General features: G+C 69.4%; 98 protein-coding genes, 2 tRNA genes and 2 riboswitches. Of the genes, 64 read left to right on the top strand and 36 right to left on the bottom strand.

The window, feature by feature from the left end:
* Positions 1–11: 11 nt before the first annotated feature.
* From atpD to ML539_RS00475, 6 genes are all read right to left on the bottom strand, one after another.
* Entirely contained in the window at positions 12–1,433 is a 1,422-nt protein-coding gene (gene atpD / locus ML539_RS00500) for a F0F1 ATP synthase subunit beta (RefSeq protein WP_243319610.1), read from the bottom strand.
* A 119-nt stretch (positions 1,434–1,552) separates the two neighbouring features.
* Positions 1,553–2,434: an ATP synthase F1 subunit gamma gene (atpG, locus tag ML539_RS00495; protein ID WP_243319608.1), complete on the bottom strand. Its 882-nt coding sequence runs from the start codon at positions 2,432–2,434 to the stop codon at positions 1,553–1,555.
* A gap of 4 nt (positions 2,435–2,438) precedes the next feature.
* Positions 2,439–4,007, bottom strand: a complete 1,569-nt coding sequence (gene atpA, locus ML539_RS00490; protein ID WP_243319606.1) for a F0F1 ATP synthase subunit alpha — start codon at positions 4,005–4,007, stop codon at positions 2,439–2,441.
* A 52-nt stretch (positions 4,008–4,059) separates the two neighbouring features.
* Positions 4,060–4,602, bottom strand: a complete 543-nt coding sequence (gene atpH, locus ML539_RS00485) for an ATP synthase F1 subunit delta (RefSeq protein WP_243319604.1) — start codon at positions 4,600–4,602, stop codon at positions 4,060–4,062.
* Complete coding sequence (locus ML539_RS00480; RefSeq protein ID WP_243319602.1) at positions 4,599–5,384, bottom strand: ATP synthase F0 subunit B; 786 nt, start codon at positions 5,382–5,384, stop codon at positions 4,599–4,601. The genes atpH and ML539_RS00480 overlap by 4 nt, the downstream gene beginning before the upstream one ends.
* Before the next feature lie 17 nt (positions 5,385–5,401).
* Positions 5,402–5,914 carry a hypothetical protein gene (locus tag ML539_RS00475; protein WP_243317598.1) on the bottom strand — a complete coding sequence of 171 codons (513 nt, stop codon included), beginning with the start codon at positions 5,912–5,914 and terminating at the stop codon, positions 5,402–5,404.
* A gap of 195 nt (positions 5,915–6,109) precedes the next feature.
* Here ML539_RS00475 and ML539_RS00470 point away from each other — a divergent pair.
* A tRNA-Val gene (locus ML539_RS00470) sits at positions 6,110–6,185 on the top strand.
* Between the two features lie 22 nt (positions 6,186–6,207).
* Positions 6,208–6,284 (top strand) — tRNA-Asp (locus tag ML539_RS00465).
* Positions 6,285–6,948: 664 nt separating this feature from the next.
* Here ML539_RS00465 and ML539_RS00460 read toward each other — a convergent pair.
* On the bottom strand, positions 6,949–7,293 hold the full coding sequence (locus ML539_RS00460) for a hypothetical protein (RefSeq protein ID WP_243319601.1): 345 nt from the start codon (positions 7,291–7,293) through the stop codon (positions 6,949–6,951).
* Positions 7,294–7,408: 115 nt separating this feature from the next.
* Here ML539_RS00460 and der point away from each other — a divergent pair, with 115 nt between their 5' ends.
* Positions 7,409–8,983, top strand: a complete 1,575-nt coding sequence (der, locus tag ML539_RS00455; RefSeq protein ID WP_243319599.1) for a ribosome biogenesis GTPase Der — start codon at positions 7,409–7,411, stop codon at positions 8,981–8,983.
* Positions 8,984–9,274: 291 nt separating this feature from the next.
* Entirely contained in the window at positions 9,275–11,701 is a 2,427-nt protein-coding gene (locus ML539_RS00450) for a M4 family metallopeptidase (protein WP_243319597.1), read from the top strand.
* 57 nt (positions 11,702–11,758) lie between these two features.
* Here the strand turns inward: ML539_RS00450 and ML539_RS00445 are convergent, their stop codons facing one another.
* Positions 11,759–13,441, bottom strand: coding sequence for a DNA repair protein RecN (locus ML539_RS00445; protein WP_243319595.1), 1,683 nt, complete (start codon positions 13,439–13,441; stop codon positions 11,759–11,761).
* Between the two features lie 1,526 nt (positions 13,442–14,967).
* On the opposite strand from ML539_RS00445, the gene ML539_RS00440 reads away from it, so the two are divergent.
* Entirely contained in the window at positions 14,968–15,504 is a 537-nt protein-coding gene (locus ML539_RS00440) for a hypothetical protein (RefSeq protein WP_243319593.1), read from the top strand.
* Positions 15,505–15,651: 147 nt separating this feature from the next.
* On the opposite strand, the gene ML539_RS00435 is transcribed toward ML539_RS00440, so the two are convergent.
* Together ML539_RS00435 and ML539_RS00430 are read right to left on the bottom strand one after the other, a co-directional pair.
* Positions 15,652–15,903 (bottom strand): hypothetical protein, encoded by a 252-nt coding sequence (locus ML539_RS00435; RefSeq protein WP_243319591.1) that lies wholly within the window; start codon positions 15,901–15,903, stop codon positions 15,652–15,654.
* Positions 15,904–16,063: 160 nt separating this feature from the next.
* Complete coding sequence (locus ML539_RS00430; RefSeq protein WP_243319590.1) at positions 16,064–16,618, bottom strand: hypothetical protein; 555 nt, start codon at positions 16,616–16,618, stop codon at positions 16,064–16,066.
* Between the two features lie 256 nt (positions 16,619–16,874).
* Here ML539_RS00430 and ML539_RS00425 point away from each other — a divergent pair, with 256 nt between their 5' ends.
* From ML539_RS00425 to metH, 10 genes are all read left to right on the top strand, one after another.
* Positions 16,875–17,876, top strand: coding sequence for a cysteine synthase family protein (locus ML539_RS00425; RefSeq protein ID WP_243319588.1), 1,002 nt, complete (start codon positions 16,875–16,877; stop codon positions 17,874–17,876).
* On the top strand, positions 17,873–18,835 hold the full coding sequence (locus ML539_RS00420; RefSeq protein WP_243319586.1) for a transketolase C-terminal domain-containing protein: 963 nt from the start codon (positions 17,873–17,875) through the stop codon (positions 18,833–18,835). The genes ML539_RS00425 and ML539_RS00420 overlap by 4 nt, the downstream gene beginning before the upstream one ends.
* Before the next feature lie 115 nt (positions 18,836–18,950).
* Positions 18,951–21,236, top strand: coding sequence for a hypothetical protein (locus ML539_RS00415; RefSeq protein WP_243319584.1), 2,286 nt, complete (start codon positions 18,951–18,953; stop codon positions 21,234–21,236).
* Positions 21,233–22,930 (top strand): tetratricopeptide repeat protein, encoded by a 1,698-nt coding sequence (locus tag ML539_RS00410; protein ID WP_243319582.1) that lies wholly within the window; start codon positions 21,233–21,235, stop codon positions 22,928–22,930. The genes ML539_RS00415 and ML539_RS00410 overlap by 4 nt, the downstream gene beginning before the upstream one ends.
* A gap of 20 nt (positions 22,931–22,950) precedes the next feature.
* Entirely contained in the window at positions 22,951–23,355 is a 405-nt protein-coding gene (locus tag ML539_RS00405) for a response regulator (RefSeq protein ID WP_243319581.1), read from the top strand.
* Between the two features lie 12 nt (positions 23,356–23,367).
* Complete coding sequence (locus ML539_RS00400) at positions 23,368–24,519, top strand: HEAT repeat domain-containing protein (protein WP_243319578.1); 1,152 nt, start codon at positions 23,368–23,370, stop codon at positions 24,517–24,519.
* Complete coding sequence (locus tag ML539_RS00395) at positions 24,516–25,958, top strand: glycosyltransferase (protein WP_243319577.1); 1,443 nt, start codon at positions 24,516–24,518, stop codon at positions 25,956–25,958. Before ML539_RS00400 ends, ML539_RS00395 begins: the two co-directional genes overlap by 4 nt.
* A gap of 73 nt (positions 25,959–26,031) precedes the next feature.
* Positions 26,032–26,136: riboswitch (SAM riboswitch) on the top strand.
* Between the two features lie 69 nt (positions 26,137–26,205).
* Positions 26,206–28,065 (top strand): bifunctional homocysteine S-methyltransferase/methylenetetrahydrofolate reductase, encoded by a 1,860-nt coding sequence (locus ML539_RS00390; RefSeq protein ID WP_243319575.1) that lies wholly within the window; start codon positions 26,206–26,208, stop codon positions 28,063–28,065.
* The gene (locus ML539_RS00385) at positions 28,062–28,349 is read left to right on the top strand and encodes a 2Fe-2S iron-sulfur cluster-binding protein (RefSeq protein WP_243319573.1); all 288 of its coding nucleotides are present in this window, start codon (positions 28,062–28,064) and stop codon (positions 28,347–28,349) included. The genes ML539_RS00390 and ML539_RS00385 overlap by 4 nt, the downstream gene beginning before the upstream one ends.
* Positions 28,350–28,473: 124 nt before the next feature.
* Positions 28,474–31,896 (top strand): methionine synthase, encoded by a 3,423-nt coding sequence (gene metH / locus ML539_RS00380; protein ID WP_243319571.1) that lies wholly within the window; start codon positions 28,474–28,476, stop codon positions 31,894–31,896.
* A 24-nt stretch (positions 31,897–31,920) separates the two neighbouring features.
* Here metH and ML539_RS00375 read toward each other — a convergent pair whose 3' ends face one another.
* On the bottom strand, positions 31,921–32,403 hold the full coding sequence (locus ML539_RS00375) for a hypothetical protein (protein ID WP_243319569.1): 483 nt from the start codon (positions 32,401–32,403) through the stop codon (positions 31,921–31,923).
* A gap of 217 nt (positions 32,404–32,620) precedes the next feature.
* On the opposite strand from ML539_RS00375, the gene ML539_RS00370 reads away from it, so the two are divergent.
* The 4 genes from ML539_RS00370 to ML539_RS00355 all read left to right on the top strand — a co-directional run bounded on the left by ML539_RS00370 (position 32,621) and on the right by ML539_RS00355 (position 37,741).
* Entirely contained in the window at positions 32,621–33,817 is a 1,197-nt protein-coding gene (locus ML539_RS00370; RefSeq protein WP_243319567.1) for a hypothetical protein, read from the top strand.
* A gap of 99 nt (positions 33,818–33,916) precedes the next feature.
* A riboswitch (SAM riboswitch) is annotated at positions 33,917–34,025 on the top strand.
* A 121-nt stretch (positions 34,026–34,146) separates the two neighbouring features.
* Positions 34,147–35,451, top strand: a complete 1,305-nt coding sequence (locus ML539_RS00365; RefSeq protein WP_243319565.1) for an O-acetylhomoserine aminocarboxypropyltransferase/cysteine synthase — start codon at positions 34,147–34,149, stop codon at positions 35,449–35,451.
* A gap of 14 nt (positions 35,452–35,465) precedes the next feature.
* Positions 35,466–36,401: a homoserine O-succinyltransferase gene (gene metA, locus ML539_RS00360; protein WP_243319563.1), complete on the top strand. Its 936-nt coding sequence runs from the start codon at positions 35,466–35,468 to the stop codon at positions 36,399–36,401.
* Positions 36,398–37,741, top strand: coding sequence for an aspartate kinase (locus ML539_RS00355; RefSeq protein ID WP_243319560.1), 1,344 nt, complete (start codon positions 36,398–36,400; stop codon positions 37,739–37,741). Before metA ends, ML539_RS00355 begins: the two co-directional genes overlap by 4 nt.
* 21 nt (positions 37,742–37,762) lie before the next feature.
* Here the strand turns inward: ML539_RS00355 and ML539_RS00350 are convergent, their stop codons facing one another.
* Positions 37,763–37,993 (bottom strand): hypothetical protein, encoded by a 231-nt coding sequence (locus ML539_RS00350; RefSeq protein WP_243319558.1) that lies wholly within the window; start codon positions 37,991–37,993, stop codon positions 37,763–37,765.
* Between the two features lie 240 nt (positions 37,994–38,233).
* Here ML539_RS00350 and ML539_RS00345 point away from each other — a divergent pair, with 240 nt between their 5' ends.
* Positions 38,234–38,791 (top strand): hypothetical protein, encoded by a 558-nt coding sequence (locus tag ML539_RS00345; protein ID WP_243319556.1) that lies wholly within the window; start codon positions 38,234–38,236, stop codon positions 38,789–38,791.
* 12 nt (positions 38,792–38,803) lie between these two features.
* Here the strand turns inward: ML539_RS00345 and ML539_RS00340 are convergent, their stop codons facing one another.
* Positions 38,804–39,196 carry a YidB family protein gene (locus ML539_RS00340; RefSeq protein ID WP_243319555.1) on the bottom strand — a complete coding sequence of 131 codons (393 nt, stop codon included), beginning with the start codon at positions 39,194–39,196 and terminating at the stop codon, positions 38,804–38,806.
* Positions 39,197–39,365: 169 nt separating this feature from the next.
* On the opposite strand from ML539_RS00340, the gene ML539_RS00335 reads away from it, so the two are divergent.
* The 5 genes from ML539_RS00335 (at position 39,366) to ML539_RS00315 (ending at position 43,874) form a co-directional block, all read left to right on the top strand.
* Complete coding sequence (locus ML539_RS00335) at positions 39,366–39,620, top strand: GlsB/YeaQ/YmgE family stress response membrane protein (RefSeq protein WP_243319553.1); 255 nt, start codon at positions 39,366–39,368, stop codon at positions 39,618–39,620.
* Positions 39,620–40,564, top strand: a complete 945-nt coding sequence (locus tag ML539_RS00330) for a DUF4126 domain-containing protein (RefSeq protein WP_243319551.1) — start codon at positions 39,620–39,622, stop codon at positions 40,562–40,564. Before ML539_RS00335 ends, ML539_RS00330 begins: the two co-directional genes overlap by 1 nt.
* Before the next feature lie 128 nt (positions 40,565–40,692).
* A complete protein-coding gene (locus tag ML539_RS00325) occupies positions 40,693–41,088 on the top strand; it encodes a LysM peptidoglycan-binding domain-containing protein (RefSeq protein WP_243319549.1) in 396 nt (131 codons plus the stop codon).
* A gap of 136 nt (positions 41,089–41,224) precedes the next feature.
* Entirely contained in the window at positions 41,225–43,267 is a 2,043-nt protein-coding gene (locus tag ML539_RS00320; protein WP_243319547.1) for a M13 family metallopeptidase, read from the top strand.
* A 16-nt stretch (positions 43,268–43,283) separates the two neighbouring features.
* Positions 43,284–43,874, top strand: a complete 591-nt coding sequence (locus ML539_RS00315) for an isochorismatase family protein (RefSeq protein WP_243319545.1) — start codon at positions 43,284–43,286, stop codon at positions 43,872–43,874.
* Between the two features lie 7 nt (positions 43,875–43,881).
* Here ML539_RS00315 and ML539_RS00310 read toward each other — a convergent pair whose 3' ends face one another.
* On the bottom strand, positions 43,882–45,132 hold the full coding sequence (locus ML539_RS00310; protein ID WP_243319543.1) for a VCBS repeat-containing protein: 1,251 nt from the start codon (positions 45,130–45,132) through the stop codon (positions 43,882–43,884).
* A gap of 109 nt (positions 45,133–45,241) precedes the next feature.
* On the opposite strand from ML539_RS00310, the gene ML539_RS00305 reads away from it, so the two are divergent.
* Positions 45,242–45,871: a uracil-DNA glycosylase family protein gene (locus tag ML539_RS00305; protein ID WP_243319542.1), complete on the top strand. Its 630-nt coding sequence runs from the start codon at positions 45,242–45,244 to the stop codon at positions 45,869–45,871.
* Here the strand turns inward: ML539_RS00305 and ML539_RS00300 are convergent.
* The 3 genes from ML539_RS00300 to ML539_RS00290 are packed head-to-tail and all read right to left on the bottom strand — an operon-like array spanning position 45,838 to position 47,198.
* Positions 45,838–46,188: a helix-turn-helix transcriptional regulator gene (locus tag ML539_RS00300; protein WP_243319539.1), complete on the bottom strand. Its 351-nt coding sequence runs from the start codon at positions 46,186–46,188 to the stop codon at positions 45,838–45,840. The genes ML539_RS00305 and ML539_RS00300 overlap by 34 nt on opposite strands.
* A gap of 21 nt (positions 46,189–46,209) precedes the next feature.
* Positions 46,210–46,728 (bottom strand): permease, encoded by a 519-nt coding sequence (locus tag ML539_RS00295; RefSeq protein ID WP_243319538.1) that lies wholly within the window; start codon positions 46,726–46,728, stop codon positions 46,210–46,212.
* Positions 46,725–47,198, bottom strand: coding sequence for a hypothetical protein (locus ML539_RS00290; protein WP_243319535.1), 474 nt, complete (start codon positions 47,196–47,198; stop codon positions 46,725–46,727). The genes ML539_RS00295 and ML539_RS00290 overlap by 4 nt, the downstream gene beginning before the upstream one ends.
* Positions 47,199–47,413: 215 nt before the next feature.
* On the opposite strand from ML539_RS00290, the gene ML539_RS00285 reads away from it, so the two are divergent.
* The 3 genes from ML539_RS00285 to ML539_RS00275 all read left to right on the top strand — a co-directional run bounded on the left by ML539_RS00285 (position 47,414) and on the right by ML539_RS00275 (position 52,655).
* Complete coding sequence (locus ML539_RS00285) at positions 47,414–50,212, top strand: pitrilysin family protein (protein WP_243319533.1); 2,799 nt, start codon at positions 47,414–47,416, stop codon at positions 50,210–50,212.
* 132 nt (positions 50,213–50,344) lie between these two features.
* The gene (locus ML539_RS00280) at positions 50,345–52,165 is read left to right on the top strand and encodes an RluA family pseudouridine synthase (protein WP_243319530.1); all 1,821 of its coding nucleotides are present in this window, start codon (positions 50,345–50,347) and stop codon (positions 52,163–52,165) included.
* Positions 52,166–52,199: 34 nt separating this feature from the next.
* A complete protein-coding gene (locus ML539_RS00275; protein WP_243319528.1) occupies positions 52,200–52,655 on the top strand; it encodes a hypothetical protein in 456 nt (151 codons plus the stop codon).
* Positions 52,656–52,670: 15 nt separating this feature from the next.
* Here ML539_RS00275 and ML539_RS00270 read toward each other — a convergent pair whose 3' ends face one another.
* Positions 52,671–52,979, bottom strand: coding sequence for a 4a-hydroxytetrahydrobiopterin dehydratase (locus tag ML539_RS00270; RefSeq protein WP_243319526.1), 309 nt, complete (start codon positions 52,977–52,979; stop codon positions 52,671–52,673).
* Between the two features lie 28 nt (positions 52,980–53,007).
* Between ML539_RS00270 and ML539_RS00265 the strand changes: the two genes are divergently transcribed.
* Positions 53,008–53,784: a 3-oxoacyl-ACP reductase family protein gene (locus ML539_RS00265; RefSeq protein WP_243319524.1), complete on the top strand. Its 777-nt coding sequence runs from the start codon at positions 53,008–53,010 to the stop codon at positions 53,782–53,784.
* A 315-nt stretch (positions 53,785–54,099) separates the two neighbouring features.
* Here ML539_RS00265 and folD read toward each other — a convergent pair whose 3' ends face one another.
* Positions 54,100–55,014: a bifunctional methylenetetrahydrofolate dehydrogenase/methenyltetrahydrofolate cyclohydrolase FolD gene (gene folD / locus ML539_RS00260; protein ID WP_243319521.1), complete on the bottom strand. Its 915-nt coding sequence runs from the start codon at positions 55,012–55,014 to the stop codon at positions 54,100–54,102.
* Positions 55,015–55,257: 243 nt separating this feature from the next.
* On the opposite strand from folD, the gene ML539_RS00255 reads away from it, so the two are divergent.
* The 4 genes from ML539_RS00255 (at position 55,258) to hppD (ending at position 61,605) form a co-directional block, all read left to right on the top strand.
* Positions 55,258–55,827, top strand: a complete 570-nt coding sequence (locus ML539_RS00255; RefSeq protein WP_243319520.1) for a ribosome maturation factor RimP — start codon at positions 55,258–55,260, stop codon at positions 55,825–55,827.
* 1 nt (position 55,828) lies between these two features.
* Entirely contained in the window at positions 55,829–57,157 is a 1,329-nt protein-coding gene (nusA, locus tag ML539_RS00250; RefSeq protein WP_243319517.1) for a transcription termination factor NusA, read from the top strand.
* Positions 57,158–57,214: 57 nt separating this feature from the next.
* Positions 57,215–60,316, top strand: coding sequence for a translation initiation factor IF-2 (gene infB, locus ML539_RS00245; RefSeq protein WP_243319515.1), 3,102 nt, complete (start codon positions 57,215–57,217; stop codon positions 60,314–60,316).
* Positions 60,317–60,495: 179 nt separating this feature from the next.
* Positions 60,496–61,605 carry a 4-hydroxyphenylpyruvate dioxygenase gene (hppD, locus tag ML539_RS00240; RefSeq protein WP_243319513.1) on the top strand — a complete coding sequence of 370 codons (1,110 nt, stop codon included), beginning with the start codon at positions 60,496–60,498 and terminating at the stop codon, positions 61,603–61,605.
* Positions 61,606–61,898: 293 nt separating this feature from the next.
* On the opposite strand, the gene ML539_RS00235 is transcribed toward hppD, so the two are convergent.
* Positions 61,899–62,912, bottom strand: coding sequence for a guanosine monophosphate reductase (locus ML539_RS00235; RefSeq protein WP_243319511.1), 1,014 nt, complete (start codon positions 62,910–62,912; stop codon positions 61,899–61,901).
* A 105-nt stretch (positions 62,913–63,017) separates the two neighbouring features.
* On the opposite strand from ML539_RS00235, the gene ML539_RS00230 reads away from it, so the two are divergent.
* Positions 63,018–63,422 (top strand): prepilin-type N-terminal cleavage/methylation domain-containing protein, encoded by a 405-nt coding sequence (locus ML539_RS00230; protein ID WP_243286864.1) that lies wholly within the window; start codon positions 63,018–63,020, stop codon positions 63,420–63,422.
* Between the two features lie 51 nt (positions 63,423–63,473).
* Positions 63,474–63,995 carry a DUF4149 domain-containing protein gene (locus tag ML539_RS00225; protein WP_243319509.1) on the top strand — a complete coding sequence of 174 codons (522 nt, stop codon included), beginning with the start codon at positions 63,474–63,476 and terminating at the stop codon, positions 63,993–63,995.
* Here the strand turns inward: ML539_RS00225 and ML539_RS00220 are convergent.
* Together ML539_RS00220 and hflX are read right to left on the bottom strand one after the other, a co-directional pair.
* Positions 63,977–64,267 (bottom strand): hypothetical protein, encoded by a 291-nt coding sequence (locus ML539_RS00220; protein WP_243319507.1) that lies wholly within the window; start codon positions 64,265–64,267, stop codon positions 63,977–63,979. The two genes, ML539_RS00225 and ML539_RS00220, sit on opposite strands and share 19 nt — an antisense overlap.
* A gap of 146 nt (positions 64,268–64,413) precedes the next feature.
* Entirely contained in the window at positions 64,414–65,604 is a 1,191-nt protein-coding gene (gene hflX, locus ML539_RS00215) for a GTPase HflX (RefSeq protein ID WP_243319505.1), read from the bottom strand.
* Between the two features lie 55 nt (positions 65,605–65,659).
* On the opposite strand from hflX, the gene ML539_RS00210 reads away from it, so the two are divergent.
* Positions 65,660–66,886 carry an ABC transporter permease gene (locus tag ML539_RS00210; protein WP_243319504.1) on the top strand — a complete coding sequence of 409 codons (1,227 nt, stop codon included), beginning with the start codon at positions 65,660–65,662 and terminating at the stop codon, positions 66,884–66,886.
* Complete coding sequence (locus tag ML539_RS00205; protein WP_243319502.1) at positions 66,883–67,533, top strand: ATP-binding cassette domain-containing protein; 651 nt, start codon at positions 66,883–66,885, stop codon at positions 67,531–67,533. Before ML539_RS00210 ends, ML539_RS00205 begins: the two co-directional genes overlap by 4 nt.
* 12 nt (positions 67,534–67,545) lie before the next feature.
* Here the strand turns inward: ML539_RS00205 and ML539_RS00200 are convergent, their stop codons facing one another.
* The 3 genes from ML539_RS00200 to ruvX all read right to left on the bottom strand — a co-directional run bounded on the left by ML539_RS00200 (position 67,546) and on the right by ruvX (position 71,444).
* Positions 67,546–69,849 carry a PAS domain-containing sensor histidine kinase gene (locus ML539_RS00200; protein WP_243319500.1) on the bottom strand — a complete coding sequence of 768 codons (2,304 nt, stop codon included), beginning with the start codon at positions 69,847–69,849 and terminating at the stop codon, positions 67,546–67,548.
* 258 nt (positions 69,850–70,107) lie between these two features.
* Positions 70,108–70,986: an NAD(P)-dependent oxidoreductase gene (locus ML539_RS00195; protein WP_243319498.1), complete on the bottom strand. Its 879-nt coding sequence runs from the start codon at positions 70,984–70,986 to the stop codon at positions 70,108–70,110.
* A gap of 20 nt (positions 70,987–71,006) precedes the next feature.
* Positions 71,007–71,444 (bottom strand): Holliday junction resolvase RuvX, encoded by a 438-nt coding sequence (gene ruvX / locus ML539_RS00190; RefSeq protein WP_243319495.1) that lies wholly within the window; start codon positions 71,442–71,444, stop codon positions 71,007–71,009.
* Positions 71,445–71,735: 291 nt separating this feature from the next.
* Here ruvX and ML539_RS00185 point away from each other — a divergent pair, with 291 nt between their 5' ends.
* The gene (locus tag ML539_RS00185) at positions 71,736–73,784 is read left to right on the top strand and encodes a hypothetical protein (RefSeq protein WP_243319493.1); all 2,049 of its coding nucleotides are present in this window, start codon (positions 71,736–71,738) and stop codon (positions 73,782–73,784) included.
* 11 nt (positions 73,785–73,795) lie between these two features.
* Positions 73,796–74,305, top strand: a complete 510-nt coding sequence (locus ML539_RS00180) for a methylated-DNA--[protein]-cysteine S-methyltransferase (protein WP_243319491.1) — start codon at positions 73,796–73,798, stop codon at positions 74,303–74,305.
* Here the strand turns inward: ML539_RS00180 and ML539_RS00175 are convergent.
* From ML539_RS00175 to ML539_RS00165, 3 genes are all read right to left on the bottom strand, one after another.
* A complete protein-coding gene (locus ML539_RS00175) occupies positions 74,262–74,951 on the bottom strand; it encodes an NAD(P)H-binding protein (protein ID WP_243319489.1) in 690 nt (229 codons plus the stop codon). The genes ML539_RS00180 and ML539_RS00175 overlap by 44 nt on opposite strands.
* Positions 74,948–76,003, bottom strand: a complete 1,056-nt coding sequence (locus ML539_RS00170) for an MBL fold metallo-hydrolase (protein ID WP_243319488.1) — start codon at positions 76,001–76,003, stop codon at positions 74,948–74,950. The genes ML539_RS00175 and ML539_RS00170 overlap by 4 nt, the downstream gene beginning before the upstream one ends.
* A 109-nt stretch (positions 76,004–76,112) precedes the next feature.
* Complete coding sequence (locus ML539_RS00165; protein WP_243319485.1) at positions 76,113–77,030, bottom strand: oxidoreductase; 918 nt, start codon at positions 77,028–77,030, stop codon at positions 76,113–76,115.
* An 89-nt stretch (positions 77,031–77,119) separates the two neighbouring features.
* Here ML539_RS00165 and ML539_RS00160 point away from each other — a divergent pair, with 89 nt between their 5' ends.
* Positions 77,120–77,701 carry a TetR/AcrR family transcriptional regulator gene (locus tag ML539_RS00160; protein ID WP_243319483.1) on the top strand — a complete coding sequence of 194 codons (582 nt, stop codon included), beginning with the start codon at positions 77,120–77,122 and terminating at the stop codon, positions 77,699–77,701.
* Between the two features lie 24 nt (positions 77,702–77,725).
* Positions 77,726–78,613 carry a UDP-N-acetylmuramate dehydrogenase gene (gene murB / locus ML539_RS00155; RefSeq protein ID WP_243319481.1) on the top strand — a complete coding sequence of 296 codons (888 nt, stop codon included), beginning with the start codon at positions 77,726–77,728 and terminating at the stop codon, positions 78,611–78,613.
* A 31-nt stretch (positions 78,614–78,644) separates the two neighbouring features.
* On the opposite strand, the gene ML539_RS00150 is transcribed toward murB, so the two are convergent.
* Together ML539_RS00150 and ML539_RS00145 are read right to left on the bottom strand one after the other, a co-directional pair.
* Positions 78,645–79,037 carry a YciI family protein gene (locus tag ML539_RS00150; protein ID WP_243319479.1) on the bottom strand — a complete coding sequence of 131 codons (393 nt, stop codon included), beginning with the start codon at positions 79,035–79,037 and terminating at the stop codon, positions 78,645–78,647.
* 225 nt (positions 79,038–79,262) lie between these two features.
* Positions 79,263–80,510 carry an RNA polymerase sigma factor gene (locus ML539_RS00145; RefSeq protein ID WP_243319476.1) on the bottom strand — a complete coding sequence of 416 codons (1,248 nt, stop codon included), beginning with the start codon at positions 80,508–80,510 and terminating at the stop codon, positions 79,263–79,265.
* Between the two features lie 82 nt (positions 80,511–80,592).
* On the opposite strand from ML539_RS00145, the gene ML539_RS00140 reads away from it, so the two are divergent.
* The 5 genes from ML539_RS00140 (at position 80,593) to ML539_RS00120 (ending at position 87,865) form a co-directional block, all read left to right on the top strand.
* The gene (locus ML539_RS00140; RefSeq protein WP_243319474.1) at positions 80,593–81,381 is read left to right on the top strand and encodes an FtsQ-type POTRA domain-containing protein; all 789 of its coding nucleotides are present in this window, start codon (positions 80,593–80,595) and stop codon (positions 81,379–81,381) included.
* Positions 81,382–81,474: 93 nt separating this feature from the next.
* Positions 81,475–82,689: a cell division protein FtsA gene (ftsA, locus tag ML539_RS00135; RefSeq protein WP_243319473.1), complete on the top strand. Its 1,215-nt coding sequence runs from the start codon at positions 81,475–81,477 to the stop codon at positions 82,687–82,689.
* Between the two features lie 22 nt (positions 82,690–82,711).
* A complete protein-coding gene (gene ftsZ, locus ML539_RS00130; protein ID WP_243319471.1) occupies positions 82,712–83,977 on the top strand; it encodes a cell division protein FtsZ in 1,266 nt (421 codons plus the stop codon).
* Between the two features lie 192 nt (positions 83,978–84,169).
* Entirely contained in the window at positions 84,170–86,755 is a 2,586-nt protein-coding gene (locus ML539_RS00125; protein WP_279341444.1) for a cation-translocating P-type ATPase, read from the top strand.
* Positions 86,756–86,758: 3 nt separating this feature from the next.
* The gene (locus ML539_RS00120; protein WP_243319468.1) at positions 86,759–87,865 is read left to right on the top strand and encodes a metallophosphoesterase; all 1,107 of its coding nucleotides are present in this window, start codon (positions 86,759–86,761) and stop codon (positions 87,863–87,865) included.
* Here the strand turns inward: ML539_RS00120 and aat are convergent.
* From aat to ML539_RS00090, 6 genes are all read right to left on the bottom strand, one after another.
* Positions 87,854–88,534 carry a leucyl/phenylalanyl-tRNA--protein transferase gene (aat, locus tag ML539_RS00115; RefSeq protein ID WP_243319464.1) on the bottom strand — a complete coding sequence of 227 codons (681 nt, stop codon included), beginning with the start codon at positions 88,532–88,534 and terminating at the stop codon, positions 87,854–87,856. The genes ML539_RS00120 and aat overlap by 12 nt on opposite strands.
* Positions 88,516–90,768: an ATP-dependent Clp protease ATP-binding subunit ClpA gene (clpA, locus tag ML539_RS00110; protein ID WP_243319462.1), complete on the bottom strand. Its 2,253-nt coding sequence runs from the start codon at positions 90,766–90,768 to the stop codon at positions 88,516–88,518. The genes aat and clpA overlap by 19 nt, the downstream gene beginning before the upstream one ends.
* Positions 90,761–91,078 (bottom strand): ATP-dependent Clp protease adaptor ClpS, encoded by a 318-nt coding sequence (locus tag ML539_RS00105; protein WP_243319461.1) that lies wholly within the window; start codon positions 91,076–91,078, stop codon positions 90,761–90,763. Before ML539_RS00105 ends, clpA begins: the two co-directional genes overlap by 8 nt.
* A 19-nt stretch (positions 91,079–91,097) precedes the next feature.
* On the bottom strand, positions 91,098–91,439 hold the full coding sequence (locus ML539_RS00100; RefSeq protein WP_243319459.1) for a PqqD family peptide modification chaperone: 342 nt from the start codon (positions 91,437–91,439) through the stop codon (positions 91,098–91,100).
* Between the two features lie 106 nt (positions 91,440–91,545).
* A complete protein-coding gene (locus ML539_RS00095; protein WP_243319457.1) occupies positions 91,546–93,660 on the bottom strand; it encodes an oligopeptide transporter, OPT family in 2,115 nt (704 codons plus the stop codon).
* Positions 93,661–93,887: 227 nt separating this feature from the next.
* Entirely contained in the window at positions 93,888–94,814 is a 927-nt protein-coding gene (locus ML539_RS00090; protein ID WP_243319455.1) for a DMT family transporter, read from the bottom strand.
* Between the two features lie 132 nt (positions 94,815–94,946).
* Here ML539_RS00090 and ML539_RS00085 point away from each other — a divergent pair, with 132 nt between their 5' ends.
* From ML539_RS00085 to ML539_RS00005, 17 genes are all read left to right on the top strand, one after another.
* Positions 94,947–95,723: an RNA methyltransferase gene (locus tag ML539_RS00085; RefSeq protein ID WP_243319454.1), complete on the top strand. Its 777-nt coding sequence runs from the start codon at positions 94,947–94,949 to the stop codon at positions 95,721–95,723.
* Entirely contained in the window at positions 95,720–97,228 is a 1,509-nt protein-coding gene (gene lnt, locus ML539_RS00080; RefSeq protein ID WP_243319452.1) for an apolipoprotein N-acyltransferase, read from the top strand. Before ML539_RS00085 ends, lnt begins: the two co-directional genes overlap by 4 nt.
* Positions 97,228–97,728, top strand: coding sequence for a GNAT family N-acetyltransferase (locus tag ML539_RS00075; protein ID WP_243319450.1), 501 nt, complete (start codon positions 97,228–97,230; stop codon positions 97,726–97,728). Before lnt ends, ML539_RS00075 begins: the two co-directional genes overlap by 1 nt.
* A complete protein-coding gene (locus ML539_RS00070; protein WP_243319448.1) occupies positions 97,725–98,348 on the top strand; it encodes a Maf family protein in 624 nt (207 codons plus the stop codon). Before ML539_RS00075 ends, ML539_RS00070 begins: the two co-directional genes overlap by 4 nt.
* Before the next feature lie 488 nt (positions 98,349–98,836).
* Entirely contained in the window at positions 98,837–99,400 is a 564-nt protein-coding gene (locus ML539_RS00065; protein WP_243319446.1) for a cytochrome c3 family protein, read from the top strand.
* A gap of 11 nt (positions 99,401–99,411) precedes the next feature.
* Positions 99,412–99,606 carry a hypothetical protein gene (locus ML539_RS00060; RefSeq protein ID WP_243319443.1) on the top strand — a complete coding sequence of 65 codons (195 nt, stop codon included), beginning with the start codon at positions 99,412–99,414 and terminating at the stop codon, positions 99,604–99,606.
* Between the two features lie 4 nt (positions 99,607–99,610).
* A complete protein-coding gene (locus ML539_RS00055) occupies positions 99,611–102,625 on the top strand; it encodes a TAT-variant-translocated molybdopterin oxidoreductase (protein ID WP_243319441.1) in 3,015 nt (1,004 codons plus the stop codon).
* Positions 102,615–104,021 (top strand): NrfD/PsrC family molybdoenzyme membrane anchor subunit, encoded by a 1,407-nt coding sequence (gene nrfD / locus ML539_RS00050; RefSeq protein WP_243319439.1) that lies wholly within the window; start codon positions 102,615–102,617, stop codon positions 104,019–104,021. The genes ML539_RS00055 and nrfD overlap by 11 nt, the downstream gene beginning before the upstream one ends.
* Complete coding sequence (locus tag ML539_RS00045) at positions 104,014–105,156, top strand: quinol:electron acceptor oxidoreductase subunit ActD (RefSeq protein ID WP_243319437.1); 1,143 nt, start codon at positions 104,014–104,016, stop codon at positions 105,154–105,156. The genes nrfD and ML539_RS00045 overlap by 8 nt, the downstream gene beginning before the upstream one ends.
* Positions 105,153–106,313 (top strand): hypothetical protein, encoded by a 1,161-nt coding sequence (locus ML539_RS00040; RefSeq protein WP_243319435.1) that lies wholly within the window; start codon positions 105,153–105,155, stop codon positions 106,311–106,313. The genes ML539_RS00045 and ML539_RS00040 overlap by 4 nt, the downstream gene beginning before the upstream one ends.
* A complete protein-coding gene (locus tag ML539_RS00035) occupies positions 106,310–107,002 on the top strand; it encodes a c-type cytochrome (RefSeq protein WP_243319433.1) in 693 nt (230 codons plus the stop codon). The genes ML539_RS00040 and ML539_RS00035 overlap by 4 nt, the downstream gene beginning before the upstream one ends.
* A complete protein-coding gene (locus tag ML539_RS00030) occupies positions 106,999–107,865 on the top strand; it encodes an SCO family protein (protein WP_243319431.1) in 867 nt (288 codons plus the stop codon). The genes ML539_RS00035 and ML539_RS00030 overlap by 4 nt, the downstream gene beginning before the upstream one ends.
* Positions 107,862–109,499, top strand: a complete 1,638-nt coding sequence (locus ML539_RS00025; RefSeq protein WP_243319429.1) for a cbb3-type cytochrome c oxidase subunit I — start codon at positions 107,862–107,864, stop codon at positions 109,497–109,499. Before ML539_RS00030 ends, ML539_RS00025 begins: the two co-directional genes overlap by 4 nt.
* On the top strand, positions 109,496–110,098 hold the full coding sequence (locus tag ML539_RS00020; protein ID WP_243319427.1) for a cytochrome c oxidase subunit 3 family protein: 603 nt from the start codon (positions 109,496–109,498) through the stop codon (positions 110,096–110,098). Before ML539_RS00025 ends, ML539_RS00020 begins: the two co-directional genes overlap by 4 nt.
* A gap of 10 nt (positions 110,099–110,108) precedes the next feature.
* Entirely contained in the window at positions 110,109–110,408 is a 300-nt protein-coding gene (locus ML539_RS00015; RefSeq protein ID WP_243319425.1) for a cytochrome C oxidase subunit IV family protein, read from the top strand.
* Between the two features lie 7 nt (positions 110,409–110,415).
* Positions 110,416–111,369, top strand: coding sequence for a cytochrome c oxidase subunit II (coxB, locus tag ML539_RS00010; protein WP_243319423.1), 954 nt, complete (start codon positions 110,416–110,418; stop codon positions 111,367–111,369).
* Positions 111,370–111,468: 99 nt separating this feature from the next.
* The gene (locus ML539_RS00005; protein WP_243319421.1) at positions 111,469–112,356 is read left to right on the top strand and encodes a protoheme IX farnesyltransferase; all 888 of its coding nucleotides are present in this window, start codon (positions 111,469–111,471) and stop codon (positions 112,354–112,356) included.
* The last annotated feature ends 346 nt before the right edge of the window (positions 112,357–112,702 follow it).

Raw genomic sequence — 112,702 nt, 5'->3', positions numbered from 1 at the left:
TGGCTGGGTGGTTAAACCGCCGCCAATTTCTCAGCCTTCTCGACGGCTTCCTCGATGGTGCCGACGAGGTAGAAGGCCTGCTCGGGCAGGTGGTCCCACTTGCCGTCGCAGATCTCGCTGAAGCCCTTGATGCTGTCCTCGAGCTTCACGTACTTGCCCTGCATGCCCGTGAACTGTTCGGCCACGTGGAAGGGCTGGCTGAGGAAGCGCTGGATCTTGCGGGCGCGGGCCACGACGAGCTTGTCGTCATCGGAGAGTTCGTCCATGCCCAGGATGGCGATGATGTCCTGCAGCTCCTTGTACTTCTGCAGGATCGCCTTCACGCGCATGGCGGTGTTGTAGTGGGCCTCGCCCAGGATGCGGGGATCCAGCAGGCGGCTGGTGGAAGCCAGGGGATCCACGGCGGGGTAGATGCCCAGGGCCGCGATCTCGCGGCTCAGGTTCGTGGTGGCGTCCAGGTGGGCGAAGGTGGTGGCGGGCGCGGGATCCGTGTAGTCGTCCGCGGGCACGTACACGGCCTGCACGGAGGTGATGGAGCCCTTCTTCGTGGAGGTGATGCGCTCCTGGAGCTCGCCCATCTCCGTGGCCAGCGTGGGCTGGTAGCCCACGGCGGAGGGCATGCGGCCCAGCAGCGCGGACACTTCGGCGCCGGCCTGGGTGAAGCGGAAGATGTTGTCCACGAAGAGCAGCACGTCCTTGCCTTCCACGTCCCGGAAGTACTCGGCGACGGTGAGGCCGGTCAGCGCCACGCGGGCACGGGCTCCGGGGGGTTCGGTCATCTGGCCGTAGATGAGCGCCACCTTGCTCTTCGAGATGTCGTCCTTGTTGATGACGCCGGAATCCATCATCTCGTGCCAGAGATCGTTGCCCTCGCGGGTGCGCTCGCCCACGCCGGCGAACACGGAGTAGCCGCCGTGGCCCTTGGCGATGTTGTTGATGAGCTCCATGATGAGCACGGTCTTGCCCACGCCGGCGCCGCCGAAGAGGCCCGTCTTGCCGCCCTTCGCGTAGGGTTCCAGCAGGTCGATGACCTTGATGCCCGTCTCGAACATCTCGGAGGAGGTGTTCAGGTCTTCGTACTTGGGGGCTTCGCGGTGGATGGGCAGGGTCATCTTGTGGCCGATGGGGCCGCGCTCGTCCACGGGGTCGCCCACCACGTTGATGATGCGGCCCAGGGTCTCAGGACCCACGGGCACGTTGATGGCCTTGCCGGTGTCGGTCACGATCTGGCCGCGGATCATGCCTTCCGTGGGCTGCATGGAGACGCAGCGTACGCGGTTCTCGCCGAGGTGCTGCTGCACCTCCAGCGTCACCGTGACGCCGGCGATCTCGGTGTGCAGGGCGTTCATGATCTCGGGCAGGTGGGCGTCGAACTCGACGTCCACGGCGGGACCGACGATGGCGATCACGCGGCCTTGAAGGTTGGTTGACATGGGGACCTCGAAAAAGAAGTAACCGCGAATGACGCTAATGGGTGCGAAGAGAAACGTGAAAACAAGGCGGGTGATTCAAGGAGCCGTTCCATTCGCGAACATTCGCGAAATTCGCGGTTTCAAGCATTTGCTCCGGACACGATCTCGATGATCTGGTTGGTGATGCTGGCCTGGCGGATCTTGTTCATGGTCAGCGTCAGCTTGGCGATCATCTCGCCGGCGTTGTTGCTGGCCTTGTCCATGGCCGCCATGCGGGCGCCGTGCTCGGAGGCGCTGCTCTCCAGGAGGTTGCGCAGCAGCTCGGTCTCCACGAAGCGGGGCAGCAGCGTCTCGAGGACCGCGTTGGGATCAGGCTCGAGGAGGTGGGGCACCTCGGCGGCCTCGCGGCTCTCGGTGCGCCGGTCCAGCTCCATGGGGAAGACTTTGAAGACCGTGGGCGTCTGCGCCACGGGGCTGTTGAAGTAGTTGTAGATGACGTAGAGCGCGTCGATCTCCCCGGCGTGATACTGGGTGGCGGCGCCTTCGGAGATCTCCGTCACCACCCGCTGGAAGCCCGCGAGGGGGATGTTCAGGTATTCCCCGGTGGCGGTCAGCTTGCGCTTGCGCGCCCACTCGGCCGCGCGCTTGCCGACCACGTCCAGATGCACGATCTCGGCCTGGGTTTCCGTGGCGAAGGCGGTGGCGGCCTTGAGCACGTTGGCGTTGAAGCCGCCGCAGAGGCCCTTGTCCGAAGCCACGAGGACCACGCGGATGCGCTTCTCCTCGCGGGGGGCCAGGAAGGCCTGGGCGGCGGGGCCCGGCTGGATCTCGGAATCACCCTTGATGCGGCCCACGACGCGATGGACGACGTCCATCATCTTCCCGGCGTAGGGGCGCAGGGCCACGAGGCGTTCCTGGGACTTCCGCAGCTTCACGGCGGAAATCATCTTCATGGCCTTGGTGACCTGTTGGGTGTTCTTCACCGACCGGATGCGGCGGCGAATGTCCTGGAGACCGGCCATCGGACTAGGCTCCCGCGGCCTGGTTCAGGGAGGCCAGGAAGGTCTCCTTGAAGGTCGCCACCTGGGTCTTGAGCTGGCCCTTGGCGTCGTCGCTCAGCACCTTGGTGTCGCGGATGCCACGGAGCAGCTCCGGGGCGTTCACGTCGAGGTAGGCCATGAACTCGCTCTCGAACCGGCGCACCTGGGGCACCGGCAGGTCGTCCACGTAGCCGTTGGTGGCGGCCCAGATGCTGACGACCTGCTTCTCCACGGACATGGGCTGGTACTGGCCCTGCTTCAGGATCTCGACGAGCCGCTGGCCGCGGTTGAGCTGGGCCAGGGTGGCCTTGTCCAGGTCGGAGCCGAACTGGGCGAAGGCCGCCAGCTCGCGGTACTGGGCCAGATCGAGCTTGATGGTGCCGGCCACGGACTTCATGGCCTTAACCTGGGCGGAACCGCCCACGCGGCTCACGGAGATGCCCACGTTCACGGCCGGGCGGACGCCCGCGTTGAAGAGGTCGCTCTCGAGGAAGATCTGGCCGTCGGTGATGGAGATGACGTTGGTGGGGATGTAGGCGGACACGTCACCGGCCTGGGTCTCGATGACCGGCAGGGCGGTCAGGGAGCCGGCGCCGCGCTCGTCGCTGAGCTTGCAGGCGCGCTCCAGCAGGCGGGAGTGGAGGTAGAACACGTCGCCGGGGTAGGCCTCACGTCCGGGAGGGCGGCGCACCAGCAGGGAGATTTCGCGGTAGGCGGCGGCCTGCTTGGAGAGGTCGTCGTAGATGCAGAGCACGTGGCCGCCGGGGTTGTCCTTGCCGGCCGGCTTGCCGTCCTTGCCGTGCCACATGAAGTACTCGCCCAGGGCCGCGCCGGTCATGGGGGCCAGGAAGAGCAGTGGGGCGGCCTCGGAAGCGGAGGCGGCCACCACGATGGTGTGCTTCATGGCGTCGTACTCTTCCAGGGTCTTCACCACCTGGGCGATGGTGGAGCGCTTCTGGCCGATGGCGACGTAGATGCAGGTCACGCCGGTGTCGCGCTGGTTGATGATCGTGTCCACAGCCACGGCAGTCTTGCCGGTCTGGCGGTCGCCGATGATCAACTCGCGCTGGCCGCGGCCGATGGGGATCAGGCTGTCGATGGCCTTGAGGCCCGTCTGCATGGGCTCGTGCACGCTCTTGCGGTCCACGATGCCAGGGGCGATCCGCTCGATGGGGTTGGTGGAGGCCGCCTGGATGGGGCCCTTGCCATCGATGGGGTTGCCCAGGGCGTCGATGACTCGGCCCACGAAAGCGGGGCCCACGGGCACGGACATGATCTTGCCGGTGCGCTTGACCGTGTCGCCTTCCTTGATGGCGGCCGCATCGCCCAGCAGGATGATGCCGACGTTGTCCTCCTCCAGGTTGAAGGCGAGGCCCATCACGCCGTGGGGCAGCTCCAGCAGCTCGCCGGCCATGGCCTTCTCGAGGCCGTAGGCGCGGGCGATGCCGTCACCGACGCTGATGACGGTGCCGACCTCGGCCACGTCCACCTGGGCGTCAAAACCCTCGATCTGGCTGCGGATGATGCGGGAGATCTCTTCCGCGCGGATGTCCATGAAGTCCTCCAAAACCTGCGAGTGAAAGCGAAGGGGGTGATGCCGGAGCGGTCTAGGCCGAGAGAAGCTGCGTCTTGAGCTGGCGGAGCTGGCCCTGGAGCGAGGCATCCAGGACCGTGGAGCCCACCTGGACCTTCAGTCCGCCGAGAAGGGCGGAATCCTGCTGCCAGGAGAGGCGGATGGTCTTGCCCGTGCGGGCGGCCAGCGACGCGACGAGGGCCTTGGACTGGGCCTCGCTCAGGGCTTGGGCGCTGGACACCCGGGCCTCCACGATGCCGGCCCGCTCGTCCACCAGCTCCGCGAAGGTGCGGTGGATGTCGGGAAGCAGGTTCAGGCGGCCGGCCTCGGTCACCACCCGGAAGAAGTGGCGGAGGGTCTGGCTCACCTTGGCGCTGGCGAGAATGGCCTCGAAGACCTCGGCCTTCCTGGTGGGCAGCACCAGGGGCGACGCCACCAGGCGGGTGAGGTCGGCATTGGCGGCCACGGTGGCGGCCACGGTGTCCAGCTCCTGCTGGAGCTGGGGCACGTTGCCCTGCTTGTCGCCGATCTGGAGGAGGGCCTTGGCGTAGCGCCGGGCGGTCAGGCGGTTGCTCACTGGATACCCCCGGTTTGCTGGGCGGTCTGCTGGCCGATCTGCTGGATGGCGCGGTCGATGGCCTTGGCGGCGTCAGGGCCCGCCAGCTTGGCCTCCAGGCGCTTGGCAGCGCCTTCGACGGCCAGCTCGGCCACGAGAGCCCGCAGTTCCTGCTCGGCCTGCCGCTTCTGGAAGCCGATCTCTGCCTGGGCCTGGGCCAGGATCTGGCCGGCCTCGGCTTTCGCGGCCTCCAGCACGCGCTGCTTCTCGGCCTCGGCGTCGGTCTCGGCCTTGGCCAGGATGCCCGCCAGCTCACCTTCGAGCCCAGCCATCTTGGCCTCCATCTCCTTCATCTGGGCCTCGCTCTCGGCCTTGTCCTTCTCCGCCTGGGCGAGCATCGTTTCCAGCTCCTCCTTGCGGGACTTGAACATGGCGGACAGGGCGCCCTTCAGCAGGAAGAAGAGGGCCGCGGCGTAGATGGCGAAGTTCAGCAGCTGGACGAGGAAGGCGCCCAGGTTGCCGTACGCCTTGCCGAAGAGCTTCATGGCCGGGCCGTGGTGGGCGCCGCCATGCGCTTCCTGACCGGCCGTTTCGTGACCGGCGGCCGCCTCGCCATGGGCTTCGGGCGCATGGCCTTCCGCGGGCTGGGCCTCATGCGCCGCAGGCTGGGCGCCGTGGCCGGCCGCAGGCGCCTCGTGCGCCTCAGCGGCGGGGGCTGTGTGGGAGTCTTGGGCCTGGGCCGACAGCCCGAGGGGGCTGAGCACCAGGGCGGCGGCGAGGGAGAGTCGGGTCAGGGTATTCATGCTCGGGGTCTTCATGCTCAGGCCTGCTTCAGGAGGGTCTGGGCCATGGTCTCGGACAGGGCGTCCACCTGGGCCAGCAGGTTCTGCTTGGCTTCGGCCTGCTGCGCCTTCAGGGAAGCCACGGCGGCCTGACGCTCGGCCAGGGCCTTGGCCCGGGCCTCGTCAAGCAGCTGCTGCTTGTCCTTGCCGGCGGCATCCGCCAGGGCCTTGCGCCGCTCGAAGGCCTGCGCGCGGAGATCCTTCAGGCGGCCCTGATAATCCTTCTGACGGGCCTCCAGCTGCGCCGCGGCCTCGGCCTTGGCGTCTCCGCCGGCGCTCAGGTCCCGCTCCCGGTCGTCCATGACCTGGGTGATGGGCTTGAAGAACACCACCTTGAGGTAGATGTAGAGCACCACGAGCAGGACGATCACGAACAGGATGGCCGGCAGGTCCGGGCGCATGGGATCCGGCATCTGGGCCAGGATGCGCGCGACGGGGCCGTCCCCTTCCGGTGATCGGAGCGTCAGATTCGCCAGTTCCAGCAGCGCCACAGGCCACCCTCCAGAAACGTCCCAAGGCCACGGCCGAAGGGATCGGCCAGGGTCACACCGACACCAGCGAAAGGTCCCCGGGAACCCCTGGCACGGAAGTCTGAAAACCTTACCAGATCTGGAGGAAACCCTCAACGCAGACCTTTGGCCTTGACCCTTCCTGCATCCTGTGTGAGCATCATGGTTCGGCGATTCGGGCGATTAGCTCAGTCGGTAGAGCAGCTGCCTTACACGCAGCATGTCGGCGGTTCGAGCCCGTCATCGCCCACCAGATCCATCTGGTGAAAAAGCAAGGGGTTGTAGCTCAGTCGGTTAGAGTGCCGGCCTGTCACGCCGGAGGTCGCGGGTTCGAGCCCCGTCAGCCCCGCCAAAAAGCGCCCAGTCGGGCGCTTTTTCGCGTTTGGGGCTGATGGGGCTCGGACCCGCGAGTGCGGAGACGGCAGCGTCAGCGGAGGCCCTCCAGTGGAGGGCCGGAGTAGCTGCCGGCTACGCGGCGGATCCTAGCCCGAAGGGCGACGGAGCCGCGTTCGAGCCCCGCGACTACGTGGGTCGAAACGAGAGGAGGGGAACGGCGGGGCTGATGGGGCTCGGACCCGCGAGTGCGGAGACGGCAGCGTCAGCGGAGGCTCTCCAGTGGAGGGCCGGAGTAGCTGCCGGCTACGCGGCGGATCCTAGCCCGAAGGGCGACGGAGCCGCGTTCGAGCCCCGCGACTAGGTGGGTCGAAACGAGAGGAGGAGAACGGCGGGGCCGATGGGGCTCGGACCCGCCCCGGCCGCGCATGCGCGGCCAGGATCCAGCGTCGAGTGGACTTGCGGAGACAGGGCTTGATGCCCTGTCAGAGCAAGGCCGGGGGACGCAAGCCCGAAGGGCGCCGCGGACCCGCTGACTCGGGCTCCGCCCTCGCCCTTCGGGCGGCCATGACCTCCGGTCATGCCGTCCTATTCTCCTTCCGCTGCGCTTCAGTCGAATGGTCGAGCCCCGCGACTTCATGGGTCGGTGCGGAAGGGGGAGAACGGCCAACCCGATGGGCCCTCTACCGCATCTCGCTCTTGAACGCCGCGATCTCCCTCCGCAGGATCGTGGCCCGGTTCTTGGCTTCGGTCGACTTCAGCTGGGGCGTCAGGTCCGCCAGTTCCTGGTCGAGGCGATCCAAGGTCGCCAGCGGAGCCTCGATCTGGCTGGACGCATCCACCCCCAGGGCCTGGGTCCGGCCGGCCGTCTGCCACTGCTCCCGCGCCCGCTGGAACTCCTCGCCCAGGGCGATGACCTGCTGTTCCTCCTGGGAGAGGGCCACCCAGGGAAGGCGGCCCGTCATGACGTAGTAGACTCCGGTGAACAGCCCCGCCACGACCAGGAAGACCGCAAGAATCCTCTTCATGAACGCACCTCGTCGGATTTATCCACTCCAGCTTACGGCGGAAGTGACGACGCGTCCTCATTCCTGCGCTGTCTTTTCCGGCCCAGGCCGATAGACTGGAGGGCTTGGAACAGATATGAAACTGCCTCTCGTCGCCCTCTGCGGACGTCCCAACGTGGGCAAGTCCACCCTCTTCAACCGGCTCACCCGCAGCCGGGCAGCCCTGGTCCACGACCTGCCGGGCATGACCAGGGACCGCAGCTATGGTCGCGTCACCTGCCTCGATGACGAGGGGATGGCCGAGGAGGTCTTCGAGCTGGTGGACACCGGCGGTCTGGATTTCGAAGGCGATGATGTCATCACCCAGGGCATCACCCGCATGGCCGAAGCGGCCCTGGGCGAGGCCCACGTGGCCATCCTTCTGGTGGACGGGCACGATGGCCTCACGGCCGGCGACGAGGAGATCGCGGGTCGCCTCCGCCGCCAAGGCAAGCCCATCCTCCTGGTCATCAACAAGCTGGACGGCATGAAGGGCGGGGCTCCCGACGCCGGCTTCTACGGCCTGGGCTTCGACGCGGTGCTCTCCATCTCTGCGGCCCACGGGTCCGGCGTGCCCGAGCTGCTTGAGGCCATCCGCGCCCGCCTGCCCTTCCACCGCACCCCCGAGGAAGCGGCCATCCACAACCTCTCGGACGAGCTGCGCTTCGCCCTCATCGGCCGCCCCAACGTGGGCAAGTCCTCCCTCACGAACCGGCTGCTGGGCTATGAGCGCAGCCTGGTGAGCGACGTGGCTGGCACCACGCGGGACACGGTGGACACGGTCTTCCACGTGAAGGGGAAGGTCTACCGGATGATCGACACGGCCGGAATCCGCAAGAAGGGCAAGACCCACGAGGGCGCCGAGAAGCTCAGCATCCTCAAGGCCAAGCAGGCCATGGCCCGGGCTGATGTCAGCCTCCTGCTGCTGGACGCCGTCGAAGGCGCCACCCACCAGGACGCCGTCATCGCCGGCTACGCGCAGGAGGCCGGCGCCGCCGTCATCCTCGTGGTGAACAAGTGGGACCTGGTGGAGAAGGACACGCACACCATCTACGGCGCCGAGGAGGACCTCCGCCGCAGCCTCGGCTTCCTGCACCACGCGCCCATGATCTTCCTCTCCGCCTTGACTGGACAGCGAGTGTCCAAACTCTTCGGCATGATCGACGAGCTGGCCGAAGCCCACGCACGGCGCATCCCCACGGGCGAACTGAACCGCTTCCTGCGCGAATCCGTGGCGGCCATGAGCCCCCACGCGGTGGACGGCAAGCTTCCCAAGCTCTACTTCATGACCCAGGTGGGCGTGCGACCTCCCAGCTTCGTGGTGAAGGCCAACACGGACCGGGGCCTGCACTTCAGCTACGTGCGCTACCTGGAGAACCGCCTGCGCGAGCAGTTCGGCCTGGCGGGCGTGCCCCTCCGCCTCAGCGTCCAGAAGAAGCAGAAGGGCGAGGGCGAGGAGGCCGAGATGGCTCCCGTGCGCCGCATCCTCGATCCCGGCGAAGGCCTCAAGCCCTCCCGCAGCAACGAGTCCCTCCAGGCCCAGCGGGCGGACAGGGTGAAGGCCCGGCCCAGGCCCAAGAAGAAGGAAGGCCCCCGACCGGCGGCCAAGCAGGCCCCCCGCAAGGGCACCGGCCCGAAGCGGGTCCGCCAGAAATCCACCAAGCGGCCCTAAGCTCCGGATCCGCCCCCGGGGTTCCAGAAGGGCGAGATCCCTTCAGGCCTTTGATCAAAATGATCAAACCGGACCGATGGATTAATTATCAACCATTGGTATTAATAAGTTTGTATCGTATTTTTTTAAATAGAAATGATTCTCAAGAAAATTAACAAGCCTTAACTTGAGGGGTTGACGCGCGGTAGGGACTCTGGTTCCGACTTTCCGATCTTTCCCCCCCCACTGAGCCTCCGCCCTCGCTTGCGCGAAGCGGGCAGGCCCTCCCCCCCCCCAAGTCAAGGAGCCCCCATGGCGACCTCCACGGGCCGTATGGCCCTGTCCTTCCTCACCGCGGCCCTCGCCGCCGGTTCCCTGAGCGCCCGCCTCCCGCAGGACACCCTGCGCGCAGAGTCCGCGTCCCAGCACCTCCTGGCCTCCCGCGCCCAGCTCGGCCTGGACGGCGATCACGCGTTCCTCCTCCGCGACGCCCACTCCGACCAGCTCGGTCAGTCGCACGCCCACTTCCAGCAGACCTACAAGGGCGTGAAGGTGTGGGGCGGCGACGTCATCACCCACACCGCCAAGAACGGCACCGAGCTTCCCCTCACGAACGCCCTGCTCAAGGGCATCCAGCTGAACGTGACGCCCTCCCTCGACACGGCGGAAGCCCTGGCCGTCGTCCAGCGAGACCTGGCCCCCAAGGGTGCCTACGCCTATGCCCCCAGCGCCGAGCTGGTGGTCTATCCCGAAACGATCGAGGTCGCCCGCCACGGCCGGGCCGCCGCCGACCTGAACGCCGAGGACATGACCCGCCAGGTCGTCCGTTACACCCTGGCCTACCACGTCCACACCGAGCTCGAGAACGACCAGGACGGCATCAAGCACACCGACTACCTGGTGGACGCCCGTAACGGCGCCATCCTGAAGTCCTGGAACTCCCTCCACACCACCGCGGCCACCGGCACGGGCAACAGCCAGTACAACGGCACCGTCTCCCTGCCCACGAACTACACCGGCAGCACCTATGAGCTGCGCGACATGACCCGCGGCAGCGGCGGCTCCTTCGGCAACAACGTGGTCACCAACATGGCCCACGCCGCCACCACCTCCACCGCCACCGGCACGCTCTACACCGATGCGGACAACACCTGGGGCGATGGCGCGAACTACGTGGAAGGCTCCTCCACCACCGCCGCCAACGGCGAGACCGCGGCTGTGGACGCCATGTTCGGCATGATCAAGAGCTGGGACTTCTACAAGAACGTCTTCGGCCGCAATGGCATCGACGGCGCCGGCACCGCCACCTACAGCCGCGTCCACATCAGCAACAGCTACGACAACGCCTTCTGGTCTGACAGCTGCTTCTGCATGACCTACGGCGACGGCTCCAGTTTCACGACGCTGACTGCCCTGGACGTGGCCGGCCACGAGATGAGCCACGGCGTCTGCGCCCGCACCGCCAACCTCACCTACTCCGGCGAATCGGGCGGCCTGAACGAGTCGAACTCCGACATCTTCGGCACCATGATCGAGTTCTACGCCCGCGGCGGGTCGGGTTCCACCATCGGCAGCACCGGCGGCAACTGGACCATCGGCGAGCAGCTGGCCACCAACCCCCTGCGCTGGATGTACAAGCCCAGCCTCGATGGCTCCAGCCCCGACGCCTGGTCCTCCACCATCGGCAACCTGGACGTGCACTACTCCAGCGGCCCCATGAACCGCTGCTTCTACTTCCTGAGTCAGGGCGCCACCACCAGCGGCAACACCAGCACCACCTACCTGCCCAGCGGCATGACCGGCATCGGCAACGACAAGGCCGCGGCCATCTGGTTCCGCGCGCTGACGGTCTACATGACCTCCAGCACCAACTACGCCGGGGCTCGCACGGCCGCCATCAGCGCCGCCAAGGACCTCTACGGCGCCGGTGGCGTCGAGGAGCAGGCCGTGTGGAACGCCTTCCACGGCATCAACGTGGGATCGGCCTGGACCAGTGGCTCCTCCGACACCACCGCCCCCACCGTCTCCGCCTCTGAATCCGGCACCAGCGGCACCATCACCTTCTCCGCCACCGCCTCCGACAACGTGGGCGTCACCAAGGTGGAGTTCTACGTGGATGGCGCGCTGAAGGGCAGCGACACCACCAGCCCCTACAGCATGACGCTGGACAGCACCACGCTGACCAACGCCACCCACACGCTGACCGCCAAGGCCTATGACGCCGCCGGCAACGTGGGCACCAGCACCGGCGTGAGCTTCACGGTCTCCAACAGCACCTCCGGCACCGAACTGGTCCTGAACGGCGGCTTCGAGAGCGGCGCCACCAGCTGGACCCAGACCACCGGCGTCATCGGCACCTACACCGGCGAGCCCGCCCACGGCGGCTCCTACGATGCCTGGATGTGCGGCTACGGCTCCGCCCACACCGACTACATCTACCAGCAGATCGCCATCCCCAGCACCGCCACCGGCACCCTGACCTTCTGGCTCCACATCGACACGGCGGAGACCACCACCACCACCGCCTACGACACGATGAAGGTGCAGGTCCTCAACACCTCCGGCACCGTGCTGGCCACCCTGGCTACCTACTCCAACCTGAACAAGGGCACGGGCTACACCCAGAAGTCGCTGAGCCTCAGCGCCTACAAGGGCCAGACCATCCGCCTGCGCTTCTACTCTGTGGAGGACAGCAGCCTCCAGACCTCCTTCGTCGTCGACGATGTGAGCGTCAAGTAGTCGGAACGAACCACGGAAAGGGCCGCCTCCGGGCGGCCCTTTTTCATCCGCCCAGGCTCATCCTTCGAGCAGCACCTTCGCGTGCTCCAGCGCCTCCGGTCGGTCGGGATGGCCGGAGAGGAGGCGGGCCAGCTCCCGATTGCGGGTCTCGCCCGCCACCCAGCCCAGGGCACTCCGGGTGCGGCCGCCTTCGGTCTCCTTGTGCAGGCGTCCGTGCCGATCGGCGCGAGCCGCCACCTGGGCCAGGTGCGTCACCGCCAGCACCTGATGGGCCTTCCCGAGTTCCGCCACGGCCTTGCCCACAGCCAGGGCCGTCTCACCGCCGAGACCCGCATCCACCTCGTCCAGCACCAGGGTGAGGCCGTCCCTGACGCCCGCGCCGAGGGCGAGACCGGCCCCCACGAGCGACAGCATGAGGCGGCTCAGCTCGCCGCCGGAGGCGATCTTCGCCAGGGGGCGGAAACCCTCGCCGGGGTTCGGCTCGATCCAGATGGCCAGGGCCGAGAAGCCCTGGGCCGCCACGCGGACGGGCCGGCCGCTCTGCTGGACGGGGCTGCCGGATTCCTCCGCCAGGACGAGCCGCAGCTGGATCCGTGCCCCCTTCATGCCCAGGCGGCCCAGTCGCTTCTGGACTTCGGCTTCCAGCTTGGGAATGGCCTCGGACCGGCGACCATGCAGCACCTCGGCCAGCTGGCGGTAGGCCTCCGTGGCCTTCGTCAGGGCCTGTTCCAGCTCCTTCACGGAGACATCGCCAGCCAGCAGGGCCCGCTGTTCGTCCTTGAGCGCCTGCTGGCGCGCGGCCAAGTCCTCGGGCTCGCAGCGGTGGCGGCGGGCCAGACGCTCGTAGAGGGCGAGGCGGGCCTCCATGGCCTCGATGCGATCGGCGCCGGCCTGGGACCAGCGCAAAGCCTGGTCCTGGGAAAGGGCCAGGAGATCCTCCAGCTCCAGGACGGCGGATCGCAGGCGGTCCTGCTCGGCCACGGCGTCCGGCCAATGGGTCACGGCGCGCACCAGCGCCTTGTGGGCCAGCTCCACCTTGGGAATGCCGGCGTCAAGGGCCTCGGCGGCTTCCCGGAAGGCCTGCTCCAGGTGAACGGCATGGCGCAGGGGCTCGCGGTCGGCCTTGAGCTGGGCCCACTCGCCGGGCTTCGGCGCCAGCTTCTCCAGATCCGCCAGGGCCTCCGCGAGCTGCTCCAGGCGCTGCTCGCGTTCGGCCTCGCTGCGCCGGCGGGCCTTCAGCGCGGCCTCGGCCTCCCGCACGGCGGCAGCTTGGGGTTCCAGGGCGGGCTCGATTCCCAGCACCTCGTCGATGAGCGTCAGATGGCGGTCTTCGCCCAGCAACGACTGGTGGTCGTGCTGGCTGGTGAGGCGCATCCAGAGGCGGCCCGCCTCCCGCAGGTCCGCCAGGGCGCAGCTGGCGCCGTTGATCCAGGCCCGGCTGCGGCCCGCCCCCACCTCGCGGCGCAACACCACCGGCTGTTCCTCCGGCAAGCCACGCTCGACCAGGAAGGCCCGCCAGGCCTCGAAGCGGCCCTCCACCACGGCCTCCACCGTGGCCCGGTCCGCGCCGTGCCGCACCAGCTCCCCGTCGCCCCGGGCGCCCACCAGCAGCGACAGCGCATCCACCAGCAGGGACTTGCCCGCTCCCGTCTCGCCCGTGAGCACCGTGAAGCCCGGCCCCCAGTCGAGGGACAGGTCTTCGACCAGGGCCAGGTTCTGGATGCGAAGAGATGAGAGCATCGGATCAGTCTACCGGGGCGGCGGAAGGCATGAAGTCCGCCCGATGTACCTCGGTTCCGCCCTCCAGGCTCCGCCCGCCCCCCGGATCGGGCAAGTTGTGATCAACAAGGATAATTTTGGAAGAGCCTCTTGGGTTACTCTGACGCTTTGTTTACCCGGAGGTCGTAATGATGGGCAGGCAGATGCGCCTACAGCCGATCCTGGCCATGGGCCTTGGCATTAGCCTCGCCGCGAGCCCTGGCCCCGAAGCCGGTGACCCCGGGTTCAAGTGGCTGGGTATCAGGGCCGGATCGCTCTTCTTCGATCCCCCGGAAAATGCAGGATCCCCCATCCTTCTGGGCCTCCAGGGGACCCTTGTCTTCAAGGGCGGGCGTCACGGCATCTCCCTCGACGGCTACCAGTACGAAACCAGGAGCTCGACCCTTCCAGGCGCGAAGCCCCGATACCAGGCCCTCTCGGCCAGCTTCCTGACGACCTTGTCCGAGGACCCGGCCATGGCGATGTGGCCCTACCTGGGACTGGGACTGGGAACCCTCCGATCCTCGGAGACCGACGCCCTCACCTACACCCAGACCACCACCCGCACCACGACAGTCCACGCTTCCCTGGGGTTCGTCCAGCATTCCGGGACCGCGCTGTTCTGGGGGATGGAAGGGCGAGCCATCTTCCGCCTCCCCTCCAGATCGCTCCAGGAGATCCAGGCCTCCCTCCTTCTGGGATACGCCTGGGGTGCCAGCTCCGCCGCCCCCCCATCCCCTCCTGCCGCATCCCGGGCCCCGCTCTCCACCGCTCCGGCCCTGCCGGCGTCTGTCTCCCAGGCGCCATCTCAGGGTCCGGCTTCTCCCGCGGTACCAGCCCGCCCCATGGTGACTGCGGCTTCGCCTGGCGGGACGGCCTCTGCTCCGGACGCGGCCCCCGGTTCCGTGCCCCGCGCCCCGGCCTTCCCCGCTCCAACCCTGCCAGGGCCCGAGTCCCAGGCGCCATCTCAGGGCCCAGTTTCTCCCGCGAAATCAGCCCGCCCCATGGTGGCCGTGGCTTCGGCTGGCGGGACGGCCTCTGCTCAGGGCGCCGCCCCCGTTTCCGCGCCCCGCGCCTCGGCCTCAGCCGCTCCGACCCTGCCAGGGCCCGCGTCCCAGGCGCCATACCAGGGCCCAGCTTCTCCCGCGGTACCAGCCCGCCCCATGGTGGCTGCGGCTTCGCCTGGCGGGATGGCCTCTGCTCAGGGCACCGCCCCCGTTACCATGCCCCGCGCCTCGGCCTCCGGCGCTCCGGCCCTGCCAGGGCCTGCGTCCCAGGCGCCATCTCGGGGCTCGGCTTCTCCCGCGGTACCAGCCCGCCCCATGGTGGCTGCGGCTTCGCCTGACGAGACAGCCTCTGCTCAGGGCGCCGCTCCCGTTTCCGCGCCCCGCGCCTCGGCCTTCCCCGCTCCAACCCTGCCAGGGCCCGAGTCCCAGGCGCCATCTCAGGGCCCGGATTCTCCCGCGGTACCAGCCCGCCCCATGGTGGCTGCGGCTTCGCCTGGCGGGATGGCCTCTGCTCAGGGTGCCGGCCCCGTTTCCGTGCCCCGCGCCCAGGAGACCGCCACCCCCAGGAAGGTTGATCCTTCGGATTCCAGCGCGGCTGATCGGCTCGCGGCGCTCCGGAGGGGCGACATCTCCCGGGCCCTGGACCTGAGCCGGGCCTACCTCGCGACCCTCCCGGCGCGCCAATGGACCCTTCGGCTCGAAGCGGCCCGGCTGACCGTCACCCTCAAGAATGCGGCCTGGGCTTACCCCGGCCTGCCCGACCTCTTCATCGCGCCCCTCCAGTTGCGAGACGGGAGGAGCCTCAACCAGCTCTTCCTGGGGGCCTACGCCTCCAAGGCGGAGGCGGAGCGGGCGCTCCGGGCCGTGCCCGCCTACTTCCTGAAAGATCACCTGCGCCCCTTCCCCATCCAGGTTGCCGATCTCCCGGCCCGAGCCTGCCCCATGACACGGCCCGCCCCCAAGCCCCGCCCGGCTTCGACGCCGGCGCCGAAGGGGATCCCGGTTCGCGACACGCCATCCTGCAGGCGCTGCCACTGAGAGGCCACGCCAGGACACCGCGATTGGGAACGCCCTGACGACCGGAAATGCCGCCCCGCCCGCGACACTGGGGCCAGCTCCGGGCCCCTGGTGCGGGCGAAGGCGAGCCTCGGCCGCTTCCCAGCGGAGGCGGCCTCCGGAACCCGCCTATTCGGCCCCGACCCGCCGCAGCGCCACGAACAGGTCCCTGCCCTCCAGCCACCCATCGATCTCGAAAGGGTAGGCATAGACGGAGCCGAGCCGCCGGTGCATGTGGCGGTGGACGGGAAGCCGCTCCCACTTCTCCCAGCGCTGGACGGTGGCCACGCTCACCTGCGCATAGGCGGCGATCTCCTTCCAGGAGCGCAGGCACACCTCCCCCATCCTGGCGCCGCCCGGGGTGTCGCCTGAAGGGGCCATGCCGCTCCTCCTCCCGACCGTGTCACCTACTGCCCTGAAACAGCTTGGATGCACGGGCAATCTGACAGAAAAAGACTTTTCTGTCGATGGAATTCACCCGTTATTTCATAACATATGGTTTCGATTTCAATGGCGCCCAGGCTGGTCACGTCCCGTCGGCCTACTCCGGAGGCGCGACGTTGGTGAGCACGCCGGAGACCTCGGGGTTGAAGTAGCCCAGTTCCTGGGTGCCGCCGGCCAGGGGGAACCAGACGAAGGTGCCGGTCAACAGGAGGGTTCCCGAGGCATTGGCGAAGCGGCCTGTGCCGGAGACGATCCGGTGGGAGCCCTGGTAGTTGCCAAACCCGAGCTGGCCCTTGGGGGAGGGGAAGCTGCCGTTCACCACGAAGGTGGTGAAGGTGTCCTTGTAGGTGCCGTCGGGCTGCAGGTTGAAGGCGAAGGTGTTGGTGCCGCCCTTGCCGTTCCCATTCAGCCCCTCAGGGCCGTGCCAGGTGACCTCGCCGTCCTGCCCGGAAAAGACGCCCACCAGCATCTCTTTGCCGTCCAGGGTGAGGAACATGGTGCCGCCCCAGGTGTCGTTCTCGTGGAGATGGACGACCGCCGGGAGCATGGCCTGACCCATCCCCCTCACCGCGGTGAAATCCTGGGCCTGGATCACCGGTGCGGCCGTCGCGGCGGCCAGCGCGATGGTGATGCTGCGCATGATCTGACTCATAGGGGCTCCTTTCCCGGCATGAGCGACCCATCACTCGTGAATGAGGGATGGCCCGACCAGGATTTGGAGGGTGGTTCCGGCCCTCAAGCGTCAAAGCGCCGCAAAACCGCTCAAAGCGCCTCACCCGCCGGGTCCCGCCTCCAGGCAGCTCTTCTCCCGCAGCACCCGGGCGCACCGGCCTCGGCCGGGAGCACGGGGCGCGACCCGGCGCGGAGCCCCCGCCGCCTCCGGGCATACTGGTTCCCGGAGGAACCCCATGCAGTACCGGAAGCCCTGCGGCAGTGTCCTGGAAGCCATCGGCAACACGCCGCTGGTGCGGCTGCGCCGCGTGGTGTCGGACCTTCCGGCGGAGGTCTTCGCCAAGCTCGAGTTCCTGAACCCCATGGGCAGCAGCAAGGACCGCATCGCCAAGCACATGATCGAGGCGGCGGAGCGGGATGGCCGGCTGAAGCCCGGCGACACCATCATCGAGAACTCCTCGGGCAACACGGCCATGGGCCTGGCCCTCATGGCCATCCAGAAGGGCTACAGGCTGAAGGTCGTGGTGCGCGACACCATCAGCCAGGAGAAGCTGAACCAGTTGCTGGCGCTCGGCGCCCAGGTGCACAAGGTGGACACCAGCCTGCCGCCGGAGCACCCGGACAGCTACAACAACATCACGCCGCGCCTGGCCCGGGAGACGCCGCACTGCTTCTTCCCCGACCAGCACGGCAACCGGGAGAACAACGCCGCCCACTACGCCGGCACGGGACCGGAGATCTGGGAACAGATGGAGGGCCGCATCGACGTCCTGGTGGCCGGCGCCGGCACCGGCGGCACGATCGGGGGCGTGGGCCGCTACCTGAAAGAGAAGGATCCGAAGATCAAGGTCGTGGCCGTGGACCCCGTGGGGTCCGTCTTCACGCCCCACTTCCGCGGCGAGAAGGAGCTGAAGGCCGGGCCCTACAAGATCGAGGGCCTGGGCGACGAGTTCCTCATCCCGACCATGGAGTTCGAGCTCATCGATGAGATGTTCCAGGTGACGGACCGCGACGCCTTCCACCACGCGCGGCGGCTGGTGAAGGAGGAGGGCGTCCTGGGCGGCGGCTCCAGCGGCGCCGCGCTGTGGGCCGTGCGGCAGGTGGCGGCCAAGCTGCCGCCCATGGACCGCCCGGCGCGAATCGTGACTGTGTTCCCCGACGGGGCGGGCCGCTACCTCAGCAGCATCTTCAACGACGCGTGGCTCGCGGAGAGGGGCCTGCTCGAGGCGGAGGGATGACCGCCTTCTCGGGCACCTACGTCGACGCCATCCGCCAGGCCCTCTTCGACGCCATGGAGGCCGATCCCCGCGTCTGCTGCCTGGGCGAGGACATCGGCACCTACGGCGGCGCCTTCCGGGCCACGGAGGGCCTGCTGGAGCGCTTCGGCGCGGACCGGGTGATCGACACGCCCATCTCCGAGCAGGCCATCGCCGGCGCCGCCATCGGCGCGGCCCTGATGGGTCAGCGGCCCGTGGCGGAGTTCCAGTTCATGGACTTCGCCCTGCTGGCGTCCGACCTCATGGTGAACTTCGCGGCCAAGGCCCACTGGCGCTGGGGCGCCACCGTGCCCGCCGTGTTCCGGGGACCCTCCGGCGCCGGCAATGGCGGCGGGCCCTTCCACAGCCAGAACCCCGAGGGCCACTTCCTCGGCAGCCCCGGCCTGAAGGTGGTGGCGCCGGGCACCGTGCGCGATGCCTACGCTCTGCTCCGCGCGGCCATCGACGACCCCGATCCCGTGCTGTTCTTCGAGCACAAGCACCTCTATCGCCGCCTCAAGGACGAATGGGACGAGGCTCCCACGGCCCGGCTCGGTGAAGCCGCCCTGCGGAAAGACGGCTCGAAGGCCTGCGTGATCACCTACGGCGCCGCCCAGCACGTGGCGCTGGAAGCCGTGGCGGAGCTGGACGTGGCCGTGCTGGACCTGCGCACCCTCTGGCCCCTGGATGACGAGGCCATCACCGCGCTCGCGAAGCGGACCCATCGCGTCCTGGTGCTCACCGAAGCCAGCCTCACCTACGGCCCCGGCGCCGAGCTGGCCGCCCGCATCGGCGAGACCTGCTTCGGCTGGCTGGACGCCCCGGTGCTGCGGGTGGGGGGCGCGGACACGCCGATCCCCGCCAGCCCCCCCCTGGAGGCCGCCCACCTGCCCGGGACGAAAGCCCTGCGATCCGCCCTGGACCGCCTCCTGGCCTGGTAGGTCCCCTCGGAGAGCCCTCCCCCCTGATCAAAGGCACTGCCTGTGATTTTCTGCTCGCGAACGGTAAATTCCCGCTCTAATGAAGCAGATGATTCGGCCTTTACCAGCCCTGAAGATGATTGGCCTCGCCCTTTCTCTGGGTCTCCCGGGGGGTGAAGCCCCCCTGTCGGCGGCCCCGGCGCCTCCCTCCCGCCTTCAGGCCAATCCTCCGCATCCGGTCACCCGCCCCTCCCAGCCCCTGATCCCGGCACGCGCCCACGACCGCCGGTTGGAGGTGGCGGATGGCGCCGGCGGATGGCATCCCTTCTATGTCAAGGGCGTGAACCTGGGCGCAGCCATTCCCGGCCGGCACCCCAGCGAGTTCCCGGACCGGGCCACCTACGACGGGTGGATCCGGGAGATGGCGGAGGCGGGCTTCAACACCATCCGCGTCTACACCATCCATCCGCCCGCGTTCTACGAGGCCCTGCGCGCCTACAACCTCGGCGCCCGGAAGCCCATGCGGCTCATCCACGGCGTCTGGACCGAGCTGCCCCCCCGCCACGACTTCCTGGATCCCGCCTGGCTCGCGGCCTGGCACCGGGAGATGCGGGACGTGGCCGGGGTGCTCCACGGCCAGGCCCGCATCCCCGCCCGCCCGGGCCACGCCAGCGGCACCTTTGGCGCGGACGTCAGCCCCTGGACCCTGGCCGTCATCCTGGGCCGCGAATGGGAGTCTTCGAGCGTGGTGGCCTTCAATCGCCAGCACTCGCGGACCTCGACCTGGACCGGCCGTTTCGTCACGGTGCGGGAGGGCCACGCCATGGAGCGGTTCCTCGCCCAGAGCCTGGATTACTTCCTCGCCGAGGAATGGGACCGGTTCCAGGCCCAGCGGCCCATCGCCTTCACCAACTGGCCCACCCTGGACCCTCTCTTCCACATCACGGAATCCACGGAGCAGGAGGAACGCGCCCTGCGGCAGAAGCTCGGCATGGCGGCGGAGGCCCCGAACCCGGAGCCCGACGACGAGGACGCCGCCAGCCTGGACATGGAGAAGTTCGAGGGCACGTCACAGCTCAGGGCCGGGCTCTTCGCCAGCTACCACGCCTACCCGTACTACCCCGACTTCATGAACCTGGATCCTGGCTACGCCCAGGCCCGGGATCACCTGGGCCCCAGCCATTACTCGGGCTACCTCGCCGACCTGGTGAGGCATCACGCCCGCCATCCGGTGCTCATCGCGGAATTCGGCGTGCCCTCCTCCCGCATCGTCGCCCACTGGCAGCCCCAGGGCCTGACCCACGGCGGCCAAGGCGAGCGCGAGCAGGGCGAGCAGGATGCCCGGCTCCAGCAGGACATCTACGACGCGGGCTGCGCCGGGGGCGTGCTCTTCGCCTGGATCGACGAGTGGTTCAAGAAGAACTGGCTCACCCTGCCCTTCGAGCGCCCCTTCGAGCGGAAGCCGCTCTGGTACAACGCCATGGACGCCGAGGAGAACTACGGCCTCATCGCCTACCGGCCCGGCGCCAAGGGGCCATCCATCCTGATCGACGGCAAGGCGGACGACTGGGCCCGGATTCCCGCATACCTCGAGGCCGACGGGCTCTCCCTGAAGGCCGTGGCGGACGAGGGCTGGCTCCACCTCGGCCTGTTCCTCCCGCGTCCCGCGGACTTCACGAAGGAAGCGATCCTCGTGGGCCTCGACACCGTGGACACCCGCCGGGGCGACCACCGGCTTCCCTGGGTGGCCAGCCCGCGCAGCGAGGCCGGCCTGGAGTTCGCGGTCCTCTTCCAGGGGCCGGACCACACGGGGGTGTTCGTGGATGCCCCCTACGCCGTCCCCGACTACCGGCCCCTGCCCCATCACCGTTATCAGAGCGTGGCCAACGAGGCGGGCCGCTTCCTCATGCCCACGGCCAAGAGCAACCACCCCCGAATCGGCCGCGATGGCACGCGGTTCCCGGGCCACACCACGGAGATCGGCTGGCTCCGCCAGGGAACCCAGGACCGCGCCGATCCCGCCTTCGACTCCCGCGCCGAATGGCAGGCGGGCCGGGCCCCCGACGGCCGGGGGTTCATCGAGGCGCGCATCCCCTGGACGCTGATCCAGGTCACGGATCCGAGTCAGCGGATGGTGCTGGACGATCCCGGGTGGAAAACCGGCGGCCCCCTGGAATCTTCCAAAACCCCAGGGTTCAGATTCGTGTTGGCGATCGTGGATGCCGACAAACCGCTCGGAGAAGGTCCCAGCACCCTCCGCCTCACCCTCCCCGCCGCCGTCCGCGGCGCCATCCCCGTGCCCCCGCTCTACACCTGGCGGGCCTGGAACCGGCCGACCTTTCATCGCTTCCGCAAGCTGTCCTTCTCGATCTATCAGAAAGCCCTGGCCGCCACCCCCGACGAACCGAGGTTGCCCCGATGATCCATCCCGCACCGCCCGCCATGCAGGAGCCCGCCCCGGCTCCGGATGCCGCCGCGCTCCTGAAGCAGGCCCGGGAGCTGCGCTCGCAGAAGCGGTTCCCCGAGGCCGTGGCGGTCTACACCCGAATGCTGGAGCTCTGGAAGGACCAGCCCGACGCCCTTCTCGAGCGAGCCCGGACCTTCAGCTGGATGAAGCGGTTCGACGAGGCCATCCGCGACCTGAAGCGGCACCGGGAGGTCCATCCGGAGCTGGCGGCGGAATCCGAGCCGGTGCTGGCCCGGGTCACCGCCTGGTCCGGACGCTTCGGCGAGGCCGTGGAGATCCTCCGGCCCCACGTGGCCAAGGGCGACCGCCAGGCCACCCTGGACACGGCCACCTACCTGAGCTGGGACGGGCGCATGGACCAGAGCCTGGCCATGGCGGACGCCTGGCTGCAGGCCCATCCCGCCGACACGGACTTCCACCTGCTCCGGGGCCGCGTGCTCGGCTGGCGCGGGCGGCACGGGCAGGCCCGCCGGGCCTACCAGGAGGCCCTCGCCCGGACGCCGGGCAACCGCCAGGCGATCCTGGGGCTGGCCCAGCTGGACCTCTGGGCCGGCGATCCCGAAGCGGCCGAGCGGCGTCTGGGCGGCCTCGGATCCGAGGATGTCCAGAGCTCCGAAGCGGAGCTCATCCGGGCGCAGATCGACCAGCGAATGGGCCGTCTCCGCCGGGCGCGGACTCGCGCCGAGGCCCTGGCGGACCAGCCGGACACGCGCGAGGACGCCCAGGCCCGCCTCCGCGGCCTGGCCGACGCCCAGGGCCCCTGGATCGAGCTCTCCCAGACCCGCACGGACTCCAACGAGGGTCTGCGCGCCCAGGCCCGGCGGGTGGACGCGGCGGTGCCGTTCTTCGACGGGAGCCTCCGGGCCGGCGCGAGCTTCGACCTGCTGGACCAGAGCGGCCAGGCGGAGCGCAAGCCGCAAGAATGGTCGCTGGGCCTCAGCCATCCCCTGGGCTCGCGGGTCACGGCCTCGGCCCAGGTGGGCCGGGTGGATGACGTGGGCGGGGACGCTGCGGGCTTCCACAGCCTGGCCCTGGGTTGGCGCGCGGCGCCGGGCCTGAACCTGGTGCTGTCCCACACCTTCGCGCCGAACCTGGCCACCCCCCGGGCCCTGGACCTCCGCACGTTCACCCGGACCTGGGGGTTGGGCGGGACGTGGGTCTTCAACCAGACCCTTGACCATGCGGCCCTGTCCCTGGAGCGGGCCTTCCTCTCCCACGGCGCGGCCCGGACGGGCGTCCGGGCAGAGGCGGGGCATCGGTTCCCCATCGAGTGGGGGGAGTGGCGCGCGGGGCTCGCCACCCGGTTCATCGACCAGGACCAGAGCCTCCGCATCGGGTTCTTCAACCCCGAGCGCTACCGCTACTACGGCGCCACCGCCGGTGTCTCGGCGCGGCGCGAGGAGCGCTGGGAGGTGGCCCTCGACGGGTGGGGCGGAAGCCAGGTGGTGAACCAGACCGCCAGCCAGTTCACCTGGGGCTACGCCTTGGCGGGAACCTGGACGCCCGGGGGCTCCGCCGCCACCCTCTTCGCCTCCTGGAGCCAGAGCGTGGCGGGCCTGCCCATCGCCGATCCCACGGACCCCACCAGCTACCGCGACCACACCCTCCGGTTCGGGATCCGGATCCGAGGGAATCGATGGTTCTGGTAGAAAGGGGTAGACTTTTTCCGATGACCCGACGCTGGCCAGCCCAAACGACGATCCTGGTGGTCGAAGACGACCCTGCGACCGCGAAGATCATCCAGGTCCGCCTGGAGATGGAGGGGCTCAAGGTGCTCGTGGCCGCCAACGGCATGGACGCTCTCGAGATCCTCCACCGCGACCAGGTCGACATGATCACCACCGACCTCATGATGCCTGCCATGAACGGGTTCCGGCTGGTGCAGGAGGTGCGGGACCTCGCGCCGCCCAAGGGCCGCATCCCCATCCTGCTCCTCTCCAGCAACCACAGCGAGCAGGACATGGTGCGCTGCCTGGCGGCCGGCGCGGATGACTACATGGCGAAGCCGATCTCGGTCCAGGTGATGGTGGAGCGGCTGTGGCGGCTCTACGAACGCTCCCACCGCGTGGGGTGAGCCATCCTGTCCATGCCCTTTCCCCACGACCTGCTGCTGCCCCTCCTCCGCTGGGCGACATTCGGCCTCCTGGCACTGACCGGCGGGCTGGTGCTGGTGGGCACCGTCCTGCAGTACCGCAAGGACCGCCAGAATCGGCATCGCATCGCCTGCTACCAGGCCTGGGAGACCCAGCTCACGGATTACCTGTTCAAGAGGGGCTTCGAGCACGAATCCTTCGGGCCGGTCCCCTGGGCCGACCGGTGGCTGTTCCGGGACTTCCTCGCCCGCTACCAGTCCACCATCGCCGGGCAGGAATTCGAGCTGCTCCGGGAGCTCTACCTGAGCATGGGCCTCCACGCGTCCCTGCCCCAGCGGCTGAAGGACCGCGATCCCAACGTCCGGGCCCAGGCGGCCAAGGAAATCTCCGTCTTCCGCCTGGACGAACCGGCGGAGCACGCGCCGCCCCCGGTGACGGAGCGCCCCTGGCGGTGGAAGCCCGGCATCCGCATGGAGGGCTACCTGGAGCAGGTCCTGCCCCTGCTTGATGATCCGGTCCCCTTCGTGGCCCACACGGCGGCCCAGGCCCTGACCCACAGCCGGAGCCTGAGGTTCGCCGCGCCGGTGCTGGCCTGGGTCATGCGCGAAGAGCTCTACCAGCGGGAGCGGCTCCTCCGGGTGCTCGAAGGATTCGGGCCGGACCTGCTGCCCTGGATGAAGGAGAACCTGGAGTCGCCGAACCAGAACCCGGAGCCCTGGATCCTCTACGCCCTGCTGGTGGGCTCCCACCGCCACCGCGAGTCCCTCCCGCGCCTTCTGTGGCTGCTGGACGTGCCGAGCGTGGACCTCCGGGCCTCCGTCCTCAAGGCCCTCATCATCCTGGCGGACCCGGAGGTCTACCCGCGGGTGCTGAGCCTTGCCGCAAGCCCCGCCTGGGAGATCCGCGCCCAGGTGGCCCGGGCCCTGGGCGTGCTGGGCGGCCCCTCGGCCGTTCCCGACCTGCTCCCGCTGATGACCGATCCCGTCTACGAAGTCCGCCGCAACGCCGCCCAGAGCCTCGTGGACCTCGGCCACTCCGGCGTGTCCGCCCTGTCCTGGCTGGCGGAGGATCCCGGGTCCGACCGCTTCGCCCGCGACATGGCCCGGGAGCGGCTCGAGTGGGCCGATGAACGGGGGCACCTGTGACCTTCCGCGCCATCATCCTGGCCTTCGCCGAGTGGGGCATCCTCCTCTACTACCTGGCCATGCAGCTGACGAACCTGTCACTGATCCTGAGGGCCTTCTTCTCCATCCGCAGCTACCTGGATGCGGTGAGGATCGACCGTCTCGACACGGCCTTCGAGACCAGCCACTACAAGCCCATCACGCTGATCTGCCCGGTCTACAACGAGGAGGCCGGCGCGGTGCCCAGCGTCAACAGCCTCATCAGCCTGCGCTACCCCGAGTTCCAGGTGGTGGTGGTGAGCGACGGCAGCACGGACGCCACCCTGGAGCGCCTGGTCAAGGCCTTCAAGCTCCAGCCCAGCCAGAGGGTCGTGCGCCACCTGCTGCCCACCCAGGAAGTGCGCGGCATCTACGAGAGCGCCTACGTGCCCAACCTGGTGGTGGTGGACAAGGCCAATGGTGGCAAGGCGGACGCCCTGAACTGCGGCATCAACCTGGCCCGCTACCCGCTGGTCTGCTGCATGGACGGAGACAGCCTCCTGGAGAACGATGCCCTCCTCCGCATCGCCCGGCCCTTCATGGACCGTCCCGACATGGTGGCCTCCGGCGGCGTGGTGCGGCCCGTGAACGGCTGCAAGGTCACCCCCATGGGCATCCGCGGCATCTTCCTGCCCGGTTCCTGGCTAGCCCGCTTCCAGATCGTCGAGTACCTGCGGGCCTTCCTCTTCGCCCGCGTGGGCCTGGCCTCCCTGGACAGCATGTTCATCGTCAGCGGCGCCTTCGGCGTGTTCCGGAAGGACTTGGTGGTGGCCGCGGGGGGCTTCGAGACCGCCACCATCGGCGAGGACTTCGAGCTCGTCGTTCGTCTTCACCGCTGCCTGCGCGAGTGGAAGCGGCCCCACCACATCACCCTGGTCCCCGATCCCGTGTGCTGGACCGAGGTGCCCGAGGACTTCCGAGGCCTGGGCCGGCAGCGGAACCGCTGGCAGCGCGGCCTGCTGGAGACCCTCTGGCGGCACCGGGCGATGTGCTTCAACCCGAAGTACGGGCGCATCGGCTTCTTCTCCATGCCCTATTTCATCTTCTTCGAGGCCCTGGCCCCCATCGTCGAGGTGGGCGGCTACCTTCTCTTCGCCTGGTCTGTCTGGACCCACTCACTGAACACGCCATTCGCCATCCTCTTCATCTACGTGGCCCTGCTCCTGGGTGTGCTGAACTCCGTGGTGGCCGTGGTGCTCCAGGAGATCAGCGGGCACCGCTACCAGGGCCTCAAGGCCTGGGCCCTGCTCCTGTTCGCGGCCGTGGCCGAGAACTTCGGCTACCGGCAGCTGACACTGTGGTGGCGACTCCGGGGCACCTTCGACTGGATTCGAGGCAAGGACAGCTGGGGCCACCTGAAGCGCAAGGGCCTCACGGCCCATCCGGCCGGGGGAGGGGCCGCCCCGCCGCCCCAGGCTTGACGGACGGGTGTGGTCAGACCATCCTGGTTCCTCGATCTTTGGCAGTCCCCATGAGTGCCCCTGGCACTCCATAGCGCTATCCAGAAAGGTGGAGGGAAAGGCCCTGTGAAACCTTGGCAACCTGCGAACGCAAGGTGCCAATTCCTGCCCCCGGCGTATCCCGGGGGGAAGATACCGAACGACCCGGACTGACCCGAGACCCCCTGGATGCCGCTGAAGACTGCCCTGATCACCACCAGGCGCATCCATGACCCAACCCACCTTCCGGCAGGCCCTCGACGAGGGCGAGTGTTTCCTCTTCGACGGAAGCACCGCCTCGGCCCTGCATGACCGGGGCATCACGCTCCAGCGCAGCTTCGAGGAGTGCAACCTCAAGGCGCCGGACCTGCTGCTGGCCATCCACGGCGAGTTCCTCGCCGCGGGCTCCCAGGTGCTCACCACCAACACCTGGGGCGCCAACCGGCTGAAGCTTGCCGCCCGGGGCCTGGAGGGCCAGCTCGACGCCGTCAACCGCGAGGGCGTGGCCCTGGCGAAGCAGGCCATCGCCCAGCAGCAGGCCCGCGCCTGGGTGGCGGGCTGCATCGGCCCCCTGGGCGTCCGCATCGAGCCCTGGGGGCCCACCTCCTTCGAGGAGGCCCGAGCCTTCTTCCGCGAGCAGGCGGAGGCGCTCGTCGGGGCCGGTTCCGACCTGGTCGTGCTGGAGGGCTTCGAGGATCTCAACGAGATCCACCAGGCCATCCTCGCCGTCCAGGAGGTCGGCCGCCTGCCCCTCGCCGCCCTGATGACCACCAACGACGAGGGCCAGGCCCTCTTCGGCGCGGAACCGGAGTGGTTCATCAAGCAGCTCGACACCTGGGGCGCGGACCTGGTGGGCCTCATCGGCGGCAACGGCCCCGCACCGCACCTGCGGCTGCTGGAGCACCTGAAGGGCGTCACCACCCGGCCCATCGTCCTGCTGCCCAACCCAGGCCTGCCCCACATGGTGGATGGCCGCCTGATCTACGGGGCCAGCCCCGAGTACCTGGGCGGCTTCGCGGCCCGGGCCCTGGCCGGCGGCGCCCGCGCCGTGGGAGGCTGCAGCGGCACGACGGCCGCCCACATCCGCGCCATGCGGGGGGCTTTCCGCCAGGAGCGGGCCTTCGTCCAGGCCGGGGGGCGCTACGAACTCAAGCCCCACGAGCAGCCCCAGCCCGAGGTCCCCTTCGCCTTCCGGAGCCGCTTCAGCCTCAAGCTCGCCCAGGGCGAATTCACCCACACCGTGGAACTCGTGCCGCCCAAGGGCATGGAGTACGACAAGCTCCTGGCCAAGACCCGCCAGTGCCGGGCCCTGGGCGTGGACGCCATCAACGTGCCGGACGGCCCCCGGGCCATGGCCCGCATGTCCGCCCTGGCCACGGCCCTGATCATCGAGCAGCAGGTGGGCGTGGAGACCATCCTCCACTACGCCTGCCGGGACCGGAACCTGCTGGGCATGCAGAGCGACCTGCTGGGGGCCGCGGGCCTGGGGCTGCGCAACATCCTGGCCGTCACCGGCGACCCCCCGAAGCTGGGGCCTTATCCCCAGGCCACGGCGGTCTTCGACGTGGACGCCATCGGCCTCGTGAACATGCTCAAGCGCCTCAACACGGGCCTCGACCTCGGCGGCGCCAGCATCGGCAAGCCCACCTCCTTCAGCGTGGGCGTGGGCGCCAATCCCGTGGCCCCGGACCTGGAGCGGGAGAAGACCCGATTCCGCTACAAGGTCGAGGCTGGCGCCCAGTGGGCCATCACCCAGCCCGTCTTCGACCCGGACAGCCTCTTCCGCTTCCTGGACTTCGCCGAGGGCGTGGCCCCCGGCCTGCCCGTCATCGCCGGCATCTGGCCCTTCAAGAGCCTGCGCAACGCTGAGTTCATGGCCAACGAGGTGCCCGGCGTCCTCGTGCCGCCCGCCCTGCTCACCCGCATGGCCAGGTGGGCCACCGCCGACGACCAGGTCAAGGAGGGCCTGGCCATCGCCCAGGAGACCATCGAGGCCATCCGCCCCCGCATCCGCGGCCTCCAGCTCAGCGCCCCCTTCGGCCAGGTCGAGCTCGTCGCGCCGCTCCTGCCGAAACGGGAGGTTGCATGAGCGTGAAGGTCCATTTCCTGCTGGAAGATCTGCTGGTCGAAGCGCCGGAGGGGACGCCGTTGCAGGCGATCGCCGACGCCGCCGGGGCGGACATCACCTTCGGCTGCCGCACGGGCTCCTGCGGCACCTGCCGGGTGCGCGTGGCCGAAGGCCTGGGCCACTGCAGCGAGATGGGCGCGGAGGAGCGGGACTTCCTCCAGGGCCTGGACGCGCCGGCCGACCAGCGCCTCGCCTGCCAGGTGACCGTCCATGGCGACGTGGCCATCGACTACCTGGGGCTTTAGCCACGGATGAACACAGATGAACAAGGATCGAAAATCGCAAGGAGACTCCGCCCCATCTCAATCACCCACGGCTTCCATCTGAGTTCATCCGTGTTCACCCGTGGCGAATGAAAAAGGCTGTTGCATGACGACCCTCGACACGCTCCTCCGCGACAAGGTGCTGCTGCTGGACGGCGGCATGGGGACGCAGATCTTCGCCCGCACGCCCACGGTGGAGGACTACGGCGGCCCGGCGCTGGAGGGCTGCGTGGACCTGCTGACCGAGCGGCGGCCCCAGTGGATCCGCGAGATCCACGAAAGCTATCTCAACGCGGGCGCCGATGCGGTGGAGACCAATACCTTCGGCGCGAACCCGCTGGTGCTCGGCGAGTTCGGCCTGGCGGACAAGGCCTACGGCCTGAACGTGCAGGCGGCATCGTTGGCGAAGGAGGTGGCCCGCAGCTTCGACCGGCCCCGCTTCGTCATCGGCTCCGTGGGCCCCGGCACCAAGCTCATCACGCTGGGCCACGTGGGCTACGCCGAGCTGCTGGCCTCGTACCGCGTGCAGATGGATGGCCTGCTGGACGGAGGCGCCGACGCGATCCTCATCGAGACCTGCCAGGACCTGGGCCAGATCAAGGTGGCCGTGCGCGCCGCGCGCGAGGCCATGGCCGCCAAGCAGCGCAAGGTACCCCTCTGGGTCCAGGCCACCGTCGAGACCACGGGCACCCTGCTGGTGGGCTCGGACATCGCCGCCGTGCTCACCAGCGTGGAGCCACTGGGCATCGATGTGCTGGGCCTCAACTGCGCCACGGGCCCCGACGAAATGCACCAGCACCTGCAGACCCTCTGCGAGGCCAGTCCCTTTCCCATCAGCTGCCTGCCCAACGCGGGCCTGCCCGAGAACGTGGCCGGCCAGGTGGTCTACCCGCTGGATCCGGCGGCCTTCGCTCCCAAGGTGCTGCACGCGGCCTCGGAGTTCGGCCTCGCCATCCTGGGCGGATGCTGCGGCACCACGCCGGACCACATCCGCGCCCTGGCCCCCGGGGTGGAGAAGCTGAATCCCCCGGAGCGCACGCCGAAACTGGAGCGCAGCGCCGCCAGCCTCTACCAGAGCGTGGCCCTCAAGCAGGAGCCCGCGCCCCTCATCGTGGGCGAGCGGACCAATGCGAACGGCTCGAAGAAGTTCCGCGACCTGCTGGCCGCAGAGGACTGGGACGGCATGATCGCCCTGGCGAAAGAGCAGCAGAAGGAGGGCGCCCACCTGCTGGACCTCTGCGTGGCCTACGTGGGCCGCGACGAGGTGCGCGACGCGGGCGAGCTGCTGGGCCGCCTGGTCTCCCAGATCACCCTGCCCCTGGTCATCGACAGCACCGAGGTTCCGGTCATCGAGAAGGCCCTCCAGCGCAGCCCCGGCAGGTGCGTGGTGAACTCCATCAACTTCGAGGACGGCGAGGGCAAGGCGCGGAAGATCCTGGATCTGTGCAGGACCTATGGGGCCGCCGTGGTGGGCCTCACCATCGACGAGCGGGGCATGGCCAAGACGCGGGAGGAGAAGCTGGCCGTGGCGAAGCGGCTGCACGCTCTCGTGGTGGGTGAGTACGGGATGGATGCCGGCGACCTCATCATCGATCCGCTGACCTTCACACTGGGCAGCGGCGACGAGACCTTCCGCGGCTCCGCCGTGGAGACGCTGGAGGCCTTGCGCCTCATCAAGGCCGAGCTGCCGGGCGTGATGACCATGCTCGGCGTGAGCAACGTGAGCTTCGGCCTGAACCCCGCGGCGCGCCACGTGCTCAACGCCCTCATGCTCTACCACGGCGTGAAGCACGGGCTGGACATGGCCATCTTCAACGCCTCGAAGGTGCTCCCCGTCGCGAAGATCGACCCCGAGGAGCGCCGCATGGTCGAGGACCTGATCTTCGACCGGCGCTCGGAGGGCTACGACCCCCTCAAGGCCGTCCTGGCGCGCTTCAGCGACCGCAAGGCCACCCTCGCCGACGACCACCGGGCCGACCTGCCCGTGCTGGAGCGCCTGCACCACGGCATCCTCGATGGCGAGAAGCAGGCCATCCTGGCCGATGTGGACGAGGCCCTGAAGGACCACGACCCGCTGAAGCTCATCAACGAGGTGCTGCTGGGCGCCATGAAGGTGGTGGGTGAGCGCTTCGGCTCCGGCGAGATGCAGCTGCCCTTCGTGCTGGAGAGCGCCGAGGCCATGAAGGCCGCCATCAAGCGCATCGAGCCGCACCTGCCCCGGGAGTCCACCTACCAGAAGGGCCGCATCCTGCTGGCCACGGTGAAGGGCGACGTCCACGACATCGGCAAGAACCTGGTGGACATCATCCTCAGCAACAACGGCTTCGAGGTGAAGAACCTGGGCATCAAGCAGCCCATCGAGTCCATCCTCAAGGAGCTGGAGGCCTGGCCCGCGGACGCCATCGGCCTCTCGGGCCTGCTGGTGAAGTCCACGGTGATCATGAAGGAGAACCTGCACTTCCTGGAGGAGCAGGCCCAGCGGGTGCCCGTCATCCTCGGCGGTGCCGCCCTCACCCGCGACTATGTGGAGGGTGACTGCCGCCGGTCCTATTCGGGCGCGGTGCTCTATGCGGAGGACGCCTTCGAGGGCCTGCGACACATGCAGGCGCTGGTGGCGGGGGATGTCAGCGTGCCGGCACCTGCGCCGGCCGCTTCCGCGGCTGGAGATATCAGGATCCTGAAGCGGGGAAGTGCTTCAGTCCCGCTGACGGAACATGGCCAGAGCAGCTGGGTGCGCCATGACGCGCCCTCCCCGGAGCCGCCCTTCTGGGGCGTGCGGGAGATCGCCGACGCGCCCGTGGATCTCTTCGAGCACCTGGACGAGTTCGCCCTGGTCCGCAACCGCTGGGGCTTCAGCCAGGGCAGCCAGGGCGCCGAGGCCTTCGCGGCCGTGCTCCGGAACAAGGCCGAGCCCCAGCTGGCGCGCTGGAAGGAGCGCCTCGCGGCCGATCCGGTCTTCCAACCGAAGGCCCGCTACGGCTACTTCCCCGTGCGGGCCGAAGGCGATGCGCTGCGGGTGCTCGATCCCGGCGACCGTTCCAAGACTCTCGCCGTGCTCGGCTTCCCGCGCCAGGGCTCGGGAAGGAGACTCTGCATCGCAGACTTCTTCCGCGCGGACGCCACCGATGTGCTGGCCCTCCAGCTCGTCACCCTGGGCCAGGCCGCCGCGGACCACGCGGCCAGGCTCTACCGGGAGGACGGCTACGCGGACTACTTCGCCTTCCACGGCCTCGCCACGGAGCTGACGGAGGCCTACGCCGAGCGCGTCCACGCCCGCATCCGCCGGGAGCTGGGCATCCACCACAGGGACCTGCCCGGCCGCGCCCTCTTCGCCCAGGGCTACCAGGGCTCCCGCTACTCCTACGGCTACCCCGCCTGCCCCGACCTGGAAGGCAATGGCCCCATCCTCGACCTGCTGCGCGGCGCGGAGATCGGCGTCCACCTCAGCGACAGCCACCAGATGGACCCTGAGTACAGCACCAGCGCCCTGGTGGCCTGGCATCCCCAGGCGCGGTACTTCTCCGCCTGACCCGGTTTCCTCCAGGGTGGAGGGCTACTGGGCTCGGGCCTTGTCCATGACCTTCTGGCGAAGCTCCTGGAACTCCGTCTCGGAGATGAGTCCATCCTTCTTGAGCTTCTCCAGTTTCTCCAGTTCCGTTCGCAGATCGAATGCAGGCGGGGCAGGCAGAGCCGCTCGGTCATCGGCGGCCTTCACCCGGGTTTCCTTCGCCCGCGGGGAGGGCCGCCCAGCCTTCAGGTCCTCCTGGGTTCCGAAGGCGTCCACCCGACCATTCACGAGACGGACGTACTGGGTTCGGCTGTTGATCTTGATGGCTCCGTACCGATCGTAGGCCTCGTACTCAAGCACTTCGGTGTCGTTGGCGACCGTCGTCTTGGAGGGGCCTCCCACGCGTTCGAGCACCTCCTTCTTGGTCATCCCCACCCTGAGCTTCGTCACATCCAGATCTGGCTTGGTACAGCCCATGGAGACAACCGCCGGGAGGGCGATGATCAAAGCGGCGAAGCGGCGTTGCATGGTGAGGCCCCCCATTCCGGGGCAGGCGGCCCTCGCAGTGGGCGGATCCTGCCAAGAAGAGCAGTGTGGCAGAGGTGACCTTTCCGGGCATCGAAGGGAATGCGCAGCAGGCCATGAGGAACCGGGCGCGAGGGTACGAACGGCCCGCGCTGCGATCGTGGCTGGGGCACGTCGGGCCATGATCCAATGGTCGGGTGATCGGGCGTGGGAGGTGGCCATGAAGCTGGCCTCGATGGGTGGATGTCTGCTGCTCGCCGCGCGGGCGCTCCCCGGGCAATCCGTCGTGGGCTTGGCGGATCGGCAGGAGGTCGTCCTGGAAGGCCAGGTGTTGCGGCGAACCACCGCGGAGTCAAGGCTCGCTCAGGTCCGGGACCTGCCGGACTTCCGGCCCGGCCTGAAGCCCCTGGGGCGCATGGAAGTGGCTTGGGACGGGTCCAAGGTCTACCAGGTCGGATTCACGGAAGACCACCATCCAGTGGCCCGTTCGGGAAAGCCCTTCTTCACCGATGCCGGGGAACGGCGATGGACCTGGACTGAACCGAAGGCCCTCCCCGCCAAGCCGGGGGAAAGCTGGAAACTCCTGGGGGCATGGGAAGACCGCCTCCTCTTCCTCCAGGTGAGCCGGGATGCCAAGGCAGGGTCTCGATCAGCCTCACCCCCCAAGGGCGGGGCCGTATCCCAATGCCTGGTCCGGGTGGATCTGCTGACCGGGGAGGCCGCGCAACTCCTGGAGGTGCAGGTCGGAAGCGATGCGCGCATGACGGCCGCGTTTTCCCGCGATGCCTTCTACCTCCTGACGGCAACGGGGAAGGCGGTCCGGGTGCGGGTGGGCACGGAACCCTGGTCCGTGGACCTGATCCACACCAATGTCTGGGGCGCGGCCGGCATCACCCTGTGCAAGGACACGGGAGAATTCCAGAATCCCTCCCTGTTCGGCCGGGCCTTTCTCGATGGGGACGGAGCCATCCTGGTCCCGACCCAGGTGTTCCTCCCCCTGGACCGCGCGGACATCGACCTGGCCTGGTCCAAGCTCCCTCAGCTCCGGAAGGCGGAACTCATCCAGTCCGGCTTCTGGCCCGTGCCGGCCGACAAGGAAGTGGGCTGGAAGGATGATGTGTGCTTCCTGAGGTTGGATCCCGCGACCGCCCGTTTCACCCAAGTGGACCATTCCCGTTTCGACCATTTGGTGGTGGAAGAGGAGAAGCCCTTCACCATCCGCCGATTCAAGGTGATCGAGCCGACCCAGGCCTTCACCTCTGAAGGGGGAAGGATCCTGCCGCTGGAGGAGGCCCTGAGAACGGTCGAATCCGCACCGGCGCCCAAAGCCAGGCCGGCCAGGCCGGCCACGTCGGTCGATCCCTCCCCTGCGCCCGGCCCAGCTCCCACGAAGCGGAAGGAGCCGGTGCCTCTGTGAAGACAACGAAAGGGGTTGCCAAGCAGGTTGCCCAGCGTTACTGTTCTCCACCGGCCCTTCGGGGCCGTTCTCTTACGAGATCCTTGTCAGTTCCATAGCGAGTTATCCAGAAAGGTGGAGGGACGGGCCCTGTGAAACCTTGGCAACCTGCGAAAGCAAGGTGCCAATTCCTGCCGCGCGTGAGCGATCAAGCGCGGAGAGATGTCGAGCTGTGTCGAACTGACGCAATCATCGAAGGGGCCCGAGCAATCGGGCCCCTTTTGCTTTTCCTGGACTTGCTTGGACAGACGAGGCCTCGGCCTTTTCAACTTCCCGTTCCAGGAGACGCCATGAGCGCCACCCCCACGCCCAGCTTCGAGACCCTCGCCCTCCACGGGGGCCACAGCCCGGATTCGGACACCAAGAGCCGGGCTGTCCCCATCTACCAGACCACGAGCTACGTGTTCGACAGCACGGAGCACGGCGCGGCCCTCTTCAACCTGGAGGTGCCGGGGAACATCTACACCCGCATCATGAACCCCACCACGGCCGTGCTGGAGCAGCGCGTGGCCCAGCTGGAGGGCGGCATCGCCGCCCTGGCCACGGCCTCGGGCCAGGCGGCCATCACGCTCGCCCTCACGACGCTGCTGCGGTCCGGCGACCATATCGTGGCCGGCAACAACCTCTACGGCGGCACCTACAACCTGCTGTCGAACACCCTGCCCAGGACGGGCATCACCACCACCTTCGTGGACTCGACGAAGCCCGAGGCCTTCCGCGCCGCCCTGCGGCCGGAGACCCGAGCCATCTACATCGAGGCCGTGGGCAACCCCAAGCTGGACGTGCCCGACTTCGAGGCCATCGCCGCCGTCGCGCACGGGACGGGCATCCCGCTCATCGTGGACAACACCCTGCCCAGCCCCTACCTGCTGAACCCCTTCAAGCTGGGCGCCGACATCGTGGTGCACAGCGCCACCAAGTACCTCGGCGGGCACGGCACCTCCGTGGCGGGGATCATCGTGGACGGCGGCACCTTCGACTGGAAGAGCGGGAAGTTCCCCGAGTTCACCGAGCCTTTCGCCGCCTACCACGGCGCTGTGCTGGCGGACCTCGCGGGGCCCGCGGCCTTCATCACCAAGGCCCGCATCGAGGGGCTGCGCGACACCGGCGCCGCCCTGAGCCCCTTCAATGCCTTCCTCATCCTCCAGGGCATCGAGACGCTCCCCCTCCGCATCGAGCGCCACGGCCAGAACGCCCTGGCCCTGGCCCAGTGGCTGGAGACGCATCCCAAGGTGGCCTGGGTGAACTACCCCGGCCTGCCCGGCAACGCGAACCATGCCGCGGCGGCCCGGTACTTCCGGCAGGGCGCGGGCTTCGGCGGCATCCTCACCTTCGGCCTCAGATCCTCAGCATCGGGGGGAGGGTTGAAGGCCGGCGGGGCCGTCATCGACGCGGTCCAGCTCTTCTCGCGCCTGGCCAACCTGGGCGACGCCAAGAGCCTCATCATCCACCCCGCCAGCACCACCCACCAGCAGCTCTCCGCCGAGCAGCGGCTGGCCACCGGTGTGACCGACGACCTCATCCGACTCTCCGTGGGACTCGAGCACATCGACGACCTCATCGCGGACCTGGACCAGGCCCTGGCGAAAGCCTAGAGGGGATTCCGCCCATGCCCGTCAAGATCCCCGACACCCTGCCCGCCCGCGGCGTCCTGGAGGCGGAGAACGTGTTCCTCATGGAGGAGCATCGCGCCCTCCAGCAGGACATCCGCCCCCTCCGCATCGCCATCCTCAACCTGATGCCCACCAAGATCGCCACGGAGACCCAGCTCCTGCGCCTGCTCGGCAACTCCCCCCTGCAGGTGGAGGTGACGCTGCTCCACATGGCCTCCCACGAGGCGAAGAACACCCCCTCGGAGCACCTGCTGGAGCACTACGTGTCCTTCACGGACGTGCGCGGGCAGGCCTTCGACGGGCTCATCGTCACCGGCGCCCCCGTGGAGACGCTGCCCTTCGAGGCGGTGGACTACTGGCCGGAGCTGGCGCAGCTGCTGGACTGGGCCCGCACGAACGTCTTCTCCAGCTTCTTCATCTGCTGGGGCGCCCAGGCGGCCCTCCACCACTACTACGGGATCCCCAAGCACCCCCTGGCCGAGAAGCAGTTCGGAGTGTTTCCCCACCGGGTGAACGTGCGCCAGGAGCACCTGGTGCAGGGCTTCGACGATGTGTTCTTCGCGCCCCACTCGCGCCACACGGAGACCCGCCGGGCGGACGTCCTGGCGGAGCCGCGGCTCATGCTCCTGGCCGAGTCCGACGAGGCAGGCGTGTACCTGCTGCAGTCCGCGGACCGGCGGCAGGTCTTCGTCACCGGCCACTCGGAGTACGACCCCGGCACCCTCCAGGGCGAGTACGCCCGGGACCTGGGCAAGGGCCTGCCCATCGGCATTCCCCGGAACTACTTCCCGGACGACGACCCCACCCGCGAGCCCCAGGTGCGCTGGCGGAGCCACGCCAACCTCCTCTTCTCGAACTGGCTGAACTACGCCGTCTATCAGGAGGTCCCCTTCCAGGCGGACGCCCTGCCGGCGGAAGGGGGGCGGGCATGAGCCTGAAGGTCCTCAAGTTCGGCGGCAGCTCCGTGGGCAGCGCCGACGCGCTCCGCCGGGCGGCCGCCATCGTCCGCGACGAGCTCCCCTCCGGCGGCCTGGTGGTGGTCTCGGCCCTGAGGGGCACCACGGACCGCCTCCTGGAGGCCTGCGCCGCGGCGGGCCGGGGCGACCTGCCCGGTGCGCGGGAGCATCTGGTCGCCCTGCGGGACCGGCACCGCCAGGTGGCCTCCGAGCTGGGCCTCTGGGCCGAGGTCCGGCCGGCCTGGACACCCCTCTTCGAGCGGCTGGACCAGCTGCTCACGGGCATGGCCATGCTGGGCGAGGCGACGGCCCGGGGACGGGACTCGGCCCTGGCGCTGGGCGAGACGCTGTCGGCTCACCTGGCGGCCCTCTGCTTCGGCGGGACCTTCAAGGACGTGCGGGAGGTGATGCGGACCGATGCCCGCTTCGGCAAGGCCCGGCCGCAGCTCGCGGCCCTGCGCGCCGCCGCCGCGCCCTGGCGCGAGGGTCTGGCCGCCGGCGCCCTCTGGGTCACCCAGGGCTTCCTGGGCGCCACGGCCGAGGGGCACACCACCACGCTGGGCCGGGGCGGCTCGGACACCAGCGCCACCCTGCTGGGCGAGGCGCTGGGCGCGACCGAAGTGCAGATCTGGACGGATGTGGACGGCGTGCTCACCGCGGATCCCAGCCTGGTGGCCGAGGCCCAGCCCATCCCCCAGATGAGCCTGGGCGAAGCCGAGGCCCTCAGCGCCTTCGGCGCCAAGGTGCTGCACGCGGACTCCCTGGCTCCCGGCGGCCGGGGGGGCTTCCGGCTCGTGGTGGCCAACACGCTGCGACCCGCGGCCTCCCGCACGGAGATCCTGCCCGTGCCGCCCGCGCGGACGCCGGGCGCCGTCACCTCCGTGGCGTACAAGGAAGGTCTCAGCCTCCTGCGATTCCCGGCCTCGGATGGCCTGGAACCGCCCCTGGAGGCCGCCCGGCGCCTGGAGGAGGCCGGAGCCCTGCGCTTCGGGCTGGTGTCCAGCCCGGCAGGCACCCTGCTGGCGGTGCGGCCGGACACGGCCGCGGCGGCCAAGGTGCTGGCGGACCTGGCCGCCGAGGGCCCGGACCTGGAAGGGGGGTGGGCCGTGGTGGCCCTGGTGGGCGAGGGCCTGCGGACCGATCCCCTGGCCGCCCTGCGTCATCTGGCGGCCCTGGGGCAGGAGCCCGTAGGCGGGCTGCTCACGGGCGGCAGCACCGTCTCCATCGCCTTCCTGGTGCCCGAAGCCCGGCTGGGCGACCTGATTCCCCGCCTTCACGGCCGCTGTGTTCTGGACAGCTTCCAGACCCAGTCCTGACCGGATTTTCGCGGTCCCGTGTCAGCCCTGGCGCAGGAGCCAGGCCGTCAGGCGCATGTGGAAATCCTCGGGGTGTTCCAGGTCCGTGGGGCGCAGGCGGGCGGGATGGGCCGGATCCGCCAGCAGGAGGGGCGCCGCGTCCACCAGGTTGGGCAGACGGTGGCCATCCGGCAGGGACCAAAGGGCCCCTCGCGCCTCGTCTTTCCGCACTCCCGGCGAATGGCGCCGGTCGCCCCGTGTCTCGCAGGTCATCACTTTCCTCTGTGAATTCTAAAGATAGGGCTCTCCACCCCCCGCGCCACCACCCCCTGGTCTCCCGGTGCCCCCTCCGCCCCGGTCGGTCCGGGGGACGGGAGAACCGAGTCAAGGCCCAATCCATACAGCGCCTCAATCCAACCTGTATTTTCCCGCCACACCCTCTGACTCTATTCTCCCATCGGACGTACATTTCCCGTACGCGGACGCATTCCCCGCGGGAACTGGGGGCAGGTCATGAGGTCACTCAGCGAATCCACCACCAACATCCTGGAATGGCGGCGGTCCGGAGCCAATCCCAGGAGCTTTGAACTGCACGTGGAGCAGGAGGTCTTCGCCACCATGACCTTCATGGATGAAGGCTGCATCCTGGCCCGCGTCGAGACAGCCGAAGGGACCTGGACCCTCAAGCACCTGGGCGTGATGAACCCGGTGGTGACCCTCCGGGAGGAGGGCGGGAAGGTGAACCTCGCCACCTTCCACCCTCACGCCTTCCGGCACGGGCGCCTGGAATTCGAGGATGGCGCGGCCTTCGACTGGATCTGGCATCACGGGGTCGGCCCCGGCGGGACCTTTGCGGATCTCAGTGGCATGCCTCTGGTGCGCCTCCATGCCCGCACAGGCCGGGACGTCACTTCCCTTCCCGGCTACGAGCAGGGCGACGTGGAACTGGACACGACGCACCCGGCCCGCTTCCGGCATGCCATCCTCGCGGCCATCGGGTGGTACCTGATCGTCTTCGACCACCTGAAGGCACGCGATGCCACGGCCGCGGAGACCGCGCTCCGAATGTAGGTCTCGGCCCTCCTAGCCCAAAAACTTCTTCAGCAGGTCCATGCCGATCCCGCCCTCGGGCAGGCTGCCCTGGGGGCTGAGCTTGTCCACCACCTGGGGCAGGAGATTCGCCAGCCCCGAGGCGGCCTCGCCGTGGGAGATCCCCAGCTGGCCCGCCAGCTGCTGCAGCTGGTCGGAGCCCAGGGCTGTCTGGACGTGCTCGGCACTGATGGGCTGGTTCGCCCCCGTGCCGATCCAGGAGGCCACCTGGTCCCCCAGCCCCTTCTCCTGGAACTGGCCCAGCAGGCCCTGGAGGCCCCCGGGATGGTTCTGGATGAGACCCATGACGGCCCCCAGGAGCGGGTTGCCGCCTTCTGCCTGACCGCCCTGTCCCAGCAGACCGCCCACCATGTCCAGCAGACCCATGACATCCTCCTCAGGAAGTGGAGCCCCAGGTTCCTCTCCGGTCCCGCCTCCCGCAAGCCCTCAATTCAAGGCATCTCGGCGTGATGTGTAATGGGTTTTGCGATTGACCGCAACTGACCCGAAGCCTAAGGTGGCTGCGACATCAACCAAACCCATCGGGGAGGTCTGCATGCTCCACCTCATCTGGACCTGCATCATCGGTCTCATCGCCGGCGCCGTGGCGAAGCTCCTCATGCCCGGCAAGGATCCGGGCGGGTGGATCGTCACCATGGTCCTCGGCATCGCGGGCTCCTTCCTGGGCACCTGGATCGGCCGGGCCGTGGGCCACTACCAGGAAGGCCAGGGCGCGGGCTTCCTCATGTCCGTGGTGGGCGCGGTGATCCTCCTGGGGGTCTACCACCTGTATAAACGGTTCACGGCTTGATGGGCCCAGCGCAGACCCTGGCGGCCATCCTCGGCCTCTCCACGGTCTCCGGCATCAACCTCTACCTCACGGTGCTCCTGGTGGGCGCCGGGCAGCGTTACGGCTGGATCCACGGCCTGCCCCCGGATCTGGCTGTCCTGAGCCACCCGGTGGTGCTGGGGACCGCGGCCCTTTTGTTTCTCCTGGAGTTCCTGGCGGACAAGGTGCCCTTCGTCACGCCCATCTGGGACGGCCTCCACACCTTCATCCGACCCCTGGGCGGCGCCCTCCTGGCTCTTGGGGCCGCGGGCGAGCTGCATCCCGTGGCCAAGGTGCTGGCCCTGCTGGCAGGCGGCGCCATCGCCCTGGGCACCCACGGCAGCAAGATGGGGGTACGCCTGCTCGCCCACACCGCGCCGGAGCCCACCAGCCACGGCGTCCTCAGCGTGGCGGAGGACATGGGTGTCGTCGGCCTCCTGGCCCTGGCCTACAGCCACCCGGCCATCGCCCTGCCCGTGCTCGGCGCGGTGCTGGTGGCCACGGCCCTCCTCGTGCCATTGCTGGCTCGGGCCCTGGTGTTCGTGCTCACGGGCTTCCGTGGGGCGGTGCGCTCCCTGGTGGGGCGCGGAAGCCGCGACGAGGTCCCCCTCTGGGCGGAGCTGAAGGCCCTGGAGCTGGCGCCCACCCGCCCCACGGAGATCCTGCCCTGCTTCGCCCGGCGGGTGAAGGGTCTGCCGCGGTTCCATGGCGCCTTCCTCGTGCAGGCGGGCGGGAGCTGGCACCTGGTCTACCGGCGCTGGTTCCGCACTCGCAGCCTCGCCTTCGACGCCGCCGCCGGTCCAGCCCGCACCATCCCTGGGCTTCTTTGGGATACCGCCATGTTCCTCGGGAATGGCAAGGTCCAGGTCCTGCTGGTGGGGCGGGACTGGCGCCACGCGCTCCCCGCTCCCGCAGCCAGCCCTTGACCCGCACCGATTGGCCGGCCCTGGAGGTTTCTCCGCCCCTTCCCTTCCCACCTCGGACGGACCACCGCCCATCCCCCAGGGCACACCCTCGTCACCTCCACCCCCAACCCTTTTCAAGGAGCCGCCCCATGGATCGCTTCGACCTTCTGAAGTCCGCCTACTCCCAGGCCCTGAGCATCGTGAATGGCCCGGGGTTCCAGGTCCACAACCTCCACCTGCAGGATGACAAGCTCTTCCTGAAGGCAAGTGCCGGATCAGATCAGCTAAAGAACGCGGTCTGGGACGCCCTGAAGACCGTGAACCCCAGCGTGGACGACGTGACCTGCGACATCGACGTGAATCCCGCCCTGGCTCCCAAGGAGGCCGCCTACGAAGTCCACTCTGGAGATTCACTTTCCAAGATCGCCAAGCGGTTCTATGGAGACGCGAACGCCTACCTGCGGATCTTCGAGGCGAACCGGGACCAGCTCAGCGATCCCGACAAGATCCAGGTGGGCCAGACGCTCCGCATCCCGTTGGACTGAGGTTTCCCCGGCCCTGCCCATCCCGCCCGGGGGGGTCCCCGACTCCCGGGCCAGGAGAGGTGGATCCGCCTCCGTGGACCCAGGACCTTCCCGTGGCGGACCTTTCAGTCCACCCTGGTAGGTCCTGAGGTACTCCATGCGCGGATCTTTGCCCCTCCTTTCCCTGTGTATCACCGTCCCCGCCCTTGTGGCGGCCCCGCCCAAGGCGGCGCCCCATGGGCTCGACCTGGCGGGCATGGACCGCACCGTGGCCCCCGGCGACGATTTCTTCGCCTACGCCAACGGGGCCTGGGTGAAGCGGACCGAGATCCCTGCGGACCGGGGATCCTACGGGGTCGGACGCGAGGTGGCGGACCTGACCGACCGCCGCACCGCCGCCCTGATCCGGGGAGCCGCCCAGGCGCCCGCAGGATCCGAGCTGCGCAAGGTCGGCGACTGCTACGCCAGCTTCATGGACCAGAAGCGGATCGAGGCCAGGGGCCTGTCGCCCCTCGGGCCCGCCTTCAAGGCCATCGCCGCCATCCAGGACCGCACCCAGCTGGCCCGCTACCTGGGCTCGACGCTGCGGGCGGACGTGGACCTACTGAACGCCACCAACTACCACACGGCCAACTTCCTCGGCCTCTGGGTGGCCCAGGATCTGGACCAGCCCGACCAGTACGCCCCCTTCCTCGTCCAGGGGGGACTCGGCCTACCCGAGCGCAGCTACTACCTGGACCCCTCCGAGGGCATGGCGGCCGTCCGCACCCAGTACACCACCCACGTGGCGGCCATGCTGAAGCTGGCCGGACTCTCCGGCGTGCTTGAACGCGCCACGGCGGTGGTGGACCTGGAAACCCGCATGGCCAAGGCCCACCTGGGCCGCGAGGAATCCGGCGACATCCCGAAGGGGAACAACCACTGGCGCCGCGCCGACTTCGCCGCCAAGGCGCCGGGCCTGGACTGGGAGGCTTTCTTCGCCGCCGCAGGCCTGACGAAGCCGAGCGTGTTCGTGGTGTGGCAGCCGGGGGCGGTCACGGGACTGTCCGCCCTGACCGCCGAGGTGCCGCTGAGCGTCTGGCGGGACTACCTGGCCTTCCACGCCATCCAGCACGCCGCCCCGGTCCTGCCCAAGGCCGTGCGCGACCAGTCTTTCGCCTTCTACGGCAAGGTGCTGAGCGGCGCCTCTCAGCCCCGCGAACGCTGGACGGTGGCCGTGGACCTCACCAACCAGGCCCTGGGCGAGACCGTGGGGAAGGCCTATGTCTCGAAGTACTTCCCCCCCTCCGAGAAGATCCGGGCCGAGCGCATGGTGGCGAACATCAAGGGTGCCTTCCGCGTCCGCATCGAGCACCTGGACTGGATGTCCCCCGCCACCAAGGCCAAGGCCCTCGCCAAGCTCGAGGCGCTCCAGGTGAGCGTCGGCTACCCGGACCGCTGGCGCGACTACCGGCGCCTGAAGATCGTGCCGGGCGACGCCTTCGGCAATGCGGACCGGGCCGAGCGCTTCGAGTACGCACGCAACCTGGCCAAGCTCGGCAAGCCCATCGACCGCACGGAGTGGGTGATGAATCCCCAGCTCGTGAACGCCGTGAACCTGCCGGTGATGAACGCCCTCAACTTCCCGGCGGCCATCCTGCAGCCCCCATTCTTCGACCCGAAGCGGCCCATGGTCATGGACTACGGCGCCATCGGCGCGGTGATCGGGCACGAGATCAGCCACAGCTTCGACGACTCGGGCTCCCTCTTCGACGCCACAGGCAAGCTGGAGAACTGGTGGACCCCCGAGGACCTGAAGCACTTCCAGGCCTCCGCCGACCAGCTGGTGAAGCAGTTCGACGCCTACGAGCCCTTCCCGGGCCTGCACATCAAGGGCAAGCAGACCCTGGGAGAGAACATCGCGGATGTGGCCGGCCTCGCCGCCGCCTACGACGCCTACCGCCTGTCCCTGAAGGGCAAGGAGGCGCCCGTGGTCCAGGGGCTCACCGGCGACCAGCAGTTCTTCCTCAGCTACGCCCAGAGCTGGCGCGAGAAGACCCGCGAGCCCCAGCTGCGCCAGCAGATCCTCACGGACGGCCACGCCCCGGCCTCCTTCCGCCCCTACACCGTCCGGAACCTGGACGCCTGGTATCCCGCCTTCGGCGTGAAGCCGGACCAGAAGCTTTACCTGGCGCCCGCGGACCGCGTGAAGATCTGGTAGACCCCGGGAGATTCCCATGGCCCTGCTCGATTCCAGCCGCAGCATCCTCGTCGTCATCGACCTCCAGGGCAAGCTCGTGGGCATGGTCCACCGGCCGGCCCTGGTGCTGGAGGCCACGCGCCGCCTCATGCGGCTGGCGGACCTTTTCTCGGTGCCCGTGGTCCTCACCGAGCAGTACCCGAAGGGCATCGGCCCCACCGAGGAGAGCATCCGCGCCACCTACGACGCCCTGGCCACGCCGAAGTTCTTCCTGGAGAAGACCGCCTTCGGCTGCTGCGGCGACAGCGGCTTCGAGGCCCTGCTCAAGCAGGCCCGGCCCCACCTCGCCCGGGAGAAGCGCCAGATCGTGGTGGCGGGCATCGAGGCCCATGTCTGCGTGATGCAGACCGTGCTCGAGCTGCTGGGCTCGGGCCACGAGGTGCACCTCTGCTGGGACGCCGTCAGCGGCCGGGGCGAGGAGTACCGCCGCCACGCGCTGGACCGCATGGCCGCCGCCGGCGCCACACTCACCAACCACGAGTCCGTGGCCTTCGAGTGGGCCCGGGACAAGAACCACCCCCAGTTCAAGGCGCTGTCCGCGCTCATGAAGGAAGGGCAGCCCGGCTGAGCACCCTTCAGCGCAGCGCCCGAGGCGAGCTGAAGACACCGGGCGCCGTCTGGACCATCACGCTGGGCCCCTGGTTCAGGACCACGTCCGTGCGGCCATCGCCATCGACATCGCCGAGCGCGATGAAGTTGGATGACCCAGTCCCGTCCATGACGGCGCCCACCGCGAAGGCGCCCCGGCCGGCGGCGGACTGCAGGAGGACCGTCACCCTCGAGGGCATCGACAGAGACTGGTACACCAGCGAGATCACCGCGATGTCCGGCACGCCGTCGCCATTCAGGTCCCCGATGGCCACCTGGCGTGCCCCGTCGGCCACGGGAATGGCCGTGGCGGAGAAGGCGCCGGGCTGGTTCTGCAGGAAGACCGTCACGCTGGCCCCGCCCCGGCCGCCGTCTGGGGCATTCCCGGGGTTCGCCGCCACCAGGTCCATCCGGCCGTCGCCGTCGAGGTCCGCCGCGGCCACTCCATCGAGCCGCTGGCCCGGGGCGAGGAAGATCGGCGGCGCGAAGCCTCCGCCCGCCTGCCGCAAGAGCAGGGCCAGGCCCCCCGAGCCCGCCAGCACCAGGTCCGATCGGCCGTCGCCATCGACATCCGCCGCCACCAGGTCGCTGAACCCCTGCCCGGCCGCCACAGGCACCGAGACCGCCGGCAGGAAGGCGCCCGGTGAGTCCGGAGCCTGCGCCAGCAGGAGCATGCGGCCGTTGACACGCACCCCGTCCGCCACGGCCAGGTCCGCCCGGCCATCTCCCGTCAGATCCGCCACCGTTGCGGCTTCCGCCGCCCCACCGGTCTGGATCCAGGCTTGAGGGAGGAAACGCCCCGGCATCACGGGGTCCTGCCGGAGCACGATCAGCCCGCCACTGTCCCCCGGGGTGTTCAGTTGCGGGGGTGTGGAGGCGGGAACGGCCACGACGAGATCCGGCCGTCCATCCCCGTCCAGGTCTCCCGCCGCCAGGCCCCAGGGATCGAAGGCCAGGGGGTAGGCGGCCGGCGCGGCAAACCCGCCCGCCGCGTCCCGGAGGAAGACCTGCACGCTGCTCCGGTGCGTTCCGCCGTCGATCAGAGTGGCGGGAACCGCCACATCCGCCCGGCCGTCCCTGTTCAGGTCCGCCACCACCACCTGGCCCCAGACCCAGAAGGGCGGGATCGCCACTTCCCCGTCTCCGCCACCACCCCCGCAGGCCGGTCCGAGCAGCAGGGCCGCCGCTCCCGCCAGCAGGGCGGCTCCCTTCTCGAGGTTCTCCGCGAGTCGCCCCACGATCCACCTCCCCCTGAGCTTCCCGGTCCGGGTCCGCAGCCCGCCTCTGGTGGAAGGGCGTTCTCCACGCGGCGGGACCACTGCAGAATGTACGCCTTCAGGAAGCGCCATGCCCCGCATTCAAGGTCGACCCGTCCCCGCCCTCTTTCCCGACGCCGGGCCGGTCACCGTCATGCTCTTCGGCGAAGCCCCCGGGCCCCGGGGCGCGGACCAGTCGGGCCTTCCCTTCTGGGGCGACGGCGCGGGCGTCACCGTCTACCGAGCCTTGACAGCCACGCACCGGGCCGACGTGCCTGCGGCAGCCTGGGAAGACTGGGACGGCGCCCGCTTCAAGGCCCTGGGCCTGGCCCCGCGCCTCATCGGCACGGCCCTCAGCAACGCCTACCCCGCCTGCCCCACGAAGGATGGCGAGCACTTCCATGCCCCCTCCAACCGCGACCTGCTGGACCCGGCCAACCTGGCTCGACTGGAGGCGGAGCTGGTGCGGGCCTCGCAAGGTGGCGCTTCCACCCTGCGCGTCATCGCCTTCGGGAAACGGGCGCAGTGGGTGCTCTCGCGGCTGGAGGGCGCGCCCCCCTTCGAGCTGCACGCCCTTCCCCACCCCAGCGCCCAGGGCCTGCTGCAGGCCGCGCCGGGCAAGGGGAAAGGCCTGCGGCTGGAGGATCTCCGCGCCGAGTGGGAGGCCCGGCTCCGGCGGCTTCTCGATCAGGATCGGCCGGAACGCCGCACCTTCGCATAGCCGTCCAGGAAGCCCTGGAGGAAGCCAAGCCGCTGGCGGATGTCCGTCTCCCAGAAGCCAAGCCGCTCCCAGCCGAGGGGCGTCAGTTCGTAGATCTTCCGGGCGGGGCCGCGAGTGCCCGTGTCCCAGTGGGCCGTCACCTCCCCTGCGGCATCCAGGGCCTGGAGCGTCCGGTAGATGGCACCGGGATCGCCCTTGAAGTCCGTGAACCGCGCGTGGAGCGCTCCCCGGATGGCATGCCCGTGCAGGGGACCGTCCGTGAGGGCCAGCAGGATGAAGGCGGGCAGGTGGCGGGCGTGGCGGTGGGCGGCGGGCATGGGATGAAGGGAAGTGTACTCTCAGCGCGCTCCTTGGCGCGTTGATCGACGCTCCAGCCGCTCCATGAGGAACCCGCAGCCGAGGATACCGGGGACGGTGAGGACGAGGCGGGTCAAGGCGAAGCGCGGGCCCAGGAAGGCGCTCTCCAGCATCAGCATGGGCACTTTGATGGTGGCCCAGGCGCCCAGGAAGATGACCAGGTTGGCGGTCCGGGCCCCCTTCTCCCGGAGGGACAGGCCCAGGGGGAAGGCCGCGTAGATGGGCCCCGCCGCCGCCGTGCCCAGCAGCATGGCGAAGGCCACCCCCCGGAGGCCTGAACCTGGCCCCAGGCTCCGCTCCACCACCGCCCGGGGAACCCAGGCGTCGAACAGGGCCAGGAGGACCAGCACCGCAGGCAGGATGGCCAGGATCTGGCCGAAGCCCCGCAGGCCCCCCTTGGCCGAGGCGACCGCAAGGCCCGGGAACCGCCAGGCCAGGCCGAAGTGGACCGCCGCAACGGCCGCCAGGATCCAGAGGACGGGACGCCAGGTCCGGCTCACAGCAGCACCCCCATGGTCGCCCCGATGGTCAGGGCCAGGACCAGGCTCAGGGCCTGCCTCCGGAAGGTGAACGCCCGGCCGAAGGCCTTGACCTCCAGCGGCGCGGTGAGGAACCCCACCATGGTGAGGGTGGTGATGAAGCTGGCGAGGGCGGGAAGGCTGGCGCCCATGCGGTGGAGCGTCCCCGCCAAGGGGTACGCCACCGGCGACGGGATCGTGATCAGGGCGCCCAGGCCTGACAGGAGGAAGAAGCCCGCGGCCCCGTGCTCCTGGAACAGCCGCGCCACGGCCTGGGGCGAGATCAGCGCCGTGGCCAGCCCGATGCCCGCGGTCAGCCCCAGGAGCGACGGAAGCAGGCCGAGCCAGGACCGCCACGCCGCCTCCATGGCCTTGCGGGTACGGGCCCGGTCCTTCCGGGCGGACAGGAGGAGGCCGGACAAGGCCAGCGCAAGCAGGATGAGGGAAGACATGAGGGTGGACTCCACTTTGAACATCTAGATGTTTATGACATCTAGATGCATAAACATGATTCCTTCCGTCCCTCCTGTCAACCTTCCCCCTGCCCGGTCTTAGGCCGAGGGGTGGAACCTCGGGCCAGAGCTAAACATTTCTTAACAAGCGCATCTCTGCATGCCGCGTAATCTGAGGGTCTCCCATCGGGAATCTTTCACAACTTGGAGGTCACATGCCCTTCTCCCGTCGATTGATGCTGCCCCTCTGTGGGGCCCTGGCCATGGCGCTGGTGGCGGGGGACGCCCCCAAGCCCGCCAAGCCCCAGAAAGCCGCCGCGGCCAAGGTCGCCAAACCGTCGAATCTGGCCGGGCCCGTGCAGGTGACGACGGTGGAGGGCATCACCGAGTACCGCCTGGCCAACGGCCTGCGGGTGCTCCTCTATCCCGACGCGAGCAAGCCCACCATCACGACCAACATCACCTACCTGGTGGGCAGCCGGCAGGAACACTACGGCGAGACGGGCATGGCCCACCTGCTGGAGCACATGCTCTTCAAGGGCACGAAAGCGCGGCCGGACACCTGGAAGATCCTCAACGAGCTGGGCGGCGACGCCAACGGCACCACCAACTTCGACCGCACCAACTACTACGTTTCCTTCCCGGCCTCCGAGGAGAACCTGAAGAAGGCGCTGGATCTGGAAGCGGACCGGATGCTGAACTGCACCTTCACGGCCGAGACGCTCTGGGGGAAGGACGGCAAGAGCGGCGAGATGACCGTCGTCCGCAACGAGTTCGAGTCCGGCGAGAACAGCCCCTTCCGCACCACCATCCTGCGCGTGATGTCCGCGGCCTACGACTGGCACAACTACGGGAAGCCGGTCATCGGGGCCCGCAGCGACATCGAGCATGTGAACGTGGCCCACCTCCGGGCCTTCTACACGAAGTACTACCAGCCGGACAACGCGGTCCTGATGGTGGCGGGACAGTTCGACGGGCCGAAGACCCTGGCCTACGTCAACGCCACCTTCGGGCGGCTGCCGAAGCCGACCCGGACCCTGGAGCCCACCTACACCGTGGAGCCCGTCCAGGACGGCGAGCGGCTGGTGACCATCCGGCGCGTGGGCGGCACCCCGCTCCTGGTGGCCGGGTACCACGTCCCCCCCTCCGCCCAGGCGGATCGCAGCGCCACGGATCTGGCGGCGGCCATCCTCACGGACGCGCCCAGCGGCCGCCTCTACAAGGCCCTGGTGGAGACCAAGCTCGCGGCCCAGGTCATTCCCCTCTCCTTCTCCACCTACGAGCCCGGCCTCCAGATGTTCGGCGTGATGCTGCCGAAGGACGGGGACGTGGAGAAGGTGAAGGCCATTCTCCTGCACGAGGTGGAGGGCTTGAAGGACACCCCCCTCACCCAGGCCGAGCTGGACCGCGCCAAGGCCCAGGTCCAGAAGGGCATCGACCAGACCCTCTCCAACACCAAGAACATGGCCATCAGCCTCAGCGAGGCCATGGCCACCGGCGACTGGCGGGAGTGGTTCCTGGATCGCGACCGCACGCTGTCCGCCACCCTCGAGCAGGTCCAGAAGGCCGCGGTGACCTACTTCAAGCCCAGCAACCGCACCCTCGGGGAGTACCTCCCCACGGAGAAGCCGGACCGCACCGAGGTTCCCGGCGTGCCCGACGTCGCGGCGGATGTGAAGGGCTACACCGGCAAGCAGACCATCGCCCAGGGTGAGGCCTTCGACGCCACCCCGGAGAACGTGGACCGCCGCACGCTGCGCTTCACCGCTCCCAACGGCCTGAAGGGCGCCCTGCTGTCCAAGAAGACCAAGGGCAGCATGGCCTCGGTGCAGCTCACCCTGCGATTCGGGCAGGAGTCCACGCTGCGGGAGAAGCAGGCCGTGCCGGACCTCACGGGCGCCATGCTCATGCGCGGCACCCTCAAGCACTCGCGCCAGGAGCTTGCCGACGCCTTCGACCGGCTGAAGGCGGAGGTGATGGTCACGGGCAGTGCCACGTCCGCCAATGCCCGAATCAAGGTGCCTCGGGAGAACCTGGCCGCCACGCTGAAGCTCGTGGCCGAGGTGCTGCGCGAACCCGCCTTCCCCGCCTCCGAGCTGGACACCCTCGTGAAGCAGCAGACCACGGGCATCGAGTCCCAGCGCCAGGAGCCCCAGGCCAAGGCCATGGAGTTCCTGGGCCAGACCCTGGACGCCTACCCCGCCGGCCACCCCTCGGCCTACCGGTCCCTGGAGACCCGGATCCAGGACCTGAAGGCGGCCAAGGTGGAGGACCTCAAGGCCTTCCACGCCGCCTTCTACGGCGCGGACCACGCCACCTTCGCCGCCTCGGGCGACTTCGACGCCAAGGAGCTCCAGGCCCTCGTGACCGACCTCTTCGGCGCCTGGAAATCCGCCTCGGCCTACGCGCGCATCCCCGCGCGGATGAAGGAGGTCCCCGGCCAGTCCAAGGTCCTTGAGACGCCTGACAAGCAGATGGCCATCTTCCTGGCCGTGGAGCGCTGGGCCATGAAGGACACGGACCCCGACTACCCGGCCTTCCTCATGGCCAACCAGATCCTCGGGGGCGGTACCCTGAAGAACCGCCTCGGTGATCGCCTCCGCCAGAAGGAGGGCTTCAGCTACGGGGCCGGATCCTACGCCAACGTCAGCAGCCAGGATCCCGTGACCTCCTGGCAGGCCTACGCCATCTACGCGCCCCAGAACGCAGCGAAGCTGGAGGCGGCCTTCCAGGAGGAACTGCAGAAGGCCCTGAAGGACGGCTTCACCCAGGAGGAGCTGGACTTCGCCCGCAAGACCTGGCTGCAGGGCGAGCAGACCGAGCGGCAGGACGACCGCGCGATCGCCGGCTGGCTGAACACCTCCCTCTACCTGGACCGTCCCGTGCGCTTCCAGGCGGAGCTGGAGGCCAAGGTCCAGGCCCTCAGACTCGACGAGGTCAACGCCGCCCTCCGCAAGCACCTGGACCCCGCAAAGCTCGTCATCGTGAAGGCGGGAGACTTTTCAAAGAAGTAGTCTTCCCCGCGCCAGCAAAATGGGGAGCGGCGAGCCGCTCCCCATTTTGCTAGGTGGGGAAAGCGTTTCATGGTCTTCTGGATGTCCGCTCGGCGTTGACAGTGACGGGGGGCGATGACGGAGGGCGTCGCCATGGCACGCATCGAACGGGAATGGCAGGCGGAGCAGGAGGGCGCGGCCCTGGCTTCAGAACTGCACAAGGTGATGGTCATCAGCCACCGGCAGGCCAAGGGCTTCATCGACGGGCGCTGCGTGACGGTGAACGGCGAGACCGCCGAGAAGCACGGCCACCGGCTCAAGGCCGGGGACACGGTGAAGGTGGTCTTCGATCCCGAGCTCACCTACGAGGTGCTGCCGGCGCCGAGGAAGCTGAATTCCGGCCCCTACGAGACGCTGTGGGAGGACAACCACCTGCTCTTCGTGTTCAAGCCCGCGGGCCTGCTGACGGTGCCGGCTGAACAAGGCGGAGAGCCCAGCCTGGCGGAAGCCATCACCGAGTCCTACCGCCGCCGCGGCTTCAAGCGGTTCAACCTCTTCATCGTCCACCGCCTCGACCGCTTCACCAGCGGCGTGCTGGTCTTCGCCAAGACCCCCGAGGCCCTGCACGGCCTCAAGAAGCACTTCGAGCTGCACCGCCTCCAGCGCGTCTACTTCGCCATCCTCGTGGGCGAACTGCCGGAGAACAGCGGCACCCTGGCGGGTCACCTCATCGAGCACGCCAAGTCCCTGAAGATGTCCGTGGCCAAGGTCCGCAAGGGCCCCGGCGGCGGCAAACGCATGCCCGCCGGCGCCAAGGAGGCCGTCACCCACTACCGCGTGATCGAGCGTCTGCCCGGTCATACCGTGGTGGAAGTGCGCCTGGAGACCGGCCGCCGCAACCAGATCCGCGTGCAGTTCGCGGACCGCGGCTTCCCCCTGCTGGGCGACCAGGTCTACGGCACCGAGAGCCCCCTGCTGGATCGCCAGGCCCTCCACGCCGAGCTGCTGGGCTTCAAGCATCCCGTCACCGAGGAGCAGGTCACGGTGACGGCCCCCATGCCCGCGGACATGGAGGCGGCCCTCAAGGCCCTTCGGAATTCCGCCCGCCTGCAGCGCGCCGCCACGGGCGCCAAGGGCGAGGAGGGCATCTTCCAGCCCACCGAGAGCCGCGACCACAAGCTCAAGCGCGTGGCCCGCGCCAAGCGGTTCGATGAGCGGGAAGCGCCCGTACGTCCACGCCCCATCAATGGCGACGAGCGGCCCCGCCGTCCCTTCACCCCCGGCGACCGCCCGGCCCGGCCCCGCCGTGACGAGGGCGACGAACGTCCGCGCCGCAGCTTCGGCTCCACCGAGCGCCCCGCCCGCCCGCGGCGCGACGACAGCGACGAGCGGCCCCGCCGTCCCTTCACCCCCGGCGACCGCCCGGCCCGGCCTCGCCGCGAGGAGAGTGACGAACGTCCTCGCCGCAGCTTCGGTTCCACCGAGCGCCCCGCCCGCCCGCGGCGCGACGACAGCGATGAGCGGCCCCGCCGTCCCTTCACCCCCGGCGACCGCCCGGCCCGGCCTCGCCGCGAGGAGAGTGACGAACGTCCTCGCCGCAGCTTCGGTTCCACCGAGCGCCCCGCCCGCCCCCGGCGCGACGACAGCGACGAGCGGCCCCGCCGTCCCTTCACCCCCGGCGACCGTCCGGCCCGGCCCCGCCGTGACGAGGGCGACGAACGTCCGCGCCGCAGCTTCGGCTCCGCCGAGCGCCCCGCCCGCCCGCGGCGCGACGACAGCGACGAGCGGCCCCACCGGCCCTTCACCCCCGGCGACCGCCCAGCCCGGCCCCGCCGCGACGAGGGCGACGATCGTCCGCGCCGCAGCTACAGCGCCACCAGCCGCCCGGCAGGCCCGCGCCGCGAAGGCCCCGGTGGACGCCCCGCAAGCAAGCCCGGTCCGCGTACCGGGAAACCCAAGCCCCGGAAGTCCTGAGGAACCGCATCCCGACTCGGCTCACCCCACTTCCATGCGCCTCTGCTGGCTCGGTGTCGTCCTCACGCCCTTCCTGGCGGCCCAGGAGGTGGGAACTCTGGATCTGCACACGGATCTGGGCACCGATCCCATCGTGCATCTCCGCCTCGTCCAGCCCGGGTGCTGGGGCAGCCTGATCCTGCATGCAGCCCCCCGGCCCCTGCGGGCCCCCCAGCGGGGCACCGCTGGGGGGCCCGCAGGGGCCACGGTGGAGGTGTGGGATCTGGCCTACCAGGACACACCTCGGCGCGAGGCCTTCAACCTCACGCTCAAGGCTTTGCGGGATCGCCTGGTCCGGGCCTTTGCGGCCCCGCCGCCCAGCCACGGGAAGATCGAATTGAGCGAGCTGGTCGCGTCGGATCCCTCGAACCCCCAGCAGCTGGACCTCACCAAGGTGCAGTCCATGCAGGAGCGGTTCAATCCACCGCCCCGCACCTCACCGGCGCAGTGAGACCGTGTCTCCTGCCTAGATGTGCTCCTGGTACATCCGGTCCAGGGCCTCGGCCAAGTCCAGGTCCCGCTGGGTGACCCCGCGGCTCACATGGGTGGTGAGGACCGCCACGACCCAGCGGTAACCGAGGGTCAGATCCGGGTGGTGATTCACCTTTTCGGCATGCTCCGCGGCGGCCATGACGAAGCCCAGGCCTCGCGGGTAGGCGGAGAAAACATAGCGGCGCCGGAGGGTCAGGCCATGGGCATCCCCCTGTGCGACCCAGTCGGGATGCGCCTTCAGGAAGGCCTCCATGGCGTCAGGGCTGACCAGATCCTTGGACATGCTTTCCCCCATGGGGCATCCTAATCCGTTGCCCTGGAATCGCGCCATGCCCTTCAACCAGCCACCCCTGCTCGGCCGCATCGCCTTCGTCACCGGTTCCTCCCGGGGCATCGGCCGGGCCATCGCCGTGGAGCTGGCCCGATGGGGCGCGGACGTGGTGGTGCACGCCCAGAAGAACCAGGACTTGGCAGAGGCCGTGGCGGCGGAGGTCCGCGGCATGGGCCGCCGGGCCATGGCCGTGCTGGCCGACGTCCGCGCGAAGGCCGAGCTGGAAGCTGCCGCCGACCGCGTGAAGGCCGAACTGGGACCCGTGGACATCCTCGTGAACAACGCCGGGACGCGGAAGGATGGCCCCTTCATCCTCATGGGCGACGCGAAGTGGGAGGAGGTCATGGACGTGAACCTCCGGGGTACCGTGTACGCCACCAAGGCCTTTGTGCGGGGCATGATGGCCCGCAAGTGGGGGCGCGTCGTCAACATCGTGAGCCCCACCGGCATCATCGGCATGGCCGGCCAGACCAACTACGGCGCCAGCAAGGGTGCCGTCATGTCCCTCACCAAGAGCCTGGCCCGCGAGGTGGCCCCCTTCGGCGTCCTGGTGAACGCCGTGAATCCCGGGTTCATCCACACCGAGCTGACGGCAGACGTCTCGGAGGAGGCCAAGCGCGACCTCCTCGCCCCCACCATCCTCAAGCGCGAAGGCGAGCCCGAGGAGGTCGCCAGCGTCGTGGCCTTCCTCTGCTCCGACTGGGCCAGCTACATGAGCGGCCAGATCATCAACGTGGATGGCGGGCTCTGCCCCTGACCGACCGCCGGGTGACGGAGCAGGCTCCGGGGGAGCCTGCGGAGTCGGGCCCCGGCGAGGAGGTCACGCCACAGGAACACGGAGCAACAGAGCAGGCTCCGGGGGAGCCCGCGAAGTCGGGACCCCGCGAGGAGGTCATGCCACAGGAACGCAGGGCAACGGAGCAGGCTCCGGGGGAGCCTGCGGAGTCGGGCCCCGGCGAGGAGGTCACGCCACAGGAACGCAGGGCAACGGAACAGGCTCCGGGGGAGCCTGCGAAGTCGGGACCCGGCGAGGAGGTCATGCCACACGACCGTCAGGGGCGAAGCACGTCCCTCAGCCTGGCTGATTCGCCGCCTGGAGGGTGTTGGTCAGCAGGCCCGCGATGGTGAGGGGGCCGACGCCGCCGGGGACGGGCGTCACGGCGGAGGCCACCTGCATGGCCTCGCCGTAGCGCACGTCGCCGCAGAGGACGGCGCCCTTGGCCATCAGTGTCTCCAGCTTCTTGGGCTCGGCGGCGAAGATGCGCTCGCCCAGGACGAGGTCGTCCACGCGGTTGATGCCCACGTCCACCACCACAGCGCCCGGCTTGATCCAGGAGCCCTCCACGAGGCCCGGCTTGCCCACGGCGGCCACCAGCAGGTCCGCCTCGCGGCAGACGGCGGGCAGGTCCCTGGTGCGGCTGTGGGCGATGGTCACGGTGGCGTGCTTCTCGAGCAGCATGAGGGCCATGGGCTTGCCCACGATCTCGCTGCGGCCCAGCACCACGGCCCGCAGGCCCTTCAGCTCCAGGCCATGGTGGGCCAGGAGGGACATGCAGGCGCTGGGCGTGCAGGGGCGCAGGCCCGGCAGGCCCTCCAGCAGGAGGCCCTGGTTCACCGGGTGGAAGCCGTCCACGTCCTTGGCGGGACTGATGCGGTGCAGGGCCCGCTTGGAATCCAGGCCCTTGGGCAGGGGCAGCTGCACCAGGATCCCGTCCACCCCGGGATCGGCGTTCAGGCGGTCGATGAGGTCGTCCAGCACGGCCTGGGGCGTGTCCGCGGCCAGCCGGTGTTCCAGGGAGGTGATGCCCACCTTGGCACAGGCCGCCGACTTGTTCCGCACATAGACGTGGCTGGCGGGATCGTCGCCCACCAGCACCACGGCCAGGGCCGGGGCGCGCTTCCCTTCAGCCAGCCGGGCCTCCACGCCCTGGCGAACCACCTCCAGCATGCGGTCCGCATGCGCCTTGCCGTCCAGCACCTGAGCCATGGGCCATCCTTCCCGGGTAAAAGGGGACCCGCCAGCCCCCAATCCAGCCTACCAGCCGGCCCGGCCCTCCGAGGGCGGGCCCGCCGAGGGCCGGGGCCCGGCACCCCCGGATGCGTTCCCGGCCTTGAGAACCCTTGCACATCGCGCTAGACTCATAGGTCAATTCGGCCATGGCCTCCCGGACTCGGGTGCCAAGACTGGGTGGGTTCGGCCCACCTTTTTTGTTGTTGACCCGGAGCCTTCGTGGATCTGAAGAAAGCGCAACCCCTCCTCGAGCGTCAGCTGGCCCTGCTGGGCTATGAGCTGGTGCACCTGGAGCTGGCCCGCGAAGGCCGGGACGAGGTGCTGCGCCTCTACATCGACCACCTGGATGGCGCCACCAGCGGCCGCAGGGTCACCCTGGACGACTGCACCGCCGCCCACGAGGGCCTGCTGCTCTGGATGGACGTGGAGTTCCCCGACCTGCGGGAGAAGCTCGGCGTCGAGGTCAGCAGCCCGGGCATGGAGCGCCCCCTGGTCAAGGCCGAGCACTTCCGCCGCTTCGCAGGCCGGCTCTGCCGCGTTCAGACCGCCGCGCCCATCAACGGCCAGAAGCGCTTCAAGGGCTGGATCGGCCCCGTGGAGGGCGCCAGCGTCACCCTGGAAGAGGACGGCGTCCTCAAGAGCATTCCCCTTGAGTCCATCCAGAAGGCGCGCCTGGCGCCCTTCGATGAGGACAAGACCCCGCGGCCGAAGCACCTGGCCGCCCGTTTGACTGAAGTACCCGATGCCGATGGCGTAGAGACAAGCGCCGTCGAGGACGAGGAGGCCTGAGATGGCGAACGTGGCAACGACCTTTTTCGACAGCGTGAAGATGATCGCCGCCGAGAAGGGCATCAACGAGGAAGATGTCTTCGCGGCGGTGGAGGAGGCCCTGGCCAAGGCCGCGGACAAGTTCTTCAATGCCCAGGATTTCTACGGCAACTTCCAGGCCCAGATGGACCGGGAGACCGGCGAGTTCCACGTCTACGCCCTGAAGCAGGTGGTGGCCGAGGTCGAGGAGGAGGACCTGGAGATCAGCCTGGCGGAAGCCCAGACGCTGAACCCGGACGCGGCCGAGGGCGACACCCTCTGGCTGCCCCAGGACACCAGCCAGCTCGGCCGCATCGCCGCCCAGGCCGCCAAGCAGGTGCTGGTGCAGAAGGTCCGCGAGGCCGAACGCGAGCGCATCTTCACCGAGTTCGCCGACCGCATCGGCGAGGTGGTGGTGGCCGAGGTCAAGCGCTTCGAGAAGAGCGCCATCATCCTCGAGATCGACCGCGTCGAGGCCATGCTGCGCCGCTCCGAGGCGCTGCGCGGCGACCGCTTCGACAAGGGCCAGCGCATCAAGGTCGTCATCGTGAGCGTCGACCGCAGCGCCAAGGATCCCCAGGTGCAGGTCAGCCGCACGGATCCGCGGCTGCTCATCAAGCTCTTCGAGAACGAGGTGCCCGAAATCCACGACGGCACCGTGGTCATCCGCAACTGCGTGCGCGAGGCCGGCGACCGGGCCAAGGTGGCCGTCCACAGCCTCGATCCGGATGTCGATCCCGTGGGCGCCTGCGTGGGCCTCAAGGGCAGCCGCGTGCAGGCCATCATCCGCGAGCTGAAGAACGAGAAGATCGACATCGTGCGCTTCTCGGATGACGCGGCCCAGTTCATCGCCAACGCCCTGAACCCCGCCAAGTCCATCCGGGTGAACCTGGTGGACCCCGAGGCCCACCGGGTCGAGGTGGTCGTGGACGACGAGCAGCTCAGCGTCGCCATCGGCAAGCGGGGCCAGAACGTCCGCCTGGCCGCCAAGCTCACGGGCTGGAACATCGACGTCCGCAGCGAGGCCGACAAGCGCCGCGAGGCCGAAGTCGCCATGGGCCTGGCCCTCCCGGAGATGGGCGCCGAGGCGGCCCCCGCCGCCGAAGCCGCCGCCCCCGCCTCCACCCTGCTGGACGAGATCCAGGCCGAGGGGCTGGACGCCGCCCTCGCCGACCGACTGGCCGCCGCGGGCTATTCCGATGCCAAATCCCTTTACACTGTCACTGCCGAGCAGCTCATGCAGGTGGAAGGCATGGATCAGGATCTGGCCTTCCGTCTCATCGATGCCGTGCAGGCGTACTTCGGGGAGTAGGCTGTAGTCCTGCAGCCCTTCCCGTTTCCCACCCCCAGGCCGAGGTAATCCCCTTACATGCTGCGTATCAACCAACTCGCCAAAGAGCTCGGAGTCGCCAACCAGGAGGTCATCGAGGCCTGCGAGAAGCGTCTGGGCCTCCAAGGGAAGAGCCACAGCTCCAACCTCACCGATGACCAGGCGGACCAGCTGCGCCGAGCCTTCCAGGGCAAGCACAAGGGGGAGACCGAAGCGCCCCCCCTCGCGCTGCACAAGCCCTCCGCCGCCGTGAAGGTGGTGAAGGGGCCCGCTCCGGTCTCCCCCCGTCCCGAGCCCCCGGTCGAGGCCCCCAAGGCCGCGCCCGCCGTGCTGGTGAAGAAGGCCGAGCCCAAGCCTGAAGCCCGGCCCGAGCCCCAGCCCGAACCGAGCCCCGAGCCGCAGGCGGCGGCCCCCGCGGCCACGCCCGCTCCCCAGACGAAGCCGACCGAGCCCGCCCCGGCTCCGGTGCCCGCTCCGGCTGCGCCCGCAGCTCCGGCCGCCACGGCTCCGGCCGCCGCGCCAGCCCCGGCCGAGGCCCAGACGGCCCAGGCAGAGGCGCCGAAGGAGACCTTCTCCCGCCTGAAGGTGTCCACGGGCGCCGCGCCCGCCCCCCGCGAAGAGAAGCCTGCCCGCTACATCCAGCTTCCGCCCACCCGGCCCGCGGGCGCCCCGGCGCCCCAGCGTCCGGCCCAGCCCTCCGCGGCCCAGGGCTCCGGTCCCCGCCCCGAAGCGGGCGCCCGGCCCATTGTCCAGCGGCCCGGCCAGGCCCCCGCGCCTAGGGACGTCCAGCGCTCCGGCATGCCCCAGAAGGAGAAGGCCGTTCTCCAGATGGCCACCAACACGGGCCGCGGCGAGGTGCGCCACGACGCCCCCGCCCCCGTGACCCCCAGCCGGCGTCCCTACATTCCGCCCGCCATCACTGAGCTGCGCCCGGACCAGGGCTTCAGCCGCATCAAGACCTCGGACACCCCGGCCCCGGCGCCCCGGTCCACGGAACCTGCCCGCTACATCCAGCTGCCCCAGGCGCGCCCTGCGCCCGGCAGCCGCCCCAGCGGCCCCGGCGGTCGTCCGGGCGGCCCCGGCAGCCGTCCCGGCGGCCCCGGCCGTCCTGGCATGGGTCCCCGTCCCGGCGGCCCCGGCCGTCCCGGCATGGGCTCCCGCCCCGGCGGCCCCGGTCGCGGCCCCTCCATCCCGGCCTCGGGCCCCATCGACCCCAACAGCCAGAAGGGCCCCGGTCGCGGCGCCCACGTGGGCGGCAAGAAGAAGAAGGGCGGCTACGTCCGGAGCAAGGAGGAGGAACTCGACCTCAAGCTCCGCCAGCCCCGCTCCCGCGCCCAGCAGGTCGCCAGCGAGTACATCGAGGAGGAGATCGGCATCGTCATGCTCTCCGAGGGCGTGACGGTCAAGGAACTCGCCGAGAAGTGCAATCGGCCCGCCAAGGATGTGGTCGCCAAGCTGCTCCATCGGGGCATCTTCGCCACCATCAACCAGCCCCTCGACACCGAGATGGCCAAGGACATCGCCCGCGAGTTCGGCTACCTGGCCGACATCGTCTCCTTCGAGGAGGACGTGCAGATCGCCGCGGATGAGTCCGGAGAGGTGGCGGGCGAGAAGCTGTCCCGTCCCCCGGTCGTCACCATCATGGGCCACGTCGACCACGGCAAGACCTCGCTGCTGGACGCCATCCGCAAGACCAAGGTGGCCGCGGGCGAAGCCGGCGGCATCACGCAGCACGTGGGGGCCTACCACGTGGCCGTGAAGGACCCGAACACCGGCGAGAAGCGCAAGGTGGTCTTCCTCGACACGCCGGGTCACGAGGCGTTCACCAAGATGCGCGCCCGGGGCGCCAAGGTCACGGACATCGCCGTCCTGGTGGTGGCCGCCGACGACGGCGTCATGCCCCAGACCGTGGAGTCCATCAACCACGCCAAGGCCGCGGACGTCCCCCTGGTCGTCGCCATCAACAAGATCGACAAGCCCGGCGCCAATCCGGACAAGGTCCAGCAGGGCCTGCTCCAGTACGGCGTCCAGACCGAGGCCTACGGCGGCGACGTGCCGGCCGTCCTCGTCAGCGCCAAGACCCAGCAGGGCCTCGACGACCTGCTCGAGACGCTGCTCCTCGTGGCGGACCTCAAGGAGCTGAAGGCCGTCTACGACTGCCCGGCCGCCGGGTCCATCATCGAAGGCCGCCTGGATCGGGGCCGCGGCCCCGTGGCCACGGTCCTCGTGCAGCGCGGCACTCTGAAGGCCGGCGACATCTTCGTGGCCGGCGCCACCATGGGCCGCGTCCGCGCCATGTTCGACTACCTGGGCCAGCGCGTCACCGAGGCCGAGCCGTCCACCGCGGTGCAGATCCTCGGCTTCGAGGAAGTGCCCAGCGCCGGCGACAACTTCCAGGTGGTGGAGGACGAAGGCAAGGCCCGCACCATCGTCTCCTTCCGCCAGGAGAAGGCCAAGCAGGCGGCCCAGCAGAAGCAGCGCGCCACGCTGGAGACCCTGTTCAGCACCCTCAAGGACGGCCAGGTCAAGGAACTGCCCCTGATCATCAAGGCGGACACCCAGGGCTCGGTCGAATCGCTGGTGGGCCAGCTGGAGCGCCTCAGCACCGAGAAGGTTCGGGTGCGCATCATCCACAGCGCCGCTGGCACCGTCACCGAGAACGACGTGCTCCTCGCCGAGGCCTCCAAGGCCACCATCATCGGCTTCCAGACCCGGGCCGAGAAGAAGACCGAGGAGCTCGCCCACGAGGAGGGCGTGGACCTTCGCTTCCACGACATCATCTACAAGGTCACGGAAGAAGTCGAACAGGCCATGGTTGGCATGCTGGACGCCACCGAGAAGGAGACCGTCCACGGCCAGGCCGAGGTGCGCCAGCTCTTCAAGATTGGCAAGGCCGTCATCGCCGGCTCCTTCGTCACCGAGGGCAAGGTCCAGAAGGCGAACAAGGTCCGCGTGAAGCGCGGTGAGGAGGTCCTCTTCGAGGGCGGCATCAAGAACCTCAAGCGCTTCAAGGAGGACGTGACCGAGGTGAAGAACGGCCTCGACTGCGGCATCTCCCTCGACGGCTTCGACGAGCTGAAGGAAGGGGACATCCTCGAGTTCTTCAGCAAGGAGAAGGTGATCGCGACGTCACTGAGTTGAGGCAATCCGCGCTTCGCGCAGATCGGAAACGGGCCCGCTTTGCGGGCCCGTTTTTATTGATTTTCATAATTGACTCAATGGTGTTTAAATATTGAATACATTGGTGTAAACATCATTCATGTGACCCCCGTCACGTCCCCTCGGGCCCAGACTGGGCGGTCTGCTCCGATGAGGTTTCCATGTCCGCTCCCAGCTTCGCCCTGACCGCCCCCTCCAACCGGAAGCCCGGCGGCAATCCCATGGGGCTGCAGCGCATCGACCACTTCCAGCTGACCGGCTCCGTCGAGCGCCTGGAGCCCCTCTACCGCGGCCTGGGGTTCGCCCGCGTGGCCAGCGGATCCCACGCCTGGGGCCGGATGGTCCACCTGCGCCAGCAGCGCATGGACATCCTCATCTTCGAGGCCATGGCTTCTCATCCGGCCGGCCGCTACGCCCAGACCCACGGAGAAGGCGTCTGCGCGCTGAATTTCCTGGTGGACGACCTCGACGTGGCCATGGCCCAGGCCCGCGCCCAGGGCGCCCGCGTCATGCGGGAGCCCGAGACGCACGCCCTGGGCGACGGCACGCTCCGCTTCGCGGCCATCCAGGGCGTGGGCGACGTCTGGAACTTCCTGGTGGAACGGACAGGCGTCCTGGCCTCCTTCTGGCCCGGCCTCGCGCCCGACCCGGCCCCGGCCTTCTGCGATCCCGGCCTGGTGCGCGTCGATCACCTCACCAACAACGTGGGCCCGGCCGAGATGGATGCCCTGGTGGACTTCTACGAGCGCGTCTACGGCTTCGTCGTCACCCGCGAGTTCCACATCCGCGGTGCCCTGGGCACGGGCCTCGACTCCAAGGTGGTCCAGAGCGCCAACAACCAGGTGATCATCCCCATCAACCAGCCCACGGACGAGAAGAGCCAGGTCCAGGAGTACGTGAACCGCCACAAGGGCCAGGGCGTGCAGCACATCGCCCTCTCCACCAACGACATCTTCCACACCCTGCGCACCCTGCGAGACCAGGGGTTCAAGTTCCTGCGGGTTCCCGACACCTACTACGAGCTGCTGCCGGGGCGCATCGCGGCGAACGGCTACACCGTGCGGGAGGATCTGGCCACCGTGCAGGAACTGGGCGTACAGATCGACGGCGACGAGACTGGCTACCTCCTGCAGATCTTCACCGAGGACCAGATCGGTCCGCTGTTCTTCGAGATCATCCAGCGGCGGGGGAACATGGGCTTCGGCGAGGGCAACTTCCAGGCGCTGTACGACTCCATTGAACTGGATCAGAAGAAGAGGGGCGTTCTCTAACCCCGCCCCTGTTCCCCTCGAACCGGGGCCGCAATGCGACCCTGGTTCATGCGCTCCCTATCGGAGGCTCCACCGGAGCCTCCGATGGCCGGTCGCGCCATGGGCTTCGGCGAGGGCAACTTCCAGGCCTTGTACGACTCCATTGAATTGGACCAGAAGAAGAGGGGCGTTCTGTAATCCTCCCTTCCTGATTCGCTCCTCGCCGGGTCTCGGCTCCGCAGCCTCCGCCGGAGCCCGCTACGCCATCCGGCGGTCGCGACCATCGAGCTCGACCAGAAAAAGAGGGGCGTGCTCTAACGCAGCGTCTTGTGGGGCAGGCCTTCGATCCATCCGGCGGGGGAGACCTGCACGTAGTTGAGCTTGCGCTGGAGCTCACGGATGGTGTTCGCGCCAGCATAGGTCAGGCCCGAGCGCAGGCCGCCGACAATGTCGGCGAGGATCTCCTCCTCGTCTTCGCGGTAGGGGACCTCCGTGGACACCCCTTCGGCCGTCTTCCAGCCCGTGAGCCCGCCCAGGTGGTCGTCGGCCACCTCCTGGCTGGCCATGCCCCGGTACACCTTGCGGGTGGGCGACCCGGCGTCGTCCCTGAGCGGCTCTCCCGGCGTGGGCCGCGTGCCGGCCAGCATGCCGCCGATCATCACGAAGTCGGCGCCGAAGGCCAGGGCCTTCACGACGTCTCCCGGGGTGCGGATGCCCCCGTCGGCCACAATGGAGCGGTCCGCCCGGGAACACTCCTTGATGGCCGTGAGCTGGGGCACGCCGAAGCCGGTCTTGATGCGCGTGGTGCAGACGCTGCCCGGGCCGATGCCCACCTTCACGATGTCGGCCTTCACGCTGGCCAGGTAGTCCGCCCCCGCGTAGGTGGCCACGTTCCCCGCCATGATGCATTCGTTCGGCAGGATCGCCCGCATCCGCTTGACCATCTTGCCGACGTACTTGGCATGGCCGTGGGCCACGTCCACGCAAAAGTACTGGGCCCCCGCGTCCCGGAGGGCCTCCACCCGCTCCATCTCCGCATCGGCCGTGCCCACGGAGACGAAGGTGGGGAAACGGCAGCGCCGGAACATGGCGACGTTCTCCTCCACGGACATGAACCGGTGGAGGACGCCCATGCCGCCCCGCTCGCCGATGAAGTCGGCCATGGCCTCCTCGGTCACCGTGTCCATGTTCGCCGTCAGGACGGGCAGCTCCAGCCGGAGCCTCCCGGTCTTGTCGGTCATGCTGATGTCCACGATCCGCCGGGATTCGTGATGGTTGTAGGCCGGAATGAGGAGAACGTCGTCGAAGGTGATGGCGGTTTCGGGCATGGGGCCCCCTTCCGGACGGGCCCAGCATACGTCGATCCAGCCGTCCGGGCCCGGGCAATCCCGCAACCGCCCCCCGGCCGGCCTGGGCTGCGCTAAGGTAATGCCATGCGCCTCGTCCCCTCCCGCCAGCGCGGGTTCACCCTGATGGAACTGCTGGTCGTCATGACCATCCTGGCCCTCCTGGCCACGATCGGTCTGGTGGGCTACCGGTACAAGACGACGGTGGCCCGTGAGGCCGTCCTCAAGGAGAACCTGTTCCAGATCAACCACGCCCTCGAGCAGTACCGGGCGGATCGCGGCAAGTACCCCTCGAGCCTCGCGCCTCTCCGGGAGCTGGGCTACCTGCGGGACATCCCCTGGGATCCCATGACCCAGTCCCGGGACACCTGGCAGCTCGAAACAGAGCCCCCGGATCCCGATAACCCTGATGCCGACCTGGGCGTGTGGCGCGTCCGAAGCGGCTCCGCCGACAAGAGCCCCACCAACCAGATCCCCTACAACGAGTGGTAGGGGAATCCTCAGGCTCCAGTCCTCAGTCCTCAGCTTCCAGCCCGGGAACCCATGAGCCCCAGCACCCTGCACCGCCTCGACCGCATCACCACAGCCCTCCTGCTGCTCTGGGCGGGCGCCGCGCTGGGCTTCGGCGTGTTCTCCGCGCCGGTCTTCTTCCGCGAGCTGCCCAGCCGCGACGTGGCGGGCCACATCGCCGGCCTCATTCTCGGCCGCCTGGACTGGGCGGCCTGGACGGTCTTCGGCCTGGCGGGGCTGAGCTGGGGCGCCCGGTGGATCGCCGAGGTGAAGGAGGACCTCATCGGCCCCATCCGCCTCTGGAGCGCCGCCTGGCTGGTGGCCATGCTCATGTGCCTGGCCAGCACCTTCGTGGTGACGCCCAAGGTCCGGGCCATCCGGGCCCGCATCGACGCGCCCATCGAGACGCTGGCGCCGGAGCATGCGGACCGCGTGGCCTACAACAAGGCCCACAGCCTCAGCCGCAACCTCTTCTTCCTGCGCATCCTCCTGGCCCTGGGCCTGGCGGCCACCGTGGGGATGCTCCCCCGGAAGGGTCAGGCCCCCTCGGCCTGAACGCGGTCCCCATCCTTCAGGCCTAGGGGCGGATTCAGCACCACCATGCCCCAAGGGTGGAGGGCCTGGAAGCGCACCCGGCCATCGGCCTGCGCCACGGCCGCCAAGGGGTTGCCCTCCCGCAGGGCCAGGGCCTCGGCAGGCACCGCGAAGCGGCTCGCGGCGGCCACCTTCAGCGCCACATGGACGAAGCCTCCCGCCAGGAAGGCCCGGTCCCGGTTGTCGAGGGCGCCTCTACCAGCAGGGTGCGGATCCGGCGCTTCTGCGTTCAAAGAATGAGATCGCCTGATGAACGGCAGACCTCAACCACAAAAGAGGAACGTGACATACGCGAAGGGAACTCGACTCATCCCGGACACCCCTTCGCACGCTTCGCGTTGGCCTTTCGGCTTCCTTTGGAACTGAACGCAACCTTGAATCAGACCGCCGGAGCGGGATCCGGCAGCTCCCAGTCCTCCAGCTCCCGGGGCTTGGGCGGCCCGGGGATCAGCTCCCGGAGCCAGGCGCGGATCTCGGGAATCCCTGTGCTGTGGAGGGCGCAAGCCTGGACGGCCCCCGGGTGCCGCTTCTTCAGGTCCAGCTTCTGGGGCCGGTGCAGGCGGTCCACCTGGTTCAGCACCAGCAGGCGGGGCTGGGCGTCACCGTCTTCGGGGGCGCAGCCGATCTCCCGCAGGGTGGCGCCCACCACCTTGAGGTGATCCTCCAGGTCGGGGTGGGCGGCGTCGGCCACCACCAGCAGGGCGTCCGCCGTGCGGACCTCGCCCAGGGTGCTGCGGAAGGCCGCCACCAGCTGGTGGGGCAGCTTGCGGATGAAGCCCACGGTGTCCGCCACCAGGCAGTGCTTGGGTTCCAGGCTGCCCTCCCCGGTCCCGGGGTCGAAATCCTGGCCCAGCCAGGCCTTGCGGGTGGTGGTGTCGAGGGTGGCGAAGAGCAGGTCCCGCGGCTCGCCTTCGCCCGTCAGCGCCTTCAGGAGGGTGGTCTTGCCGGCGTTGGTGTAGCCCACCAGGGCCACCCGGGGCAGGCCCTGGGGCCGGCCCTGGCGCTGGGTCTCCCGCACCTGCTCCAGGTGGGTGAGCTCGCGCTTGAGCTGGCTGATGCGGGTGCGGATCATGCGGCGGTCCACCTCGATCTGGGTCTCGCCGGGGCCCCCGCGGACGCCCACGCCGCCCACCTGGCGCTCCAGGTGGGTCCAGGCCCCCTTGAGGCGGGGCAGCTCATACTCCAGCCGGGCCAGCTCCACCTGGGCCTTGGCCTCCCGGGTCTGGGCCCGCTGCTCGAAGATGCTGAGGATGAGTCCCGTGCGGTCGAGGCAGGTGAGGTTCGTGAGCTTCTCGATGGCGTTCACCTGGCTGCCGCTCAGTTCGTCGTCGCAGATGAGGTGCCGCACCCCCTGTCGGGCGGCCTCGTCCGCCAGGGCCTGGAGCTGGCCGGAGCCGTAGAAGGTGCGGGGGGCGATCTGGGGGCGCTTCAGGCGGCGGTGGGCCCAGACCTCGAAGCCGCAGCTGCGGGCCAGCTCCACCAGCTCCAGCAGGTGGTCCTCAATGCGGTCCTCCCGGTCCTCGGGGCCCTGGCGGGCGATGAGCAGACAGCGGGGCGGGGTTTCGGCCATGAGCCAAAGCTGCCGTGCCCGGAGGCAAGATTCAAGTCCCGGCTACCCTGGTGGCATGGCCCTGTTCGAACGCACCATCGCCGACCGCTACCTGAAGACCCACCGGAAGGGGGCCTTCGTGCGGATCATGGTCATCCTCACCCGCTTCGGGACAGCCCTGGGCGTCTTCGCCATGGTGGTGACCCTGGCCCTGATGAACGGCATCCGCGAGGAGATCCAGGCCACCCTCTACAGCGCTACGGCCCACTTCACGGTGTACCACCTGGCCGGTGATATACCTGACACCGAGGGGGCCTTGAGGACCATCCGTGCGGTGCCCGGCGTCCAGGCCGTCTCACCCATCCGGTTGGAGAAGGGCCTGCTGCGGCGCACGGACAGCGATATGCCTCCGGAGCCCGTAATCATCAAGGCCGTGGATCCCGCAACAGCCCACGGGACTTCAAGCATCTTCGATTCCATGAAGCCCATCCCGGTAGAGCAGTTGAAGGAGGGCGAGATCGTTCTGGGCAAAGAGCTGGCCCAGCGCCTCAGCCTGAAAGTCGGCGACACGGTGGCCCTGGCTTTCTTTCGCTTGGAACTTGGACTAGGCGGCCAGCAGCCCAAGGTGGCGGCCTTCCGAGTTGCGGGCACCTTCTACAGCCACAGCTCCGAATACGACAAGGCCTGGGCCTTCATCCACCTGGCGGACTCCATGCGGATCGCCCGGTCCGATGGCCGGGCCGAGATGATCGAAGTGCGTGCCCAAGGCATCAACCTCATCGATGAAGTGAAAACCCGAGTGCTCGAGACCCTGGGCCCTGGCTACATGGCCACCGATCTGAGGGAGTCCAATAAGACACTTTTTGCCGCGCTGGCATTAGAGAAATGGGGATTCGCCGCCGTATTCGGCCTCATCGTGCTGGTGGCGGCCTTCAACATCGTGGCCTCCCTGGTCCTCCTGGTGACGGAGAAGCGCCGGGACCTGGGCGTGCTGCTGGCCCTGGGCGCCACGCCGCAGCAGATCCAGCGGCTCTTCGAGCTGCAGGGCCTGCGCATCGGGGCCGTTGGCACCGCCTGGGGCCTGGGCGTCAGCGTGCCGCTGTGCCTCATCCTTGACCACTGGAGGCTCCTGAAGCTGCCCGCCGCGGTCTACGACTTCATCACCTACATGCCCTTCCGGCTCAAGGTGCTGGATGTCGTGCTGGTGGCCGTCTTCCCCCTGCTGGTCTCCTGGCTGGCCGCGCGCTACCCCGCCAAGAAGGCCGCGGCCCTGGACCCCGTCGACGCGCTGAGGGCCGAATGATCGGAGAACCCCTTTCCATCCGGGACCTGCACAAGACCTACCCCGGCAACGCCCATCCGGTCTTCGACGGCTTCTCCCTCGACGTCGAAGCCGGCAGCCTCTGCGCCGTGGTGGGCGTCTCCGGCGTGGGCAAGACCACACTCCTGAACTGCGTGGCCGGCTTGGATCACTGGGAGGGCGGCAGCATCGCCGTGGGCGGCGGCCCCGTGCCCGCAGGCGCCGAGGCCCGGGCCCTCTACCGCCGCCGCCGGGTGGGCCTGGCCTTCCAGCAGCCCCACCTGCTGCCGGAGTTCACGGTGCGGGAGAACCTCCGCATGCCCCTGCTCATCGATGGCGACGGCTCGGCCGAGGCCGAGGCCTGGATCGGACAGCTGCTATCCACCGTGGGCCTGGGCGATCTCGGCGAGCGGCTGCCCGGCCAGCTCTCCGGCGGTCAGGCCGCCCGGGCAGGCTTGGCCCGCGCCCTGGTGCGCAAGCCCGCCCTCTGGCTGCTGGACGAGCCCACGGGCAACCTGGATCCCGCCACGGCCGAGGAGGTCTTTGGCTTCCTGATGGACCTCCATGCCGAGCTGCGACCCACCACCCTGCTCGTCACCCACAACCCGGGCCTGGCGGAACGCTGCATGCGGACGGTGCGGCTCGGGTGAGCCGAGGCGGGCTCAGGCCATCTGCCCCAGCTTCAGCTTGAGGTCCATGAGCGTGAAGGGCTTCAGGATCAGTCCCACGTGGGCGCCCTGCTCGAGGATCCGGTCGCCCCGCTCGTCCCGGTAGCCCGTGGCCAGCAGGACCGGCAGGTCAGGCCGCAGGATCCGGAGCCGCCTCAGGGTCTCCTCGCCGTCCATGCCCGGCATGCTGAGATCCAGGATCACGAGATCCGGGTCGTAGCCCGCCTCCAGCCGCTCCAGGGCCTGGGCTCCCCCGGCCGTGGCCAGCACCTGGTGCCCCAGGGCCTCGAGCATGACCGGCACGGTGCCACGGACGAGCTCGTCATCGTCCACCAGCAGGATGCGGAGGCGGCGACCCCTCGCTTCGTCCGCCGGGGGGATTCCCACCTCGAAGGGAAGGTCGGCCTGGTACGTCGGGAAGACGAGGGTGATCTCCGTGCCCTGGCCCGGCGCGCTGCGGAGGTCCACGCGACCGCCATGGGCCTTCATCACGCCATAGACCAGGGCCAGGCCCAGGCCGGTGCCCTTGCCCGCCGGCTTCGTGGTGAAGAAGGGCTCCAGGGCGCGGGCCAGCACTTCCGGCGCCATGCCGTGGCCCGAGTCCTCCACGACGAGCTCCGCGGTTCCGCCCGTTCCGGAACGGGTGGCGAGGCGCAGGCGGCCCCCCTCGGGCATGGCATCCAGGGCGTTGACGCAGAGGTTCATGAGGGCGTTGGAGATGGCGCTGGGATCGCCCATCACCAGGGGAAGGCCCTCGGCCAGCGCCAGCTCCACGCCCACCTTCTGCAGCGTGGTCCGCTGGAGGAGGGCGGCCTCCTTCCGGACCACCTCGTTGAGGTCCAGGGGCTGGGGTTCGGGGAGGTCCTTTCGGGCGAAGTCGGTCAGCCCCTTCACCAGGTCCCGGCCCCGGCCTGCGGCATGGAGCAGGGTGTCCATGGACTTCACCAGGTCCGGATCGTCCGGGCGCTTCTCCCTGAGCATGGACGCCACCGCCATGATGGCCGCCAGCACGTTGTTCATGTCGTGGGAGACGCCTCCCGCCAAGGCGCCGAGGGACTCCAGCTTCTGCCCGTGGGCGACCTCGGCCTCGAGCCGCCGCCGCTCCTCCTCGGCCTCGCGGACCGGCGTCAGGTCGACGGTCGCGGTGCCCACGCCGGTGATCCGTCCCTCTGCGTCCCGCACAGGCTCGCAGTAGAAATCCAGGAACAGGCGACGTCCCGGGCGGTCCAGCCACATCTGCTGATGGATCTCCGCGCCCTCCTCCAGCACCCTCCGCTTCAGCTCATCCAGCCGGGCCGCCTGGTCGGGGGGGAACAGGTCGGCGTCGCGTCGGCCCACCATGTCCTCGGGCCTTGCGGTCCGCTGGTTGTAGGCCCATACGTAGCGCAGGTCCCGATCCTGGACGGCCACCGACACGGGCGCATTCCGCAGGGCCAGGCGGAAGCGCTGCTCGCTCTCGCGCAGGGCCTGAAGCGCCTCCACCCGCTCAGTGATGTCCTCCGAAAAGATCACGATGCCGCCCACGGTCCCGTCGGCGGCATGCCAGGGCCGGAGTTCCCAGCGCCGCCAGTACACCGTCCCGTCCTGCCGGACGAACCGGTCCTCGTCCGAGTGCAGGACCTCGCCCGCCAATCCCCGCCGGTGGGCCTCCCGCCAGGCCTCGGGGATCTCCGGGAAGATGTCGTAGTGGGAGCGCCCCAGGATGGCCTGCTCGCCCAGGTGGAAGTCGCTGAGCCAGCGCCGGCTCACCGCGAGGTACCGCATCTCCCGGTCGAACATCGCCAGGGCCGCCGGGGCGTGGTCGATGAGCATCTGCAGGCGCTCCTGGCTCTCGCGGAGGGCCAGTTCCGTACGTTTGCGCTCGGTGATGTCCTGGAAGGTGCCCTGGATGCGGACCACCCGCCCTCCCACGACCACCGGCTGGCCCTGGGTCCACACCCACTTGCGCGCCCCTGTGGCGCTCACCAGCTCCAGTTCCAGGTCGTAGGGACGCCCCTTCTCGATGGCCTCCTGGATGGCCCGCTCGATCAGGGGCCGGGACTGGGCCGTGTAGAAGTTCAGGCCCAGGGCGGCGGAGGTCGGCGTCGAGGGATCGAGGTCGTGGATGCGGGCCACCTCTTCTGTCCACCAACCCTCGCCTGAATCCACTTCGAAGCTCCAGCCCCCCACCTTGGCCATCCGCCCGATGCGGGGCAGGAAGCTGGTGATGGCGTCCTCGAACCGCCGGCCGCGCCGCTCCTCGGACCGGGCATCGCCGGAGGAGGCGTCGTCCGGCCCCTGAGCCTCCTTCAGGCCCACGGCCGGGATCCTTCCGGAGTCCCCGTCGCCAGGAGTCCGCGGACGGCGCCTGCCTTGCGGAAGGCTGGATGGAGAGATCGGAGGGAACCTGCCATGCCTGGACCCCTGGAGTCGGAGAGGACGGCCTTTGGAGCGACCCGGAGGCCAGCTCCTCGCGACCCATCATGCATCGGTTTGACCTGCTACAACCTCAAGAAAGTTCTCGATTCCCATGAATCCAGGTCGGCAAAAAAAGAGGCAACCTGGAGTCGCCCCCCTTCAAGCCAACCCCGCATCCTCCCGGCTGAGGCGGGAGAGGGCGGCCAGATCCTGCTCGCCGTAGCCCTTGGCCACGGCGGACAGGAGGCGGTCCCGCAGGAGGCTGGCGATGGGCAGGGGGGCCTGGTAGGCCTCGGCAGCGCGGAGGGCCAGGCTCACGTCCTTCAGCCCCAGGCGCAGGGCGAAACCCGCGGGCTCGAAGTCGCCCCGCACCACGGCGCCCCCGTAGGCATCTGCCAAGGGGGACTTCAGCAAGGCCGTATTGAGGATCTTGAGGGTGGTCTCCGGCGCGACCCCCGCCTTCTCACCGTAGGCGAAGGCCTCGCTGAGGGCCTCCACGGCGGTGACGAGGAGACTGTTGCCCGCCAGCTTCATGGCGTGGGCCGTGGAGGCCCGCCCCCCCAGCGGGAAGGTCCCCTGGCCCAGGGCCTGGAACAGGGGCTGGCACCGGGCCACCTGGTCATCGGGACCGGCGGCCAGGATCCAGAGCTGGCCCGAGGCCGCCGCGGGCGGGCGACCGAAGACCGGCGCCGCCACGAAGCCCTGCCCGGCTTCGGCGTGGGCTTCCCCCAGGCGGGCGGAGGTGGCGATGCCGATGGTGCTCATGGAGACGTGGATGGCCTCCGGGGCAAGGACCTCCAGCAGGCCACCAGGACCGAAGGTGATGGCCTCTTCCGCGGCGTCGTCCGAGAGCATGGTGATGGCGACCTCCGCCCCCGCCACGGCCTCCCGCACGGAGCCCGCCACCTGCGCCCCCAGCGCCCCGAAGGGCCGGGCCCGGGCCATGTCCCGGTTGAAGACCGTCAGCTCGAAGGCGCCCACCAGCCGGCGCGCCATGGGATCACCCATCCGACCCAGGCCCAGGAATGCGATGCGCATGGCTCCCTCCCGTCAGGGGATCAATCCAGACGACTGGCGGGGATCCCCTTGGCCCGCCGGTCCTCCAGCAGCTCGTTCAGGATGACCGCCGCCGCGGCGGCGTCCAGCAGGAGCTTCCGCTTGTCGGCTCTCACGCCCCGCTCCCGCAGCAGGCGGTCGGCCTCGGCGCTGGTGAGGTGCTCGTTCACGAAGCGCAGGGGCAGTCCCGCGCGTGCCGCGAGAGCCTCGCCGAAGGCCCTGGCCGCCGGAGCCGTGGCGCTCTCGGCGCCGTCCTTGTGCCGGGGCAGGCCCACGCAGAGGGCCTGCACGCCCTCCTCCTTGCAGAGCCGCGCCAGGCGATCCAGGGTGCGCGCCTCCTCCTGGGGCCAGACCTCGAAGGGCGAGGCCAGGATCTCCAGCTCGTCCGAGAAGGCGAGGCCGAGCTTCTTCGTGCCGTGGTCGATGGCGAGCCAGCGCATGACCTCAAGCGTATCGGGACCCTGGACCTCCCAGGAACCCTTCCTGGAGCGGGACTTCATCATCGTCCGCTCAGGCTTCGGCGGCAGCCTGAGCGCACTGCGACTGACGAAGCAGGGCCTCTGGACTTGGTGCAGGCGCGCAACTGTGGCCCGCACGTGGAGAAAGGGACGACGCGGAAACATAGATGAATGGTGGATCCTTTTTGGTTGATCCGAATGCTGGCCCCAACCAGAATTGGGCTTTCCAAATCTATCTCTTCGTCATTGTGTCGATCTGCAACTGAGGTCTCCATGAAGCTCCTCGCCCGCCTCGCCACCTCACTCGTGATGGCTGTCCTGATGGCCTGTGGAGGCGGCGGCTCAACCAATACCCCACCTCCACCTCAACCTCTGACGCTCTACACCATCACCGTGGTAACCGAGGCGGGGGTACAGGCCAATCCGACCTCCTCCCAAGTGGAGGCAGGCAAGACGCTTGCCATCCACATCGCTGCGGATCAGGGCTACCAGATCGATTCGGTCACGGGATGCGGCGGGACCCTGAAGGACAACGTCTACACCACGGCGCCCATCCATGCCGATGGCGTGGTGACGGTTAAGGCCAAGCCCTGCCTCTATACAGTCACCGCCAACGTTGGCACGGGGGTCCATGCCAGTCCCACGGCTGCCACCGTCGAGTACGGCAAGACCGCGACGTTCACCCTGAGCCTCGACGCGGGATTCGTCATGGCGACCGCTTCCGGATGCAACGGCGCTCTGACCGGCCTGACCTACACGACGGGCCCTGTGACCTCGGACGGTGTCGTCCAGTTCAACGCGGCCATAGACATTCCCACACAGGCAGGGAAGATCGCCTATGTGGTTGCACCGGATGTTCTGGCGGATATGCCCACCCTGATTCAATCCTTCATGAACGCAGTGGCTGCCGATACCGGCTGCGAGAGTGTTCTGATCCAGTCTCCAGCGGAGCCTGCCGCCCTCCGGGCCCTCCTCAAGGAGCAGGGTGGCAGCCTCCGAATGGCCTTCCTGATTGGTGACATTCCGGCCCTCATCGAGCGGAACATCTCGCCCTACGGAACCTATCTGAATGTAAGTGATCACTATTACCGCGCTCTAGACTACCCCTACGACACACCTTCCCTGGATGCCGCTGGCAGGTTCGTGGTGGATGTGCAGACGTTCAGCTACCTCCTAGTCAACTCCTGTCCCACCATCGCCGTGGCGCGGATCAAGGGGCTGTCACCCACCAGCCAACTCGGGGACATCCGGCGGTACCTCGACCGGAACCTGCTGGTGCGAGGCGACCGGAACCGCTATTCCAGGGGAATGGCCTTCATCTCAGCCGCCACCGACAGCGGCGTGGATGGCACCAAGTTCCTGGAGGCCTACCAAAACCATACGCTGTACGGAAATGGTGAGGTGACTTTCCTGGGCAATACCTCGGCTGCAGCCCTGAAGCAAGGATTCCTCGATGCGCTGACCGCGGGCAAGGAACACTGCGAGGCCAACCTGCACGGGGCGCCTCTTTCGGTGCTATTCCAGGGACAAAGCGGAGATTCCCTTTCCATGGATGCACCGGAATTCGGGAGCGTGGCCACCCGGGCCAAGGTCGTCAGCCTGGCTAGTTGCTCGACGGGGGATTTCACCACCCCAGGCTACCTCGCGGGGCAGATTCTCTTCGGCGCTGACAGCAGTGTGCTCCTGGTCAGGGCCAACCCAGCGGTGACCCTCTACACCGATAGCGCCTTCGCCCGGGAGGCCAGCGGGCTCGACATGGCCCTGGGCGTCGGCCGCTCCTACATGCAGAGTTACACCACAACCTACTCCGGCTCTCCCGGTCATTTCCTGGGCGATCCCACCATCACCCTCAGGGTTGCAGACCTGGCGGCCCCCCGGCCCTGGCTGGTCCTGCAGGAGAAACGCCACCACCAGGAGTTCCGGGAGGCGCTTGTCTTCCAAACCGCTAGCCAGAATGGATCGGCGGTGGTGCAAGACCTGTTCTTCCAGAACACCGGTGAGGTGGACCTGGTCATCAACGGGAACGCCTTTTCTGCCGGCATCGACCTCGACGGAACCTTCCCCTGGGGCGTCAACAGCCTTGTGCCTACCTTCCATACGCCGTATATCTACGGCGACCCGTCCATCCAGACGAAGATGGACGGCACTTATACGTTCAGGCTCACACCCGGGGCTTCCAAGACCATTCGCGTGGAGTTCACGCCTGTGAAGGTGGCCGATGGCTCGATTCCAGTCGGCAACTACCACGGCGTGATGTTCTTCAGCTGTAACGATCCTGAGATCGGGTCCTTCCGCATAGACCTCACCGCTCGGACCCAATGACCCGGAAGGCCATGACCTTTCTCCTGCCCCGGGCGAATCTGGCCGGGCCTTCCTCCCTCACCTTCGCCACGGCCCTGGGCCGGATCCGCCTGGGCTGGACGGCGGAGGGGATCTGCCTCCTGCGCTTCACGGACAGGCTGGACCGCGAGGAGGCCCGGGAGGCGCCGGCCTGGGTGCTGGAGGCCGTGCGGCGCCTCATGGCCCACCTGGCAGGATGCCCGCAGGACCTGACCCACCTTCCCGTGGACCTGTCCGGCCTCACGCCCTTCCAGCGCTGCGTGGCCGAGGTGCTGCGGGCCACGGCCCCCGGCCAGACCCTCACCTACGGCGAGGTGGCCCTCCTGGCGGGCCGGCCCGGCGCGGCCCGGGCCGTGGGCCAGGCCGTGAAGGCGAACCCCATCCTGATCCTCGTGCCCTGCCACCGCGTGGTGGCCGCAATCGGCCCCGGCGGCTGGAGCGCCTTCGGATCGCCCGAGGTCAAGGCGCGCCTGCTGGCCCTGGAGGCGCCCCCAGGGCGATGAGGTCCGCGGCCTCCAGCACGGCCTTCGGCGCTCCGTCCCGTGCCGCGCGGAGCATGGCCCGACCCAGCGCCTCCGTGGTGAGGATGGAATTGGGAAAGAGCCGCCGCAGCAGAGGGAGGGCGGGATTCATCAGGGTGTAGGCGGCCTGGTACCAGCCCGTGCGCGAGCGGATGCCATGGAGGGGCTGGATGAGGCCGGGGCGGAAGAGATACACCGCCTTGAAGGGCAGATGCCGCAGGGCGTTCTCGGTCTCCCCCTTCACCCGCGCCCACATGGTGCGGCCCCGCTCGGTGCTGTCGGTCCCGGCACCGGACACGTAGACGAAGGTCAGGGCCGGGTTGAGGCGGGTCAGCGTCCCCGCCGCCGCCAGGGTCAGGTCGAAGGTCAGGCGCCGGTACTCGGCCTCCGGCAGGCCCGCCGACGACACGCCCAGGCAGAAGAAGCAGGCGTCCAGCCCCGCGAGGTCGGCTTCCACCGCCCGGTAGTCGAAGAAGTCCCCGTGGACGACTTCGCGCAGCTTGGGGTGCGCGGGAAGGGAAGCCCGCCGCACGAGGGCCACCACCTCCGTGACCCCGGGGTCCCGCAGGCACTCGCGCAGGACGCCCTGCCCCACCATGCCCGTGGCGCCGAAGATCAGGACCTTCATGGGAGGCCTCCTTCTGGAAGCATGGGTTGTCCATTCAGCCTGGCACGGACGGGCACCTCTGCCGCCGTCTTCCAGGGCAGCACGGGCCACCAGCGCTGGGTCGGCAAGGATCCGCCGGGCTCGAAGCCTTCGCCGGGCCGCGGCAGGGCCACGGCGATCCCCTGGGGGCCGGCTGCCGCCAGCACCCGCTCCACGGGCTCCGTCCAGCCGTGGGCCGCCAGGTTGAAGAGGCCCCAGTGGATGGGCAGGAGCACCCGTCCCCGCACCATCCCGAAGGTCTGCACGGCCTGCTCGGGACCCAGGTGCCAGTCGGGCCAGGCGGGGTTGTAGGCGCCGGCCTCGATCATCGCCAGGTCGAAGGGCCCCAGGCGCTCGCCGATGTCGGCCAGGCCCTGGAACAGGCCCGTGTCGCCGGAGAAGTAGACCCGGTGCCGGGGACCCCGGAAGGCGAAGCCGCCCCAGAGCGTCCGGTCCTTGTCCCGCAGGCCCCGGCCCGAGGCGTGCCGGGCCGGGGTGAGGACCACCTCCAGGCCGCCCACCTGCACCGATTCCCACCAGTCCAGCTCTGTGATGCGGGCCGCGGGCACGCCCCAGCGCACCAGGCGCGCCCCCACGCCCAGGGGCGTCACGAAGTGCGTGTCCCAGTCCTTCAGGCGGCGCAGGGTGCCCTCGTCCAGGTGGTCGTAGTGGTCGTGGGAAATGGCCACCACCTGCGGGACCGGCACCTCCTCCAGGGGGATGAGGGGCGCGTAGAAGCGCCGTGGCCCGGCCCAGCCGAAGGGCGAGGCCCGGAGTCCCCACACGGGGTCCGTGAGAATGCGGGTGCCGTCCACCTCCAGGTACACGGTGGAGTGGCCCAGCCAGGTGGCCCGCAGGCCCGAGGGCGCCTCTGCGACCAGGTCGGCCCCGGTGGGATGGACCACGGGGAGCGGGGCTTGTGGGTTGGCGTTCGGGTCCCGCCGAACCATGGCGGAGAGGGCCCCCCAGGTGTCGTTCCAGAGGGGCTGGGGGTTCCGGAAGCGCCCATCGCGCCACTGCGGGGATTGGTTCATGCGGGGACTCCTGAAGACATCGGGAGAGGAGCCGGCGGCCCAGAAGCCCCCCGCCACCGTCGCGGCGACGAGCAGGGCTCCGGCCTTCCGGAGGCGGCGGCTGAAACGGTCAGATCGGATAGACCACCCCCGTGCGGCGCTCGGAGAGGCGCCACATCCAGCGCTGAAGACCCTCGTCCCGCGAGCGGGCGTCTGACCGCACCGGCACGGGGGCTCCCTTCATCTCCTGGAAACCTGAGGGACCGTAGTACGCCCCGCCTTCTGCCTCGGGATCCGTGGCGGCCCGCAGCAGCGGCTGGGCACCACCAAAGGCATCCTGGCTCAGGAGGGCCTCCAGGCCCACGGTTCGCAGCCAGCGGATCCAGCCCGCGTGGCGCTGCAGCTCCGTCCTTGCCCAGCCGGGGTGCGCGGCCAGGGAACGCGTCGTCGCTCCGGCCGCCTCCAGGCGGCGCTGCAGCTCGAAGGCGAAGAGGAGGTTGGCCAGCTTGGACTGGCCATAGGCGGCCCAGGCCCGGTAGCCGCGCTCGAAGTCCAGATCGTCTGCGTAGATGCGGCCCATCCGGTGGGCATTGCTGCTCATGGTCACCACCCGGGAACCCGGCGTGGCCATCAGGCGCGTCAGCAGGAGGCCGGTCAGCGCGAAGGGACCGAAGTGGTTCGTGCCGAGCTGCAGCTCGAACCCGTCCTCGGTCCTGCCGTAGGGCGGAACCATCACACCGGCGTTGTTGAGCAGCAGGTCCAGGCGGTCGAAGCGGGCCAGGAGGTCCGCGGCGGTGCTCCGCACGGAGGTCAGGGACGCCAGGTTCAGGGCCTGGACTTCCACCCGTGCCCCGGGATGCAGCGCCTGGATGCGCTGCGCCACAGCCTTGGCCTTGGGCAGGTTACGGCAGGCCAGGACCACGGTGGCCCCGCAGGCCGCCAGCATGCGGGCCGCCTCGAAGCCGGTGCCGGAGGTGGCCCCGGTGACCACGGCCACCCGGCCGCGCTGATCGGGCACCTGGGCCCAGGTCCAAGATTCCAGGGTCATGTTGCGCTCCATGGACGAATTGACACTATGACGAATAATGTCAGATAGCCAGTGTTGACATTTGGACAAATTTTGTCAATACTCTTTTCATGGGAAACGAGAAGAAGGCCCGGGTCCTGGAGGCCGCCGAATCCGTGTTCCTCCGCTTCGGCTACCGGCGGACCACCATGGGTGACCTCGCCGCCGCCGCGGGCATGTCCCGACCGGCCCTCTACCTGGTCTTCTGCAACAAGGAGGAGGCCTTCGAGGCCGTCCTCCGGGCCTTCACCGCCCGCACGCTGGAGGAGGTCCGCCAGGGCCTGGAGGCCCGCCCCACCCCCCTGGAGAAGCTGCGCTTCGCCTTCGACCTATGGGCCGTGCGCCCTTTCGGGTTCTTCGAAGCCTCGCCCGAGCTGCGGGAACCCCTTCACGGGGGCCTCGCCTTCGCCAAGGGGGCCATCGACGAGGCCGTGGCGGCCTTCGAGGCCGAGCTGGTGGGCATCCTCGCCCCCTTGAGCGCGAGCGCCCCTGCGAAGGCCCTTCCCCCCGGCCAGATCGCCCGCGTCCTCACCCGCGCCGTCCACGGCTTCAAGGAATCCGCCAAGGACGCCGACGAACTCCGCGCCATGATCGACGGCCTGCTGGAGATGGTGCTGGCTTCCCTCCAGCCCGCGCCGGAAGCCGGGAGCTGAGCCGGTTCGTCCATACTGGAATCGATGACGCGCCCCCTCCCCGATGATCTGCTGAAGGTCCCGCACCGCCGCGAGGTGCCCTTCGCCCGGCTCACCACACTGGGCGTGGGTGGGCTCTGCCGCTGGCTCTTCGAGCCCACGACGGAGGTTGAGGCCCAGGCCTTCGTGCGGGCCTGCGCCCGGGAGGGACTGCCCTGGCGGGTGCTGGGGGGCGGGTCGAACCTCGTGGTGCTGGGCGACATCGACGTGCCCGTGCTGCGGCTCGCCCTGCCGAAGGTGGTCCAGGTCGACGGCAGGCGGCTCACGGCGCCGGCCAGCCATGGCCACATCGCCCTGGCGGAGGCCGCCGCGGCCGCAGGGCTGTCGGGCCTGGAGTTCGCGAGCGGCATCCCGGGCTCGCTGGGCGGGGCCATCCGCATGAACGCGGGCGCCTACGGCCGCGAGTGGGTGGACGTACTCACGCGCTACCGCTTCCTCACGCCCGAGGGCGAGCTGGTGGAGAAGGCACCGGAACCCGGCGAGTTCAAGTACCGCTGGAGCTTCCTCACCGGGGGCCGCGTGGTGCTCTCTGCCACAGCCCAGCTCGCGGTGGGCGATCCGGCCGCCATTCGCATCCAGGTGGCCGAGTACAGGGCCAGGCGCGGCACCAGCCAGCCCCTGTCGAAGCGCAACGCCGGCTGCATCTTCAAGAACCCGCCGGGCCAGAGCGCGGGGCGACTCATCGACCAGGCGGGCCTCAAGGGCCTGCGGGTGGGCGACGCCGAGGTGAGCCCCGAGCACGCCAACTTCCTCGTGAACCACGGCCGCGCCACCGCCGCCGAGTTCGCGGAGCTGATGGACCGGGTGCGGGCCGTGGTGCTGGAGCGCTGGGGCGTGGCCCTGGAGCCGGAAGTGGAGATCTGGCGGGGCTGAGCCTGGGGACCCCCGCCTGAGCCTGGCCGGTCTACTTGGACACGGACCGCCGGCGCTCGCTGTCGCGGATCATCTGGTCGAGGTCCGCCGCCGGCCGGATCTCCCAGGGCCCCATCTTCAGACCCGGGTGGTTCGAGATCAGGTGGATGGCGTGGTTGAGGTCCCGGGCCTCCAGGATCAGGAGGCCGCCCAGCAGCTCCTTGGTCTCGGCATAGGGACCGTCTGTCACGGACACCTTGCCCTGCTCGAGGCGCACCATGACGGCGGTGTCCGGGCCCTGCAGCCCCTCCCCGCCGGCCCAGTGGCCGTCCTTCTTCAAGCCTTCGTCGTAGGCGAAGCACGCGTCGATCATGGCGTTCTGCTTGTCCTGGGAGAGGGTCGCCCACTGCTGGACGTCGAGGTACCCGAAGCAGATGTATTTCATGGGTGGCTCCTTTTGGGGGGTCGTCCTGACCGCCTTCACCCCCTGGTCGTTCGGGGAGGGGCTGTTTCGACAGGGAACCGAAGATTTTTTTGGTGATCGGCCTGACTCAGCCAGAAAAGCAAGAAACCGCGAATGACGAGAAAGGGCGCCATTCGCGCGCCCGCAGGGCGATTCGCGTCATTCGCGGTTCGATCATTCCAGGCGGGGGTAACCCCACGGCTGGAACTATGTTTGAAGCTCCGCCACCCGTCGCTCGAGGAACCGCCGCTCGGGCCCCTGCTGGACCAGCCCGAGGGCCTGGCGGTAGGAGACGAGGGCCTCTTCCGTTCGTCCCAGGCGACGGCAGAGGTCCGCGCGGACCGCGTGCGCCAGGTGGTACTCCGCCATGTCGCGGCGGGCCAGGAGGGCGTCGGTGAGGTCCAGCCCGGCCTGGGGGCCGTCCCGCATGGCCACCGCCACCGCCCGGTTGAGCTCCACCACGGGCGAAGGCGCCACCCGGGCCAGGAGGGTGTACAGCCCGAGGATCCGGCCCCAGTCCGTGGCCGGGGCCTCGGCCGCCTCCGCGTGGACGGCGGCGATGGCGGCCTGGAGCGTGTAGGCCCCCACCCGGCGAGAGGCCAGCGCCTGGTCCACCAGGGCCTTCCCCTCGGCCATCAGGGCCCGGTCCCACCGGGAGCGGTCCTGATCCTCCAGCAGCACCAGGTCCCCCTCCGGCGAGACCCGCGCGGCCCTCCGGGACTCCTGCAGCAGCATGAGGGCGAGGAGGCCCTTCACCTCAGGGTCCGGCAGCAGCTCGAGGAGCAGCCGTCCCAGGCGGATCGCCTCGCCCGAGAGGTCCGGACGCGTCAGCGCTTCCCCGGAGGAGGCGGAGTAGCCTTCGTTGAACACCAGGTAGACGACCTTCAGCACGGCCTCCAGCCGGCCCGGCAGGTCGGCCCGGGCGGGGATCTCGAAGGGAATGCCCGCGTCGCGGAGCTTCGCCTTGGCCCGGACGATCCGCTGGGCCAGCGTCGACGGGGCGGTGAGGAAGGCCCGGGCGATGGCCTCCGTCGTCAGGCCGCACACCTCCCGGAGCGTCAGCGCCGTGCAGGCCTCCAGGGGCAAAGCCGGATGGCAGCAGGTGAAGATGAGCCGGAGGCGGTCGTCCTCGACGCCCTCCTCCTCGACCCATCCTGACGGCCCCTCGTCGGGCAGCTCCGCCAGAGTCTCGAGCGAGGTGCTGAACCGGGCGGATCGCCGCAGGCGGTCGATGGCCTTGAAGCGTCCCGTGGACACCAGCCAGGCGCGGGGATGGTCCGGCACCCCGTCCCTGGGCCAGGCCTCCAGGGCAGCCGCAAACGCATCGTGCATGCCGTCTTCCGCCAGGTCGAAGTCACCGAGCAGCCGGATCAGGGAGGCAAGGATCCGCCGCGATTCCGAACGGAAGAGGGAATCGAGGAAATCCGGAATGCCGCCGGGGGCGATGGAAGCCATGGGGCATCCTCCCAGACCCTCGAGGATATGGAAGGCTTCCAGGCCATCCAGGCCGCAGCCTCCAGGCGGTAGACTGACCCCCATGTCCATGCTCCCCCGCACCCGCCCCAAGCGCCCCTGGTTCCCCTGGGTGCGGGCGGGGATCACGCTGGTGGTGCTGGGGGGCGGGGCCTGGGCCCTGATGGAGCTGGGCACACGGTACCTCGGGCTCCAGAAGCTCACCATTGAGCAGGTGAACGTGAGCGGCTGCCGGGGCGAGCGCCAGGCGGAGATCCAGGCCCTGGCGGAGAAGCTGGCGCTGGGCAAGCCCCTCTTCTGGCTGGACGCGGAGGAGCTCCGGTCTCGGATCGAGGCCAAGCGCTGGGTGCGGAACCTCCAGATCCGCAAGGACCCGCCGGACCGCCTCAGTCTGGTGGTGGAGGAGCGGCGGCCCGTGCTCTGGCTGGTGCGGAGCAACGGCGTGTTCCTTGTATCCGACGACGGCATCCTCCTGGATCGTGTCAACCAGGCGAACCTAAGTCCCATTCCCGTCGTGGTGGATCCCGCCAGCCAGACGGACCAGGGTCTGGCCCGACTCGTGAGCGCCGCACGGGTTTTGAGGGAAAAGCAGGCCGGGTTTTACGACCGGGTGACCGAGTTCCGCTGGAGCCCCAAGGGGCCCGTGGCCTACATCGAGGGCCTTCCGGCCCCGATCTACCTGTCCCGCCAGGATGTGACGAAAAACGTGCCCAATTTCCAGGGTTTGTTCGTCGACCGCCTGTCCCAGCGGCCGGATCTGGCCCGGCTCCGGTACATCGACCTGCGCTGGGACGAGGAGGTCGCCGTGGGGGAACCCGAGGATGCCCCGGCCGGCGTCAAGACACCACGCTGACCCGCAGGGGAAGAAAGCGGCGTTTTTTCCGTGTGCAAAGGCTCGAACCCGGCACGGAAGTGGTGTAAACCTAGAGCAAGGAAAAGGATCTTCATGCCTCAACGTGCCGTTCTCCTAGGCCTCGACCTCGGTGCAAGCAAAGTGGTGGCGGTGGTGGCCGTCCAGGAGGAAGACGGGACGCTGAACGTGACAGGCACCGGGCAGGCCTCCCCCCAGGGCGGCTTCACGCAGGGCCAGATCACGGACATGGACCTCTGCACCCGCGCCGTCGTGCGCGCCGTGGAGGAGGCCATGAACACGGCCGGCCAGACCAAGGTGGACGGCATCCGCGTGGCCGTGGACGGCATCCAGTTCAAGGGCGAGAACCTCCGCGACTCCATCACCATCAGCAGCAGCGACAAGATCATCACCGCCTCGGACCGCGACCGCGTGCTGGAACAGGCCACCAACGGCTGCAAGCTGGCCAAGGAGGAGCTGGTCCTCCACCGCATCCCCCAGATGTTCCACATCAAGGGCCAGCGGGACATCCGCAACCCCGTGGGCATGTTCGGCGAATCGCTAGAGGCCGAGGTCCGCATCATCGTGGCCCCCAGCCCCGTCATCATGAACATCCAGCTGGCCCTGAAGAACGCCGGCCTGCACGGCGCGGAGCTGATGTACTCGCCCCTGGCCAGCGCCGAGGCCGTGCTGAGCCGCGAGGACCGCGAGAACGGCGCCGTGGTGGTGGACATCGGCGAGCACCTGACCCACCTGGGCATCTTCCTGCACGGCACCCTGTTCCACTCGGCCGTGATCCCCATCGGCGGCATGCACTTCACCCGCGACCTGGAGATCACCAAGCACCTGGGCGGCATCGCGGCTTCCGAGCGCATCAAAATTCGCTTCGGCACCGTGCTGCACAACCACGTGCCGGCGGAGGAGTCCATCGAGCTCGAAGAGGAGGGCCGCCTGGTCTCCCGCCGCGAGATCGCGGAGGTGCTCCAGGCCCGGGCGGCGGAGCTGCTCAACCTGGTGCTGGCCGAGATGGGCCGCACGGGCCTCATGCACGAAATCCACGGGGGCGTGCACCTGGTGGGCGGCGGCGCCCTCCTCACCCACCTCGCCATCCTCGCCCAGACCATCCTCGGGCGGCCGCGCGTCGTCCTGGGCCGCATCATCGGCGTCTCCGGCCTGCCCCAGGCCACCGGCAACCCCTACTTCGTGAACGCCCTGGGCGCGGTGAAGTCCCTCGCCCGGGACATGAGCGAGACCCGCGGCAAGCAGGACCGGGGAGACGGTTTCCTCGGCCGCTTCAAGAAGCTGTTCTAGCACCACCCCTCCGGGAGCCCCGATGTCCGAGATCCCCTTCCTCCCCTGCCCCCACAGCCTTCCCGGCGCCAACATCAAGGTGCTGGGCGTGGGCGGCGCGGGCTGCAACGCCATCAACCGCATGATCGAGAGCGGCGTCACCGGCGTGCAGTTCATCGCCATGAACACGGACCAGCAGAGCCTCTCCCTGAGCAAGGCCCACCTGAAGCTGCCCCTGGGCCCCCAGAGCAGCCGGGGCCTGGGCGCAGGCGGGAGCGCCGAGCGCGGCGCCGTGGCCGCCGAGGAGAGCCGCGAGGAGGTGCTGGCGGCCCTCCAGGGCGCCGACATGGTCTTCATCACCGGCGGCATGGGCGGCGGCACGGGCACGGGCGCGGCACCAGTGCTGGCCAGCTTCGCCCGGGAGCTGGGCGCCCTCACCGTGGCCGTGGTGCTCACGCCCTTCGCCTGGGAGGGCCGCAAGAAGGGCGACCTGGCCCTCCAGGGCCTGTCGAACCTGCGGGAGACCGCCGACACCGTCATCGTCGTGAGCAATGAGCGCCTGAAGGCCGTCTGCGATGCCCGCGTGACCATGAAGGAGGCCTTCCGCGTGGCCGACGGCGTGCTCATCCAGGGCGTGCGCGGCATCGCGGACCTCATTCTCAAGCCCGGCATCATCAACGGCGACTTCGCGGACGTGGAGGCCGTGCTGCGGGATGGCGGCGAGGCCCTCATCGGCACCGGCGCGGGCCGCGGCGAAGAGGCCGTCATGGACGCCCTCAAGAAGGCCCTGGCCTGCCCCCTGCTGGAGCGCGCCCAAACGGGCGCCGCTGCCAACGTCATGGTGTCCATCACCGCCGACTGGGAGGTCATGGAGGCCTCGGCCATCGAGACGGCCATGAACTACCTGCAGGAGCACTACAACGGCCGTCCCGACATCAAGGCCTGCACCGTGGAGGGCGAGGGCATGGAGGACCGCGTGCTGGTCACCGTCCTGGCCAGCGGCTTCGACGGCGAGGACAAGCTCCTGCAGGATCGCCGCCACAGCCTGAACCTGGCCGGAGCCGCGGAGGCCGCCGCGCCGACGCTGGTCGCCGCCGGGATCCAGCCTGTGGACGGCCAGGCCGTCCTGCCCGTGAACGGCCCCAGCGGCCGGGTCTACGGCGAGGTGCCCGCCAGCGAGCAGGGGCCCACCCCCACCCGCCTCCTGCCCCAGGCTCCCACGCCCAGCGGCGAGCTGCCCGGCGGCAACGACGACCTCCACGTGCCCGCCATCATCCGGCTGGGCCAAGGGCGCCTGCCCATCGAGTGACAGCGGGGCAGCCCATTGAATGACAGTGCGACTGCCCATTGAATGACGGCGCGGCCGCCCATCGAATGGCCGTACGGGCCGCCGAGGCTGTCGGGAAGCGATTTTCCCTCGTCGTCCACGCCGGAGCGGGACTAAGGTGATGGGGATCGGCCCGTGCTCAAGGCATGGGCCCAGCGGATCCGCGGGGATCCCATGACCGCCGAAGCTCGCATCCATCGACCGTCCGGCCTCGACCTGGAGGGCTTTGCCGGCCTCTCCGAAGCCGAGGCGCAGCTTCGCCTGGCGCGCGAAGGCCCCAACGAGCTGCCCTCCCGGGACCGGCGCGGCTTTCTGGCCATCGCCTGGGAGGTAGCCCGGGAGCCCATGTTCATCATGCTCGTCGCGGCGGGTGCGCTGTACCTGCTGATGGGCGAGCGCGGGGACGCCGCGATGCTGCTCGGCTTCGTCTTCGTGGTCATGGGCATCACCATCGTCCAGGAGCGGCGCACGGAACACGCGCTGGAGGCCCTGCGGGACCTCTCCAGCCCCCGGGCCCTGGTGATCCGGGACGGCCGGCAGCGCCGCATTCCGGGCCGCGAGGTGGCGCCCGGGGACATCCTGGTCCTGGCCGAGGGGGACCGGGTGCCCGCGGACGGCCTCCTGCGCGCCGGCGTCCACCTGTCCGTGGACGAGTCCCTGCTCACCGGCGAATCCGTGCCCGTGCGCAAGGCCGTCTCCGCCGAAGCCCGCGCCATGGCGCCCCCGGGCGGAGACGACCTGCCCTCCGTGTTCTCAGGCACGCTGGTGACTGCGGGCCAGGGCGTGGCCGAGGTCCTGGCCACCGGCCCCCGGACGGAGCTCGGCCGGATCGGCCGGGCCCTGCAGCAGGTGGGGACGGAAGCCACCTTCCTCCAGCGGGAGACGGGCCGGCTGGTGCGCACCTTCGCCCTGCTCAGCCTGGGCGCCTGCGTGACGGTGGTGGTCCTCTACGCGCTGACCCGGGGCGGCGATTTCGAGGTGTGGAAGGAGGGCCTGCTGGCCGGCATCGCCCTCGCCATGGCCACCCTCCCCGAGGAATTCCCCGTGGTGCTCACGGTCTTTCTGGCCCTGGGCGCCTGGCGCATCTCCCGCCACCGGGTCCTCACCCGGCGCATGCCCGCCATCGAGACCCTCGGCGCGGCCACCGTCCTGTGCGTGGACAAGACCGGGACCCTGACCCTCAACCAGATGACCCTCCGGCGGCTGGACGTGGCGGGGCACGCCCAGGATCTGTCGACGACCGGGCCGGAGCTTCCCGAGCCGGTCCACGAGCTGATGGAGTACGCCATCCTGGCCAGCCGGAAGGATCCCTTCGACCCCATGGAGCGGGCCCTCCACGCCGCCGGCAAGAGCTGGCTGATGGAGACCGAGCACCTGCACCCGGACTGGTCCCTGGCCAGGGAGTACCCGCTGACGCCGGGCCTGCTGGCCGTCACCCACGCCTGGAGCTGTGGCGATGACCAGGTCGCGGTCGCCACCAAGGGCGCCCCTGAGGCCGTCATGGACCTCTGCCACCTGCCCGTGGACCGCCAGGCCCGGGTGGAGGCGCGGGTGGCGGAGCTGGCCTCCCACGGCCTGCGCGTCCTGGGCGTCGCCCGGGGCCGCTACGGCGCCGCCGACCTGCCGGAGGGCCACCACGACCTGGACCTCGACTTCGTGGGCCTGCTGGGGCTGGAGGACCCCGTGCGATCCAGTGTCCCCGCCGCCGTGGCGGAGTGCCGCACCGCGGGCATCCGGGTGGTGATGATCACCGGCGACTACCCCGCCACCGCGGTCAGCATCGCCCGGCAGGCGGGCCTGCCCCACCCCGAGCGGGTCCTCACCGGGCCCGAGCTGAACCGGATGAGCGACGCGGATCTCGCGGCGCGGATCCGGGAGGTGAACGTCTTCGCCCGGGTGGTGCCCGAGCAGAAGCTGCGCCTTGTCGCCGCCCTCAAGGCAAACCGCGAGGTGGTGGCCATGACGGGCGACGGCGTGAACGACGCCCCCGCCCTCAAGGCCGCCCACATCGGCGTGGCCATGGGGGGAAGGGGCACGGACGTGGCCCGGGAGGCCGCCGACCTGGTGCTGCTGGACGACGACTTCTCCTCCATCGTGGCCGCCGTCCGGATGGGCCGGCGCATCTTCGACAACATCCGCAAGGCCGTGGCCTTCATCCTGGCCGTGCACATCCCCATCGCCGGGCTGTCCCTGCTGCCGGTCTTCCTTGGCTGGCCGCTGCTGCTGCTGCCGGTCCACATCGTCTTCCTGGAGCTGGTGATCGATCCCTCCTGCACCCTGATCTTCGAGGCCGAGGCGGCGGAGCCCGACGTCATGCGCCGCCCGCCCAGAGACCCCCAGGAGCGCCTGTTCAGCCTGAGGGCCACCGGGCTGGCCGTGCTCCAGGGGATCACCGCCCTGGCTGCCTGCGTGGCGGTCTACCTCCTGGCCCGGCCCACCCATGGCCACGACGCGGCGCGCGCCCTCACCTTCGCGGGCCTCGTGGCCTCGTTCCTGGCCATCATCCTGGCCAACCGGTCCTGGTCGCGGAGCATCCTCGGAAGCCTGAGAAGCCCCAACCCCGCCCTCTGGTGGGTGCTGGGCGGCACCACCGCCTGCCTGACCCTGGTGCTCGCCTGGCCCGTGGCCCAGCGCCTCTTCCACTTCGCCCCGCTGCACGGCCTGGATGTCCCGCTGGCCCTGGGGGTGGGCTTCGCCAGCATCCTCTGGTTCGAGGCCTTCAAGCTCCTGCGCCGCCGGGCCGCCCCGGCCGGAGGCTGAGCCATGTTCATCGGCCTCCTCCTCCTGGCCTCGGCCCTGGTGCTGGCCTACGTGGCCTGGCGCACCGCCTCGGTTCCCTGGTTCGCCCGCTGGCCGCGGCGCCGCCTCGGGGTCGCCTTCGCGGGGGCCTGGGGCCTGATGGTGGTCGGGGGGCTCCTGGGACACGAGGCCGCCTTTCCCGGCGCGGGCGGGGCGGCCCTCGCGGGCATGACCGTGCTGGGCCTCCTCTTCCTCGCTTTCGCCTGCCTGTTGGCCGTGGACCTGGCCACGGGGTTCGGCCTGTGGCTCCGCGCCACGGCGCCCCGCCTGCGCGGGTGGGCCCTCCTCGCCAGCCTGGGGTTGGCCGCCGTCGCGACCGTCCAGGGCCTGCGCCCGCCCGAGATCGTGGCCTACGAGGTGGACCTGCGCGGCCTGCCGCCGGAGCGGGACGGCCTCGTGGTGGCGGCCCTTTCGGACCTCCATATCGGCGCCATCCTGGGGCCGGACTGGCTGGCGGCGCGGGTGGCGCAGGTCCAGGCCCTGAGGCCGGACCTGGTGGTACTGCTGGGAGATGTCTTCGAGGGGCACGGCCGACCCGACCCTCGCGCGATCCGGGCCCTCGAGGGCCTGCGGGCCCCGCTGGGCGTCTGGGGGGTGGACGGCAACCATGAGCACTACGGTGTCGCCGGGGCCCCCCTGGAGGCGGCGGGGGTGCGGGTCCTGCGGGACGCCCTCGCCAGCCCCGCGCCCGGCCTGGTCCTGGCCGGCCGAGCGGACGCGGGCCGGAGCCGCAGCCAGGCCGTGTGGGCCGTTCCGCGGGAGCGCCCGGCCGGCGCCCTGGTGCTGCTGTCACACCGCCCCACGCAGCTGGAGGCGGCCGCCCGCTCGGGCGTGGGGCTCATGCTCTCCGGCCACACGCACGCCGGCCAGATCTGGCCCTTCGGGCACCTCGTGGCGAGGGTCTATCCCGCCTTGGCCGGACGGGTCCAGGTGGGGGACATGACCCTGATCGTCAGCCGCGGCACGGGCACCTGGGGGCCGCGCATGCGCCTGTGGCGGCGGGGCGAGATCAGCCTGATCCGCCTGCGGTCGGCGGAGCCTTCTCCGGAGGGGCTCCGGTCAGGCGCCTGACCAGGAACCGGGCCGGCCTTCCGCCCGGAGCGCCTCCGCCAGCTCCTCCAGGAACAGGGCGCGGGGCACGACCTGGAAGCCGTAGCCCCTCAACCCCTCGTGGGGCAGCTGGCCGTCGATCATGGCGAAGTCCCAGGCCTTCAGTCGCTCGTCCAGGGCCTGGAGGGCGGCACGGCTGGCCTCGGGCTCGAGGCTGAACATGCTCTCGCCGAAGAAGGCCCGGCCGAGCGATACGCCGTACAAACCGCCTAGCAGCTCGCCACCCCGCCAGGCCTCCACGCTGTGGGCGTGGCCGGCGCGGTGGAGTGCGACGTAGGCCTCCTGCATGTCCGCCGTGATCCAGGTGCCGTCCTGGCCGGGGCGCGGTACGGCGGAGCAGTGGCCGATGACCTGTTCGAAGGCCGTGTCGAAGCGGATCTCGAAGGGGCGGTGGCGCAGGCTGCGGCGGGTACGAGCCGACAGGTGCAGGTGGCCAGGGCGCAGCAGGGCCCGCTCGGTTGGCGACCACCAGAGCAACGGATCGCCCTCGCCGTACCAGGGGAAGATGCCGCTGCGGTAAGCCAGGAGGAGACGCGCCTCGCTGAGGTCGCCGCCGATGGCCAGCAGGCCGTCCTCCGCCAGCTCCGGGTCCGGGAAAACCAGGGCCTTCGTCAGCCGAAAGACAGGCACGGCCGGCCGTCCTTGAGGTCCACGGTGGCCTTGCCGCCCTTGGCCAGGGGCCCGAAGAGGATGGCCTCCGCCAGGGGCCGGCGCAGCTCGCGCTCGATGAGCCGCGCCATGGGGCGGGCGCCGAAGGCGGGGTCATGCCCCTTCTCAGCCAGCCAGGCGCGGGCGGCCTCGGTGCAGGCCAGGGCCACGCCCTTCTCCTTGAGCTGCTCCTCCAGCTCGCGGAGGTGCTTGTCCGCCACGCGGAGCATGGACTCGCGGCCCAGGGGCGCGAACTGCAGGATGGCGTCCAGGCGGTTGCGGAACTCGGGGCTGAAGGCCTTTTCAATGACGCCGGTGGCCGAGCGCCGGCCGCCGGCCTCGGCGAAGCCCACCTGCCGGGCCGACAGCTCGCGGGCGCCCACGTTGGTAGTCATCACCAGGACGGTGTGCCGGAAGTCCGCGCTGCGGCCGTGGCTGTCCGTGAGCGCGGCGTGGTCCATGACCTGGAGCAGGATGCCGAAGAGGTCGGGATGGGCCTTCTCCAACTCGTCCAGCAGCAGCACGGCATGGGGGGATTTCCGCACGGCGTCCGTGAGCAGGCCGCCCTCCTCGTAGCCCACGTACCCGGGCGGCGCGCCGATGAGGCGAGCCACCGTGTGCTTCTCCTGGTACTCGCTCATGTCGAAGCGCAGGAAGGCGATGCCCAGGGCCTTGGCCAGCTGCTTGGCCAGCTCTGTCTTGCCCACGCCCGTGGGCCCCGCGAAGAGGAAGCAGCCCATGGGCTTGAGGGGGTCCCGCAGGCCGGACCGGGCCAGCTTGATGGCGCCAGCGACGGTTTCGCACGCCTGATCTTGGCCATAGATCTGCATCCTGAGCTGCGCTTCGAGCGTCTGCAAAGCTTCGCGGTCGTCTGCGCTGACGGAGGCCACCGGAACGCGGGCCATCCGCGCCACCACGGCCTCGATCTCGGCGGGGCCCACCCGTTTGGCCCGGGCCTTCTTCGGCAGCAGCTTCTGCGCGGCGCCGGCCTCATCCACCACATCCAGGGCGCTGTCGGGGAGCTTGCGGTCCGTCAGGTGCTTGGCGGCCAGGCGCACGGCGGCTTCCAGGGCCTCGTCCGAGTAGGCCACGCCGTGGTGCGATTCGTAGGAGGCCTTGAGCCCCTGCAGGATGGCGAGCGCGTCGGCCGCGGTGGGCTCGCTCACCTCCACCACCTGGAAGCGCCGCGAGAGGGCGCGGTCGCGATCCAGGGAGCCCTTGAGGTCCTGGAAGGTGGTGGCCCCGATGCAGCGCAGGTCGCCAGACGCCAGGGCCGGCTTGAGCAGGTTCGCCGCATCCATGGCGCCGCCGCTGGTGGCCCCGGCGCCCACCAGGGTGTGCAGCTCGTCCACGAAGAGGATGGCGCCGGGCTCGTCGGCCAGGGCCTTCAGCACGGCCTTGAGCCGCTCCTCGAAGTCGCCCCGGTAGCGGCTGCCGGCCAGCAGGGCGCCCAGGTCCAGGGCGAAGATGCGGGCGGCCTTGAGCGGCTCTGGCACCTGCTTCTCGTGGATGCGGCGGGCCAGGCCCTCGACGATGGCGGTCTTGCCCACGCCGGGCTCGCCCACCAGCAGGGGGTTGTTCTTCCGCCGGCGGCAGAGCACCTGGGCCATGCGCGTAATCTCGGCGTCGCGGCCCACCAGGGGGTCCAGCCGCCCCGCCGCGGCCCGGGCCACCAGATCCGTGGCGTAGGCCTCCAGGGGGTTCTCGGCCACGGTGCCCTCGTCTTCTTCCGGCTCCTCCGCCTGCTTCTTCGCCGGGGCCTTGGCCTTTGGAGCCGCCGGGCCATGGCTGAGCACCTTCAGCAGGGCCAGGCGCTTCACGCCGTGCTTTTCCAGCAGGTGCCGGGCGTGGCTGGCCTCCTCCTCCAGGAAGGCCGGCAGCAGCTCGCCGCCGCGAACCTCCTTCCGCCCCGAGCTGAAGGCATGGACCAGGGCCCGCTCCACCACCCGGACGAAGCCCAGGGTGCTGTGGGGCTGGACCTCCTCGCCCTCCGGCACCGGCTCGAACAGCCGCTCCAGGGCGGCCTCCAGGTCGTGCCGCAGGGCATCCAGCTTCACCCCGCAGCCCCGGAGGGCCCGGGCCGCGTGGGGCTCGTCCAGGAGGGCCAGCAGCAGGTGCTCCAGGGCCACGTCCTCATGGCGCCGAGCCTTGGCCAGCTCGAAGGCCCGCTGGAAACCCTGGTTCAGCTCCGCGCTGATCTGAGGGGACTCAGGCATCTTCCGCCTCCACCGTCAGCAGCAGGGGAAACCCCTCGCGCTCCGCCAGCTGCCGCCCCCGCTCGGCGCGGGTCTCGGCCACGTCCTTGGTGTAGACGCCCGCCACGCCCACGCCGGCCCGGTGCACCGCCAGCATGATGGCCGTGGCCTCGGGCTCCGCCTTGCGGAAGACCGTCTTCAGCAGCCACACCACGAACTCCTGCGTGGTGTAGTCGTCGTTGTGGAGGAGCACCTTCCACAGCCCGGGCTCCTTCACCTTCGCCCGCTGGCGGGTGAGGACCTGGCCCGCCTCCTTCGACTGCCTGGCCATGGATGACGCCTCCGGGGCATCAGGATAGCTGATTGAGCCGCACGAACCCGCCCCGGGCCAACTCCCGGATGAACAGGGCCGCCCGGAAGCCGGCATCGGGCTCACCGGGTTGGGCCTGGGCCATGGCCTCCATCACCTGCGCCACGGTGCGCGTCCCGTCGCAGGCTTGCCACAGGGCCGTGCCGCGGGCGTCGAGTTTCACGCGGAAGACGGGCTTTCGCATCAGCTTCAGCACCCAGCCCCAGCGCGGGGAGAGGATCTTGGGCCGAATCAAGACCAGCGTGTCCCCCTCACCGGGCTCGGCCGCCAAGGCCTGGACCGGCACGAGGGCCAGGAAGGATTCATCGGGGAAGGTGCTCATGGGGATCCATACATCTCAAGGGGGAGGATAGAGAAGGCCCGGCTTTGCCGGGCCTTCTCGCGGGGGCCCGGGGGTGTTCGCGTCAGCGAGGAACCCCCGGACAGCATCAGAAATTGGCACTCGGTGGCGCGGGCTCGTCAGCTTCGCCGGCGTTGGCCAGGGGCACCCTCACCAGGTAGACGGCGATGCCAGCCAGGATCAGCAGGCTGATCCAGAACATGCCGGGGTCGGCGAAGACCTTGTACTTCACCTCGAAGAAGGCGAAGGACGCGAAGAGCAGGCCCACCAGGGCCTCGCCGGCGATGAGACCCGCGGCCAGCAGCACGCCGTTGTTCTCCACGCGCACCTTCTGGGCTTCGTTCAGGCCGCGCCTGGCGCCGATCATCTCCACGGCGCCCTTGATGAGGCCGCCCAGGAAGATGGCGAAGGTTGTCTCCAGGGGCAGGTACATGCCCACCGACACCAGCATGGGGCTCTTGACCTGCATGAGGATGAAGGCGAAGCCCATCATCATGCCGACGATGATCAGCGGCCACGCCATCTTGCCTTCCACGATGCCCTTGCTGAGCAGGGCCATGAGGCCCGCCTGGGGCGCCGCCAGCTGCTTGGAGCCGAAGCCGGCGTCCAGGGAGAGCACGGCCTTCTTCTGGTCCGCGGGCAGCTTCTTCACTTCGTCCAGGGTGTAGCTCTTGCCATCAGGGGCGGTGACGACCTGCACCTGCTGGGCGGTCAGCTCGGCGATGCGCTTGGTGCCCTGGGCGGAGATGTCGCCTTCGTGCAGCACCATGAGGGGGATGAACAGCACCACGGAGGCCAGGGCCACACCGATGAGGTCGCCCATCTCCATGCGCCAGGGGGTGCCGCCGAGGATGTGCCCGGCCTTGAGGTCCTGCAGCATCTCGCCGGCCACGGCGGCGGAGACGCAGACGATGGCCGCCACACCCAGCACCGCGGCGACGCCTTCCTGGCCCTTCACGCCGAGGAGCACCATCACGAGGGCCGTGATCACCAGGGCCGTCAGGGTCAGGCCGGAGATCGGGTTGTTGCTCGAGCCCATGATGCCCACCAGGTAGCCGCTGATGGCCGCGAAGAAGAAGCCCAGGATCACCACCACCAGGGCCGCCACGAAGGAGACCAGCGGGCTCACCTGGAAGATGCGCCAGGTGATGAAGAAGGTGACCAGGGCCGCGAACCCGAGACCGAAGAGGACGTTGGTGAAGGGCAGGTCCTTGTTGACGCGGTCCACCACGTGCTCGCCGGCAGCGGCCTTCTTCATGTCGGAAACTGAGCGGGTCAGGCCCGTGGCCAGGCTCTTGCGCATCTTGAAGAGGGTGAAGCCGGCGCCCACGAGCATGCCGCCGATGGCGATGGGGCGGACGATGAACTTCCACACCGAGTAGGACAGGGCGATCCAGTCGCCCTGGGAGGCGCCCTCAGGCAGGACGCCGGGCGCCAGGAAGTAGGTGATGATGGGCACCAGCAGGCCCCAGGCGATGATGCCGCCGGAGAAGTTCAGGGCGCCGAGCTTGGGCCCGATGATGTAGCCCACGCCCATGTAGGCGGGGCTGATGCCGGGGGAGCTGAGCAGCATGCCGCCCGCCACCTTGGCCTTCCAGGTGCCGACAAGGTTGATGGTGGTGGTCTTGAAGGCCACGAACCGCTCCCAGGTGCTAGCGAAGATGGAGATCTGCACCAGGGCCTGGATGCCGGCGCCGAGGCCCATCGCGCCGAAGAGGAACTTCGTGCCGCTGCCCCCGCGGGCGCCGGCCTTGTGGATCTCGGCGGCGGCCACGCTCTCGGGGTAGGGCAGCTCGGCGTCCTCCACCATCACGCGGCGGAGGAGGGCCACGAACATGATGCCCAGCACGCCGCCGCCGAACATGATCAGCGAGCTGGTGACGTAGTGCCCGGCCGTGAAGAACTTCGGCCAGATGCCGCTGATGGCGAAGGCCGGGATGGTGAAGATGGCGCCGGCGGCCACGGACTCGCCGATGCTGCCCACGGTCCGGGCCATGTTCTCTTCCAGGATGGTGCCCTTCATCAGCTTGATGAGGGCCATGCCGATGACCGCCGCGGGGTAGGTGGCGGCGATGGTCATGCCGGCCTTCAGGCCGAGGTAGGCGTTGGCGGAACCCAGCACCACGGCCATGACGAGGCCGATGAGCACCGCCCGCAGGGAGAACTCCCGCAGGTTCTGGTCAGAGGGGACAAAAGGTTGCATCGGTGCTCCTGGAAAGGCGCAGAGGGATGGAAAGAAAGGTCGGATGGAGCGGATAGTCTAATACATCGCTGTTTGATCCTTCCCAGATCCCGCGGGGGATCCGGGCTCCCGGGCGCCCCGGAGGACCGCCTCCCGGCAGACGACCCCGGAAAAACGCGCTTCTCATCCCGCCCGGAGAGGGACCGACAGACCACTGGCCCACATCCTGGCGGGAATCCGGATCCCGGTCACCGCTCCGCCAGGGGTTCGTCCGGCCGGCGCTCCACGGAGAGGAGGATCACCGCCCCGAGGATCAGGGCCGCGCCCACCCCCTGCCAGGGCAGCAGGATCTCGCGGAGGAAGAGGGCCCCGAACAGGCAGGCGGCCAGCGGCTCCAGGGTGCTGACGACCGAGGCCCGGGCGGCACCCACCCGGGCCATGCCCGCCAGCAGGAGGGGGATGGGCAGCAGGGTGCCGACCACGGCCAGCCCCAGCAGGGGCTTCCGGGCGCGGAGGGCCAGCGCCGGCTCCCACTGGTGCGAACCCAGGGCCAGAATCAGGTACATGAGTCCCGCGCTGGACATGATCCAGGCGCTGGCGACCAGCGAGGGCACCCCCTTCTGGAGGCGCGCGCCCAGCAGAATGTAGGCGGTGTAGCCAAAGGCCGTGGCGAGCCCCATGACGAGGCCCAGGACATCCGTGCCCCGGCCCGGCGCGCCCACCGCCAGGGCCGTTCCCAGCAGCGACGCGAGGAGGGCGATCAGGTCTCGGCCCGCCAGGTGGTGCCGCCCGGCCAGAACCTCCCACAGGGCCACCATGGCGGGGTAGAGGTAGAGGAGCAGGGCGGTCAGGGCCACGGGGATCCGGCGGGAGCTGGCGAAATAGAGGCCGCTCTCCACCACATAGAGGGCGCCCATGCCCACGAAGCCGGCGATCTGGGCCGGCGTGAGGGCGAAGCGGATCCCCCGCAGGAGCAGCCACAGCCAGAGGGCGCCTCCGGCCACGAGGAAGCGCACCGCCAGGAAGGTGGGAAGCCCCAGGCCCAGGGCCGCCGCCTGGCGGTTGAAGATGGGCAGGAGGCCGAAGCAGACCCCCGAGACGGCCACCAGCAGGAAGCCCAGCCCCCGGCCCGTGCCTGATCCCCCGGGGGCCGGGTCCTTCGCGTCGTCGTCCATCTCGCCAGGGTATCCCGGCGCGGCCATGGCCTTCTTCAAATGGGGCGGCCCGGCTCCCTGGCATGATGCTCATGTTGGCGCTGCCATCCCCAAGGTGGGGGCGTCCCCGCGATGTCCCCGGACCCGGTCCCCATGCCCACCCTCACCAGCAAAGCCAATCCGCGCTTCAAGGAGCTCCTGGCCCGCCTCCGCCCGGGCGGCGCCCGCCGCGAGGCGACGCTCCTGCTGGGCGCGAAGCTCATCGAGGCCTGGGCCGAAGCCCGGCGGACGCCCGCCGGTAAACGGCTCGCGCCGGCCCTCTGGCTGAGGCTCGAGCAGGCCGTCCCCCACCCGCTGGAATCCGCCCTGGGCCTGGATGCGCAGGTGCTCGGCGAAGCCCTCATGCGGGAGCTGGCCGATGCGGGCAGTCCGCCCGAGCACGCCCTGCTGATGGACCTGGGCCCCGAGCCCGCCGGGCCCCTGGCCGAGCGCGTCATCGGCGCCTGGGGCATCCAGGATCCCGGCAACCTCGGCGCGCTCCTCCGCAGCGCCGCCGCCTTCGGCTTCCAGGAGGCCCTACTGGGGCCGGGTTGCGCGGACCCCTTCCATCCCAGGGCCCTGCGCGGCAGCATGGGCGCCGCCTTCCTGATGCCCCTGCGCCGGGCGGCGAGCCTGGAGCCGGACGGGGGCCGCTGGTACGCCCTGGACGGCGGCCCCGGCGCCGTGCCCCTGGCGGAGGCCGATCTCTCAGGGCCCCTGCGGCTCTGGGTGGGCAGCGAAGGCCATGGCTGGCAGGGAGTCGACCTGCCCCCGGCCGTGCGTCGCCTGGCCATCCCCATCCAGGGCGTGGAGAGCCTCAACGCCGCCGTGGCCGCGGGCATCGCGTGCTACGAAGTGGCGCGGAGGCAGGGCCGGGGATCAGGGCGATGACCCGCGGCTGGCTCCTCCGTCCCCTCGAAACCGCCGTGCTGGCTTGCATCTTCATGCTCGCCTTCCGCTTCCCCGGCGCCCTGGGGGGCTGGCTGGAACCGGTCTTGGCGCTGCTCTTCCCCGTGCTGCTGCTGGAAGGCCTGTTCAAGGGGCGCCACGCGGTCTGGACCTGGACGGCGCTCCTGGGCGGCCTCCTCCTCCTCTACCAGTGGGTGCCCCAGACTCTGGCCTCCAAGGGCGGGCTGCCCTTCGGCCTGGCCCTCCTGGGGATGGTCCTGCTGAGCCTCTGGGAAGCCACGGGGCTCTGGCTGGTGGTCCTGGGGTCGCGTTGGGCCTTCCGCCGCATCGGGCCCCTGGCCGCCGCCTGCGTGGCCGCCTTCCTCCTGATGGGCTGGGAGACCTGGGGCTTCCATGTCTATCCCTGGACCTGGGGCGCCGCCTTCGGTTCCCTGCCCTGGCCCGCGCGCTCGGCCGCCTTCCTGGGCGCCTCGGGCCTGTCGGCCCTGGCCTGGGGCGCCGGGGCCTGGACCGCCGCCCACCTGGCCCAGGGTGCCTCTCCCCGGCGGATCCTGGCGGGGCCGGGCTTCGCCGTGGGCCTGATGCTCCTGCTGGGGGGCGCCTGGCACCTGCTGCCCCGGGAGGGGGAACGGACCCTCGACGTGGCCATGATCCAGCCCAACTTCCCCGCCGGGGTTCGCTGGCCGGGGATGGAAGCGGAGATGTGGCGGCGCAGCGACGCGCTGCTGAAGGCCCGGGGCTGGCCGAGGGCGGGGCGCGCCACCCTGCTGCTCTGGCCCGAGAGCTCGGTGCTGGGCCGGGACGACCGCCACCCGGACCTGCGGCTTTCCGCCGAGGCCGTGTCCCGGGGCGTGGCCTGGCTCTTCGGCACCGAGGGGGGCCCCTACAACCTGGTGCGGGGCGAGGCGGCCGGCCGGCCACCCTTCGTCTTCGCGAAGACGGAGCCCATGCCCTTCGGCGAGCGCACGCCCGGCCCCGAGGCCTTCCGGCGGTGGCTGGACGGGAAGATGGGCTTCGTGTCCCAGGAGGCCGGGGAACTCAAGGAGGGCTGCGCCTTCGCCGTGCCCACCCCCGCCGGCGACCTGCACGTGCACCCGCTCGTCTGCAGCGAAGCCCTCCTGACCCAGCGCACCCGCCAGGGCTTCGAGCTGGGCCACGCGGACCTGCTGAGCAACCACACCAACGACGGCTGGTTCGACCGCAGCATCGCCACGGACCTGCACGCGGCCCAGATCCGCCTCCGCGCCACGGAACTGGGTGTCCCCCTGCTGCGGGCCACGCTCACGGGGAAGTCCGGCGTATTCCGGGAGGACGGCCACTTCGAGCTTTGGGGAGAGCCTCTCAGCGAAGGAGCCTTCGCCGTGGCGTTGACCTGGCGGCCAGTGCACACCCCCGCCCGTTCCGCCTGGCTGCTGCCGGGGCTGATGGCGGGACTGGCGCTCGGAACGGTACTGCTAGGCTGGAGAGCCCTAGCCCGGAAGGCCTGATGGACCGCGATCTCCTCGTACCCGAGCCGCTTTCAACCCCGCACGGCACCGTGGCCTTCTTCGACGAGACCTGGAGCGTGGACCCCCGCGAGCTCCAGATCTTCTTCCAGGCGGAAGAGGTCTACTGGACCGCGGACCGCACCATCGAGCAGTGGCGGCGGCTGCTGGCCTGCTCGCGCCTGCTGACGGCCCGCCTGGTGCCCGAGGGCCACCGGGGCGGCCGCCTGGTGGGCGCCACCCGGCTCTGGTCGGATCACGCCTACGAAGCCAAGCTCTACGACGTGGTGACGGCGCAGGATCTGATGGGCCAGGGCATCGCCACCGAGCTGGTGAAGTGGGCCCTGCGGCACCCCTGGGCGGGCGAGGTGCAGCGGTTCGTCCTGGAGACCCGGGACGCGGCCAACTTCTACCCCCGCTTCGGCTTCCGCCTGGGCCAGGAGGTCGACAGCTACCACATGCGGGTGGGCATCGCCGAGCTCGAGCAGCGGGGCCTGCGGTGAGCGAGACCCTCCCCGGCCTTCCCGAGGCCGCCCTGAAGCCCTTGATCCTGGCCAGCAGTAGCCCGCGCCGACGCCATTGGCTGGAGGCCATGCGCATCCCCTTCGAGATCCAGGCGCCCGAGGTGGACGAGACGCCCCTGCTGGACGAGGAGCCCGGCGACCTGGTGCTGCGCCTGGCGGAGCTGAAGGCTGAGGTGGTGGCCGGCCGCAACCCCGACCGCTGGGTCATGGCCGCGGACACCACCGTGGCCGTGGACCATCACACGCTCAACAAGCCCCTGGACGCGGAGGACGCCGTCCGGATGCTGAGCCTGATCCAGGGCCGCGCCCACCAGGTGCACACCGGCTTCTGCCTCCAGCGGAACGATCAGGTCCACAGCTTCGTGGACACGGCCCAGGTGGTCTTCCGCCCCCTCACCGAGGCCCAGATCCGCTGGTACATCGGCACCCACGAGCCCATGGACAAAGCGGGCTCGTACGCCATCCAGGGCATCGGGGCCCTGTTCATCGAGGGGGTCGAGGGCAGCTTCTCCACGGTCATGGGCCTGCCCGTGGAGCGCATGGGCGCCCTCTTCCTCCAGCTGGGACTCCTGAAACCCTGGATGGGCTTCCCCAGGTAGGGTGGTCAGACCTCGCGAAAAATCCCAAACCCCTGACAAAGAAGAGGTTCCGGGAGGTTATGCGCCGCCCTGGGTGCGGAGGCTGAGCCGGCCTCGTCTCGACGGCCTCTGGCCTGGAGGAAATCGCCACCTTCACGAGTGGCTAAATAGAACACCGGATAATCCCCTTAGTCGCTGGATCTGCCTCAGAAAAAAGGGATAAACAATCCTGTGGCACTGATCTATGATGGTGACTTGCGACACAAATTTGCCGAATGTCGCCCCAGTGTGACCAAGTCCTCTGGACATGAGTGTCGTCTTACCTCTGACGCCGCTCGGCCGACATTCTCTGGACGGAGACGCCGACGCCCGGAAGGAATCCCTTCCGGCTCGCCCGGCACCTGCCAGAATCCCTGGCCATCACCTCTGATCCGTCCCGCGTCCAACCGTCCCTTCAGTCCCCGCTGGCTCCGGCCACTGTGCGGATCCGAACTTTCCAGGGGTTGTGCATGCACCAATTCGACCGAGCGTTCCGCTTCGTCCTGCCGGCCGGGGCCGTGGCGGTCCTTCTCACGGTGCTCACCGTGGGCTGGTTCACCCAGCCGGACCGCTTCGCCAAGGGCTACGCCCCCGAGCAGCCCATCCCCTTCTCCCACGAGCTGCACGCCGGCACCCTCCGCATGCAGTGTCAGTACTGCCATTCCGGCGTGGACAAATCCCGGGTGGCGGGCATTCCCAGCGTGGACCTCTGCATGGGCTGCCACAAAGTGACCCGGACCGACCGGCCCGCCATCCAGAAGCTGACCCAGATCGCCAACGCCGGCCAGCCCATCCTCTGGCAGCGGGTCCACACCCTTCCGGATCACGTCTTCTTCGACCACCGGCCCCACGTGAACGCCGGCATCACCTGCCAGAGCTGCCACGGCGAGGTGCAGACCATGAAGGTGGTCACCCGCGAGATGGGCATGCGCATGGGCAATTGCCTGGCCTGCCACCGCGACCCCCACGCCGCCCTGCCCGCCGGATCCAAGATCACCCGGGGCGCCGAGAACTGCGCCGCCTGCCACCGCTAGGAGCTCCGACGATGGCTGACGAGACCCGCAAGCCGCTGCTCGACCGCGCCGCCGCCCTGGTGGCGGGGCCGCTCCTCCTGGGCCGGGAGGCCCTGGGCCTGGTCTTCAGGCCGGACCGCGAGGCCCCTCCGGAGACGCCGCCGGAAGCGGTTCCGCTCCGCATCCCCATCACGCCCCCCGAACACGCCATCAAGCGCCGCGGATGACCTCATGAAGACACGACTTCCCGAACACGGCCCCCTCGAGACCCCGCGCTTCTGGCGCACCCTCGAGGAGCGCATCGAGACGCCCGAGGCCCAGCGGGCCGCCCACGACGAGTTCCTCCCCGGCACCATTCCGGCCGGCCCGGACTACGACGACGTCCATGGCCTGCCGCCCCAGAGCGGCGTCTCCCGCCGCGACTTCCTGGGCCTGGTGAGCGCCGCCGCCGCGCTCGCTGCCACCGTGGCCTGCGACCGCAAGGGCCAGGGCACTGTGGTGCCCTACACCAAGCGCCCCGTGGAGGTGATCCCCGGCGTGGCCAACTACTACGCCAGCGCCACGCACGAGGGCCGCCGCGTCTACCCCGTGCTGGTGAAGACCCGCGAAGGCCGCCCCATCCACCTCACCGGCAACGACGAGCACCCCGGCGTGAAGGGCAAGACCAGCCCCCGCGTCATGGCCGACGTGCTGCGCCTCTACGACCCCGACCGCCTCCGCGCACCCAAGGCCCAGGGCCATGTGGCGAGCTGGGCGGACGCGGAAGCCCAGTTCCACGGAGCGCTCCGGGGTGCCAAGGCCGCGGGCAAGCCCGTGCTCCTGATCTCCGGGGCCGTGGTCTCGCCCAGCCGCAAGGCCCTGCTGGCGGACCTCAAGACCGCCCTGCCCACCCTGGAGCACCTGGCCTATGAGCCCGCCGCGGGCGACGCCGCGGAGGTGGCCGCCCTGGCCAGCTTCGGCCAAGCCGTGGACCTCCAGCCCCGCCTGGACAAGGCCAAGGTCATCCTGTCGCTCGGCGCGGACTTCCTGAACGGCGAGGATCCCGAGGCCCAGGCCGCCTGGGGCGCCAAGCGGAGGTTGAAGAACGCGCAGGAGGCCATCAACCGTCTCTGGGTGCTGGAAGGCCCCCTCACGCTGACCGGCACCAACGCCGATCAGCGCGTGCCTGTTTCCCCCTCCCGCCTCGGCGCCGTGGCCTTCGCTCTGGCGAAGGAACTGGCGGCCAAGGGCGTGGCGCTGCCAACCGGCACGGATCTGTCCGGGATGTCCGCGGGCGCGCCCGCGGACATCCCGGCAGCCGTCTGGTCCAGCCTGGTGAAGGACCTCCGGGCTGCCGGCCGGAACGCCGTGGTGCTCTGCGGGGCCCAGATGCCCGCCGAAGCCCACCAGGCCGCCCACCTGCTCAACGCCATGCTGGGCTCCGAGGCCGTGGCCCTCCGCGCCGCCGAGCCCCTGGCCACGGTGAAGGACCTGGAGGCCGCCGCGCAGAAGATGGCTTCCGGCGCCTATGCCGCCGTCCTCTTCTGGGACGTGAACCCCGCCTACACCTACCCCAAGGCAGCCGCCTGGAAGGAGGCCGTGACCAAGGTGCCCTTCCGGGCCTGGATCGGCCAGGTGGAGGACGAGACGTCCGCCCAGTGCCAGCTGCTGCTGCCGGAGAACCACTGGCTGGAGAGCTGGGGCGACTACGCCACGCCCGGCGCGGCCGTGCTCCAGCAGCCCGCCATCGGGGCCCTCTACGACACCCGCCAGGGCGAGGACATCCTCCTGGGCGTCCTGAAGGCCATGGGCGCGACCGTTCCGGACGGCTACCACGCCTACCTGCAGGCCCGCTGGAAGAAGGAGCTGCCCTTCGGCACCTCCTTCGAGCAGGCCCTGCACGACGGCCTGGTGAAGGGCGAGACCAAGACCTCGGCCCCCGTCTTCAAGGGCGCCTCCGTGGCCGCCGCGGCCAAGAAGGCCGTTGCCGCGAAAGCTGACGGACTCGAGCTGGTGCTCTTCCCCGGCTTCGCCACGCACGACGGCCGCCACGCCAACAACAGCTGGCTGCAGGAAACGCCGGATCCCATCACCAAGATGACCTGGGACAACCCCGTGGCTGTCTCTGTGCAGGACGCCAAGGCCCTGGGCCTCGAAGAGGGCGACTGGGTCACCCTCGCCCTCGATGGCGCCACCCTCAAGCTGCCCGCCGTGATCCAGCCCGGCCAGGCGCCCGGCGTGCTGGCCCTGGCGCTGGGCTACGGTCGCACCACCGGCGGCGTGGCCAAGGGCATGGGCGTCAACGCCTTCCCACTTGTGGGTCTGGATCCCGCCAGCGCCCACGCCCGCGGCGGCGCGAAGCTGGCCAAGGCCGGCGGCCGGAAGGAGCTCTCCCGCACTCAGAGCCACCACCGCATGGAGGGCCGCGACCTCGTCCGCTCCCTCACCATGGACGAGTTCGCCCACAACCCCCAGGGGCACCACCACATGCCCGAGCTGGTGACCCTCTACGAGGACCAGAAATTCCCGGACCACAAGTGGGGCATGGTCATCGACCTGGCGGCCTGCACCGGCTGCTCAGCCTGCATGGTGGCCTGCCAGTCCGAGAACAACGTGGCCACCGTGGGGCCCGAGCAGGTGGCCCGGGGCCGCGAGATGCACTGGATCCGCATCGACCGCTACTACGAGGGCGAGCTGGAGAATCCGAAGGTCGTCCACCAGCCCATGCTGTGCCAGCACTGCGACAACGCGCCCTGCGAGAACGTGTGCCCGGTGAACGCCACCAACCACAGCCCCGAAGGCCTGAACCAGATGGCCTACAACCGCTGCGTGGGCACCCGGTACTGCGCCAACAACTGCCCCTACAAGGTGCGCCGCTTCAACTTCCTCGAGTACACCGCCTACAAGACCGAGCCTGAGACCCTGGCCTACAACCCCGAGGTCACGGTCCGCCCCCGCGGCGTCATGGAGAAGTGCTCCTTCTGCGTGCAGCGCATCAACGACGTGAAGATCCGCGCCAAGGGAGATGGCCGCGCCATCCTCGACGGTGAGATCACCACCGCCTGCATGGCCGGATGTCCCTCGGATGCCATCGTCTTCGGCGACCTGAAGGACCCCAAGAGCAAGGTCTCCCAGTTGGTGGCGGCCAGCCGCGCCTACCGCGTGCTGGAGGAGCTGGGCGTCAAGCCCGCCATCACCTACCTGGCCGACCTGAAGAATCCCGCCATGCCTATGGCCTCGACCGAGGGAGGTCACCATGAAGCTTGATGCCGCCACGTCCGCCGGCGACATCCCGGAGGCCCTGATCGAGCCCGCGCTCACCGTGGGCGTGGTCACTCCCGGCAGCCTGGACGACCAGGTCCTGGCCTTCCCCGAAATGAAGCCCCCGAAGCAGTGGTACCTCGGCCTGGCCGTCACCCTCACGGCTCTCCTCATCGGCGTCGGCTGCATCGGCTACGTCTTCGTCACCGGCATCGGCGCCTGGGGCAACACCAGCCCTGTGTTCTGGGCCTTCGACATCATCAACTTCGTGTTCTGGGTGGGCATCGGCCACGCCGGCACGCTGATCTCGGCCATCCTCTTCCTCTTCCGCAAGCGCTGGCGCAACGCCATCGCGCGGTTCGCCGAGGCCATGACCATCTTCGCGGTCATCTGCGCCGTGATCTTCCCCCTCATCCACGTGGGCCGTCCCTGGCTGGCCTACTGGCTCTTCCCCTATCCGAACCAGCGCGCCCTGTGGACCAACTTCCGGTCGCCGCTGCTGTGGGACGTCTTCGCGGTGAACACCTACTTCTCCGTGTCCCTGATGTTCTGGTACCTGGGCCTCATCCCCGACATCGCCTCCATGCGCGACCGGACGACGAGCAAGATCCGGAAGGTCCTCTACACCGTGCTGGCCATGGGCTGGCGCGGGGCGGCCTCCCACTGGCAGCACTACGAGAAGGCCTACCTGCTGCTGGCGGGCCTGGCCACGGGCCTGGTGCTCTCCGTGCACTCGGTGGTGAGCTTCGACTTCGCCACGTCGGTGGTGCCGGGCTGGCACATGACCATCTTCCCGCCCTACTTCGTGGCGGGCGCCATCTTCGCCGGCTTCGCCATGGTGGTGATGGTGCTGGTGGTCGTGCGCGAGACCATGCAGCTCAAGAACCTGATCACCATGCGCCACCTGGACGTGATGAACAAGGTGATCCTCGCCATGAGCTGCATCATGGGCTACAGCTACATGATGGAGGGCTTCACGGCCTGGTACTCCATGAACGAGTACCTCCACCACGGCTTCATGAACATCATCAGTGGCACCTATGGCTGGGCCGGCTGGGTGACCATCAGCTGCAACATCCTCATTCCGCAGATCCTCTGGTTCAAGAAGGCCCGCGCCAGCTACTTCTGGATGATCCTCGTGGCCATCGGCGTGACCATCGGCATGTGGTTCGAGCGCTTCGTGATCATCGTGATCTCGCTGCACCAGGACTACCTGCCCTCCGCCTGGCGCATCTACAAGCCGACCATGATCGACTTTGGCGTCCTCCTGGGCACCTTCGGCATCTTCTTCACCCTGGTGCTGCTCTTCGCCCGGGTCCTGCCGGTCATCGCCACCACCGAGGTGAAGGCGATCCTGCCCGGCGCCCAGCCCTCTCACCATGGAGACGACCACCATGCCTGAGACGTCCTACGCCGTCCTCGGCGTCTTCGAGACGCCCGACGCCCTCATGAAGGCCATCCCCCAGGTGCGCGCCGCCAAGCTCGGCGCGGTGGAGGCCTATACGCCCTACGCGATCCACGGCATCGAGGAGGCCCTGGGTCTCCGCAAGTCGCCCCTGGGCGGCATGGTGCTGGTCATGGGCATCCTGGGCGCCATCACTGCCTTCGGCTTCCAGTACTGGATCAGCGCCGTCGACTACCCGATCATCACCGGCGGCAAGGGCGCGGGCTCCTGGGAAGCCTTCATCCCCATCATGTTCGAAGTGACGGTGCTCTTCGCCACCTTCACCGCGGGCCTGGGGATGCTGTTCCTCCTGAACAAGCTGCCCTTCTTCGGCCACCCCGTGCTCTCGTCCAAGTCCATCAAGGGCATCACGCGGGACCGCTACGTCCTGGCCCTGGAGGCCGAGAGCGAAGCCTTCGACAGTACCGCCGCCGCCCGGGCCCTCCAGGCCGCCGGCGCCATCGAGGTCGAGGCCCTGCCCGCCCCGGACCGCAGCCCCTTCCTCACCAGCGACTACGTCCTCCGCACCCTCGGCGGCATCTTCACCGCCTGCGTGGTGGCGGGCATGGCGATGTACTTCGCCACCAAGTGGTTCCCCGTGCTGGCACCCATGAAATACATGCAGGAGCAGCCCCGCCTGAACGCCCAGAAGGCCTCCAGCTTCTTCAAGGACGGCCACGGGATGCAGCTGCCGGTGGCGGGCACCGTGGCTCGGGGCTACCTGCCCACGGCCACGGGCACCCAGGAGGAAGCCGCTTCCCTGGTGAACCCGCTGCCGCGCACGCCGGAGGTCTTCGCCCTCGGGAAGAAGGTCTACACCAACCGCTGCGAAGTGTGCCACGGCGCCGTCGGCAACGGCGTGGGCAGCCTGACGGCCGCCTACGGGGCCAAGCCCGCCAACCTGCAGGCCCAGCAGTTCCTGGACTACCCGGACGGCAAGATCTACTGGGCCATCGTGAACGGCAAGAACGCCATGCCCTCCCACGCCCCCTACCTCTCCGAGCGGGAGCGGTGGGCCGTGGTGGATTACGTGCGCGCCCTCCAGCGCGCCCAGAACGCCAAGGACGAGGATCTGAAGGTGGCCACGCGATGAGCCAGGACAAGAACGCCTCCAACCTCCCCGCCTCCTGGCTCTGGGGCGCCGTGGCCCTGGGCGCCCTGGGCGTCCTCGGCAGCTACGCCGCCGCAGGCCCCGAGCGCTTCTGGGCCAACTGGGTCTTCTGGTTCGTGCTCCTCTTCACGCTGGGCCTGGGCTCGCTGTTCATCGTGGCCCTGGAGCACCTGGTCAACGCCAAGTGGAGCGTGCCCATCCGGCGCATCCCCGAGCGCCTGGCCACCCTGCTGATCCCCTCGATCCCCGTCGGCCTCATCGCCCTGGGCGCCATCCCGGTGCTCTATCCCGGGGCCCGGCCCGAGGCGGCCCACCATCCCCTCCTGGCCGGCAAGGCCTTCTGGCTGAGCCTGCCATTCTTCTCCGCGCGCACCATCGTGGCCCTGGCCCTCTGCCTCCTGGGCCTCTGGGTGCTGGTGGGCGGCTCGCTCAAGCAGGACGCCACGAAGGACCCGGCTTTCAACTTCCGGGCCCGCAAGTTCGCCCCCGCTTTCATGGCGATCTTCGCGCTGGTGGTGACGCTGGTGGCCTTCGACTGGATCTCCGGCCTCACGCCCGAGTGGTACAGCGACATCTTCGGCGTTTATGTCTTCGCCGGTGCCTTCCTCAGCGGTCTCGCGGCCACGGCCCTGGCGGTCCTGCACCTCCAGGACCAGGGCCGGCTGGAGGGCGTGCGGGGCGACCACCTCTACAACCTGGGCGGCTTCCTCTTCGCCTTCACGGTGTTCTGGTCCTACATCGGCTTCGCCCAGTACATGCTCATGTGGTACGCGAACCTGCCGGACGAGGTCATCTGGTACAAGGTGCGCCTCCAGGGCGCCTGGCACCTCATCACGCTGGTACTGGCGGGCCTGCATTTCGTGCTGCCCTTCTTCGCCCTGGTGACCCGGGACTCGAAGAAGGACCCCCGGCGCCTGCGCCGCGTGGCCTACCTGATGCTCGGAGCGCACGTGCTCGACATCTACTGGCTCATCTTCCCCATCCTCGGCGCCAGCCCCAGGTTCTCCTGGCCCGAGCTCAGCTTCGCCCTCTTCTTCCTGGGCGGGATCCTCCTCTGGGTCCGCGGCGCCATGCAGAAAGGCGAGGACATGCCCGTCGGCGATCCCTTCCTCCGCGAGGGCCTGGAGTTCCGGCTATGAAGATCCAAGACTACCTCTCCCCGGACGAGCTGAAGCGCCTGCTGTCCGCCCTGCTGGTGGTGATCTGCTTCATCTTCATCGCCGCCTTCTTCGGTTTCACCGTGCTGCCCGGCCTGCGCTACCAGGCCCACACGCAGCCCGATGCCGTGCCCGTCCAGGCGGTGCAGGGCGAGACCGGCTGGCTGGACCCCACGGACTACCCGGCCCAGGCCCGGCAGGTCATCCCGCCCATCGACCCCAAGACGGTCATGACGCCCAATCCCGAGCTCATGGCCCGGGGCAAGGCGATCTTCGCGCAGACCTGCGCCAGCTGCCATGGCCCCGAGGGCAAGGGCGACGGCCCGGCGGGGAAGGGCCTCAACCCGGCGCCCCGCAACTTCACCCAGAGCGCGGGCTGGAAGAACGGCACCCGTGTCGAGGACATCTACAAGACCCTGAACGAAGGCATCAAGGGCAGCTCCATGGTGGCCTACACGGACCTCTCCAAGCGGGACCGCATGGCCCTCGTCCACGTGGTGCAGTCGCTGGGCGCCTTCGACCATGGCGCGAGCGATCCGAAGGCCACCGCCGCGCTGGAGAAGCTCTTCGCCAGCGCCGGTGAAGTCATCCCCAACCGCATCCCCGTCTCCCGCGCCGTGGACATCCTCTGCCGGGAGTACGCCGAGGCCCATCCCCAAGGCCGACCATGACCCTCCGCCCCCTCCACGCCTCATTCTCCGTTCTGATCCTCGCCGCGGCGCTCCTGTGCCTCCCGGCCGGAGCCCAGGCGGCCAAGTCCACGCCGGCGCCCACCCCGGCCCCGGCGCCTGCGGCCGTTGAAGGCCCAGCGGCCCCCGCCTTCACGCCCCAGGAAGTGGGCATTGACGAGAAGCTCGGCGCCACCCTGCCGCTGGACCTGGCCTTCAAGGGGGAGGACGGCCAGCCCGTCACCCTGCGCCAGCTCATCGACAAGCCCACCATCCTGACCTTGAACTACTTCCGCTGCGCCGGCATCTGCACGCCCCAGCTCAACGGGGTGGTCGAGGTGCTGAACCGCACCGAGGCCATCCCCGGCAAGGACTTCCAGGTCCTCACGGTCAGCTTCGACGAGCGGGACACGCCCGAGATGGCCGCGCAGAAGCGCACCAACTACCTGGGCGAGCTCACCCGGCCCTTCCCGCCGGCGGCCTGGCGCTTCCTGACGGGTCCCGCCACCGCCAGCCGCGCCCTGGCCGACGCCGTGGGCTTCCGGTACAAGCAGGTGGGCGACGACTTCGTCCATGCCGCGGCCATCATCTTCATCAGCCCCCAGGGCAAGGTCACGCGCTACATGTACGGCGTCACCTACCTGCCCGCGGACCTCCAGCTGGCGGCCCAGGAGGCCGGGCGCGGCGAGGCTCAGCCCACCATCAACAAGTTCCTGAAGTTCTGCTTCAGCTATGACCCCGCGGGACGGAAATACGTCCTGAACACCACGGCCATCAGCGCCACCGTCACCATCCTGGCGGCCCTGATCTTCGTGTTCGTCCTCATCCGCCGGGGCCGCAAGACCAAGTCCGAGGAGGCTGAATGACCACCCACGCAACCGCCCAGCCTGGCTATCCCACGGCCCAGCCGAGCTACCTCGTGGACACGGGCTCCCGCAAGGGCCTCCTGGCCTGGCTGACCTCCACGGACCACAAGCGGGTCGGGGTGCTCTACCTCTACTCGATGATCAGCTTCTTCTTCGTCGGCGTGGGCATCGGCTTCCTCATGCGCCTGGTGCAGCTGACGCCCTTCCAGCACCTGATCACCGCCCGGACCTACAACGCCCTGTTCACGGTCCATGGCGTGATCATGATCTTCCTGTTCGTCATCCCGGGCCTGCCCGCCGTCTTCGGAAACTTCTTCCTGCCGATCCTGATCGGCGCCAAGGACGTGGCCTTCCCGCGGCTGAACCTGGCCTCCTGGTACTTCTTCATGGCAGGGGCCATCCTCGCGGTGCTCTCGCTCTTCACTGGAGGCGGCGCGCCCGACACCGGGTGGACCTTCTACGCACCCTTCAGCCTGAAGACCGGCACCAACGTGAGCCTGGCGGTGTTCGGCGCCTTCATCCTGGGCTTCTCGTCCATGCTGACGGGCATCAACTTCATCACCACCATCCACCGCCTGCGGGCGCCGGGCATGAAGTGGTTCCGCATGCCGCTCATGTGCTGGGCCCTGTACTCCACATCCTGGATCCAGCTCCTGGCCACGCCCATCCTGGCCATCACCCTGGTGCTGGTCATCCTGGAACGGTTCTTCGGCATCGGCATCTTCGATCCCGCGAAGGGCGGCGATCCCCTGCTCTACCAGCACCTGTTCTGGATCTACTCCCACCCGGCGGTCTACATCATGATCCTGCCGGCCATGGGCGCCATCACCGAGATCATCCCCACCTTCGCCAAGCGCACCATCTTCGGCTACAAGGCCATCGCCTTCTCCAGCATGGCCATCGCCGGCGTGGGCAGCCTGGTGTGGGCCCACCACATGTTCACGTCGGGCATGAGCAGCCTGGCCACGCTGCTCTTCTCCCTGCTGACGATGGTCGTGGCCGTGCCCAGCGCCATCAAGGTCTTCAACTGGGTGAGCACCCTCTACAAGGGCAGCATCGACTTCCAGCCGCCCCTGCTCTTCGCCCTGACCTTCATCTTCCTCTTCGCCATCGGCGGCCTCACGGGCGTCATGCAGGGGGCCCTGGCCATCAATGTGCATATCCACGACACCTACTTCATCGTGGGCCACTTCCACTACGTGATGTTCGGCGGCACCGGCTTCGCCTTCTTCGCGGCCCTGCTCTACTGGTTCCCCAAGATGTCCGGGAAGATGTATTCCAAGAAGGCCATCTACGCCTCCTGGTTCCCCATGTTCATCGGCTTCAACATGCTCTACTTCGGCATGCTGATCCTCGGCATGATGGGCATGCCCCGCCGCTACTACGTCCACCTGCCCCAGTTCCACACCATGCACGTGGTGGCGACCGTCGGCAGCTGGTTCCTGGTGCTGGGCCTCCTCGCCTTCTTCGGAACGCTCATCTACGCCCTCTTCAAGGGGTCGAAGGCCGAGGACAACCCCTGGGGCGGCGTGACGCTGGAGTGGACCATCCCCAGCCCGCCCCCCCAGGAGAACTTCGAGACCATCCCCACCATCACTCACGGCCCCTACCACTTCGAGCAGGAGTCCCAATGAGCGAGCACGTCCACCGCGACGACTTCGGCGCCCGGCTCGGCATGTGGCTGTTCCTGGTGACGGAGATCGTCCTCTTCGGCGGCCTCTTCATCGGCTATTCGTACATGCGGTACAAGTACCCCGTCGAGTTCCACCACGGCGGCGCCGAGCTGAACGCCACCCTGGGCGTCATCAACACGCTGGTGCTGCTCACCAGCAGCCTCACGGTGGTGCTCGCCATCGTGGCCATCCAGCGGGCGGAGAAGAAGCAGGCCATGGTCTTCCTGGGCACCACCCTGGCCCTGGGTTTGACCTTCCTGGTCATCAAGTCCTTCGAATGGGCCGCCAAGTTCCACCACGGCCTCTATCCCAACGCCCCGCATCTGGGCACGCTGCCGCCTGGGGAGCAGGTCTTCTTCGGCCTCTACTTCACGATGACGGGCCTCCACGGGCTCCACGTCATCGTCGGCCTCTCGCTCCTCTCCGTCATGCTCTGGTGGGTGGCCACGGATCGCATCCGCGCGGACCGCTACATCCACTTGGAGAACAGCGGCCTCTACTGGCACCTGGTGGACGTGATCTGGATCTTCCTCCTCCCGCTTTTCTACCTCGCCGCGTAAGGGCAGGACCATGAACGAACACGCCGAACACTCCCTCGAGCACGCCGACCACCCCGGCTACGGCACCTTCATCAAGGTCTGGGTGGCCCTGCTGATCCTCACGGGCGCCCTGGTGGGCGTGAGCCACCTGGGTCAGACCTACGCCGTCTGGGGCCTGCTCACGCTGACGCCCCTCAAGGCGGGCCTTGTCTTCTACTTCTTCATGCACCTGAAGTACGAGGGGCCGCTGCTCAAGATCGTGGTCCTGGTCACCCTGGGCACGCTGCTGATCTTCTTCGCCCTGCTCTTCTCCGACGTCGCTTTCCACTGAGGCACCCATGGACTGGATGAACCAAGCCGCCCTCTCGGCCCAGAAGTCCGACGCGGTCTTCTTCTACGTGTTCGGCCTCTCCGTCGCGTTCCTCATCTTCATCACGGCGCTGATGATCTACTTCGTGGTGCGCTACAGCAAGAAGCGCCACCCGAAGGCCGAGCAGATCGAAGGCCACACGGGCCTCGAGATCCTGTGGACCACCATTCCCCTGGTCCTGTTCCTCTCGATCTTCTACTACGGCTGGACCAACTACGAATACATGCGCCAGGCCCCCCGGGACGCCATGGCCGTGAAGGTCACCGCCCGCCAGTGGAGCTGGTCCTTCGAATACCCCAACGGCAAGAAGAGCAAGGTGCTCTTCGCCCCCATCAACAAGCCCATGAAGATGGAGGTCCACAGCGCCGACGTGGTGCATGGCTTCTTCATCCCCTCGTTCCGCCTCAAGATCGACGCCGTGCCCGCCCGCACCAACACCACCTGGTTCCAGGCCACCAAGCTGGGCTCGTACGACATCGAGTGCACGGTCATCTGCGGCGTGGACCACAGCCTCATGCTGAGCAAGGTCATCGTGGTGCCCGAGGACGAGTTCAAGGCCTGGTACTTCGGCGGCGAGGATGCCCCCGAGCCCGGCAAGGCGATCCGAGCCGCCGAGGCCCATCCTGACCTGAAGGACCTGCCGCCGGGCCTGGCCGTACTGACCTCCAAGGGCTGCCTGGCCTGCCACTCCGTGGACGGCAAGCCCAAGGTGGGCCCCACCCTCAAGGCCCTCTTCGGCAAGCAGCAGGAGGTCCTCGTGGCCGGCGCCATGCGCCAGGTCACCGTGGACGAGGCCTATGTCCGCCGGGCCATCACCAACCCCATGGAGCAGGTGGTCCGCGGCTATCCGCCCGCCATGCCCCAGACGCCGATGACGGAGCAGGAGCTCAGCGAGGTCGTCCGCTACCTCAAGACCCTCTAATGATCCGGGGGACCGGGCTTGCGCCCTACTCCCCCGGGACCCCCGCGCCCTCGCCCAGCCAAGCTGGGCTCCGGCTGAACCAGGAGCGATGATTTGAGCGTGGCCGCGATTCCCGTTCCCAAGCCCAGCCCGGTCTCGACCTTCCTCGAGCTGACCAAGCTGCGCATCTCCGGGGCCTCCACGTTCACGGCGGCGGCGGGCTACGTGGCCTTCCTGCGCGGCGTGGACGCGGGCCTGGTCACCACGCTGATCGGCATCCTGCTCCTCGCCATGGGCTCCAGCGCCCTCAATGAGGTGCAGGAGCGCCGCTACGACGCGATGATGCCCCGCACCGCCTCGCGCCCCATCCCCCACGGGGACATCACCGCCGGTTCCGCCGCGGTCCTCGCCGTGACCCTGGCCGTGGCCGGATTCGGCCTCCTGTGGGCCGCCCACAACCTCACCTCGGCCCTCCTCGGCGCCCTGGCGCTGGGCTGGTACAACGGCTTCTACACGCCCCTGAAGCGCGTGAGCGCCTTCGCCGTGGTGCCGGGCTCCCTCATCGGGGCCCTGCCCCCGGCCATCGGCTGGACCGCCGCCGGCGGCAGCGTGGCGGATCCCTCGGTCCTGGCCCTGGCCTTCGTCTTCTTCATCTGGCAGGTCCCCCATTTCTGGCTGCTGGTGGGCCTCCACGCCGAGGGCTACGAGAAGGCCGGCTTCCCCACGCTGGTCTCGGTCTTCGGCCGTCCCCGGCTGTCGCGGCTGACCTTCACCTGGACCTGCGGCACCGCCGCCGCCTGCGGCCTGCTGCCGATGTTCCGGGTGCTGGTCTCCTGGCCCGCCGAGGTCATGCTGGGCCTGGGCGCGGCGTGGCTCATCGCCGGGTCGCTGCCGCTGCTGCGAGAAGGCCAGGATGCCCCCCTCTACCGCCGCGTCTTCATGAACATCAACCTCTTCGCCCTCGTCCTCACCGCCGCCGTCATCCTGGATCCCTTCTTCAGCCGCTGAGCGGCTCGGCTGGGCCCGGTCGAAAGGCTCTTTTGCCACCGATTTCGCTGATTGCGCTGATTGCGCCTAGGGTGCTTTCCGCATGGGCGGGGCCGCAGGCCGCTTCCGGCTCCGCCGGAAGTCATGGGGGGGGGGGGGGGGGGGGGGCCCCCCCCCCCCCCCCCCCCCCGGCCGCCCCCCCCCCCCCCCACCTCACGGCCCCCCCCCCGGGGGGGGGCCCGGGGGGGGCAGGAAGGCGTGGATAGGGCACGGCCCACCTCCCGGCGGCCCGGCGGGCCGCAGGGAGGGAAGAGCAGAGGCAGGGCCGCGGCGGCCCAGGCATTCAGTGGTGGCGCATGGGCTCGGG

Origin of the sequence: Geothrix sp. SG200, from assembly GCF_022808935.1 — a bacterium.
GTDB classification, from domain to species: Bacteria; Acidobacteriota; Holophagae; order Holophagales; family Holophagaceae; genus Geothrix; species Geothrix alkalitolerans.
Note: the sequence above shows the minus strand (reverse complement) of the source record. Positions and strands in the feature narration are given on the sequence as shown.

What these genes read in the sequence shown, in the direction of transcription:
- atpD (WP_243319610.1), bottom strand. Translation starts at nt 1,433, where the DNA reads ATGTCAACCAACCTTCAAGGCCGCGTGATCGCCATCGTCGGTCCCGCC.
- atpG (WP_243319608.1), bottom strand. Translation starts at nt 2,434, where the DNA reads ATGGCCGGTCTCCAGGACATTCGCCGCCGCATCCGGTCGGTGAAGAAC.
- atpA (WP_243319606.1), bottom strand. Translation starts at nt 4,007, where the DNA reads ATGGACATCCGCGCGGAAGAGATCTCCCGCATCATCCGCAGCCAGATC.
- ML539_RS00480 (WP_243319602.1), bottom strand. Translation starts at nt 5,384, where the DNA reads ATGAATACCCTGACCCGACTCTCCCTCGCCGCCGCCCTGGTGCTCAGC.
- ML539_RS00460 (WP_243319601.1), bottom strand. Translation starts at nt 7,293, where the DNA reads ATGAAGAGGATTCTTGCGGTCTTCCTGGTCGTGGCGGGGCTGTTCACC.
- der (WP_243319599.1), top strand. Translation starts at nt 7,409, where the DNA reads ATGAAACTGCCTCTCGTCGCCCTCTGCGGACGTCCCAACGTGGGCAAG.
- ML539_RS00450 (WP_243319597.1), top strand. Translation starts at nt 9,275, where the DNA reads ATGGCGACCTCCACGGGCCGTATGGCCCTGTCCTTCCTCACCGCGGCC.
- ML539_RS00445 (WP_243319595.1), bottom strand. Translation starts at nt 13,441, where the DNA reads ATGCTCTCATCTCTTCGCATCCAGAACCTGGCCCTGGTCGAAGACCTG.
- ML539_RS00440 (WP_243319593.1), top strand. Translation starts at nt 14,968, where the DNA reads ATGGCCTCTGCTCAGGGTGCCGGCCCCGTTTCCGTGCCCCGCGCCCAG.
- ML539_RS00435 (WP_243319591.1), bottom strand. Translation starts at nt 15,903, where the DNA reads ATGGCCCCTTCAGGCGACACCCCGGGCGGCGCCAGGATGGGGGAGGTG.
- ML539_RS00430 (WP_243319590.1), bottom strand. Translation starts at nt 16,618, where the DNA reads ATGAGTCAGATCATGCGCAGCATCACCATCGCGCTGGCCGCCGCGACG.
- ML539_RS00425 (WP_243319588.1), top strand. Translation starts at nt 16,875, where the DNA reads ATGCAGTACCGGAAGCCCTGCGGCAGTGTCCTGGAAGCCATCGGCAAC.
- ML539_RS00420 (WP_243319586.1), top strand. Translation starts at nt 17,873, where the DNA reads ATGACCGCCTTCTCGGGCACCTACGTCGACGCCATCCGCCAGGCCCTC.
- ML539_RS00415 (WP_243319584.1), top strand. Translation starts at nt 18,951, where the DNA reads ATGATTGGCCTCGCCCTTTCTCTGGGTCTCCCGGGGGGTGAAGCCCCC.
- ML539_RS00410 (WP_243319582.1), top strand. Translation starts at nt 21,233, where the DNA reads ATGATCCATCCCGCACCGCCCGCCATGCAGGAGCCCGCCCCGGCTCCG.
- ML539_RS00405 (WP_243319581.1), top strand. Translation starts at nt 22,951, where the DNA reads ATGACCCGACGCTGGCCAGCCCAAACGACGATCCTGGTGGTCGAAGAC.
- ML539_RS00400 (WP_243319578.1), top strand. Translation starts at nt 23,368, where the DNA reads ATGCCCTTTCCCCACGACCTGCTGCTGCCCCTCCTCCGCTGGGCGACA.
- ML539_RS00390 (WP_243319575.1), top strand. Translation starts at nt 26,206, where the DNA reads ATGACCCAACCCACCTTCCGGCAGGCCCTCGACGAGGGCGAGTGTTTC.
- ML539_RS00385 (WP_243319573.1), top strand. Translation starts at nt 28,062, where the DNA reads ATGAGCGTGAAGGTCCATTTCCTGCTGGAAGATCTGCTGGTCGAAGCG.
- metH (WP_243319571.1), top strand. Translation starts at nt 28,474, where the DNA reads ATGACGACCCTCGACACGCTCCTCCGCGACAAGGTGCTGCTGCTGGAC.
- ML539_RS00375 (WP_243319569.1), bottom strand. Translation starts at nt 32,403, where the DNA reads ATGCAACGCCGCTTCGCCGCTTTGATCATCGCCCTCCCGGCGGTTGTC.
- ML539_RS00370 (WP_243319567.1), top strand. Translation starts at nt 32,621, where the DNA reads ATGAAGCTGGCCTCGATGGGTGGATGTCTGCTGCTCGCCGCGCGGGCG.
- ML539_RS00365 (WP_243319565.1), top strand. Translation starts at nt 34,147, where the DNA reads ATGAGCGCCACCCCCACGCCCAGCTTCGAGACCCTCGCCCTCCACGGG.
- metA (WP_243319563.1), top strand. Translation starts at nt 35,466, where the DNA reads ATGCCCGTCAAGATCCCCGACACCCTGCCCGCCCGCGGCGTCCTGGAG.
- ML539_RS00355 (WP_243319560.1), top strand. Translation starts at nt 36,398, where the DNA reads ATGAGCCTGAAGGTCCTCAAGTTCGGCGGCAGCTCCGTGGGCAGCGCC.
- ML539_RS00350 (WP_243319558.1), bottom strand. Translation starts at nt 37,993, where the DNA reads ATGACCTGCGAGACACGGGGCGACCGGCGCCATTCGCCGGGAGTGCGG.
- ML539_RS00345 (WP_243319556.1), top strand. Translation starts at nt 38,234, where the DNA reads ATGAGGTCACTCAGCGAATCCACCACCAACATCCTGGAATGGCGGCGG.
- ML539_RS00340 (WP_243319555.1), bottom strand. Translation starts at nt 39,196, where the DNA reads ATGGGTCTGCTGGACATGGTGGGCGGTCTGCTGGGACAGGGCGGTCAG.
- ML539_RS00335 (WP_243319553.1), top strand. Translation starts at nt 39,366, where the DNA reads ATGCTCCACCTCATCTGGACCTGCATCATCGGTCTCATCGCCGGCGCC.
- ML539_RS00330 (WP_243319551.1), top strand. Translation starts at nt 39,620, where the DNA reads ATGGGCCCAGCGCAGACCCTGGCGGCCATCCTCGGCCTCTCCACGGTC.
- ML539_RS00325 (WP_243319549.1), top strand. Translation starts at nt 40,693, where the DNA reads ATGGATCGCTTCGACCTTCTGAAGTCCGCCTACTCCCAGGCCCTGAGC.
- ML539_RS00320 (WP_243319547.1), top strand. Translation starts at nt 41,225, where the DNA reads ATGCGCGGATCTTTGCCCCTCCTTTCCCTGTGTATCACCGTCCCCGCC.
- ML539_RS00315 (WP_243319545.1), top strand. Translation starts at nt 43,284, where the DNA reads ATGGCCCTGCTCGATTCCAGCCGCAGCATCCTCGTCGTCATCGACCTC.
- ML539_RS00305 (WP_243319542.1), top strand. Translation starts at nt 45,242, where the DNA reads ATGCCCCGCATTCAAGGTCGACCCGTCCCCGCCCTCTTTCCCGACGCC.
- ML539_RS00300 (WP_243319539.1), bottom strand. Translation starts at nt 46,188, where the DNA reads ATGCCCGCCGCCCACCGCCACGCCCGCCACCTGCCCGCCTTCATCCTG.
- ML539_RS00290 (WP_243319535.1), bottom strand. Translation starts at nt 47,198, where the DNA reads ATGTCTTCCCTCATCCTGCTTGCGCTGGCCTTGTCCGGCCTCCTCCTG.
- ML539_RS00285 (WP_243319533.1), top strand. Translation starts at nt 47,414, where the DNA reads ATGCCCTTCTCCCGTCGATTGATGCTGCCCCTCTGTGGGGCCCTGGCC.
- ML539_RS00280 (WP_243319530.1), top strand. Translation starts at nt 50,345, where the DNA reads ATGGCACGCATCGAACGGGAATGGCAGGCGGAGCAGGAGGGCGCGGCC.
- ML539_RS00275 (WP_243319528.1), top strand. Translation starts at nt 52,200, where the DNA reads ATGCGCCTCTGCTGGCTCGGTGTCGTCCTCACGCCCTTCCTGGCGGCC.
- ML539_RS00270 (WP_243319526.1), bottom strand. Translation starts at nt 52,979, where the DNA reads ATGTCCAAGGATCTGGTCAGCCCTGACGCCATGGAGGCCTTCCTGAAG.
- folD (WP_243319521.1), bottom strand. Translation starts at nt 55,014, where the DNA reads ATGGCTCAGGTGCTGGACGGCAAGGCGCATGCGGACCGCATGCTGGAG.
- nusA (WP_243319517.1), top strand. Translation starts at nt 55,829, where the DNA reads ATGGCGAACGTGGCAACGACCTTTTTCGACAGCGTGAAGATGATCGCC.
- infB (WP_243319515.1), top strand. Translation starts at nt 57,215, where the DNA reads ATGCTGCGTATCAACCAACTCGCCAAAGAGCTCGGAGTCGCCAACCAG.
- hppD (WP_243319513.1), top strand. Translation starts at nt 60,496, where the DNA reads ATGTCCGCTCCCAGCTTCGCCCTGACCGCCCCCTCCAACCGGAAGCCC.
- ML539_RS00235 (WP_243319511.1), bottom strand. Translation starts at nt 62,912, where the DNA reads ATGCCCGAAACCGCCATCACCTTCGACGACGTTCTCCTCATTCCGGCC.
- ML539_RS00230 (WP_243286864.1), top strand. Translation starts at nt 63,018, where the DNA reads ATGCGCCTCGTCCCCTCCCGCCAGCGCGGGTTCACCCTGATGGAACTG.
- ML539_RS00225 (WP_243319509.1), top strand. Translation starts at nt 63,474, where the DNA reads ATGAGCCCCAGCACCCTGCACCGCCTCGACCGCATCACCACAGCCCTC.
- hflX (WP_243319505.1), bottom strand. Translation starts at nt 65,604, where the DNA reads ATGGCCGAAACCCCGCCCCGCTGTCTGCTCATCGCCCGCCAGGGCCCC.
- ML539_RS00210 (WP_243319504.1), top strand. Translation starts at nt 65,660, where the DNA reads ATGGCCCTGTTCGAACGCACCATCGCCGACCGCTACCTGAAGACCCAC.
- ML539_RS00205 (WP_243319502.1), top strand. Translation starts at nt 66,883, where the DNA reads ATGATCGGAGAACCCCTTTCCATCCGGGACCTGCACAAGACCTACCCC.
- ML539_RS00195 (WP_243319498.1), bottom strand. Translation starts at nt 70,986, where the DNA reads ATGCGCATCGCATTCCTGGGCCTGGGTCGGATGGGTGATCCCATGGCG.
- ruvX (WP_243319495.1), bottom strand. Translation starts at nt 71,444, where the DNA reads ATGCGCTGGCTCGCCATCGACCACGGCACGAAGAAGCTCGGCCTCGCC.
- ML539_RS00185 (WP_243319493.1), top strand. Translation starts at nt 71,736, where the DNA reads ATGAAGCTCCTCGCCCGCCTCGCCACCTCACTCGTGATGGCTGTCCTG.
- ML539_RS00180 (WP_243319491.1), top strand. Translation starts at nt 73,796, where the DNA reads ATGACCTTTCTCCTGCCCCGGGCGAATCTGGCCGGGCCTTCCTCCCTC.
- ML539_RS00175 (WP_243319489.1), bottom strand. Translation starts at nt 74,951, where the DNA reads ATGAAGGTCCTGATCTTCGGCGCCACGGGCATGGTGGGGCAGGGCGTC.
- ML539_RS00170 (WP_243319488.1), bottom strand. Translation starts at nt 76,003, where the DNA reads ATGAACCAATCCCCGCAGTGGCGCGATGGGCGCTTCCGGAACCCCCAG.
- ML539_RS00165 (WP_243319485.1), bottom strand. Translation starts at nt 77,030, where the DNA reads ATGACCCTGGAATCTTGGACCTGGGCCCAGGTGCCCGATCAGCGCGGC.
- ML539_RS00160 (WP_243319483.1), top strand. Translation starts at nt 77,120, where the DNA reads ATGGGAAACGAGAAGAAGGCCCGGGTCCTGGAGGCCGCCGAATCCGTG.
- murB (WP_243319481.1), top strand. Translation starts at nt 77,726, where the DNA reads ATGACGCGCCCCCTCCCCGATGATCTGCTGAAGGTCCCGCACCGCCGC.
- ML539_RS00150 (WP_243319479.1), bottom strand. Translation starts at nt 79,037, where the DNA reads ATGAAATACATCTGCTTCGGGTACCTCGACGTCCAGCAGTGGGCGACC.
- ML539_RS00145 (WP_243319476.1), bottom strand. Translation starts at nt 80,510, where the DNA reads ATGGCTTCCATCGCCCCCGGCGGCATTCCGGATTTCCTCGATTCCCTC.
- ML539_RS00140 (WP_243319474.1), top strand. Translation starts at nt 80,593, where the DNA reads ATGTCCATGCTCCCCCGCACCCGCCCCAAGCGCCCCTGGTTCCCCTGG.
- ftsA (WP_243319473.1), top strand. Translation starts at nt 81,475, where the DNA reads ATGCCTCAACGTGCCGTTCTCCTAGGCCTCGACCTCGGTGCAAGCAAA.
- ftsZ (WP_243319471.1), top strand. Translation starts at nt 82,712, where the DNA reads ATGTCCGAGATCCCCTTCCTCCCCTGCCCCCACAGCCTTCCCGGCGCC.
- ML539_RS00125 (WP_279341444.1), top strand. Translation starts at nt 84,170, where the DNA reads ATGACCGCCGAAGCTCGCATCCATCGACCGTCCGGCCTCGACCTGGAG.
- ML539_RS00120 (WP_243319468.1), top strand. Translation starts at nt 86,759, where the DNA reads ATGTTCATCGGCCTCCTCCTCCTGGCCTCGGCCCTGGTGCTGGCCTAC.
- clpA (WP_243319462.1), bottom strand. Translation starts at nt 90,768, where the DNA reads ATGCCTGAGTCCCCTCAGATCAGCGCGGAGCTGAACCAGGGTTTCCAG.
- ML539_RS00105 (WP_243319461.1), bottom strand. Translation starts at nt 91,078, where the DNA reads ATGGCCAGGCAGTCGAAGGAGGCGGGCCAGGTCCTCACCCGCCAGCGG.
- ML539_RS00100 (WP_243319459.1), bottom strand. Translation starts at nt 91,439, where the DNA reads ATGAGCACCTTCCCCGATGAATCCTTCCTGGCCCTCGTGCCGGTCCAG.
- ML539_RS00095 (WP_243319457.1), bottom strand. Translation starts at nt 93,660, where the DNA reads ATGCAACCTTTTGTCCCCTCTGACCAGAACCTGCGGGAGTTCTCCCTG.
- ML539_RS00090 (WP_243319455.1), bottom strand. Translation starts at nt 94,814, where the DNA reads ATGGACGACGACGCGAAGGACCCGGCCCCCGGGGGATCAGGCACGGGC.
- ML539_RS00085 (WP_243319454.1), top strand. Translation starts at nt 94,947, where the DNA reads ATGCCCACCCTCACCAGCAAAGCCAATCCGCGCTTCAAGGAGCTCCTG.
- lnt (WP_243319452.1), top strand. Translation starts at nt 95,720, where the DNA reads ATGACCCGCGGCTGGCTCCTCCGTCCCCTCGAAACCGCCGTGCTGGCT.
- ML539_RS00075 (WP_243319450.1), top strand. Translation starts at nt 97,228, where the DNA reads ATGGACCGCGATCTCCTCGTACCCGAGCCGCTTTCAACCCCGCACGGC.
- ML539_RS00065 (WP_243319446.1), top strand. Translation starts at nt 98,837, where the DNA reads ATGCACCAATTCGACCGAGCGTTCCGCTTCGTCCTGCCGGCCGGGGCC.
- ML539_RS00060 (WP_243319443.1), top strand. Translation starts at nt 99,412, where the DNA reads ATGGCTGACGAGACCCGCAAGCCGCTGCTCGACCGCGCCGCCGCCCTG.
- ML539_RS00055 (WP_243319441.1), top strand. Translation starts at nt 99,611, where the DNA reads ATGAAGACACGACTTCCCGAACACGGCCCCCTCGAGACCCCGCGCTTC.
- nrfD (WP_243319439.1), top strand. Translation starts at nt 102,615, where the DNA reads ATGAAGCTTGATGCCGCCACGTCCGCCGGCGACATCCCGGAGGCCCTG.
- ML539_RS00045 (WP_243319437.1), top strand. Translation starts at nt 104,014, where the DNA reads ATGCCTGAGACGTCCTACGCCGTCCTCGGCGTCTTCGAGACGCCCGAC.
- ML539_RS00040 (WP_243319435.1), top strand. Translation starts at nt 105,153, where the DNA reads ATGAGCCAGGACAAGAACGCCTCCAACCTCCCCGCCTCCTGGCTCTGG.
- ML539_RS00035 (WP_243319433.1), top strand. Translation starts at nt 106,310, where the DNA reads ATGAAGATCCAAGACTACCTCTCCCCGGACGAGCTGAAGCGCCTGCTG.
- ML539_RS00030 (WP_243319431.1), top strand. Translation starts at nt 106,999, where the DNA reads ATGACCCTCCGCCCCCTCCACGCCTCATTCTCCGTTCTGATCCTCGCC.
- ML539_RS00025 (WP_243319429.1), top strand. Translation starts at nt 107,862, where the DNA reads ATGACCACCCACGCAACCGCCCAGCCTGGCTATCCCACGGCCCAGCCG.
- ML539_RS00020 (WP_243319427.1), top strand. Translation starts at nt 109,496, where the DNA reads ATGAGCGAGCACGTCCACCGCGACGACTTCGGCGCCCGGCTCGGCATG.
- ML539_RS00015 (WP_243319425.1), top strand. Translation starts at nt 110,109, where the DNA reads ATGAACGAACACGCCGAACACTCCCTCGAGCACGCCGACCACCCCGGC.
- coxB (WP_243319423.1), top strand. Translation starts at nt 110,416, where the DNA reads ATGGACTGGATGAACCAAGCCGCCCTCTCGGCCCAGAAGTCCGACGCG.